This is a genomic window from Thalassospira sp. SN3W, from assembly GCF_038070535.1.
GTDB lineage: Bacteria > Pseudomonadota > Alphaproteobacteria > Rhodospirillales > Thalassospiraceae > Thalassospira > Thalassospira xiamenensis.
The window spans coordinates 320,001-435,343 of sequence record NZ_CP121124.1; the positions used below are offsets into that span (position 1 = coordinate 320,001).

The 115,343-nt window shown below is 54.9% G+C and carries 96 protein-coding genes and 4 tRNA genes (2 of these 100 cut by a window edge); 35 read left to right on the top strand and 65 right to left on the bottom strand.

The annotated features are described in order from the left end of the window. Together upp and P8T57_RS01300 are read right to left on the bottom strand one after the other, a co-directional pair. A protein-coding gene (gene upp, locus P8T57_RS01295; RefSeq protein ID WP_007092206.1) for a uracil phosphoribosyltransferase crosses the window boundary here: on the bottom strand, window positions 1–632 show its 5' portion. Its footprint begins 19 nt before the window's first position; 632 of the gene's 651 nt are visible here — the first part of the coding sequence; it begins with the start codon at window positions 630–632; the stop codon falls past the left edge of the window. A gap of 222 nt (window positions 633–854) precedes the next feature. Beyond that, window positions 855–1,943: an SPOR domain-containing protein gene (locus tag P8T57_RS01300; RefSeq protein WP_114095746.1), complete on the bottom strand. Its 1,089-nt coding sequence runs from the start codon at window positions 1,941–1,943 to the stop codon at window positions 855–857. A gap of 700 nt (window positions 1,944–2,643) precedes the next feature. On the opposite strand from P8T57_RS01300, the gene P8T57_RS01305 reads away from it, so the two are divergent. After that, complete coding sequence (locus tag P8T57_RS01305; protein WP_341364361.1) at window positions 2,644–4,929, top strand: methyl-accepting chemotaxis protein; 2,286 nt, start codon at window positions 2,644–2,646, stop codon at window positions 4,927–4,929. 83 nt (window positions 4,930–5,012) lie between these two features. Here the strand turns inward: P8T57_RS01305 and P8T57_RS01310 are convergent, their stop codons facing one another. Both P8T57_RS01310 and pepN read right to left on the bottom strand, forming a co-directional pair. Further along, window positions 5,013–5,315, bottom strand: a complete 303-nt coding sequence (locus tag P8T57_RS01310) for a cupin domain-containing protein (protein ID WP_085644269.1) — start codon at window positions 5,313–5,315, stop codon at window positions 5,013–5,015. A gap of 99 nt (window positions 5,316–5,414) precedes the next feature. After that, window positions 5,415–8,042: an aminopeptidase N gene (gene pepN / locus P8T57_RS01315; RefSeq protein WP_341364362.1), complete on the bottom strand. Its 2,628-nt coding sequence runs from the start codon at window positions 8,040–8,042 to the stop codon at window positions 5,415–5,417. A 420-nt stretch (window positions 8,043–8,462) separates the two neighbouring features. Here pepN and P8T57_RS01320 point away from each other — a divergent pair, with 420 nt between their 5' ends. Both P8T57_RS01320 and P8T57_RS01325 read left to right on the top strand, forming a co-directional pair. Further along, window positions 8,463–9,134 (top strand): response regulator transcription factor, encoded by a 672-nt coding sequence (locus P8T57_RS01320; protein ID WP_007092201.1) that lies wholly within the window; start codon window positions 8,463–8,465, stop codon window positions 9,132–9,134. A gap of 95 nt (window positions 9,135–9,229) precedes the next feature. Beyond that, window positions 9,230–9,742 (top strand): hypothetical protein, encoded by a 513-nt coding sequence (locus P8T57_RS01325; RefSeq protein ID WP_341364363.1) that lies wholly within the window; start codon window positions 9,230–9,232, stop codon window positions 9,740–9,742. Between the two features lie 13 nt (window positions 9,743–9,755). Here the strand turns inward: P8T57_RS01325 and P8T57_RS01330 are convergent, their stop codons facing one another. Next, window positions 9,756–10,334, bottom strand: a complete 579-nt coding sequence (locus P8T57_RS01330; protein ID WP_341364364.1) for a TetR/AcrR family transcriptional regulator — start codon at window positions 10,332–10,334, stop codon at window positions 9,756–9,758. 113 nt (window positions 10,335–10,447) lie between these two features. On the opposite strand from P8T57_RS01330, the gene P8T57_RS01335 reads away from it, so the two are divergent. The 5 genes from P8T57_RS01335 (at window position 10,448) to P8T57_RS01355 (ending at window position 15,302) form a co-directional block, all read left to right on the top strand. Beyond that, complete coding sequence (locus tag P8T57_RS01335; RefSeq protein ID WP_341364365.1) at window positions 10,448–11,248, top strand: YdhR family protein; 801 nt, start codon at window positions 10,448–10,450, stop codon at window positions 11,246–11,248. A gap of 301 nt (window positions 11,249–11,549) precedes the next feature. Continuing rightward, window positions 11,550–12,332 carry an outer membrane beta-barrel protein gene (locus P8T57_RS01340; protein WP_071241265.1) on the top strand — a complete coding sequence of 261 codons (783 nt, stop codon included), beginning with the start codon at window positions 11,550–11,552 and terminating at the stop codon, window positions 12,330–12,332. Between the two features lie 171 nt (window positions 12,333–12,503). Continuing rightward, entirely contained in the window at window positions 12,504–13,676 is a 1,173-nt protein-coding gene (locus P8T57_RS01345) for an AI-2E family transporter (RefSeq protein WP_341364366.1), read from the top strand. Window positions 13,677–13,733: 57 nt separating this feature from the next. Continuing rightward, window positions 13,734–14,588 carry an AraC family transcriptional regulator gene (locus tag P8T57_RS01350; protein WP_341364367.1) on the top strand — a complete coding sequence of 285 codons (855 nt, stop codon included), beginning with the start codon at window positions 13,734–13,736 and terminating at the stop codon, window positions 14,586–14,588. A 96-nt stretch (window positions 14,589–14,684) separates the two neighbouring features. Next, window positions 14,685–15,302: a LysE family translocator gene (locus P8T57_RS01355; RefSeq protein WP_341364368.1), complete on the top strand. Its 618-nt coding sequence runs from the start codon at window positions 14,685–14,687 to the stop codon at window positions 15,300–15,302. A gap of 657 nt (window positions 15,303–15,959) precedes the next feature. Here P8T57_RS01355 and P8T57_RS01360 read toward each other — a convergent pair. After that, complete coding sequence (locus P8T57_RS01360) at window positions 15,960–19,937, bottom strand: NahK/ErcS family hybrid sensor histidine kinase/response regulator (RefSeq protein WP_341364369.1); 3,978 nt, start codon at window positions 19,935–19,937, stop codon at window positions 15,960–15,962. A 134-nt stretch (window positions 19,938–20,071) separates the two neighbouring features. On the opposite strand from P8T57_RS01360, the gene P8T57_RS01365 reads away from it, so the two are divergent. Next, entirely contained in the window at window positions 20,072–20,464 is a 393-nt protein-coding gene (locus P8T57_RS01365) for a hypothetical protein (protein ID WP_341364370.1), read from the top strand. A gap of 92 nt (window positions 20,465–20,556) precedes the next feature. Here P8T57_RS01365 and P8T57_RS01370 read toward each other — a convergent pair whose 3' ends face one another. From P8T57_RS01370 to P8T57_RS01380, 3 genes are all read right to left on the bottom strand, one after another. Then, a complete protein-coding gene (locus P8T57_RS01370; protein WP_341364371.1) occupies window positions 20,557–21,651 on the bottom strand; it encodes a TRAP transporter substrate-binding protein in 1,095 nt (364 codons plus the stop codon). A 251-nt stretch (window positions 21,652–21,902) separates the two neighbouring features. Next, on the bottom strand, window positions 21,903–22,997 hold the full coding sequence (locus tag P8T57_RS01375) for a TRAP transporter substrate-binding protein (protein WP_037989637.1): 1,095 nt from the start codon (window positions 22,995–22,997) through the stop codon (window positions 21,903–21,905). A 141-nt stretch (window positions 22,998–23,138) separates the two neighbouring features. Further along, complete coding sequence (locus tag P8T57_RS01380) at window positions 23,139–23,615, bottom strand: hypothetical protein (RefSeq protein ID WP_341364372.1); 477 nt, start codon at window positions 23,613–23,615, stop codon at window positions 23,139–23,141. A gap of 288 nt (window positions 23,616–23,903) precedes the next feature. On the opposite strand from P8T57_RS01380, the gene P8T57_RS01385 reads away from it, so the two are divergent. Continuing rightward, entirely contained in the window at window positions 23,904–25,229 is a 1,326-nt protein-coding gene (locus P8T57_RS01385; protein ID WP_341364373.1) for a globin-coupled sensor protein, read from the top strand. Window positions 25,230–25,239: 10 nt separating this feature from the next. Here the strand turns inward: P8T57_RS01385 and P8T57_RS01390 are convergent, their stop codons facing one another. Next, window positions 25,240–26,247, bottom strand: coding sequence for a helix-turn-helix transcriptional regulator (locus P8T57_RS01390; RefSeq protein ID WP_341364374.1), 1,008 nt, complete (start codon window positions 26,245–26,247; stop codon window positions 25,240–25,242). Window positions 26,248–26,409: 162 nt separating this feature from the next. Here P8T57_RS01390 and P8T57_RS01395 point away from each other — a divergent pair, with 162 nt between their 5' ends. The 3 genes from P8T57_RS01395 to P8T57_RS01405 all read left to right on the top strand — a co-directional run bounded on the left by P8T57_RS01395 (window position 26,410) and on the right by P8T57_RS01405 (window position 30,013). Further along, window positions 26,410–28,428, top strand: coding sequence for a TonB-dependent receptor (locus P8T57_RS01395; protein ID WP_341364375.1), 2,019 nt, complete (start codon window positions 26,410–26,412; stop codon window positions 28,426–28,428). 112 nt (window positions 28,429–28,540) lie between these two features. After that, window positions 28,541–29,677: an ABC transporter substrate-binding protein gene (locus P8T57_RS01400; protein WP_007092184.1), complete on the top strand. Its 1,137-nt coding sequence runs from the start codon at window positions 28,541–28,543 to the stop codon at window positions 29,675–29,677. Between the two features lie 45 nt (window positions 29,678–29,722). Continuing rightward, complete coding sequence (locus P8T57_RS01405; RefSeq protein WP_037989624.1) at window positions 29,723–30,013, top strand: DUF2218 domain-containing protein; 291 nt, start codon at window positions 29,723–29,725, stop codon at window positions 30,011–30,013. Window positions 30,014–30,067: 54 nt separating this feature from the next. Here P8T57_RS01405 and P8T57_RS01410 read toward each other — a convergent pair whose 3' ends face one another. The 10 genes from P8T57_RS01410 to P8T57_RS01455 form a co-directional block, all read right to left on the bottom strand. Then, a complete protein-coding gene (locus P8T57_RS01410) occupies window positions 30,068–30,973 on the bottom strand; it encodes a TonB family protein (protein WP_341364376.1) in 906 nt (301 codons plus the stop codon). Window positions 30,974–30,976: 3 nt separating this feature from the next. Further along, window positions 30,977–31,393, bottom strand: coding sequence for a biopolymer transporter ExbD (locus tag P8T57_RS01415; RefSeq protein ID WP_007092181.1), 417 nt, complete (start codon window positions 31,391–31,393; stop codon window positions 30,977–30,979). Continuing rightward, the gene (locus P8T57_RS01420) at window positions 31,390–31,779 is read right to left on the bottom strand and encodes a biopolymer transporter ExbD (RefSeq protein WP_341364377.1); all 390 of its coding nucleotides are present in this window, start codon (window positions 31,777–31,779) and stop codon (window positions 31,390–31,392) included. Before P8T57_RS01420 ends, P8T57_RS01415 begins: the two co-directional genes overlap by 4 nt. A gap of 26 nt (window positions 31,780–31,805) precedes the next feature. After that, window positions 31,806–32,687: a MotA/TolQ/ExbB proton channel family protein gene (locus P8T57_RS01425; protein WP_341364378.1), complete on the bottom strand. Its 882-nt coding sequence runs from the start codon at window positions 32,685–32,687 to the stop codon at window positions 31,806–31,808. Between the two features lie 266 nt (window positions 32,688–32,953). Further along, a tRNA-Lys gene (locus P8T57_RS01430) sits at window positions 32,954–33,029 on the bottom strand. Between the two features lie 229 nt (window positions 33,030–33,258). Continuing rightward, window positions 33,259–33,334 (bottom strand) — tRNA-Lys (locus P8T57_RS01435). A 152-nt stretch (window positions 33,335–33,486) separates the two neighbouring features. Then, window positions 33,487–34,017: a peptidylprolyl isomerase gene (locus P8T57_RS01440; protein WP_007091877.1), complete on the bottom strand. Its 531-nt coding sequence runs from the start codon at window positions 34,015–34,017 to the stop codon at window positions 33,487–33,489. A 61-nt stretch (window positions 34,018–34,078) separates the two neighbouring features. Further along, the gene (gene coaD / locus P8T57_RS01445) at window positions 34,079–34,606 is read right to left on the bottom strand and encodes a pantetheine-phosphate adenylyltransferase (RefSeq protein WP_007091878.1); all 528 of its coding nucleotides are present in this window, start codon (window positions 34,604–34,606) and stop codon (window positions 34,079–34,081) included. A gap of 12 nt (window positions 34,607–34,618) precedes the next feature. Further along, on the bottom strand, window positions 34,619–37,420 hold the full coding sequence (gene gyrA / locus P8T57_RS01450) for a DNA gyrase subunit A (RefSeq protein ID WP_341364379.1): 2,802 nt from the start codon (window positions 37,418–37,420) through the stop codon (window positions 34,619–34,621). Window positions 37,421–37,612: 192 nt separating this feature from the next. Further along, window positions 37,613–38,575 carry a DMT family transporter gene (locus tag P8T57_RS01455; protein ID WP_341364380.1) on the bottom strand — a complete coding sequence of 321 codons (963 nt, stop codon included), beginning with the start codon at window positions 38,573–38,575 and terminating at the stop codon, window positions 37,613–37,615. 221 nt (window positions 38,576–38,796) lie between these two features. Between P8T57_RS01455 and P8T57_RS01460 the strand changes: the two genes are divergently transcribed. Continuing rightward, the gene (locus P8T57_RS01460; RefSeq protein ID WP_341364381.1) at window positions 38,797–39,090 is read left to right on the top strand and encodes a hypothetical protein; all 294 of its coding nucleotides are present in this window, start codon (window positions 38,797–38,799) and stop codon (window positions 39,088–39,090) included. Window positions 39,091–39,101: 11 nt separating this feature from the next. On the opposite strand, the gene P8T57_RS01465 is transcribed toward P8T57_RS01460, so the two are convergent. Continuing rightward, the gene (locus P8T57_RS01465) at window positions 39,102–39,914 is read right to left on the bottom strand and encodes a DUF547 domain-containing protein (RefSeq protein ID WP_341364382.1); all 813 of its coding nucleotides are present in this window, start codon (window positions 39,912–39,914) and stop codon (window positions 39,102–39,104) included. Window positions 39,915–40,254: 340 nt separating this feature from the next. Between P8T57_RS01465 and P8T57_RS01470 the strand changes: the two genes are divergently transcribed. Further along, window positions 40,255–40,893 (top strand): putative metalloprotease CJM1_0395 family protein, encoded by a 639-nt coding sequence (locus tag P8T57_RS01470; protein WP_114094056.1) that lies wholly within the window; start codon window positions 40,255–40,257, stop codon window positions 40,891–40,893. Window positions 40,894–40,962: 69 nt separating this feature from the next. On the opposite strand, the gene pyrC is transcribed toward P8T57_RS01470, so the two are convergent. Then, complete coding sequence (pyrC, locus tag P8T57_RS01475; protein WP_341364383.1) at window positions 40,963–42,018, bottom strand: dihydroorotase; 1,056 nt, start codon at window positions 42,016–42,018, stop codon at window positions 40,963–40,965. A gap of 136 nt (window positions 42,019–42,154) precedes the next feature. Then, window positions 42,155–42,231: transfer RNA gene (locus tag P8T57_RS01480), tRNA-His, on the bottom strand. A 320-nt stretch (window positions 42,232–42,551) separates the two neighbouring features. Between P8T57_RS01480 and P8T57_RS01485 the strand changes: the two genes are divergently transcribed. Beyond that, window positions 42,552–43,553: a Gfo/Idh/MocA family oxidoreductase gene (locus P8T57_RS01485; RefSeq protein WP_114094053.1), complete on the top strand. Its 1,002-nt coding sequence runs from the start codon at window positions 42,552–42,554 to the stop codon at window positions 43,551–43,553. 77 nt (window positions 43,554–43,630) lie between these two features. On the opposite strand, the gene P8T57_RS01490 is transcribed toward P8T57_RS01485, so the two are convergent. Then, window positions 43,631–44,803: an aminotransferase gene (locus P8T57_RS01490; RefSeq protein WP_341364384.1), complete on the bottom strand. Its 1,173-nt coding sequence runs from the start codon at window positions 44,801–44,803 to the stop codon at window positions 43,631–43,633. A gap of 419 nt (window positions 44,804–45,222) precedes the next feature. Here P8T57_RS01490 and P8T57_RS01495 point away from each other — a divergent pair, with 419 nt between their 5' ends. Then, window positions 45,223–45,561, top strand: coding sequence for a P-II family nitrogen regulator (locus tag P8T57_RS01495; RefSeq protein WP_007091888.1), 339 nt, complete (start codon window positions 45,223–45,225; stop codon window positions 45,559–45,561). 64 nt (window positions 45,562–45,625) lie between these two features. Next, on the top strand, window positions 45,626–47,035 hold the full coding sequence (gene glnA / locus P8T57_RS01500) for a type I glutamate--ammonia ligase (RefSeq protein WP_007091889.1): 1,410 nt from the start codon (window positions 45,626–45,628) through the stop codon (window positions 47,033–47,035). Window positions 47,036–47,270: 235 nt separating this feature from the next. On the opposite strand, the gene P8T57_RS01505 is transcribed toward glnA, so the two are convergent. After that, a complete protein-coding gene (locus P8T57_RS01505; RefSeq protein WP_341364385.1) occupies window positions 47,271–48,947 on the bottom strand; it encodes a diguanylate cyclase in 1,677 nt (558 codons plus the stop codon). Window positions 48,948–49,103: 156 nt separating this feature from the next. Beyond that, the gene (locus P8T57_RS01510) at window positions 49,104–49,445 is read right to left on the bottom strand and encodes a hypothetical protein (RefSeq protein WP_007091891.1); all 342 of its coding nucleotides are present in this window, start codon (window positions 49,443–49,445) and stop codon (window positions 49,104–49,106) included. Window positions 49,446–49,642: 197 nt separating this feature from the next. Between P8T57_RS01510 and P8T57_RS01515 the strand changes: the two genes are divergently transcribed. From P8T57_RS01515 to P8T57_RS01525, 3 genes are all read left to right on the top strand, one after another. Next, window positions 49,643–50,047 carry an OsmC family protein gene (locus tag P8T57_RS01515; RefSeq protein WP_007091892.1) on the top strand — a complete coding sequence of 135 codons (405 nt, stop codon included), beginning with the start codon at window positions 49,643–49,645 and terminating at the stop codon, window positions 50,045–50,047. A 140-nt stretch (window positions 50,048–50,187) separates the two neighbouring features. Next, on the top strand, window positions 50,188–51,492 hold the full coding sequence (locus P8T57_RS01520) for an alpha/beta fold hydrolase (RefSeq protein WP_114094050.1): 1,305 nt from the start codon (window positions 50,188–50,190) through the stop codon (window positions 51,490–51,492). 54 nt (window positions 51,493–51,546) lie between these two features. After that, on the top strand, window positions 51,547–52,488 hold the full coding sequence (locus P8T57_RS01525) for an alpha/beta hydrolase (RefSeq protein ID WP_341364386.1): 942 nt from the start codon (window positions 51,547–51,549) through the stop codon (window positions 52,486–52,488). Between the two features lie 17 nt (window positions 52,489–52,505). Here the strand turns inward: P8T57_RS01525 and P8T57_RS01530 are convergent, their stop codons facing one another. Next, on the bottom strand, window positions 52,506–53,444 hold the full coding sequence (locus tag P8T57_RS01530) for an AraC family transcriptional regulator (protein WP_341364387.1): 939 nt from the start codon (window positions 53,442–53,444) through the stop codon (window positions 52,506–52,508). Between the two features lie 140 nt (window positions 53,445–53,584). On the opposite strand from P8T57_RS01530, the gene P8T57_RS01535 reads away from it, so the two are divergent. Continuing rightward, the gene (locus tag P8T57_RS01535; protein WP_341364388.1) at window positions 53,585–54,568 is read left to right on the top strand and encodes a phytanoyl-CoA dioxygenase family protein; all 984 of its coding nucleotides are present in this window, start codon (window positions 53,585–53,587) and stop codon (window positions 54,566–54,568) included. A gap of 39 nt (window positions 54,569–54,607) precedes the next feature. On the opposite strand, the gene P8T57_RS01540 is transcribed toward P8T57_RS01535, so the two are convergent. The 7 genes from P8T57_RS01540 to P8T57_RS01570 form a co-directional block, all read right to left on the bottom strand. Continuing rightward, on the bottom strand, window positions 54,608–55,591 hold the full coding sequence (locus P8T57_RS01540) for an adenosine deaminase (protein WP_341364389.1): 984 nt from the start codon (window positions 55,589–55,591) through the stop codon (window positions 54,608–54,610). Between the two features lie 65 nt (window positions 55,592–55,656). Beyond that, on the bottom strand, window positions 55,657–56,550 hold the full coding sequence (locus P8T57_RS01545) for an EamA family transporter (protein WP_007091898.1): 894 nt from the start codon (window positions 56,548–56,550) through the stop codon (window positions 55,657–55,659). A gap of 110 nt (window positions 56,551–56,660) precedes the next feature. Beyond that, the gene (locus P8T57_RS01550) at window positions 56,661–57,527 is read right to left on the bottom strand and encodes an AraC family transcriptional regulator (protein WP_341364390.1); all 867 of its coding nucleotides are present in this window, start codon (window positions 57,525–57,527) and stop codon (window positions 56,661–56,663) included. 146 nt (window positions 57,528–57,673) lie between these two features. Then, entirely contained in the window at window positions 57,674–58,390 is a 717-nt protein-coding gene (locus P8T57_RS01555; RefSeq protein ID WP_007091900.1) for a GntR family transcriptional regulator, read from the bottom strand. Window positions 58,391–58,443: 53 nt separating this feature from the next. Next, a complete protein-coding gene (locus P8T57_RS01560) occupies window positions 58,444–59,724 on the bottom strand; it encodes a TRAP transporter large permease (protein WP_007091901.1) in 1,281 nt (426 codons plus the stop codon). Continuing rightward, window positions 59,724–60,176: a TRAP transporter small permease subunit gene (locus P8T57_RS01565; RefSeq protein WP_341364391.1), complete on the bottom strand. Its 453-nt coding sequence runs from the start codon at window positions 60,174–60,176 to the stop codon at window positions 59,724–59,726. Before P8T57_RS01565 ends, P8T57_RS01560 begins: the two co-directional genes overlap by 1 nt. An 89-nt stretch (window positions 60,177–60,265) precedes the next feature. Continuing rightward, the gene (locus P8T57_RS01570; protein WP_341364392.1) at window positions 60,266–61,246 is read right to left on the bottom strand and encodes a C4-dicarboxylate TRAP transporter substrate-binding protein; all 981 of its coding nucleotides are present in this window, start codon (window positions 61,244–61,246) and stop codon (window positions 60,266–60,268) included. A 444-nt stretch (window positions 61,247–61,690) separates the two neighbouring features. On the opposite strand from P8T57_RS01570, the gene P8T57_RS01575 reads away from it, so the two are divergent. Beyond that, a complete protein-coding gene (locus tag P8T57_RS01575; RefSeq protein WP_341364393.1) occupies window positions 61,691–62,722 on the top strand; it encodes an EAL domain-containing protein in 1,032 nt (343 codons plus the stop codon). A gap of 76 nt (window positions 62,723–62,798) precedes the next feature. Here P8T57_RS01575 and P8T57_RS01580 read toward each other — a convergent pair whose 3' ends face one another. After that, entirely contained in the window at window positions 62,799–63,692 is an 894-nt protein-coding gene (locus P8T57_RS01580) for an AraC family transcriptional regulator (protein ID WP_341364394.1), read from the bottom strand. 210 nt (window positions 63,693–63,902) lie between these two features. Here P8T57_RS01580 and P8T57_RS01585 point away from each other — a divergent pair, with 210 nt between their 5' ends. Continuing rightward, window positions 63,903–64,811 carry an EamA family transporter gene (locus P8T57_RS01585; RefSeq protein ID WP_341364395.1) on the top strand — a complete coding sequence of 303 codons (909 nt, stop codon included), beginning with the start codon at window positions 63,903–63,905 and terminating at the stop codon, window positions 64,809–64,811. A gap of 46 nt (window positions 64,812–64,857) precedes the next feature. On the opposite strand, the gene P8T57_RS01590 is transcribed toward P8T57_RS01585, so the two are convergent. Continuing rightward, window positions 64,858–65,853, bottom strand: coding sequence for a D-2-hydroxyacid dehydrogenase family protein (locus P8T57_RS01590; RefSeq protein ID WP_341364396.1), 996 nt, complete (start codon window positions 65,851–65,853; stop codon window positions 64,858–64,860). 1,073 nt (window positions 65,854–66,926) lie between these two features. On the opposite strand from P8T57_RS01590, the gene P8T57_RS01595 reads away from it, so the two are divergent. Further along, on the top strand, window positions 66,927–67,403 hold the full coding sequence (locus P8T57_RS01595) for a hypothetical protein (protein ID WP_007091911.1): 477 nt from the start codon (window positions 66,927–66,929) through the stop codon (window positions 67,401–67,403). A gap of 60 nt (window positions 67,404–67,463) precedes the next feature. On the opposite strand, the gene P8T57_RS01600 is transcribed toward P8T57_RS01595, so the two are convergent. Beyond that, window positions 67,464–68,360, bottom strand: coding sequence for an SDR family oxidoreductase (locus P8T57_RS01600; RefSeq protein ID WP_341364397.1), 897 nt, complete (start codon window positions 68,358–68,360; stop codon window positions 67,464–67,466). A 123-nt stretch (window positions 68,361–68,483) separates the two neighbouring features. Here P8T57_RS01600 and P8T57_RS01605 point away from each other — a divergent pair, with 123 nt between their 5' ends. Then, on the top strand, window positions 68,484–69,470 hold the full coding sequence (locus P8T57_RS01605; protein WP_341364398.1) for an AraC family transcriptional regulator: 987 nt from the start codon (window positions 68,484–68,486) through the stop codon (window positions 69,468–69,470). Here the strand turns inward: P8T57_RS01605 and P8T57_RS01610 are convergent. Continuing rightward, window positions 69,458–70,450 carry a hypothetical protein gene (locus tag P8T57_RS01610; protein ID WP_341364399.1) on the bottom strand — a complete coding sequence of 331 codons (993 nt, stop codon included), beginning with the start codon at window positions 70,448–70,450 and terminating at the stop codon, window positions 69,458–69,460. The two genes, P8T57_RS01605 and P8T57_RS01610, sit on opposite strands and share 13 nt — an antisense overlap. A gap of 271 nt (window positions 70,451–70,721) precedes the next feature. Between P8T57_RS01610 and P8T57_RS01615 the strand changes: the two genes are divergently transcribed. Further along, complete coding sequence (locus P8T57_RS01615) at window positions 70,722–71,615, top strand: hypothetical protein (protein WP_341364400.1); 894 nt, start codon at window positions 70,722–70,724, stop codon at window positions 71,613–71,615. 586 nt (window positions 71,616–72,201) lie between these two features. Here the strand turns inward: P8T57_RS01615 and P8T57_RS01620 are convergent. The 13 genes from P8T57_RS01620 to cysE form a co-directional block, all read right to left on the bottom strand. After that, window positions 72,202–72,278: transfer RNA gene (locus tag P8T57_RS01620), tRNA-Met, on the bottom strand. 170 nt (window positions 72,279–72,448) lie between these two features. After that, window positions 72,449–73,597, bottom strand: a complete 1,149-nt coding sequence (gene mnmA, locus P8T57_RS01625) for a tRNA 2-thiouridine(34) synthase MnmA (RefSeq protein WP_341364401.1) — start codon at window positions 73,595–73,597, stop codon at window positions 72,449–72,451. Window positions 73,598–73,714: 117 nt separating this feature from the next. After that, window positions 73,715–74,413, bottom strand: coding sequence for a thiaminase II (gene tenA, locus P8T57_RS01630; protein ID WP_341364402.1), 699 nt, complete (start codon window positions 74,411–74,413; stop codon window positions 73,715–73,717). 151 nt (window positions 74,414–74,564) lie between these two features. Next, entirely contained in the window at window positions 74,565–74,762 is a 198-nt protein-coding gene (gene iscX, locus P8T57_RS01635; RefSeq protein WP_007091921.1) for a Fe-S cluster assembly protein IscX, read from the bottom strand. 37 nt (window positions 74,763–74,799) lie between these two features. Further along, window positions 74,800–75,135, bottom strand: coding sequence for a ferredoxin family 2Fe-2S iron-sulfur cluster binding protein (locus tag P8T57_RS01640; protein ID WP_007091922.1), 336 nt, complete (start codon window positions 75,133–75,135; stop codon window positions 74,800–74,802). A gap of 113 nt (window positions 75,136–75,248) precedes the next feature. Further along, window positions 75,249–77,150 carry a Fe-S protein assembly chaperone HscA gene (gene hscA / locus P8T57_RS01645; RefSeq protein ID WP_341364403.1) on the bottom strand — a complete coding sequence of 634 codons (1,902 nt, stop codon included), beginning with the start codon at window positions 77,148–77,150 and terminating at the stop codon, window positions 75,249–75,251. A gap of 26 nt (window positions 77,151–77,176) precedes the next feature. Next, a complete protein-coding gene (gene hscB, locus P8T57_RS01650) occupies window positions 77,177–77,821 on the bottom strand; it encodes a Fe-S protein assembly co-chaperone HscB (RefSeq protein WP_341364404.1) in 645 nt (214 codons plus the stop codon). A gap of 158 nt (window positions 77,822–77,979) precedes the next feature. After that, window positions 77,980–78,321 carry an iron-sulfur cluster assembly accessory protein gene (locus P8T57_RS01655; protein ID WP_007091925.1) on the bottom strand — a complete coding sequence of 114 codons (342 nt, stop codon included), beginning with the start codon at window positions 78,319–78,321 and terminating at the stop codon, window positions 77,980–77,982. 43 nt (window positions 78,322–78,364) lie between these two features. Beyond that, a complete protein-coding gene (gene iscU / locus P8T57_RS01660) occupies window positions 78,365–78,769 on the bottom strand; it encodes a Fe-S cluster assembly scaffold IscU (protein ID WP_007091926.1) in 405 nt (134 codons plus the stop codon). Window positions 78,770–78,828: 59 nt separating this feature from the next. Beyond that, on the bottom strand, window positions 78,829–80,052 hold the full coding sequence (locus P8T57_RS01665) for an IscS subfamily cysteine desulfurase (RefSeq protein ID WP_007091927.1): 1,224 nt from the start codon (window positions 80,050–80,052) through the stop codon (window positions 78,829–78,831). A gap of 27 nt (window positions 80,053–80,079) precedes the next feature. Beyond that, entirely contained in the window at window positions 80,080–81,210 is a 1,131-nt protein-coding gene (locus P8T57_RS01670) for a cysteine desulfurase family protein (RefSeq protein WP_114094028.1), read from the bottom strand. Window positions 81,211–81,267: 57 nt separating this feature from the next. Continuing rightward, window positions 81,268–81,750, bottom strand: a complete 483-nt coding sequence (locus P8T57_RS01675; protein WP_063095783.1) for an Rrf2 family transcriptional regulator — start codon at window positions 81,748–81,750, stop codon at window positions 81,268–81,270. A gap of 135 nt (window positions 81,751–81,885) precedes the next feature. Then, entirely contained in the window at window positions 81,886–82,614 is a 729-nt protein-coding gene (cysE, locus tag P8T57_RS01680) for a serine O-acetyltransferase (RefSeq protein ID WP_037988060.1), read from the bottom strand. Window positions 82,615–82,858: 244 nt separating this feature from the next. On the opposite strand from cysE, the gene P8T57_RS01685 reads away from it, so the two are divergent. Next, window positions 82,859–83,497, top strand: coding sequence for an alpha/beta hydrolase (locus P8T57_RS01685; RefSeq protein WP_007091931.1), 639 nt, complete (start codon window positions 82,859–82,861; stop codon window positions 83,495–83,497). Window positions 83,498–83,535: 38 nt separating this feature from the next. Here P8T57_RS01685 and P8T57_RS01690 read toward each other — a convergent pair whose 3' ends face one another. After that, window positions 83,536–84,651: an anhydro-N-acetylmuramic acid kinase gene (locus P8T57_RS01690; protein ID WP_341364405.1), complete on the bottom strand. Its 1,116-nt coding sequence runs from the start codon at window positions 84,649–84,651 to the stop codon at window positions 83,536–83,538. 205 nt (window positions 84,652–84,856) lie between these two features. Here P8T57_RS01690 and tyrS point away from each other — a divergent pair, with 205 nt between their 5' ends. Then, on the top strand, window positions 84,857–86,110 hold the full coding sequence (gene tyrS / locus P8T57_RS01695; RefSeq protein WP_341364406.1) for a tyrosine--tRNA ligase: 1,254 nt from the start codon (window positions 84,857–84,859) through the stop codon (window positions 86,108–86,110). 69 nt (window positions 86,111–86,179) lie between these two features. On the opposite strand, the gene P8T57_RS01700 is transcribed toward tyrS, so the two are convergent. After that, the gene (locus P8T57_RS01700; protein ID WP_341364407.1) at window positions 86,180–89,716 is read right to left on the bottom strand and encodes an AsmA-like C-terminal domain-containing protein; all 3,537 of its coding nucleotides are present in this window, start codon (window positions 89,714–89,716) and stop codon (window positions 86,180–86,182) included. 271 nt (window positions 89,717–89,987) lie between these two features. Between P8T57_RS01700 and P8T57_RS01705 the strand changes: the two genes are divergently transcribed. The 5 genes from P8T57_RS01705 to adhP all read left to right on the top strand — a co-directional run bounded on the left by P8T57_RS01705 (window position 89,988) and on the right by adhP (window position 96,690). Continuing rightward, on the top strand, window positions 89,988–92,957 hold the full coding sequence (locus P8T57_RS01705; protein ID WP_341364408.1) for a bifunctional [glutamine synthetase] adenylyltransferase/[glutamine synthetase]-adenylyl-L-tyrosine phosphorylase: 2,970 nt from the start codon (window positions 89,988–89,990) through the stop codon (window positions 92,955–92,957). A 130-nt stretch (window positions 92,958–93,087) separates the two neighbouring features. Continuing rightward, window positions 93,088–93,552 (top strand): thioredoxin-dependent thiol peroxidase, encoded by a 465-nt coding sequence (gene bcp / locus P8T57_RS01710; RefSeq protein ID WP_341364409.1) that lies wholly within the window; start codon window positions 93,088–93,090, stop codon window positions 93,550–93,552. A gap of 241 nt (window positions 93,553–93,793) precedes the next feature. Then, window positions 93,794–94,564, top strand: a complete 771-nt coding sequence (locus P8T57_RS01715; RefSeq protein WP_037988051.1) for a hypothetical protein — start codon at window positions 93,794–93,796, stop codon at window positions 94,562–94,564. Window positions 94,565–94,708: 144 nt separating this feature from the next. Continuing rightward, window positions 94,709–95,527: a ferritin-like domain-containing protein gene (locus tag P8T57_RS01720; protein ID WP_007090269.1), complete on the top strand. Its 819-nt coding sequence runs from the start codon at window positions 94,709–94,711 to the stop codon at window positions 95,525–95,527. A 140-nt stretch (window positions 95,528–95,667) separates the two neighbouring features. After that, window positions 95,668–96,690: an alcohol dehydrogenase AdhP gene (gene adhP / locus P8T57_RS01725; protein ID WP_341365356.1), complete on the top strand. Its 1,023-nt coding sequence runs from the start codon at window positions 95,668–95,670 to the stop codon at window positions 96,688–96,690. A gap of 71 nt (window positions 96,691–96,761) precedes the next feature. On the opposite strand, the gene P8T57_RS01730 is transcribed toward adhP, so the two are convergent. The 10 genes from P8T57_RS01730 to P8T57_RS01775 all read right to left on the bottom strand — a co-directional run bounded on the left by P8T57_RS01730 (window position 96,762) and on the right by P8T57_RS01775 (window position 109,396). Further along, the gene (locus P8T57_RS01730; RefSeq protein WP_341364410.1) at window positions 96,762–97,439 is read right to left on the bottom strand and encodes a glutathione S-transferase family protein; all 678 of its coding nucleotides are present in this window, start codon (window positions 97,437–97,439) and stop codon (window positions 96,762–96,764) included. A 43-nt stretch (window positions 97,440–97,482) separates the two neighbouring features. Next, a complete protein-coding gene (locus P8T57_RS01735) occupies window positions 97,483–98,010 on the bottom strand; it encodes a methylated-DNA--[protein]-cysteine S-methyltransferase (protein ID WP_341364411.1) in 528 nt (175 codons plus the stop codon). Further along, window positions 98,007–99,563 (bottom strand): DNA-3-methyladenine glycosylase 2 family protein, encoded by a 1,557-nt coding sequence (locus P8T57_RS01740; RefSeq protein WP_341364412.1) that lies wholly within the window; start codon window positions 99,561–99,563, stop codon window positions 98,007–98,009. The genes P8T57_RS01735 and P8T57_RS01740 overlap by 4 nt, the downstream gene beginning before the upstream one ends. 55 nt (window positions 99,564–99,618) lie before the next feature. After that, window positions 99,619–100,221, bottom strand: a complete 603-nt coding sequence (locus P8T57_RS01745) for a nucleoside deaminase (protein ID WP_341364413.1) — start codon at window positions 100,219–100,221, stop codon at window positions 99,619–99,621. A gap of 156 nt (window positions 100,222–100,377) precedes the next feature. Continuing rightward, a complete protein-coding gene (locus P8T57_RS01750) occupies window positions 100,378–100,629 on the bottom strand; it encodes a hypothetical protein (protein ID WP_007090275.1) in 252 nt (83 codons plus the stop codon). A gap of 216 nt (window positions 100,630–100,845) precedes the next feature. Next, window positions 100,846–102,186 (bottom strand): hypothetical protein, encoded by a 1,341-nt coding sequence (locus P8T57_RS01755; protein ID WP_341364414.1) that lies wholly within the window; start codon window positions 102,184–102,186, stop codon window positions 100,846–100,848. A gap of 139 nt (window positions 102,187–102,325) precedes the next feature. Beyond that, window positions 102,326–103,454, bottom strand: a protein-coding gene (gene prfB, locus P8T57_RS01760; RefSeq protein ID WP_110252639.1) for a peptide chain release factor 2 whose coding sequence is annotated in 2 segments (ribosomal slippage) — window positions 102,326–103,384 and window positions 103,386–103,454 — 1,128 coding nt in all. Because the reading frame shifts where the segments join, the coding sequence is not laid out codon by codon here. A 170-nt stretch (window positions 103,455–103,624) separates the two neighbouring features. Next, window positions 103,625–105,208, bottom strand: coding sequence for an alkaline phosphatase D family protein (locus P8T57_RS01765; protein ID WP_341364415.1), 1,584 nt, complete (start codon window positions 105,206–105,208; stop codon window positions 103,625–103,627). Window positions 105,209–105,421: 213 nt separating this feature from the next. After that, on the bottom strand, window positions 105,422–107,851 hold the full coding sequence (locus P8T57_RS01770; protein WP_040059878.1) for a penicillin-binding protein 1A: 2,430 nt from the start codon (window positions 107,849–107,851) through the stop codon (window positions 105,422–105,424). Between the two features lie 276 nt (window positions 107,852–108,127). Beyond that, entirely contained in the window at window positions 108,128–109,396 is a 1,269-nt protein-coding gene (locus P8T57_RS01775) for an N-acetylmuramoyl-L-alanine amidase (protein WP_341364416.1), read from the bottom strand. 683 nt (window positions 109,397–110,079) lie between these two features. Here P8T57_RS01775 and P8T57_RS01780 point away from each other — a divergent pair. Beyond that, window positions 110,080–113,091, top strand: a complete 3,012-nt coding sequence (locus tag P8T57_RS01780) for a ribonuclease E/G (RefSeq protein WP_341364417.1) — start codon at window positions 110,080–110,082, stop codon at window positions 113,089–113,091. Between the two features lie 80 nt (window positions 113,092–113,171). Here the strand turns inward: P8T57_RS01780 and P8T57_RS01785 are convergent, their stop codons facing one another. Together P8T57_RS01785 and P8T57_RS01790 are read right to left on the bottom strand one after the other, a co-directional pair. Beyond that, window positions 113,172–114,323, bottom strand: coding sequence for an aminotransferase class I/II-fold pyridoxal phosphate-dependent enzyme (locus P8T57_RS01785; RefSeq protein ID WP_341364418.1), 1,152 nt, complete (start codon window positions 114,321–114,323; stop codon window positions 113,172–113,174). A 75-nt stretch (window positions 114,324–114,398) separates the two neighbouring features. Next, window positions 114,399–115,343, bottom strand: the 3' portion of a protein-coding gene (locus P8T57_RS01790; protein ID WP_341364419.1) for a gamma-glutamyltransferase. It continues 459 nt past the right edge of the window; the window shows 945 of its 1,404 coding nt (coding positions 460–1,404); its start codon lies beyond the right edge, outside the window; the stop codon is at window positions 114,399–114,401.

The following is a 115,343-nucleotide window of genomic DNA, read 5'->3' on the forward strand; positions in this document are numbered from 1 at the left end:
CGGTCACCGGCATCGCCAAGGCCCGGCACGATATAGGCCTTTTCATTCAGCTTCTCGTCAAGGCCCGCGGTATAGACCGGTACATTCGGATGCGCGTCATGGAAGACCTTGACCCCTTCGGGAGCCGCGACCAGCGCCATGAAGCGAATGTCTTCGTCCTTAACGCCATATTTGTTCAGCGTATCAACTGCCGCCACCGCCGAATTCCCGGTCGCCAGCATCGGATCGACCAGGATGAAGGTCCGGCCTTCAACCTCGGGCAGCTTCACCAGATATTCGACCGGCATGTGGGTTTCGGGATCACGATACAGGCCAATATGGCCGATGCGCGCGGACGGCATCAGTTCGATCAGACCATCGGCCATGCCAAGACCGGCCCGCAGGATCGGCACGACGGCCAGTTTGCGGCCCTGGATCATCGGTGCCTTCATCGGGCAGATCGGGGTGACGATATCCTCATAACTGACCGGCAATTCGCGGGTGATCTCGTAGCCCATCAGCAGCGCAATTTCCTTCAGCAGCTGGCGGAAGGTCTTGGTCGAGGTATCAACCTTGCGCATATGCGTCAGTTTGTGCTGGATCAGCGGGTGATCGAGAATATGAAGATTGGGAAAATCGTTCTGTGTGGTCATGTTTCTGCCAACCATCCTGATGTGCAAAGCTGCCCGCGTGGCACGTCACGGCTTTGCTTTCCGAAAAACTCTGGCGTACCGCCTAAAGCCTTTGCCCTGTGAAGGCAAGTAGAATGCCGCAAAGATGGCGCAAAAACAAACCCGTTCATCAGAAAACAGAAAGGGCCGATGCAGCATCTGCACCGGCCCCGGTATCATATTGATCGACACTATATATATGTGTCAGTTGACTTCGCGGTCATTAGGTTCGGCCCGGACCGGGAAACCGTCAAGATTCTGGTCCTTCTTGACCGCACTTGCCTTGTCGCGCGCTTCCTTCATGGTCGTAAATCTGCCAACCCGGACATAATACCAGGTGGCATCCCCTTCGGGGCCACGAGCGACAACCGCGACCTCAAGGCCAAGCTTGCGCAATTCTTCGGCACGCTGGCTGGCATTTTCATGCACCTTGAAGGCCCCCACCTGAACCGAGAACGGGGCGGCCGCCCCGGACGCGGTTGCTTTGGGCGCAGACGTCGCTGCCGGTTCGGTTTTCTTGGCAACCGTCGTGTTTTCCGCCGCGGCGGCCGGAGCTTCGGGGACCGCGGGTGCCGCCGATGCGGATGTGGATGCGGATGTGGTTTCTGATGACTTGGCTGCGGCATCATCGGATGATTTGATTTCCGGTGCCTGAAGCTTGCGCGGGGCATTCGCGCCCTGATCGGCCTGTTCCGCACGGGCTGCCGCCTTTTCGGCGTCGCTCATTTCCGGGGCGGCCGGGGCATCATTTCCGTCGGTCGTACCTTCATTGGCCGCCTCACCGTTTTCCGCGGCATTGCCCGCATCCTCGCCCTCGATCACGGCACTGCGTTCGGCAATCAGATCCCCCACCGGATCATCGGTCGCAGCCGGTGCCGCCGGGGTTGAGGATGACGTTTCAGCCCCCGACAGAGTACCGGCATCGGGCATTTCGGCTGTCGGTGCCGGGTTTGATGTCGGACTTTCGGGCAGGGTTGCCAAAATTTCGGCCTGCCCTGCCGGTTTTTCGTTGGCTGCCATCTGTTCGTCAGGGTCCATGAACAGCCCAGCGCCGACCAGCATGCCGACAAAGAACAAGACCAGACCGAGCATGCCGGCACCGGTTGCGAGACCCAGTAAGGTTTTGCGATCCATTTCTGCTATCCGCCCATTTTGTGACTGTCGATGACGCCCGCCGTCCTCGCCGTGACCATTGCGGCCATAAATAAACGCCGGTAAGGGCGCGTCTTTCTGCGGTTCCGGTTTCGGGTCCGCATGCAGGTCGGTGCGGTTGTTTTCGTCTTCGCCAGCCATTTTCTGCCGGTCCTTTACGACTGATTATCTGTAAATATCGCGCGTATCCGTCATGGCGATTGAACCCCGCCACAGGCTACCCTGCTTCTTTTAGGGCACAGGCCGTTTATAAAACGCTAAAAACGCTGGCCCGGTCGCACCCAAAATCGCGCGCCGATATGCAGATTGCAGATGTCATGAAACTTTGGCGATTTCAAAACACGGATGTCGCAAAACCGGCCAGCAGGACAAAAAAAGGGAGGCTGGTATATAGCCCGGAATTGTCCCGCACAATTTCCGGATACCAGCCCCCTCGAGTGAGAGAGATCGACCTTCGGGGAGAGAGAGTCCCGAAGAACAGTGACCATCAGGTACGCCATGTCAGCCTGATGGCCCGTCGCAAACGACGTTGCCGTCTGCATTTGACAAACACAGTCATAGAGCATCAGAAATCCAATTGCAAACGATTATCACACTCGTTCGCAAGTTTTTTTGTGTTTTTTCAATAGCCATCCGAAATTCACGGGATTCCCGGCCCGGATTTCGCGCCCGTCACGAATATATAGAATACTGTATACCGCGAAAAACATGGGGTTTGGGGCAATAGCGCTATTGTGTTTGCCGCCAAGCTCTGTTTGGATCAAACCAATTACCCCCCAAGAGGTAGACCGGGAACGAAGCACCAAAAGAACCATAAAAAACTGGCTCTGGAGTGTAATGAATGACGGGAGACAAAGCCGCGAAGACGGCTATTGCAGGGGGCGCTACGGGCCTCTTGACGTTACGGCGCATCCTGCTTGTAACAGGTTTGCTTTTATCGGGTGCAGTCACATGGATGTTGCTGTGGACCGGTGACACCTATCGAAACTTTGCCGTTGATACGCTGAACAATTCGGTCGGCGGCACAGTCAATTTCTTTGTCCGTTCACGCGTGGCACAGGATTACGCAGACAAGGTCACACCGATTGTCAATGAATGGTCGCGCCTTGGCAGTCTGGTCAAAAGCTATCAGGATAACGATCAGGCCCGCATGAAGGCCGAACTTAACATCCTTTCCAATGCCAGCCAGATCGTTCAGGGCGAACTGGTTCTGGTCGAAACCATCGCCTATGACACCGATTTCAACCAGCTTGCAACCTCGGATGCCAATCTGGGGGCCAGTGTCACCGATGATGCGGCGGTGATGGATTACCTTAAAACACGCGACAAGGCCGATGCCCGCAAACCGGTGACCTATATGTGGGCAACCCCAACCGGCAAACCGGTTTTCAGCACCATCGTTCCGGTTGGCGGTTTTCGTGCTGTCGGCTTTATGGAAGTCATCACCGATCCCCTGCCTACCCTTACAGGTATCGGCAAGGTGCTTGGCGGTAATTTCCGCATTCTTGGCAGCGACGGCAATGTGCTGTTTGAAAGCCTTGAAGACGGGGAAGCCAGCGAAGGCGGCGAAGCCCTGGCCCCAACGGCCGATAGCGAAGCCCCTGCCCCGGCGGAAGCAAAACCCACCGAAGCAGCGGGCGGCACCCATCGTGCCACCGTCGATATTTCGGTTGGAAACGACCGTGGCGGGGTTTGGGCCACCGCCACGTTTGATCGCGATATTACCGACTTCTATTCCCAGACCGACGATCTTCGAACGCTCTCGATCGAAATTCTGGTCGCCGTCCTTCTGGTTGGCTGGATCGCTGGCTGGATATTGCTCAGAACCACGGTATTTCGCAATCTGCGCGCCTTTGCCGGGGCAATGACATCGATCTCGAACGGGGATACCAATGTCCGCCTGCCCCGGGTCGGGTCCGATGAAATCGGCGAAATGCGCAAGGCGCTGGTCGGCCTGCGCGAAGCCGTGCGTCAGGCGATGATCCTGCAAAACATGGTCGAAAACACCCCGACCATGACCGCCCTGATCACACCTGAAGGCGAACTGACATATCTGAATGCCAGTGCGCAAACCTATGTCGGTGGTGATGCGGCTTCGGTTTCGGGCGATTTCCTCAAGGTCGGTGCGGAATTCCAGAAACGGCTTTCCAACCCGGCCAACCTGCCCTTTACCGAGGTGGTCAAAACCGAACGCGATCACCTTGAACTTCTGGCAGCCCCGGTGCGCGACAAGGACAATGCCCTTGTGGGCACCATGCTGGCCTGGAACGTGGTGACCGAACGCGAAGAAAGCCGCATCGCGGTCAGCGAAATGATGGCCGAGGTCGCCCGGGTTGCGCAATCGGTCACCGAACAGTCCGAAGGGCTTCTTGGCCTTGCCCGTGATCTGACCAGCCAGTCGGAAAACACGGTCGATCAGTCAGGCAGCGCGCTTGACGTCTCGCGCGAGGCGGCAAGCAACACCCAGAACGTCGCCACCGCGGTCGAGGAACTTTCATCCTCGATTGCCGAAATCAACCGTCAGGCATCCGAGGCCGCAAACGTGACCAACCGGGCGCGCACCGAGGCAGAGGAAAGCCAGCGCAATATCGTATCGCTTGAAAAGGCAAGCTCGGAAATCGGATCGATCATTGATCTGATCAACGATATCGCGCATCGCACCAAGCTTCTGTCGCTTAATGCGACCATCGAAGCCGAACGGGCGGGCGAACTGGGGCGCGGCTTTGCCGTTGTCGCAAACGAAGTCAAATCGCTTGCCGATCAGACCGCGAGTGCGACCGGCCAGATCGGCGATCTGACTACTGCAATCCAGCAGGAAGTCCAGAAAGCCGCCCATTCCATCAGCACGGTGGGCGACGTTATTCATCAGGTCAACGATATCCAGTCGACCATCACCCATTCGGTGGATGAACAGCGCCGCGCGACCAGCGAGATTTCGGAAAACGTACAGCGCATTGCATCAGGCGCCGGATCGATGGACCAGATGATCCGGTTCGTGAATGACGGTGCCCAAAGCACGGGCCGCTCGGCCCATGACCTCAACACCGCCAGCCGCGAACTTTCCGATATGGCGCGCAATCTTTCCGAACGCATGAAGGAATTCAGCGAACGGATGAAACTGACCTGACCTGCGCCTGCTTCAAACAGGCCAAGACGAGAAAGGCGGCACATATCGCGTGCCGCCTTTCGCGTTTTCCATTGGTCGGCTGTTTAAGCCAGCGGTTCAGGATCAAGCAATATGAACGATCCGCGGCAACCGGGCAAAATGCTGTGCCGGACCCCGCGTGGGATCAGGTGAAAATCACCAGCCTTAAGGTGCATCGGCACCTGATCAAGCTCCAGCACCAGTTCACCCTCCAGCATCAGGATCGCTTCATCCCAATCCGAATGCATTTCCTCGGCAAGGCCGACGGCATCTGCCTTGAAAAGTTTCATCCGGACACAGCCAAAATCGGCAAGAACCCGGCCCTTCCATCCGTCGGAAAGCTGTGCTGCAACGGCGGCCAAATTCATATTCTATCCCTTTCCATTCGCAACAACCCCCATCGCAAATCATGCATATCGGGCGCATGGGCCTTATGAAGAAAGGCATTCACGCAATGACCCATGGCCTCATACCGCCCGCGATTTCGATGCGATTTCATACAGATCACGCGAAATGTCCGGTTTGGCGAGGATACGATCAAGCGCTGCCTTCATCAGGTCGGCCCGCGCCTCGTCATATTTCGCCCATTTGCCAAGCGGCGCGCAAAGACGTGCCGCGACCTGCGGGTTGATATCGTCAAGCTCGATCAGGCGGTCGGTATAAAACGCATATCCGCTGCCATCCGCCGCATGGAAATGGCGCGGATTGGCCATGGCAAACGCCCCGATAAGCGATCTGACCTTGTTCGGGTTGCGCATGGTAAAGAGCGGATGGCTCATAAGGTCCTTCACGCGCGACAGCGTATCATCGCGTGATGACATCGCCTGCAGGCCAAACCATTTATCCATCACCACCGTATCCGTGCCAAAGCGCGCCTCGAAATCGGCAAGTGCTTCGGCCCGGCCCGGATGATCCAGATGGTTCAGCACCGAAAGGGCTGCCATCCGGTCGGTCATGTTATCGGCGCTGCGATATTGCTCGGCTGCCAGATCGGCAAATTCGCCCTCGCCGCTTGCCACCAGATAGGCCAATGCGGTTGCGCGCAACGCCCGCTGCCCGGCCGATTCCGCGTCCGGGGTAAAGGCCGCGTTTGACGCGTTCTGGTGATAGGCATTGCCAAATTCTGCCCGAAGGTCCGATCCGATCCGCTTGCGCAACGCATTGCGCACCTGATGGATCGCGTCCGGGTTGGCCGGTTTGCGCTGCTCCGAAAGGAATTCTTCCCCCGGCAGGACAAGCGCATCGGCCCGAAACGCCTTATCAAGATCGTCATTGATCAGGGTCGCACGCATCGCCGCCACAAACTCGGTCACATCGCCCAATGCCGCGTCGGCATCGCCGCCATTCTTTTCAAATTCGGCAATGGCCGAAAGCATCAGCGCGGTCGCATATTTCTGCCCCGCTTCCCAGCGATTGAACGCATCGCTGTCATGCCCCATCAGGAACACAAGCTCCTCATGCGGCTGTTCGGTCGCGACATTGACGGGGGCGGAAAAACCACGGTTGAACGACACGACCGGCACCTGGTCGATATTATCAAACACGAATTCCTGTTCGGCCTCGGTCAGTTGCACGGTGCGCGAAACCAGCTCCCTGCCATCCCGGCCCAGAAGGCCAATCGCAATCGGCATATGAAGTGCGACCTTGTCCGGCTGCCCCGGTGTCGGTGCGGTTTTCTGGGAAACCGTCAGGCGGAACTGCTTGGACTCCGCATCATGTTCACCGCGCCAGCTCAGGCTCGGCGTCCCCGCCTGCGAATACCAGATTTTAAGCTGGCTCAGGTCAACATCATTGGCATCTTCCATCGCCTTGGCAAAATCATCGCAGGTCACCGCCTGCCCGTCATGGCGATCGAAATAAAGGTCGATCCCCTTGCGATAGCCCTCTGCCCCCAACAGGGTATGCATCATGCGGATCAACTCCGCGCCCTTTTCATAGACCGTGGCGGTATAGAAATTGTTGATTTCCATATAGCTATCCGGGCGGACGGGGTGGGCCAACGGCCCGCCATCCTCGGGGAACTGGCGCGCACGAAGTTGGGCTACATCCTTGATGCGCTGCACCGGGCGGGACCGCTGATCAGCCGAAAATTCCTGATCGCGGAAAACCGTCAGGCCTTCTTTGAGGGACAACTGGAACCAGTCCCGGCACGTCACCCGGTTGCCCGACCAGTTGTGGAAATATTCATGCGCAACAATCGATTCGATCAATTCATAATCCGTATCGGTCGCGGTATCGGGCTTGGCCAGGATGTATTTGGCGTTAAACACATTCAGGCTCTTGTTTTCCATCGCCCCCATATTGAAATCGGAAACCGCGACGATGTTGAAAAGGTCCAGATCGTATTCGAGGCCATAAACCTCCTCATCCCACTTCATCGACCGTTTCAGGCTGTCCATCGCATAATCGCAACGGTCTTCATTGCCATGTTCAACAAAAATCCGCAGCGCCACATCACGACCCGACATGGTTTTGAAGCTGTCCTCAACACAGGCCAAGTCCCCCGCCACCAGCGCAAAAAGGTAACTCGGCTTCGGGAACGGATCTTCCCACACCGCAAAGTGCCGGTTGCCGTCAAGATCACCGCTATCAATCAGATTGCCGTTTGAGAGCAAAACCGGGCAGTTCGCCTTGTCGGCACGGATCGTGACCTTATAGGTCGCCATCACATCCGGGCGATCCGGGAAATAGGTAATGCGCCGGAATCCTTCCGCCTCGCACTGCGTGCAGAACGCGCTTTGCGATACATAAAGCCCTTCAAGCCGCGTATTGGCCGCAGGCGATATCTGGGTTTCGATATCAACAACAAAGGTTTCGCCCGGTGCGCTAAAGCTGAGCCCCGATGGATCGACATTATATTCATCAACACCAAGCCTGCGATCATCAACCGAAACCGAAACCAGCTTCATGTCTTCGCCGTCAAGATGGACCATGTCGCCGCCGCCGGTCCCACGCACAGGATTCGCATGCACGAACAGCCGCGATTTCACATTTGTAACATCCCGATCAAGCTCGAACACCAGTTCGACCTTCTCGACCAGAAAGGCCGGTGCGGTGTAATCTTCGCGGCGGATGACTTGCGGTTGATCAGACATCAGACAGTCCTTTTTCCCTTGGTCTGCGCGGCGTTGCCGGTGATTGTATAAAATCGCCAATGTTGCAGCGCGGCGCAGTTCTTCAAAACTGAATTTCGTTCATTAACCCAACAGATAAGGTAAATTTCACTTTCCGACAAATGCAGAGTTTACGAGCCGGATTTTAGTCGTCATAATCATTAGTGGTGGCGCGAGGGGGGCCGAAGTTTCACATTTCGTGGGGCGAGAGTGATCTTTGGTTTCCCTCACTCCTTTCTGCCAGCGCAGCAAGGACGCATCAGGGTCGCACCACACCAGACAAACAATGTCATCCCGGTTTATCGTCCCCTCACCTTAATATTATCGTGAGACGCCGTTAAAAGATAACGGGATGGAATAATCGCGACCTTTTAAGGGAAATGACTTCCGGGGAAATCGCCAATGGCTGACAGCTTCCAGATTCTGATCGCAGACGACCACCCGCTTGTGCGCGGTGCCCTCAAACAGGCCCTGTCATCAGAATTGGAAAACGTCACACTGTACGAGGCCGGAAGCCTGTCTGAAGCCATCGAACAGATCGAAGCCCATAGCGGCGATATCGACCTTGTCCTGCTGGACCTGCACATGCCCGGCATGAACGGCTTTACCGGCCTGTTCACCCTGCGCGCTTCCTATCCCGACATTCCGGTTTCCATCGTCTCGGCCAGTCAGGAACTGCCGGTTGTCAGACGTTCGATTGAATATGGCGCATCGGCCTTCGTTCCGAAATCCGCCCCCGTTGATCAGATCGGGACGGCCATCCGCACCGTTCTGAACGGTGATATGTGGATGCCCGACTGGGCGCGTGACGCGATTGAAAACGGCCCCGCTGATGACGAGGCCACCGGCCTTGCCGAAAAAATCGGCCAGCTGACGCCACAGCAATTGCGCGTGCTCAACATGCTGACCGAAGGCAAACTGAACAAGCAGATCGCCTACGAGCTTGACGTGACAGAGGCCACCGTAAAGGCCCATGTCTCCGCCATCCTGCGCAAACTGTCGGTCCATAGCCGCACACAGGCCGTCATCATGGCCCGTGAACTGCAATTGCAGGAACCGGCCATCGACGCCTGACGGGTCGCAAACTGTCACTTCCCTGCCAGACCGGCACCAATTTATCACCGTAATTGCGCGTGATGATCCCTCTGCAAAGCACAGGAGATCACCAGATGAAGAAATCCCTATCGCTGTCTGCCGTGGCGGTTGCCGTCTCGCTTGCCGTCGCCACCCCCGCCCCGGCCCTTGCCCAGCAGGACCCGCAAAGCACTGCCGCCATGGCCAAAATTCTCGGCGACGTCATCGGCAATACCATCCGCAAGGCTGCCGAAGATGTGCGCGCCAATACCAGTATTGACCCGCTGGCACGCGGTTACGGCAATGATCAAAACGCACCGTCCGTACCGGCCAATCCATCCGATGCGCTTCGCCGTGAACTGGCGACGCTAAATGCGCAGCACGATCAGGCAATCACCACCCATCTTGAAGACCTGCATGGCGAACTGGAAAAAGCCGAACTGGAATTTCAGAACTTTGCCGAACGCGCAGATAATGCCGACGAAGTACGCGACAGGCGCGACAGCCTACAGGCCAGGGCCGACACGGCCTATGAAAAGTTTGCCAAAAACATTGCCGCGGAAAATGCCCGCTTCGATGAAAAACGCGCTGCCATCCTTCAGGGCTGACGCGCCCCTGCGCCTAGGTCCGCAACAGATCACTGGCCGCATTCTTTACCGCGCCCGATACCGCATCAATCGCGGCATCGTCGCTAAGTGCGCGCGTCACTGTAAGCCCGCCGATCAAAATCCCCAGAAACGCCCATGCCTTTGCCAGCCGCTGATCGGCGGGAAATTGCGGCAATCCTTTCGCCACCAGTCCGGCAATGGTCTGCATTTTTCGGTCATACAAGGCGCGGCTTTTCGCGTCGGCGCGTGACATTTCCGGCGACAGGCTGGTCATCGCGCACCCGCATGCCAGATCGGCTCTGTGATCGCGCCCCAGATAATAATCAATAAAGGCATCGGTCCAGCCATCGCCAAAATCGCGCTGAAACCGCGGAACCCCGTCAATCACTTCGTCAAGGCCAAGCTCAAGCGCTGCCAGAAACGCCCCGTCCTTTGATCCGAAATGGGCGTAAAACGCGCCCGATGTCGCCTGTGCCGCCTTGGAAATCCCGTCAACACCGACCCCGGCAAAGCCCTTCTCGCGAAATCCACGGCTTGCCGCGTCAAGGATATTGCGCCGGGTTTCCTCTTTGCGTGTCTGGTTTTTGACCATCGGATCCTCAAAAATATATTGATCGTTATATTTTTAATTGACAGACCCGAATTTGTCGATCAGTTATTTAAATAACGAACGTTATATTTCTTAACTCCAAACGGATCATCCTCATGACAACAGGTCCAGAAATCACTGCCAAAGCCGGTCAAAACCGGTTCGGGCGACGCGACTTTCTAAAGCTTGCCAGCAGCACCGCCGCGATGGCGGGCGCAGGCCTCCTTCTGCCGTCACGCTCACGTGCGGCGGCCATCACTTCAAATCCGGGAAATACTCAGATGTCACAGAACGCCTTCGTCTATACCGAACTGCAAATCTCCGCCCCCTTTGATCAGGTGCCATGGCAAAACATCAATGACACCATCAAGACCCAGCCGGGCTTCCTCAACAAAACCTGGCTATCGGGGCTTGGTAACAATTCGGCGGGCGGCATTTACGCCTTTGACACCATCGAAAATGCCAAAAAGTTCGTCACCGGCTATTTCCCGGCCGAAGCACGGAATTTCGGCGTGGCGCAAACCACCCGCGTGTTTGATGCGCTTGCCACCACGGAAGCCAGCATCGACATGAATTCGGTGCATTACGGTGCAGAACTCGATGTCAAACCGGCCGCCTTCGTTTACACCGAAGTTCAGCTTCACGTACTGCCGTTTGACAATGGCCCGTGGCGGACCTTCAACCCGGTCCTGAAACAGCAGCCGGGCCTTCTGGCCAAAACGTGGTTAAGCGGCCTTCACACCGGCACGGTCGGCGGCTTCTATGCCTTTGACAGCATCGACAACGCCAAACGCTTTGCCCTTGATTACTTCCCGACGGAAACCAGGGCTCTTGATGCCGCCTTCTATACCCGCATTTTTGACGCCACCGTGACCGAGGCCGCCAGCCGCGACATGGCATCGCCCTTCTATGGCTGATTCCACCATCCCGACATAAGCCGCACGGGCGCTCAGGGCCATTCTGCCTTGCGCGCCCGTCGATCGGATCGGCAGCGCCATCCTGCGCAAACTGTCGGTCCATAGCGTATTCAGGCCGTCATCATGGCCCGTGAACTGCAATTGCAGGAACCGGCCATCGATGCCTGACGGGTCGCTGCGGCAATCTCCTGACCAATTATTTCTATTTCGCGTTGAATCTGGCTATGCTATTGAATAATCATTCATTATTCACCTCGTCGCCCGGTCGACAGACTGCGATAGCAAACAGAGCCACAAAATCATGCGCTTTCCTCTAAAATCACGTATTTCGTGTGCCGGTATCGCAGCCGTCATCCTGTGTGCCGCTGCCTCCCACGCCTCTGCTGAAACAGACTGGTCGGGCTTTTATGGCGGCCTGGCACTTGGTGGCGCATATAGTGCGGCAAAGCCGGACACCGACGTGCTGTATACCGGTTATTTCCAGGACAGTGCCTTGGGCAGTGACAGAAACCAACTCACCCCGATCCTCAATGAAACGATCGACGGTTTTGACGTCACCGGCTCTGCCCTTTTCGGATACGACCATCAGGACCGTAATATGATTTACGGGGTGGAAGGCGATCTGACATTCATGCCGTTTTCTGAATCAGAAAGCCATGGCCGGACCCCGTATGATACATCTCCGGCCAACAGCTTCACGTCCCAAACCACCGTTGAATCGGATTTCACCTTTAGCATCCGCCCCAAAATCGGCTATGCGACCGGGGGATGGCAGGTCTATTTCGCGGCGGGTCCATCGATCAGCCGGTTCAAAACCACACATAAATTCACCGATACTTTTGGTACAGGCACAAATCATACATTTACCGATACGAAAACGGCATTCGGCGTGTCGGGCAGCATCGGGGCCGGGTACCTGATCGGCAATGGCTGGTCGCTTCGCGGGGACTATGTCCTGACCTATTTCCCGTCCATTGTAGACGGCGACAGAGACATTGGCCAAGGCGGTGCTGCCTCAGACCTTTCTTATGATGGCGACTTCCAGTCGCACAATGTCCGCTTTGCATTGATCAAGCGCTTCTGATCTTCTGACATATGTCTGGCTCAAAACGGCGTCCAATTCGGGCACCGTTTTGCTTTACTAGCCACTTACATTCATCCCGGCGGAACATCACCCTGTCACAAGACGTTAAAGGCAGGTCACCCTCCTGCCGCCTGCATCATGCCCGGCAGAATTCCGCCCGGAGCGTATTGCATGACCGATCCGATCAAGGCATCCGACACCCCCGCCATTGAAACCGGTGCTGCGGATGCCCCTACCGAAATCGATGAAGCCGAACAAAGAATGTTAAGCGCGCGTGCACGCGCCTATCGCCGGGCGCGCACGGTATCGGTGATCGGCACCTTCGTCATTCTGGCCTTTGGCTGTTTTTACGTCGCCCAAAGCCTGATCCTGCCGGTGATACTGGCCTTCCTGCTGGCACTGGTGTTTTCCCCGGTCGTCCGCACGCTGGCCCGCTATCGCATCCCGCAAAGCCTGACCGCGCTTGCGATTGTCCTGACCCTGACGACATCCGTGATCGCCGGGATTTATGGTCTGAGTGAACCGGTATCAAAATGGATCGATGACGCCCCCAAAATCGAACGTCAGTTGCGCCTGCGTCTGGCCGATCTTGGCGGGCCGCTTGAAAAACTGCGCGATGTGCAAAAGCAGGTCGAAGAAGCCACCAACCAGAATGATCAGGCCGACACGCAAAAGGTCGTCGTGCAGGAACCCACCATGATCAGCCAGGCCGCCCGGGGCGCACCGGAAATTGTTGCCGGTATTGCGCTCATGCTCGTGCTGCTGCTGTTCATTCTCTCGTCGGGGGATATGGTCTATGAAAAAATGGTCCGCGCCCTGCCAACCTTTGGCGACCGGCGAAAGGGTCTGCGCATCGCGCACGATATCGAACGCGAAGTCTCGCGTTATCTCCTGACCATATCGGCAATCAATATCGGGCTTGGCATCATCATCGGAAGCCTCCTTGCCATTGTTGGCATGCCCAATCCGGTTTTATGGGGCATTGTTGCGGCGATCCTGAATTTCGTGCCGCTTCTGGGGGCGGTTGTCGGCATCGGCATTGTCGGTATGGTCGCACTGGTTTCCATGCCGACCACAACCGCGGCCCTGCTGCCACCCGCGATCTATCTCGCCTGCACCGCCCTTGAAGGCCAGTTCCTCACCCCGGCCCTTGTCGGCAACCGGCTGCGCATCAATTCGGTCGCGATCATTCTCGCCATTGCGTTCTGGGGCTGGATATGGGGCTTCATCGGTGTGCTTGTCGCCGTCCCGCTTCTGATCGTCATGAGCGTCTTTGCCAAACATGTCGAAGGATTGGGGGGCTTGCGCGAAATGCTCGGCCCCAACAACAATAACGGCAACTGATTTCGACCCGATGGCAACCCGATTGCGAAACAACGCAAAAACTGCCAGTCTTCTGGCATGTCAGACGCATCAAACGAACCGTTTCTCATCCTGTCTCATGACTGCACCGGGGTCGAGGCCATTATGGCCAGGACACGCCACAGCTTTGCCAGACACAGCCATGAACAGTTCGGCATCGGCTTCATGTTTGAGGGCGCGCAAAAATCGCTTTCGGGGCGTGGCATGGTCGAAGCCGGGGCGGGCAACATCATCACGGTCAATCCGCGCGAAGTCCATGACGGCACGCCGATTGGCCAAAGCCCGCGTGGCTGGAACATGCTGTATTTCGATCCGGACCTGATCAGTTACGCCGCCCACGACATGACAGACGGCAAATCAGGCGAATACGAATTCACCAACCCGGTCATGACATCCCCCGATGTCGCAAATTGCTTTGCCGCCCTTTTTAACGCCATCACCCAGGGTAACAGCCAGACCGCAGCCCTCCGGCGCGAAGAAATGCTGTTTCTTCTGCTCCATCACGCGATCATTGTACCCGGCATCAAACCGGGCCAATCCGCCCCTGTCCGCAATCAGGCCCCCAACCGTGCCGATCAAAAAATCGCGCGCGCCAAGGCCATGATTGACGATGCCCCGGACGAAAACCTCTCGCTGGCCGATCTTGCCAATGCCGCCGGGCTCAGCCGCTTTCAGACCGTCCGCCATTTCACCCGCGCCACCGGGCTTACCCCGCATGCCTATATCATCCAGCGCCGCCTTGACCTCTCCCGCCGCCTGATCGCGACGGGTACAGCACTTGCCGAAGTCGCCGCAACCGCGGGCTTTGCCGATCAAAGCCACCTGAACCGGCATTTCATCCGCGCCTATGGCCTGTCACCGGGGCGATATGCCCGCGCACTTCGTGCAAACTGATCCATTTCCGGGCCTGCAATTCCGTTCAAGAATACCCGATCAAAACACGCTTAACTGCGCGGATCAGGTCAAACCACAAAACGGAACCATGCCATCATGATCAGCCCCGACTATCTCCTGACCTCGCTTATTGTCGTCCTGCTGCCCGGCACGGGGGTGATCTATACCCTTGCCATCGGGCTGGGTCGCGGCATGCGCGCCAGCATCTGGGCGGCATTCGGCTGCACGCTCGGCATCCTGCCCGCCATGGGCGCAAGCATCCTTGGCCTTGCGGCCCTGCTGCATACCAGTGCGCTTGCCTTTGAAACCCTGCGCTATCTTGGCGTCGCGTGGCTGCTTTACATGGCGTGGGGCATGTGGCGCGGCACGGGTGCGATGAAAGTCACCGCCAAATCCGATCCCGTCAACGCCGCCAAAATCATCCGCGACGGCATCCTGCTTAACGCGCTCAACCCGAAACTCTCGCTCTTCTTCCTGGCCTTCCTGCCGCAATTCGTCACCCCCAACGCCGCCGGAACCACCGCCCAAATGACCCTGCTCGGCCTGATCTTCATGGCGATCACCTTCGCAGTGTTCATCGTCTACGGCTTCTTCGCCAGCACCCTGCGCCGCCGAGTCATCGAACGACCAAAGATCATGAACTGGCTGGGGAAAAGCTTTGCGGGGGCCTTCGCCCTTCTCGCGGCAAAACTGGCGCTCGCCGGACGTCCATAATCCGCTGGATACGCAACACCTCGAACCGGACCAGACGCACTGCATAGGCCTCTGGTTCTCGGTTCCGGCTTCAAGCCAAACACCAGGCCCACCTGCCGATGACACAGGATGCCCGCACCAGTGACAGTCGATGAATGTAAGGCAGGCGCACTTGTCGCCGTCGGTGATTGGCCTTCCGGCATTTCCTAGCGCAGCCATCGCCCCCGTCGCCAAGCCAGATGATCCCCGGCATCGCCTCACCCCGGATCACCTCACTCCGAACGGCTCGCCCTCACCCAAAGGGCACATCTCTCCCGTCATGATTCACACCAATTTTCCGCAAATTCTCCACGGGCTCATTACCCGGACGCAATACCGCCGTAATGACTTTTCCACCCTCCCGTCATGATCCGTTGGCGCTGTCGTCCTTTCGGCCTGTCAAATCGCGGCCCTGTCATCGTCGTTACCAGCATCATCTTGCTCCTGTCTTTCCGGCCCGAATACGCAAAAACCCGCGAAAGCGTGATTCGCTTTCGCGGGTTTTGGGTCCGGGTGCATTTCCCCCGTTGACTTTTCTTTTATGCCACAAATAAAAGAACAAATCAAGAACAATTTTCAGGCAATTTGCAAAAAGTCCGAAGCCCTTGAAAAGATGTTGTTTTTCAAAACCCTATGCCCCTACTCCGCCGCATCGGAACTTTGCCGGGTCACTGCCCGCGTCATAAGCGCCCGCAATTTGGCCGGGCGCAGCGGCTTGTTCAGCAACGCGAATCGCTGTGCCTTGATCAGTTCCGCCGTCTCGGTACTGCGGTCCGCCGTGATCACCACACCGGGAATATCAAGCCCGCGTTGATCCCGCAGCCGGATCAGCACATCAAGCCCGGTTTCCCCGGAACTGAGGTGATAATCTGCCAGAATGATGTCGGGGACAAAACCGATGTTATCATCCTCATCTCCAAGCAGGATTTTCTCGGCTTCCACGCCCGAGCGTGCGGTCGCCACCACACAATCCCAGTTTTCCAGCATGGCCCGCATGCCATCAAGGATATCGGGTTCGTTATCGATGCAAAGGACGCGCAAACCGCCTAGTTCGCCTGCCATCCGGCGGCGCGGTTTGGGCATTGCGGCCTCGTCAACAATGCCAATCGGCACATCGACCGAAAAAACCGTCCCCCGCCCCGGGCGGGACCGCACCGAAACCGTATGATCAAGCGACCGGCCAAGCCGCTCGACAATCGCAAGGCCAAGGCCAAGCCCCTTCACATCGGTGGTTTCCGGCCCCTCAAGGCGATGGAATTCGCGGAAGATGATTTTAAGCTTGTCCTCGGGGATGCCCGGCCCGCTATCCCAGACCTCGATCCTGATCTTGTCACCGCGCATCCGGCAACCGACCACCGCCCCGCCATGGCGGGTATAACGCAGCGCGTTGGAGATAAAGTTTTGCAGGATACGGCGCAAAAGCCTGCTATCGCTTTTGACCCAGACATCACGCGGATGCACTGCAAAACGAAGCCCGGCCTTTTCGGCCACCGGGGTGAATTCGGTCTTGAGCGCATTAAGCACATCCGAAACCCGGAAATCACGGATGGTCGGCTGCATGGCACCCGCATCAAGCTTGCAGATATCCAAAAGCTCGTTAAGCAGTTCCTCAACCCCCTTAAGCGACAGATCAACCTTGTTGACCAGATCATGGATGTCGTCGCGAAGCTCCTTGCCCCCCAGTGCTACGGTAAACAGGCGCGCGGCATTAAGCGGCTGCAACAAATCATGGCTGGCCGCGGCAAAGAACCGGGTTTTGGTATCGTTCGCCGTTTCGGCCTGCTCCTTGGCGACGGAAAGCTCCGAGTTCAGTTCTTCAAGCGCATGCGTGCGCTCCGTCACGCGGGCCTCAAGCCCCTCGTTGGCATCCTTAAGCGCCCGTTCGGCATTCCTGCGTTCGGTAATGTCGTGATAGATACAGAAATAACCAAGCACTTCGCCGGTTTCGTCAAAGTGCGGGATATATGTCCCCTCGGCATAGCGGTCCTCGCGTTCGCTGCGCTGATCCCGTTCGCTGCCATCACTCGCCCCCCAGCCTTCCTTGGGGGCGGGGAAATCGATCTCGAAACTCTGACGATAGCCTTCAAGCACCGCGCGGATCATCGGTTCCAGCCGGACATAGCGTTCCTCGCCCACCGCTTCGCGCACCGCCATGCCATGCGCCTCGATCCGGCGGATGCCAAACATCCGCTCATACGGGCGGTTGGTAAACCGCAGCCGCTGATTTTTGTCGGCATAGGCGATCATGACCGGGATGTTATCGGTATAAATGCGAATATTGCGCTCGCTTTCGCGAAGCGCCTCCTCGGTCCGGACACGTGCGGTAATGTCGGCAATGGTCGCGACAAACCCGCCATCGGGCATCGGGTTGGTCCGCATTTCAAGCACCATGCCATCCGTTCTCTTGCGCTCGTAAGTATGCGGAAGCCTGCGCATTTGCGGGGCGGCATTGCGGCCCAGAAGGATATCGATATCGACCGCACGCGCCCCATTGTCGCGGCAGATATCGACCAGTTCCGCAAGCGGCATCGTGACCTGAATATCGCTTGCGGTGATGCCCAAAAGATCGATAAAGCGATGGTTCCATGTCGCCAGACGCAAATTCTGGTCAAACACCCCGACCCCTTGCGAAATGTTTTCCAGCGTATTGAGCAAAAGATCCCGGTTGAATTTGATCGCCTCGGACGCTTCATCCAGAAGCTCCATCGCATCGCGCCGCGATACCGCCTTGTCGGGCAGCAGAAGCGCCATCACCACGCGCGATGACGCCGCACCGACCGCGCCTGAAAGCAGATGTTCGGTAAAATTCGCCGCATCAAAATCGGCAATATCGGATCGTTTGCAATCATCGCCGCGCTGGCTAAGGTAGGTGCGAAACGCGCGCTCTGCCCAATGTTTGCCAAGGAACCGCGCGGCAAGGTCTTCAAGGTCGCCAATCGTCACACGCCCCGGCCATGTATCGTTTCTGGCCTTGGTATCCTTGCGATAGATATCGACAAAAAGCTGGGCCTGGCGGCGCTGGGTCACCCCTTGCACGCCAATCGCCGATCCGACAAACATCAGAACGAAATTAACCCCAAGTGACCAGACAACCCCGTGCGTCAGATGGTCCTCGATCCCCACACCCAGCAACGCCTGCGGCCGCAGAATCCCGATGCCAAGCGGCCCGTCCGTCAGGATCGACATCGGCAAAAGCCCGCTTTGGATAAAGCTTGGCAGCAACAGGGTATAGCTCCACAGCACAAACCCTGAAATCAGGCCAAGCCGCACGCCCGTCCGGTTGATCGATTTAAGGTAAATCGCCGCCAGAACTGCCGGGCCGAACTGCGCCACCGCGGCAAAGGACAAAAGCCCGATATCAGCCAGCGCGTATTTTTCCGACAGGAACCGGTAAAAGCCATAGGCCAGAAACAGGATGGCAATGATCGCCGCACGCCGGATTTTCAGAAGAACCTGGCTGACATCGCCTGCGAACCGCCCCTGCAATTTCTGCGACCGCAGCAAAAGCGGCATGACCAGATCGTTACACACCATCGTCGATACCGCGACGCACGATACGATCACCATGCCGGTACTGGCCGAAAGCCCCCCGACAAAGGCAAACACCGCCAGCCAGTTTTCCCCGCCCAGCAACGGCAGCGTCAGAACAAACGTATCGGGATTGACCGCCGGGTCCCCCCCAAACAGCAGAATGCCCGCAATCGCAATCGGCACGACGAAAATATTGATCGCAATCAGATAACCTGGAAACAGCCAGCGTGCGGATTTCAAATTCCGGCTGTCATCATTTTCAACGAATGTCACATGAAACTGGCGCGGCAGACAGAAAATCGCAAACAGCGCCAACAGGGTCGAGATGAAGAAATGCGATGACAGCCACGCATCGGGCTTGAACATCTCGGTAATATCGGGATTGGCTGCGGCCCGGATGCGCATGTCGCCAAAGCCATCAAACAGCCCGTAAACCACAAACAGCCCGACGAACAAAAGCGCGACCAGCTTGACCATGCTTTCGAATGCCACCGCAAGGATCAGCCCGTCATGATGTTCCGACGCATGGATATAGCGCACCCCGAACAGGATCGCGAAAACCGCCATCAGGATCGTGACGTAAAACGCGGTATCCTTGGAAAAATCGGTCGCACTGTGGCGCACGATCTGCTCGCCGACCTCGCCGATTAGAACATCAAATGACAGCGACACGGCCTTAAGCTGAAGCGCGATATAGGCCAGAACCCCAATCACGGCAATGATCGCCACAAGGGCGGCCAGGCTTTGGCTTTTGCCATAGCGCGAGCCAAGAAAATCAGCAATCGAGGTAATGTTCTGTTCGCGGCAAACGGTCGCGATTTTGGTCATGATACCAAAACCGACAATCATCATGATGATCGGGCCGATATAGATCGGCAAAAACGCCCAGCCGCGCGTCGCCGCCGTCCCGACCGAGCCGAAAAACGTCCAGCTCGTGCAATAGACCGCCATCGACAGCGCATAGATGCTGGGCTTCAGCCGCGACGCCCGCCATTTTTCGGCATATTTGTCGCCATAATGCGCAATCGCAAACAGAAGCCCGATATAGGCCATGGCAACAATGAAAATAAGTCCGCCCTGAAGCATCCGGCTTATGGCTCCGCGTATCGATCATGCCGCCAAAACAGTTGGTTGGCGTTTGGACTATACCACGACGCGCTTATGGACTAAAACGGCGCAAATCCAAACCCGACCAAAGACCAAGAACGATCAGGATTGTCATGTCTTCCGATTACGGCTTTTACGCAGGAATCCTGCGCTTTGTGGCAAAGAAAACCGAAAGCGACGACCGCGAGATAAAGGTCATGATGGGCCATCTTTCCGGCATCGCCACCGCCATCGAACAGTCCGGACGCTTTGTTGTCGAACGCGCCAATTGCGAAAGTGCCGCCCGTGCCTTCGCCGGTGTCGCCAAATTCCTCCAGGAACGCATCCTGCCCGAGGCCTTGGCAGCGGGCAATGAAGGTGCGGTAAATCAGCTCAAATGGGCGATTGAAACCTCGCTCGCACTGGGCTCGGAACTGGTCAAACGCATCGCGCTTGAAGAATATGAAGGCCAGGACAAATTTACCTTTGACCTGCCCCTGCCCCCCGGCGCGCCGACCGTGCATTGAAAATGCTGCCGGACCGGACACCATTCACACAAAAAAAAGCGGCACCCGAAGATGCCGCTTTTTCCTTATCCGGTCATATTGGCCGAAAGTTCTCAGGCGTCGGCCCAGACATTGGCACGTTGCAGAAGCCCGGTGGCTTCGAACTCCTTGCCATACGGTGCGGCCTTTTTCACGAAATCCATATAGGACGCATAGATACGGCCGTTCAGTTCGTTCTGATCGGCGATTTCCTTGACCGCTGCCTTGACCTCGGTGGCAAGGGCTGCAATCACATCGTCGCTGAAATGACGGATTTCCGCCCCCTTGGCCAAGACGGCCTGATAGGACTGGATGTTGTGGAAGGTGAAATCTGCCAGTGTCTGTTCAAGATTGGCCTGCGCGGCGACGGCAAAGATTTCCTGAAGGTCCTCGGGCAACTCCGCGAATTTGTCCTTGTTGACAAACACTTCAATCCCCGTCCCCGGCTCGGCAAATGCCGGGGTGTAATAATATTTGCCAACCTGGGTCAGACCAAACGCATAATCGTTCCATGGGCCAACCCATTCGGCGGCATCAATTGCACCCGACTGCATGGCCGGCAGGATTTCGGCTGCGGGCAACATCGTCACATTGGCACCCAGACGGCGCATCGCTTCGCCACCGATCCCGGCATAGCGCATCTTGATGCCCTTGATGTCGTCGACGGTATTGATTTCCTTGTTGAACCAGCCACCGGCCTGCAAACCGGTATTCCCGGCCGCGAACGGCTTGACGTTGAACTGGGTATAAAGCTCGTCCCAAAGTTCCTGCCCGCCGCCAAAACGCAGCCAGCCCGACAGTTCCCAGCCCATCAGACCGAACGGAATGGTCGAGAAGAAGTTTACACCCGCATCCTTGCCAGCCCAGTAATAAGGGGTGCCATGCGCCAGTTCGGCCACGCCCTGCTCGACCGCATCCATGCATTCGAATGCCGGAACAAGTTCGCCTGCACCGTAAACGGTAATTTTCAGACGACCGCCCGACATTTTGGTCACACGCTCGGCGAATTTTTCACCATTGGCACCAAGGCCCGGCGTGCCCTTCGGCCATGGCATGACCATGCGCCAGTGGATCTGTTCATCGGCTTTGGCAATTGAAGGTGCGGCACTGCTGGCGACAAAGGCACCGGCGGCCATGCTGGCACCCGTCAGGAACTGACGACGTTTCATTGTGGGGCTCCCAAATTCATATTGGCAATTTTTTGCGCAAATCTGCTTCTAAAATAGCATTCGTAACTTTGCAAGGGATTGAAGTTGCGGCTTTTGCTGTCTGTGACACGTCATATTCAAAGTTCCCAACATCCCGTAACGTCGATGACATCGCGCAAAGTTTGCTTGAACTTTGCCAGAAAACAAAAAAACGGGGCCGCCCGAAAGCAGCCCCGAATTTCCAGCATGTCGCTTTCCGGATTTCGCGGGACTTAGTATCCCCACACTTTCGCACGATGCAAAAGTCCGGTTGCTTCGAATTCCTTGCCATAGCGCGCCGCCTTCTTGACCAGAGCAAGATAGCTATCGGCGATCCTGCCGCTCAGGTCGTTCTTCGCAGCAATTTCCTGGACCGCGGCATTCGACTGTTCGGCCAGCGCCAGAATGACATCATCCGAGAACTGGCGCACTTCAACACCCTTGTCGATCAGCGGCTGGTAGGATTGCAGGTTGTTGAAGGTAAAATCAGCCAGTGTATTTTCGGCAATCGCCTGCGCGGCATAACGAATGATCGCCTGCATATCCTTGCCAAGCGCGTCGAATTTTTCCTTGGAAATAAAGATTTCAAGGCCCGGTCCGGGCTCATGGAATGCCGGGGTATAATAGAATTTGGCAACCTGATAGAGACCAAATGCAAGGTCATTCCAAGGACCGACCCATTCGGCGGCATCAATCGCACCGGACTGCATCGCAGGCAGGATTTCGCCCGGCGGCAACATGGTGATGTTGGCACCAAGGCGACGCATGGCTTCGCCACCAAGACCGGCATAACGGGCTTTCAGGCCCTTAAGGTCCTCAACCGAATTGATTTCCTTGTTGAACCAGCCACCAGCCTGCATGCCCGAGTTACCGGCATAAAACGGCACAACGTTAAATTCGGCATAGGCTTCTTCCCAAAGCTCCTGCCCGCCGCCAAAGCGAAGCCAGGCGGAAAGCTCCCACGCGGTCAAACCAAACGGAATGGTCGAAAAGAAGTTCAGCGCCGGGTTCTTGCCCTGCCAGTAATAAGGGGTACCATGCGCCATTTCGACCACGCCCTGTTCGACCGCATCCATGCATTCAAACGGCGGAACGATTTCACCGGCGCCAAAAACCGAAATATTCAGGCGGCCATTGGACATTTCCTTGACCATGGCAGCGAACTTTTCGGCATTGGTGCCAAGGCCCGGCGTTCCTTTGGGCCACGGCATGACCATCCGCCAATTCAGGCTTTCCTGCGCGGATACGATGGCCGGTGCGGCAACCGTAGCCGCAACCGCGGCACCGGCACCAATACCGGCCCCTTTAAGGAACTGACGACGTTTCATTGTAACCCCCTAAACTCTTTTACTTTGGTGATTTTTTGCGCAATCACCAGCATGCGTTGGGGGATTTTGGCGAAAAGATCGCGCATATGCCACTATTTTTGCGCATAGCGATGCGGATTTTTTCGCCGACGCTACGGCAGCTTAGCTATTGCCAACATATCGATTGTAATTGGCAACGAATTCATCCGTTTCGCCCTTGCCCCCGGCGGTATTGTAATATTGCTTCCAATAGGCCGCGAGCCCGGCAATATCGTTGGCATCGGGCAACGGGGCACTGACCCGCATATATCGCACCCGGCACATGGCAGCCGCATAGGCATTATTGGTTGCAAGCTGGGTGGCCTTGTCAGGCTGCAGCGCAAGATAGGCATCAATCTTGGCTTTCAGATCCGCGCGGTAATCCAGAAAATTGACATAGCAATCATTCAGAGTTGCCGGTTCCATCTGAAAAATACCGCGGGCCGGGCCGCCGCCAAGTTGTTCCACATAGGTCCCCAACCCGCTTTCCTGGGCGGCGGTCCCCATAAGCAGGTTTTCAGCGGCCTGCGACCACAGACCAAGGTTTTGCAAAACCGGTCGAATGATGGACAGGCGCAATTGGCTGGCATTGATGGACATGATGTTTCCTTTGTGTGCATCGAAACTGAGTTGATCAGCCTGACGACGCACGAGGACCACATTCGTGATCACGGTCACATCCAACACATCCTATACTTGTACAACACCCATCTATCCGTTTGATAAAAGGAACAAGTATCTGGCAGAGAACGGTATATCTTGATATCTGTCCAACGGACGGCCGACATTCCTACCCTTAAGGATAGTTAACATCATAATATCTTTAACCAACCTAAGGTAATGCCCCGCCAAACAACCTTTAATGACAGACATCGACGAGGGACCCGCATGCATCAGGAAATTAAACGCCGTCTTGAATTCATTGATTTCAATGAAAAGAAGGCAGCCAACCTTAAAAAGGCGTGGCCGATAATCGAGAAAAACCTCGCCCCGATACTGGATGAATTTTATCGAAAAGTGATGGCGCGTGACGATTTGGCCAAAATCATTGGCGATCCGTCCGGTATCGAGCGTTTGAAAAATGCCCAGCGCAAACACTGGGCAAAGCTGTTCGACGGTACATTTGACCAGGCATACTACGACGATGTCCGCCGGATCGGTAAAGCGCACGAAATCATCGGCCTAACCCCGGAAGCCTATGTTTCTGCCTACAACTTTATCATGGCCAAGCTTTGCGATATTCTTTTTGCCCATTTCCGCAAGGACTCATCGGCTTCGCAAATTGTAACCGCCGCGACCAATGCCATTCTGATCGATATGGAAATGGCGATAACGGTTTATTACGAAGAAACTCAAAAAACATACAGCAACCAACTGGCGAAAATGTCGGGTGAGTTCGAAGCAACCGTTTCAAAGGTTGTCGACGCACTGGCAAGTTCCGCAGAAGACATGTCGAGCGCCTCGGAAACACTGATCAGCAGCATGAGCCAAACCACCGAACAGGTGGAAAGTGCGAAATCCGCTGCCGAGATTTCGGCGGAAAACGCGTCAACCGTGGCAGGGTCTGCCGAGGAGCTCGATAGCTCGATCCGCGAAATTTCAAGCCAGATTTCACGCGCGTCAAGCGTCTCAAACGAAGTTGAAAGTTCCGTACAATCGACATCGGATGTTATTGCATCGCTGAATGTTTCCGCCGAAGAAATCGGCACAGTCGTCGACCTGATCGACAAGATCGCCAACCAAACCAACCTTCTGGCACTGAACGCAACCATCGAGGCAGCACGTGCAGGTGATGCGGGCAAGGGCTTTGCGGTTGTCGCAAGCGAGGTCAAAAACCTTGCCAATCAAACGGCCAAGGCCACCGGCGACATCACAGCCCAGATCAACAATGTCCAGCAAAACACCTCCGCCGCCGTGACCGCCATCCGCGAGGTTGCTGGTCAGATCAGTTCGATTGTTGATTCCATCACCGCCATTTCAGCCGCCGTTGAACAACAGGCCGCGGCAACCACGGAAATCAGCTCCAACATCACGGCGGTTTCATCGGCCAACAGCAACGTGAACAGCAATCTGGAATCAGTTAGCGGCACCGCGCATCGCACAGGTTCGGTCGCAGAAGAGGTTTATAAGGTTTCAAAGGTCTTAAAAGAGCATTCCCGTCAGCTTAAGACAGATGTGAATGCCTTTGTATCACGCCTGACCGAACCCAATTGATCCTGAGCCCCTAACGCCCCCGTGCTTCAGAGGGCGAAATGCCAAAGACCCGCTTGAACGCGGTTGCAAAGTTGGCAGGACTTGAATAACCGGCCATCCAGGCGGCCTGACCAATCGTCAGGCCGTCTTTTTCCATAGCATCACGCGCTGCAATCAGGCGACTTTCGCGGATGAAATCCTTGACCGTCGTGCCATAGGCATTTTTGAAAATACGTTGCAGGCTGGCAATGCTCATCCCGCACTTTTCCGCCAGGCCAGACAATGTCAGGTCATCAAAAATATGTTCCAGAACATAGTTGCGAATTTCCTGCGCCTTCTGATGCTGGGCAAGCGCATCCGGCTCGACACTTGCCTCCCCGACCTTAGGACCAAGTGCCCCAAGCGCCTCGGCGAAAATTTCCAACCCGCGGCTTTCGGCATAAAGATCACGAAATAGCGGATCATCGGTCGGTGGATAGAGCAACTGGTCCGCCAGTGCGATGGCACGACGTGACGGTTGCCACCTCCGAACAGAGATCCCGGCATGAATAAAATCATCAATTGCGACATGACGGCTGTCGGTGTGATTGACCCGACTGGCAACCCAATCGAATTTCGCGGAAATCATCACTTTGCTGACATCGTCACCCTGTTTAAGTTGCCGATGCAACATGACCGGTTGCGATAGGGCCCAAATAAACCCCACTGGTTGATCCCGTGCATCCAGATCAAACGGAACATCATCGAATGCCCCGCAAACGCGCCCTCGCAACACAATCGCAACCGTGACGGCGGCTTTGACGGGAAACTTCACGTCCGCATCCTGCATGCTGACAGTATCGGTCGTGTGGATATTCAAAAATGACTGAAGGTTGTCGTTTGACAGTCGCCCGCTCATCACCGGACGACGTCGAATACCCTCGGCTACATTGCGCGGTAGCGCTGTTCCGAAATCTTCAAGCTGCTGACCGGTGATGGTTTCCCGCCGCGTCACATTGCGCCGTAAACGTTTCGGCGCATGCTGCCGATCAAACGCCATATGGGTGCCCTTCCAAGCCTGAATATCCCGTCAAAAGCAAAATTTGCGTTTTCGCAAACATCATTGGCGATCTCGCAAACGGTATTCCGATTGCTCGAACCATTGCGATAATAATATTCAAAATCATTCGCATTTGGCAATTTATTTGATAAGGAAATCAGCATGTCGCAGCCATCAAGACCGGTCTTGCTCGAAAAATACCGCCAACCGCTTTATGGCCTGTGCCGCGCAACCCTGCTCGCCGGTGTCGCCCTAACGGTACTTCCGGTAGCAGCCGTCGCACAAGAAGCCAAAGACGAAACCGTTCTGGCACCAATCGAAGTCACAGCAAGCCAGAATAACGGCCCAACTACGGCCGGGAGTGTAACGGTTACGCAGGACGAGCTTGATCGCATCAATCCGCAAACCATCAAGGATGTGTTTGCGAACGAACCATCGGTTCAGGTTGGCGGCCCGACCGCCATCGCGCAAAAGGTTTATGTGCAGGGCATCGAAAACACCAAGCTGAACGTTCAGGTAGACGGCACCCGGCAGGTTGATTCCACCTATCATCATATAGGCACCGCGATCATTGATCCAGGAATGCTGAAATCGGTAAAGGTTGAGTCCGGGATCGCCCCCGCCGATGCCGGACCAAATGCATTGGGCGGCTCAATGGCTTACGAAACCAAGGATGCCCGTGACATTCTCGACCCGAATGATCCGTTCGGCGGCTTTGCCAAAATCCAGTATAACAGCAATACCAAAGGCCTTACCGAATGGCTGACCTTGGCCGGTCAGCATGACGGCTTCGAAGCTCTTGCCTATATCCAGAACAGCAATCAGGGCAATTACAAGGACGGCGATGACAACGAAGTTGCTGGCACGGCAGATGGCAGCGAAAACGGACTTGGCAAAATAGCCTTCACCGGCACCGAAGGTTCACGGATTGAAGCATTTGCAAGCCATTTTGAAGACGAAGGTGTGCGCCCTGCCCGGCCAAACTTTGGAACCCTTACCAGCGGCGCCTCGCCGCAGTGGATTTCATACAAAGATACCTCGCTTGGCATCAGTTATGTCGATGAACAGCCAACCGATCTTCTGGCACCGGAACTGAGCCTCAATTACAGCAAAACCCATCTTGATGTTCCCAAACTGAACGGCAACACACACCTTGAGGCAGAAATTGAAACCTTGAACGGTAAGGCTGCCAATACTTTTGACGTCGGAATGGGCGGGATAACAACTGGCGTCGATTTCTATCATGATCAAGCAACCGGCGGCGGCGACACGGCACGCCCGGCTGGACGTGCCGGGCGATTTACCGAAGAAACAACCAATATCGGCGTCTTTTCACAGGCACGCCTTTCGCTGACCGATCGCTGGCGCGTCTCGTTCGGCGGGCGGGGCGATCAACAATGGTTCGAAGGCATTGACGGAACCGATTTCAGCGAATTCGGACTTAGCGGTAACGCCAATACCGAATATGACCTGACCGATGACCTGATGATCTATGGCGGATTAGGTACAAGCTTTGGTGGACTGCCGCTGGGTGAGTCTGCGATTTACAACTACACCGGCATCTGGACCTATGACGGTTTCAAACCGTCCCGGTCGCATAACTACAAGGCAGGCGCACGCTATCAGTTGGCGCAATGGGATTTCGATGGAAACCTGTTCTACAACAAGATCAACGGTTCCCATTCGCTTGAATATACAACACGAAATACGACCAGCGATCTTGCAACACGTGGTGTCAATCTGTCCGTCACCTGGACATACGGCCCCGGCTTTGTCCGCGCTGCCTATACCCATACCGATGTAGAAAGAAATGGCAAAGTCCCGCTGAGCAACGATGCGTCCTATCAAGGCGTCATCGTCGGTGACATTGCAAACTTTGAAGTCGCCCACCGGTTTGATGACCTTGGCATTCAGGTCGGCTCGACATCTGAACTGGCCCTGTCAGACGACGATCCCGAAAAGAACGGCAATGCCAAGCTCGACACTTACTTTGTTGCCAACCTGTATGGTGAATGGACGCCAGAGACATTGTCGAATGCGGTAACCCTACGCGTCGATGCGCTGAATATTTTTGATCGTGACTATGTCGCCCGGACCACGCCGGGCTACGACAGCAGTGCAATTGAACCCTATCACGAGCCGGGTCGCACCTTCCTTGTTTCAGCAAAGGTGGCGTTCTGATCAGACCATCTTCCAACAGATCCTCTATCCGCGATGGGTGGCATGCCGTGCCACCCATTTCGGCGTTTCTGACTTTCCTGCAATTCTTGCCTATTTCAACAGGACTTCCGCAATGACATTCAAACGCGTTTTAACGCTGGCCGCAGTCGCTTCAATGATCACCTTTCGGGCTCATGCTGGCGAAACCATTACCCTGACCGATGTTTCCGGTCGCGAAGTCACGGTCGAAGTACCGGTCAAGCATATGATCCTTGGCGAAGGGCGTTTCTTGCCAAGTCTTGGCATCCTTGATCCTGAAAATCCGGTCCGCTGGGTCGCCGGTATGATGGGGGAATTCAAAAAACTTGATCCGGCAACCTTTGCACAATACCAGGCAAAATTCCCCGAGATTGACGACATCCCGCTGGTCGGCCGCAGTGGCGAGGCAACATTCAGCGTCGAAAAGGCGATTACAGTTGAACCCGATGTCGCAATTTTCGGCATTGATGGCGGTCATGGTCCGGGATCAGACAGCCATGAAGTCCTGAGGCAATTTGGCGCAGCTCACATTCCGGTTGTCATGATCGATTTTCGCAGTGACCCATTTGGAAACACCCCAAAAAGCATCCGTATCCTTGGCAAATTGATGGGCAAGGAAGATCAGGCAGAGGCTTTCGTCAAATTCTATGAAGACAATCTGGCGAAGGTCAGAACAGGTCTGGAGGGTTTAACGCATAAACCCAAAGTCTTCCTCGAAAGCCGGGTTGGTCTGCATGGCACCTGCTGCGAGGCGATGGGCAACCAAATGATCGGAAGGTTTGTGGAGCTTGCCGGTGGCGAAAATATTCTTGCCGACCGGATTCCGGGCGTCATCAGCCAGATTTCAGTTGAACAGCTGCTCGTCGATCAGCCCGATATTTATGTCGCAACCGCAATTGGCGGGGCAACAATGACGGCCGAACAGAATGTCGGCCGCATCATACTTGGAACCTACGCAGATGCCGAAACATCACGCGAGTCTTTGGCCAAAAGCATGGAACGCACCGTCTTGCCCGAGCTCGACGCCATTAAAAACGGCAAAGTCTATTCCGCGTGGCACCACTTCTATAACACGCCAATGAATGTGACGCTGTTACAGGCCATGGCGAAATGGTTCCATCCCGATCAGTTTGCCGATCTTGATCCAGACGCAACCCTCGCCGAATTCTTTGACCGGTTCCAGCCGGTAGCACTGAATGGTGTTTACTGGATCGGCCTTGATCGGCCATGACCGGCCCGAACATCCCCCAAGAAACCATCAGAGATCGATAAATCAATGTTCAAAACCACAGGATCGGTTCAGACCGGGCAGGCCAGTAAATACCTGCAACAACTCTGCAAGCACTTTGCCCACAAGGTGGAAGTCGATTTCACGCCCCATGAGGCCCATGTGAGCTTTCCAATGGGCCCATGCATCATTCTGGCCGATGACGTCACCCTGCGCTTTCAGGGACAGTCTGAGAAAGCCGAGGGGATTGAAGCCATGAAAGGTGTTATTGTCTCGCATCTCGATAAATTCGCATGGCGCGAGCAGATTGAATATGTCTGGGAAGACAGTTCAGATTAAACCTGCCCGCCCCGTAAAACAAAGAAGCCAGCCTTTCGGAGCAGGCTTCTTTGTCTAGCGCAAGTCGTAGATCACAGGAATCGTCAGGTTCATCTCTGTGCGCGCCATATCTTCGGGGAATGGCGGGAAACGTTTAACCCGCTCGATCATATCCTGGGTCGCACGATCAAGAATAGACGAACCACTCGGGCTGGTCATTTCAAAGAAGGAAACAGTACCGTCACGCTGGATGACCAGCCGGACCATGTTCTGCCCCTCTATACCGCGGCGTTTGGCACGATCCGGATATTCGCGATAACGCATCAACATCTGAACCACAGCTGCTTGATAGTCGGTAAAGGCCGCACTGCTCATTGCCGCACCTCCGCCACTTCCCGATGCGGAACTTGCGGCCTGGCTTTGGGTTGCTTCGCCAACCGTGCCTTCTGATTTTACTGAATCGACGGGGCCGCCGGATGGTTGCACGACCGGTTTGGCTTCAGCCTTTTCAACAGGTTTGGGGGACGTTGCCGGTTCCGGTGTTGCTTTGGGGGGCTCCGGCTTTCTGCGGACCGGCATGACATCGGCCAAAAGCGGACTGATTTCCGGTTCCGGCTCTGGTTCCGGTTCAACCGCTTCCTCAACCACCGGCTCAGGAACAGGTTCCGGCTCAACGATCGGTTCGGGATCGGGTTCGGGTTCCGGCTCAACAACCGGCTCGGGGACCGGTTCTGGTTGGGGTTCGACTTCCTCGACGGGTTTTTCACCCTGCTTACTGTCTTCAGAATCAGCACTTTCTTCGGGTGTTTCGGCCTCGCCCTGGGTCGCCTGACCGCTGCCCAGCGAGATGCTGATACTTTGAACGGCCCCTGCCCCGCCCCAACCGGCAGGTTGCGGTTCAGGCATGGCAAGAACGATCCCACCGACAAGAACAATACCGGTCAGCCCGGTCGCAATCAGGAAATCAATGCGTTTCGACATATTCTATCCGTCTTGGTCCTGATCTGCTTGCATCGCGGTCATCAGTTGCACCTTTTCGACGCCCAGTTCCTGCAACCGTTTCAAAAGGGCAACAACGCTGGCACCTTCTGTGGTGCGGTCAGCACGAATTTCGACTGGACGACCGGCATAATCAGCCGGTAGCAACCCCGCAATATCCGCAAGGTCTCCCTGCCGGTCTTCAATCCCGATTTCGGCATTTTTGCCAAACCAAAGGACAATCGTGTCTTCTGGCTGGCCTTCGGCCGTGCTGCTTGCGGGCGGATCCACGTCAAATGGCCCCAGCTTTTGCAGACTTCCGGCTATCATGAAGAAAATCAGCAGAAGAAAGACGATGTTGATCAATGGCAACATCGGTTCCTGAGCCGGGCTGTCATCGGTGATCTGGATGCGACGCTTCATTCGATCAGATCCACATCAGTCACACCGCCACGTCCCAGCGCATCCATCACAACAATAAGATGCTGCAAATCGGCACCATTGACGGGCCGCAGATGAACACTGGCACCGGCATGGTTACGCAAAATAGTCACGGCAAGATTGGAAACAGCGACGGCTTCACCATTCAACGACAAACCACCATTGGCATCGACATTGACCGTTACCGGGCGAATATCGCTGCTGGCCCGTGCCTGACCGTCCATAACAGTCACCGACATTTCAAACCCCTTCCAGTCAAGAAAACTGGAAGCCAGCATGAAAAAGATCAGCAGGATGAAGACAACATCAATCAGCGGCGTCAGGCCGATCATCGGCGAAGCACCACGACTTCGATCACGCAATTGCATAAGGCGTATTCCGACCTTGTTCGGGCTTATTCCGCAGCCTGGCGCAGTTCAGCGACGTTTGACGCGCGAAGCGCACCCTTCCGAGCCAACTCACCACGATTGATCACCATGGTGCAGACATCTTCCATCACGGCCGCAGCACGCGCGATAACGCCCTGCATCCACATATGGAACGCGGTTGCCGGGATCGCGACGACAAGGCCGATTGCCGTCGTCAGAAGTGCTAGCCAGATACCGCCCGAAAGGACAGAAGGATCAATACGGCTTCCGGCACCTTCCATCTTCTGGAAAGCTTCAATCATGCCCATAACGGTTCCAAGCAACCCCAAAAGAGGGCTTAAGACCGCAATTGCCGACATAATCCGCAAACCGCTGTTCAGGCCATCGATTTCCTTGCGTGCATGGGAAGCAATGATATCGGACGCCGCTTCACGGTTTTCCGGGTTGGCAACGGACAAGGTCATGCCAAACAGACCGATGCGAGCAGCCGGATGACGGCGGCGCGACAGAATCTGCGCGACCTGCTTATCATCACCATTGGAAAGATGACGTTCGACATCCTTGGCAAAACCATCCGCGAAAATTCCACGCCGGATAAAGCCGACCAGCTTGTAGAAGAATATCAGCATCCCAACCAATGCAAGCGCGGCCAGAACCCAACCGACAACACCGGCACGATCCACAAGATCAAAAACCGGCAAGCCACTGATGGCATCCGGAACGATTGTGCTTTCGGTGATGGCAGCTGCGTCATCCGCCATCAGCAAGCCGGTTTGCGGATCAAGGGTTACCGCCCCACCTTCTGTTTGCGTGATCGCACCGTTGGCGGCATCCGTGGTTACACCGTCAAGGCCAAGCGGAGTCTGCGCATCTGGCGATGCGGACATCGGATTTACGGGTTCAGGCATGTAACTCTTCCGATCCAAAATTCGATCAGCACCGGACGTCCTGCTCCGGTGCATTTGAAACTGATTTGCATTACTTACAAGAAATCACATTGCGATGCAATCGCAACAGCGAAAAGACGAGCATTTTTCGTGCATGGCCGCATTGCATCGCACGTAAAACAGCGCCCGTCGCAGGCGCTCAAACCGGATGGAATCGGTTTTTGAAAACAGAAAAGACCACGGAAAAGCAAAACCCCCGGAACATCTGGGTTCCGGGGGTTTTGAAATGGTGAGCCCGACAGGATTCGAACCTGTGGCCAACTGATTAAAAGTCAGTTGCTCTACCAACTGAGCTACGGGCCCTCAACGTTGGTGAGCGGCCTTTTAATGTGCTGATCGCAAAGGGTCAACCCCCCTTTTTCGATCAAACTGCATGACAGCCATTCAAATGGTAAAAAATATCAAAAACAGGCCCGTTTCAAATCCGCCCCAAATTGACATTCGCATCGGCTGGAAAGCAGTATGACAGTGATCGCAATAAAATCATGAAAAAGAAAAAGCCCCCGAAACCGATTGGGTTTCAGGGGCTTATTGGTGAGCCCGACAGGATTCGAACCTGTGGCCAACTGATTAAAAGTCAGTTGCTCTACCAACTGAGCTACGGGCCCTCAACGTTGGTGAAGCGCGTTTTAATGGGACTGGCGGCTGCGGTCAACACCTGTTTTCCATATTTTCCCGGTTTTTGCACTTTCAGCCCCCAAAACGCGAAAGCCGCCCTGATCAAGGACGGCTTTCGGTTGCATTATAGGGGTCAAAGCGCTTATTGCGCGTCAGCCGCGACCTGCATTTTTACAATATGGTCCGGGTCTGCAACCCGGCCATTGGCCCAAGGTGCCCCCTTTTTCAGGCCATCGACATATTCCATACCCGATACGACCTGCCCCCATATGGTATATTGTCCATCAAGATGCGGCGCATCGGCAAAGACGATGAAGAACTGCGAATCAGCGCTGTTCGGGTTGGACGAACGTGCCATCGAAACCGTACCGCGCACATGATTCTCGTTCGAAAACTCCGCCGGAAGTTTCTGGCCCGAACCACCGGTACCGTCCCCTTTGGGGTCACCGCCCTGCGCCATGAAGCCTTCGATCACACGATGGAAAGTCAGACCATCATAGAAACCTTCACGAGTCAGTTCCTTGATACGCTCGACATGCTTGGGCGCCAGATCCGGACGCAGCTTGATCACAACGCGACCTGCTTCAAGATCCAGATACAGGGTGTTTTCCAGATCCTGCGATGCATCGGCCGACTGGGCCTGAGCACCGCCGCCGATACCACCGTTCGACATGGTCACTATTCCTAATACGAGTACAAAAAGAGATGCGAGACGAATAAGACGCATGGGTGCGCTATTCCTTTTCTTCGGCCAGCTTTTCGTGCAGTCGCTTCAGCACGTTTGCCGGCACAAATTCGGTAACATTACCGCCCAGACGGGCGATTTCCTTCACAAAGCGCGAAGACACGAATTGCTGTTTGTCGGATGCCATCAGAAAGACCGTCTCTACCTTTGGGGCAAGACGGGCATTCATTCCGGCCATCTGGAATTCATATTCAAAGTCAGACACAGCCCTCAGACCACGAATAATGATGCTCGACCCGTTTTCCTGGGCAAACTGCATCAGAAGTGACCCGAACGGCTTTACGATGGTGCGGGCAGCAACTTCGCCGCCCGCAGCCTTAAGAGCCTCTTCGACCAGAGCGCAACGTTCTTCGACCCCAAACATCGGGCCCTTTCCCGCATTGACCGCAACGCCGACAATAAGCTTGTCGACGATGCGGGTCGCGCGACGAATAATGTCCATATGCCCCTGGGTTACCGGGTCAAAAGTGCCCGGATAAATCCCGATACGCGAGGCGTTTGAAGACTGTTCGTTCATTGATCTTCCGTTTTATTCGTCGGTGTCGTCTGAACCGGTTTCCAATGCCTCGCTGCTATCCTCGGCAACGGTCGGTGCATCTTCGCCTGATGCGATTTCGGTGCCTTCTACACCTTCTTCGCCTTCAAGCTCTTCTTCACCATTGTCACCCAGATTGGACAGACGTTCGACAGCAACAACCTGTTCGTCTTCGGCCGTACGGAACAGGGTAACACCCTGTGTCTTACGCCCGGCAATGCGGATATCGTGTGTCGGCATACGAATGACCTTGCCACCATTGGTGACCATCATCAGTTCGTCGCCTTCCTCAATCACGAAGGATGCCGCGACATTGCCATTGCGTTCCGACATCTCGATATTGGCAAAGCCCTGCCCGCCACGACCGGTTACGCGGTATTCATAGGCAGACGTACGTTTGCCATAACCATTTTCTGTAACCGAAAGGATCAGCTGATCGCCTGCCAACAGTTCGTCGTAACGTTCCTGAGAAAGGATTTCCAACGGCAGACTATCATCAGCCGAGATTTCCTCGCGACGCAGCTTGCTTGCGATCGACAGATACTCGTCACGCTCTTCCATCGAGGCATGGTTGCCAAACAGGACGGACATCGCAATGACCGCATCCTCGTCAGCCAGACGAATACCGCGTACACCGACCGAGTTACGGCCAGTAAAGACACGAACATCTGCAACACGGAAACGAATGCATTTACCCAGACGGGTCGTCAGCAGAATATCGTCATCGTCCGAGCAGGTCTGAACCGCAATCAGCTTGTCACCACGATCTTCTTCAAGTTTCATGGCGATCTTGCCGTTTGATTTCACATTCACGAAATCGGCAAGGCTGTTACGGCGGACGTTACCGGTCGAAGTCGCAAACATCACATGCAGGTTCGGCCATTCTTCCTCGTCGGGAAGCGGCAGAACCGTTGTGATATATTCGCCTTCTGAGAGCGGCAGCAGGTTCACAAGCGCCTTGCCGCGCGATTGCGGCGTACCCAGCGGCAGGCGCCAGACTTTCATCTTGTAGACCATCCCCTCGGAACTGAAGAACAGAACCGGGGTGTGGGTGTTGGCGACGAACAGTTTGGATACGAAATCCTCTTCGCGCGTTGCCATGCCCGAACGGCCTTTGCCGCCACGACGCTGTGCGCGATAGGTCGACAGCGGAACACGCTGGATATAGCCGGTGTGCGATACGGTCACGACCATATCTTCACGGGCAATCAGGTCTTCGATGTCATGTTCGAATTCGGCTTCAAGGATTTCACTGCGACGTTCATTAGCGAACTCGTTCCGCATTTCCGTCAGCTCATCCTTCAGGATGATCATCTTGCGTTCGCGTGAACCAAGGATATCAAGGAAATCTTTGATCTTCTCGCCCAATTCGGTCAATTCGGACGCGATTTTATCACGTTCCAGACCGGTCAGGCGATGCAGACGCAGTTCAAGGATTGCGCGCGCCTGCGCTTCGGACAGGCGATAATTGCCATCGTCCGAACCAACCTGGTTCGGGTCGGCGATCAGCTCGATCAACGGAACAATATCGCCCGCCGGCCAGCTACGCTCCATCAGTTGTTCACGTGCGATCTGCGGGTCTGCCGCAGCACGGATCAAGCGGATGACTTCGTCGATATTGGCCACCGCAATGCCAAGGCCGACTACCAGATGGGCGCGCTCACGTGCCTTTTTCAGCAGGTGAATGGTCCGGCGCGTAATGACTTCTTCGCGGAATTCGACAAAGGCCTGAATGATTTCTTTCAGGTTCATCAATTCCGGCTTGCCACGATTAAGCGCCAGCATATTGACGCCAAACGACGTCTGAAGCGCGGTAAAGCGGAACAACTGGTTCAGAACGACATCGGCAACCGCATCACGTTTGATTTCGATCACCATGCGAACGCCCGAACGGTCGGACTCGTCACGCAGATCGGAAATACCTTCGATCTTCTTGTCACGGACCAGTTCGGCGATCTTTTCCATCAGGGTTGCCTTGTTCACCTGGAAGGGAACTTCGGTAACAATGATGGCTTCACGGTTGGCACGGATTTCCTCGACATGGGTACGTGCGCGCATGACGACAGAACCGCGACCGGTTTTAAAGGCCGAATGAATGCCCGAACGGCCCAGAATCAATGCACCGGTCGGAAAATCCGGACCATGCACGAATTCCATCAGGCCTTCGACGGTGATCGCCGGATTATCGACATAGGCCATACAGCCATCGATAACTTCGCCAAGGTTATGCGGCGGAATATTGGTGGCCATACCAACAGCAATACCACCTGCACCATTGACCAGCATGTTCGGAAAACGTGCTGGCAGAACCGACGGTTCCTTGGTGGTTTCGTCGTAGTTATCGCGGAAATCGATGGTTTCCTTATCGATATCATCGAGCAGATAATGGGCTGACTTGGCCATGCGGGCTTCGGTGTAACGCATGGCGGCGGCCTTGTCGCCGTCCATCGAGCCGAAGTTGCCCTGCCCGTCAATCAGTGGCAGGCGCATGGAGAATCCCTGCGCCATACGAACCATCGCGTCGTAAATCGCGCTGTCGCCATGCGGGTGGTATTTACCCATCACATCCCCGACCACGCGGGCCGATTTACGGAATGGTTTGTTCCATTCAAAGCCGTTTTCATGCATCGCATAAAGGATGCGTCGATGCACGGGCTTCAAACCGTCGCGGACGTCGGGCAGCGCACGGCTGACGATCACGCTCATCGCGTAATCAAGGTAGCTGCGGCGCATTTCTTGTTCGATGGATACCGGGATAATATCGCGGCTATCTGGATTGGTCTCTTTGGTGGACAAAAGCCGTGACCTCTTAAACGCTTGATCAGAAATGCTTCAAACGGCGTGACATATGGACATATGCCTGACCAGTGAGCCGGAAAGTATCAGGTTTGTCCGGCACAAACAATATTGACAAATCTGCCTGTCCCGGCATTCGGCACAAACGGCGGAAATAATCGTAATTTACGCAAAAATGCCCACCCCGAAGAGTTATTTTTTGGTCCCGGGTGCGGTCATGATCGGGGTTACCGGGTCACATTCCATTTCGGCAACATCACCAGCCCTGACAGACTTTCGTCCGAAACGCAGCTGGGAAACGGCAATCCCGGCCAAAATAACGCCAAGCGCAATCACGCTGGTCGGTTTGGGAACTTCGTGCAGAACAAGAAAACCGATCATCACACCGACTGCCGGCACAAGGTAATTGTTAAACACCACAAAGCTCGCTCCAGCGCGCGCAATCAGATACAGGATCAGGAACATGGCAATGCCAGTCGGAAAAATCCCCAGATACAATATCGAAAGCGCCCCTTCGACGTCCCACCCCATATTCCAGGGCCGATCAACAAACAGTGCAAAGGGTGCAAGCATCAGCGCGGCAAAAGTCAGGATCACCGCCGCAGACCCAACACGCGGCTGATCACGCAGATTTCGCGCCACCAGTGATGAAATCGCGTAGCACACTGCCGCGATCAAAACTGCCAACTGAAAAACAAGCTGCCCACCAAGCCCGGTCAGGGTTTCCGGCCCGACCAGAACAATCACGCCAATAGTGCCAAGCACTACACCAAGCGCCTTCCCCATCGAAAGTTTTTCATCATTCGTAACAAAATGCGCCAGCGCCACCGTTGTCAGCGGCACGACAGACATCAGAATTGCCGCTAGCCCGGCATCGATTTCCGTTTCGCCATAGCTGATCAGGAAAAAGGGCACAGAATTCCCCAACAACGCAACAAAGAAGGTCGACCACCACGCGCGCCGTCCCTTGGGAAGATCACTTTTGCGAATAAAGGCAAAGGCCCATAGCACCAGTGCGGCGACAGCCAATCGCCCGGCTGCGACCACCAGCGGCGAGTAGGCATGAACACCAATCTTGATGAAGGTGAATGAACTGCCCCACATCAGCGCCAGTAAAAACAGCAACGCAAATTCACGAATTCCCGGACGTGTCATCTTCCCAGCCTATTCTTGCCACAGTTATTGGGCTTTATCGGATTTCGAAAGCCAGATGACAGCGTTAGAGCCAGAAAACACGAGAATCAAGAAAATAGCTGAAAATCAGCCACCGCAGGATGTGGTCCGTTATCAGCAGCGCCCCAGCACAAGAAACACCTTATATAGCGTAAAATCGCCCGTCTGACTTTGACGCAGCACAACGCGGCTACAGCGAAAAGATGAAAAAAGACAATGGATACAACTTAATTGTTGCGAATGATTTTCAATCGCTTTATCTTGGGCGCAACAATATGAATGGGATGCGAGCAATGAAATATGTGGATCAGGAACTGACCATCGACGAAATGCTGGCCGATCCGATCGTCCAGACATTAATGCGCTATGATGGCATCTCGGCCAGTGACGTCCGTCACACGATTGATCAGGTTTTGCAAAATCGCCTGCCATCACCCCCCGTTCGCGCCCGAAGCAGCCGCGCCCCCCACCATAACTGGCGCATGACAGCGGCGTAAACAACACGACCTCAGGGATGGCTATCGTTCAATGACCAGTCATAATGATAGAAGCTGATGGGCAGGTCCTCGCCGTGAACGCTCAGCCATGTTGCAAGCTCCAATCCGGCATAACGCGCCAGATGATCGGAAAATGCCGCATCGCTTTTGCCAAAATCGGACCGATACCAGTCAAAAATCGAAGACAGTTCGATCTCTGATCCGTCTTCGGCCAACCTCACCGCCCGTTCATCCTGGATGAAAGCAAGAGCCGCCTTATCAAGCTGCTCTTCGATCCGGGTTCCGTCATAGGCCGTCGCTGCCAACGCCGGACAACCAATTGACGCACAATTAAGGGCATAGTGAATACGCGCATCCTGCCAGATGGGCCGCAGGATACGATGTTCGATATCGTTCAGGCTCAAAGACCTGCCTTCGACGGTCAAAAGTTTTTTGTCCCAAGGGCCTGACGAAAATAATCCAAGCGAAAAAAGCCCCGGTGAAATGTCAATATCCCGAATGCTGTCAACCGGGTAATGATCCATGACCACCGCAACAGTCTGCGCATTGTAAAGATTGATCCAGAAGGCCATTTGCTGATCGCGGTTATATGCGTCAATTTTAACCGCCTGCATGGCATTAAGATAATCCGAGAGATGCGTAAGGCTTGAAGATTTGGCACCGGCATAATCAAATGCCGTGACGCCAGACGAAACCACCACCAGATGATGGTCAAGGATCGTCTGCCAGACAGAATGATCAATGATGGCGTCGTTCGAATCATCATGCGCCTGCCAATCGGGCCATAGATCAGCATCAGGTGCGGCAATTGCAGGTACCGACACTATCACCCAAAGCGTGATCAAAACAGGTATAAGCAGGTGTTTCAAACGGCTATTTCCCCTACACCATATCGACTGCGTTCCTGCATTCTATGATCGATCAGCAATTCAAGATCACATCAAACTGCCGTGATTGCAGTGATGCCAATCATATACACTTAACCATAAGTTGATATATAATGCTCCCATGACACAGGATGGTGCAATTCAGCTTATTCCTGGCAGTGGTGGGCAACTTGGGCAAGTCATTGCCACCAGTGCCCTTCCCGGTGCCGGGCAACAATCTGCAGGATCAGGTTCTGCTGAGGGGGGCTCTGTTGCAACACCTTTAAGGCCCGCTGCCGTGTCAATCCGACCGATTGGCAATGCGAGCACCACAACACCGCTATCCGATCCGGCGCCAAACGCCCCCTCCACACCGGTTAACAGTGCGGCATCAATTGTTACCATTATTCAACAACTTGATCCTCGCGCCCTGCCCGGTGCGTCCGTACCCGACATCCGGGGCAGCACCGCGCAACAACGCGAAGTACGCGAAACAACACCGGAAAGTGCACGCCTGCCAACAAGCAATCCCGCCCTTTTGACGGACCGGGAACGCGACATTGTTCGGGAATTGCAGGCGCGTGACGCCAACGTCAGGACCGAGGAAGAAAGCCATCAGACCCTTGCTGGTGCGAATGCCGGTATGATCAGTTACAGCTATACCGCCGGTCCCGACGGGCGGCTTTATGCCACGGGCGGCAAGGTCAGCATCCATCCGCTTCAGGGCCTTGACGGGATTGTAGCGATTGCCAATCAGGCCGCCATATCGCGGGCCGCCTCTATGCCCGGCACATCATCGGCCGATTTCAATGTTGCAAAGGGTGCGTCACGCAACATCAGTGCGATGATCGCAACACAGGCTATTGCGGCAGCCGAAAGCTATCGCATGACATTAGGGCTGAGCGCGGCACCAGCCAATATTGATATCACGGGCTGACCATCACCGTAGAAGCCACAAAAAAGGGGCCTGCATAACAAGCCCCTTTTGAACATGATCGACGCAAACCTAACCGGCATAGTGCCAGTAAATCGGGAAGCCCGGATCAAACACCGTGACTGGGCCCTCACCGGTTTCAATTCTGGCCGGGAAAGTTGCCGCCGCATCGCGTTTTTCCAATGTGATCTTGTCGCCATTCAACGGCAGACCATAAAACTGCGGACCATTGACCGAGGCAAAGCCTTCAAGCTTGTCCAATGCCCCTTCTTCCTCGAACACATGCGCCAGAAGTTGGACAGTATTATTGGCGGTAAAGATACCGGCACAACCACACGCGCTTTCCTTGCGGTCATCGGCATGCGGGGCGGAGTCAGTACCCAGGAAGAAACGGACATCACCGCTGGTTGCTGCCTTGCGCAGTGCGAGGCGATGTTTTTCACGCTTCGCCACCGGCAGGCAATAGAAATGCGGATGAATGCCGCCGACCAGAATGGCATTGCGGTTGATGATCAGGTGATGGGTCGTGATGGTCGCGCCAAGGTTCCTGTCATTGGCTTTGACATATTCGACACCGTCTTCGGTGGTGATATGCTCCATGATCACACGCAATTCCGGCAAACGCTTACGCAGCGGATCAAGAACGCGGTCGATGAACACGGCCTCGCGGTCGAAAATATCAATCTCAGGATCGGTGACTTCACCGTGCACGCAAAGCGGAATACCAAGGCTTGCCATACGTTCTAGCACCGGCATCGCCTTGTCGAAATCGCGCACGCCGCTTGCCGAATTGGTCGTTGCCCCGGCCGGATACAGCTTCAGTGCGGTAATCACACCGGACTTGTAGCCTTCCTCGACATCATCGGGATTGGTCCCTTCGGTCAGGTAAAGCGTCATCAAAGGCGTAAAATCGTGCCCCTGCGGGATGACCGCGTTAATCCGGTCACGATAGGCAATCGCATCCTCGGTCTTGACCACCGGCGGCACAAGGTTCGGCATGATGATCGCACGCGCAAAATGTTCGCTGGTTTCGCCAATAACCCCTTCAAGCATCGCGCCATCGCGCAGATGCAAATGCCAGTCATCGGGACGGCGAAGGGTAATGCGATTTACTGAATTTGCGGACATGGGGGCGACCTCCTCGGAACCGGAACAAACGAATGGGCGCGAGCGCACAGGCTAACTAGCAGATCAGTCCCGGTTTTGGAATTGGAAAGCAGCCCGAAAGACAAAAGGCCAGGCATTTCTGCCTGACCTTTTCACATGGGGCGAGTGATGGGACTTGAACCCACGGCCCCCAGAGCCACAATCTGGTGCTCTAACCACCTGAGCTACACCCGCCGTCGTGTGGCGCGGTTTTTATCGCCGGGAGCCCCGGACGTCAAGCGCATATTTTTACTTTTTTGCCCCGTTTTCCCCCGAACTTCGCAAAGTCCCGCAAACCGGGCGACTGCGGGTTCTGTATCTGGTACTTATCATCACAACCAATCCGCCCGAACAGGCTCCCATCCGTTTGAACATCTTGCGCGATCAGGCAAGTGCGCTAATTAAATCAATTCAATATCTTGAACACGCCCGCCATTCCGGGCGAAATTAACACGGCGCGCAGACGCAAAACGGCCATGCGCGCCACAAAAGAGAAAACAATACGGAGTATCGGAATGAAGTGGGGCGTCATCAGCACGGCAAAGATCGGCACGGAGAAGGTCATTCCGGCCATGCAGGAAAGCGACAAGCTTGAAATCCTTGCCATTGCCGGACGTGATCTGGAAAAAACGCGTGAAACTGCCCAAAGCCTGCGCATTCCGCGCGCCTATGGATCCTATGAGGAACTGCTGGCCGATCCGTCAATCGAAGCAATCTACAATCCCCTGCCCAACCACTTGCATGTCGAATGGACAATCAAGGCGCTGGAAGCCGGAAAACACGTGCTGTGCGAAAAGCCCATCGGTTTGGACACCGAAGACGCCAAACGCCTGATCGCGGCCCGCGATAAAAGCGGCAAACACGTGCTTGAGGCCTTTATGGTCCGTCATCATCCGCAATGGCAGGAAGCACGTCGTCTCGTAGAAAGCGGTCAGATAGGCACGATCACCACGGTGCAAAGCATCTTTACCTATTTCAATGCCGATCCAAACAATGTGCGTAACAAAAAGGATATCGGCGGTGGCGGCTTGCTTGATATTGGCTGCTACTGCATTGTCGGCCCACGCTATATCACCGGTAAGGAACCGGTGCGTGTGGTTTCCCTGATGGACAAGGATCCGAAATTCGGTACTGACCGGCTTGTTTCGGGCATGCTCGATTTCGGAAGCGGCGTTCAGGCAAGTTTTGTTTGCGGCACACAATCCGCCGCCGTGCAGCGCGTTCATATCCTTGGTACCGAAGGCCGTATTGAAATCATCATGCCATTCAACCCGTTGCCGGAAAATCCGGCGGTGATCAGGGTCGGCACGCAAAAACAACCGGGTTTTGACGAAGCACGCGAAATCAAATTCCCGATTGGCAACCACTATACCCTGCAAGGCGAGAACGCGACGGCAATATTTAAAGGCGAAAGCCCGGTCGACTACCCGATTGAAGACGGGATTGCCAACATGCAGATTCTGGATGCGTTGGCCCGTTCGGCCCGCACCGGGAGTTGGGAAATGGTCAATTCCTGATCACGGTTGACAGCGCCCATAAAAAACAGGCCGAAGGTTAAAGTTCTCGGCCTGTTTCCCTTAAATGCCTTGCTTTGCTACCTTGCAAACGCCTTCTTCATCCGCTCAATCGCCTCGGACATTTTGGCTTCTTCCTTGCAGAAGCAGAACCGCACAAAATTGCGAACGCCGCCATCCTTGCCCTGATAGAACGCCGAAACAGGGATCGCCACAACACCGGCTTCCTTGATCATGATCTGGCAGAACTCGACATCATCGCAATCATAGCCCAGCGGACGGAAATCGCAGGTGATGAAATAAGTACCCTGCGAGTCCAGAACACCAAAGCCAACCTCTTTCAAACCCTTCATTAGGAAGTCGCGCTTTGCCTGCATTTCAGCAGTAAAACCTTCGAAGTAATCATCACCTTTGTTAAGGCCGTAGGCCACACCATGCTGCAGCCCTGGCGGCACGGTGAAAACAAGGAACTGATGCGCTTTTTTGATCGGCTCCATCAATTTTGCACATGCTGTGATGTATCCGATCTTCCACCCCGTCAGTGAGAATGTCTTGCCTGCTGATCCGATGCGTACGGTGCGATCATGCATACCGGGAAAAGTCATCAGCGGTTTGTGTTTGCGCCCGTCAAAGACAAGATGTTCATAAACCTCGTCACATAGTGCGATCACATCATGCTTGATGCACAGATCAGCAATGAATTGCAGTTCATCATCGCCATAGACCTTTGAACAGGGGTTCTGCGGCGAGTTTATCAGGATCAGCTTGGTTTTTTCCGAGAAGGCCGCTGCAAGTTCTTCGCGTGGCAGATCCCAGCTTGGCGGTGTGACACGTACCAGTTTGGGGATACCGCCCGCAAGCTTCACCATAGGAAGGTAGCTGTCATAAAGGGGTTCGATCAGGATCACTTCATCGCCGGGCGCAACAAGACCAAGGATCACATCAGCCAGCGCCTCGGTCGCACCGACCGCGACAAGGACTTCTTTCTTCGGATCGACCTCGATATCATAGAAACGCTTGTTATGGTCGGCAACCGCCTGAAGCAACTCCGGAACACCTGCCAACGGCGGATATTGATTGGACAGTTCCATCGTCGCCTTGGCCGCAGCTTCGCGAATATCAGCCGGACCGTCAGTATCGGGCGCTCCCTGCCCCAGATTGATGGCATTATGTTTCTGGGCCAGTTCGTTCATCACTTCAAAAATCGTGATGCCGCCCGAAGTGAAAAGAGGATTGCCGACAAATTCGGTCATGAGGCGTCCTTCTCTGAGTTTCAGTACCGGTCGGTCGAAACCGGCTTTTATCTGCCTGGTGGCGCAAATTATAAATCAGACAGGCAGATTATATGATCCATGCCCTGTCGTCATGATACGTGTTTTATGTATTTTCTGTCGCACGACGCAGGCAGATCAGGCAAGCACGGATCGCGGAGAACCTCGTTGCCCCCTGCCATCTCACAATGTTTGCATAAATTTTAAACATTCTGCCTAAAAGACAATCAGATGCGATCAAGAAAATCTTAAAAACTTCATGGGTTTTGCTGGGTTTTCACACAGAGACTCCTTAGAATGACCGCGCGGGCCAAAACTGGCACGGCCCGTGCAATTAACGCGGCAAAGCAATGGAGCTTTCCGAGTTCTACGCAACTCTCGCAAAAAGCAGAGGGCGCTTAATGAAAAAGATTGAAGCCATCATCAAGCCATTCAAGCTTGACGAGGTTAAAGAGGCCCTTCAAGAGATTGGCCTCAAAGGGATTACCGTTACCGAAGCCAAAGGCTTCGGCCGACAGAAAGGCCATACGGAGCTGTATCGCGGCGCCGAATATGTTGTGGACTTTCTGCCGAAGGTAAAGTTGGAAATCGTCGTTGAGGACACGCTTGTCGAGCGTGCGATTGAGGCAATCCAGCAAGCCGCTCACACCGGTCGTATCGGTGACGGTAAAATCTTCGTTTCCTCGCTCGAGGACGCGATCCGCATTCGTACCGGTGAACGGGGCAACGACGCGATCTAATCGGTCCGTTACCTGACATTGAACATCGTACGATCACTAATTTTGAGTTTTAAAGGGTTGCATCATGTCTGACGCTGCTTCTGTACTTAAGCTTATCAAAGAAAAAGGCATCCAGTTTGTCGATCTGCGCTTTACCGATTCCAAAGGTAAATGGCAGCACACCGCGCAGGACATCTGCACAATCGACGAAGACGTTTTTGTTGACGGCATCATGTTCGACGGTTCGTCGATCGCTGGCTGGAAAGAAATCAACGAATCCGACATGATCCTTATGCCGGATCCGTCGACCGCTGTTGTTGACCCGTTCACCGCGCAGCCGACCCTGATCATCGTTTGCGACGTTATCGAACCGGCCACTGGCCAGGGTTACGAGCGTTGCCCGCGTTCGACCGCGAAACGCGCACTCGCATACATGAAATCGGCCGGTATCGGCGACACTGCATATTTCGGTGCAGAGCCGGAATTCTTCATGTTTGATGACGTTCGCTGGACCACCGCAGGCGAAGGCATGGGTTATCAGCTGGACTCCGAAGAAGGTCCGTACAACACCGGCACCGAATTCGAAGGCGGCAACCGCGGCCACCGTCCGGGTCCGAAGGGCGGCTATTTCCCGGTACAGCCGGTTGACTCGGCCAACGACATCCGCGCCGAAATGGTCAACTACATCAACGAAATGGGCGTGCGTTGCGAAAAGCACCACCACGAAGTTGCACCGTCGCAGCACGAACTGGGTATCGCTTTCGGCACCCTGATCGAACATGCTGACGCCGTTCAGGTTTACAAATACTGCATCCACATGGTTGCACATCAGTATGGCAAAACCGCAACCTTCATGCCGAAGCCGGTCTTTGGCGACAACGGCTCGGGCATGCACGTTCACCAGTCGATCTGGCACGAAGGCAAGCCGCTGTTCGCTGGTAACGGCTATGCGGACCTGTCTGACACCGCTCTGTACTATATCGGCGGTATCATCAAACACGCCAAAGCACTGAACGCTTTCACCAACCCGACGACCAACTCTTACAAGCGTCTGGTCCCGGGCTTCGAAGCACCGGTTCTGCTGGCATACTCGGCTCGTAACCGTTCTGCTTCCTGCCGTATCCCCTACACCGCGTCCCCGAAGGGCAAGCGCGTCGAGATTCGCTTCCCTGATCCGCTTGCCAACCCGTATCTCGCATTCACCGCAATGCTGATGGCTGGCCTTGACGGTATCGAGAACAAGATCCACCCGGGCGATGCAATGGACAAAAACCTCTATGACCTTCCGCCGGAAGAGCTCAAAGAAGTTCCGACCGTTTGCCGCTCGCTGCACGAAGCACTTGACAGCCTCGACGCAGACCGCGACTTCCTGAAAAAAGGCGATGTGATGAGCGACGACCTGATCGACGCTTACATCGCCCTGAAAATGGAAGAAGTTATCCGCTTCGAACAGTCGCCGCACCCGGTCGAATTCGACATGTACTACAGCGGCTGATCCTTTCACCAGAAAGGACGCATCGAACACGAAACGCCCGGCCATGTGCCGGGCGTTTTTGTTTGTGCCAACCACCAGATTCCCGGCAAAAATGTGCCTGATTAGACCTATTAGCTAATTGAAAATCTCGGCAAAACCGCAGTACTGGCGGATGCAACTGATCAAATCAGCAAAGGAAAAGGCGGGATGATCACATCCCCCCACCCCAAATTCCACTTGAGCAAACCAATCAGACCTAGACAGTATCATCCCTGTGCAAATCGGGTTCAAGTTCTGGCCGATAGAGACAGGCCCGCCCCTTGCCGGCTTCTTTGGCCTCATACATGGCCTTGTCAGCACGGCGCAATTGCTCGGTCATGTCGCAATAGCCTGCGTCGAAAACGGTAAAGCCAATCGATGCACCAATATCACAACGATTCCCTTCCCACATATAGGGTTTGGAGATCTCGGCAATAATGTCATCGGCCAGTGCCGCCATTTCCTTTTCATCACCTTTATTAATGAAAAACAGGGTAAATTCATCACCGCCCAGACGCGCCACTTCCTCCGCCCGACGGGCAACACGCTTGAGCCGCTTTGCCGTTTCAACCAGAACCCAGTCGCCAGCACCATGCCCCAATGTATCGTTCACGGTCTTGAAGCCATCAAGATCAAGCAGGAAGATTGACGCTGGCGTATCCGTACCGCGCAAGACAGTTTCACATTGTGAAAGCTTCTGCATGTAACGCGCACGGTTTGCCAGGCCGGTTAGTTCATCGTTATTTGCCTTATTCTGCAGTTCACGTGCGGCAAGCTTCTGCTTGGTGATATCACTTATCCACCAGAGCACAGATTCCTGCCCCTCAAATGTCAGCGGCTCCATGGATGCCTTCAACCAGCGCGCATCTGAATCTGCCGGACGGCGAATGCGTAATTCCACATCCTGCAATTCGCCAAGCATATCCATATCCTGAAGACTTTTTTCTCGGTATCGCTCCGAAAGAAGCACTGTGTCCGTTGGCACCGTTCCATCACTATCAAGAGACAGAAGAGTCTCGAACATCTTGTTATAAAACTGGAATTCCCCGCCATCCCGGTTGGAAATACCAACACCTATTGGCGCCTTTTCCAAAAGCCCTGTCAGACGTTGTGCTGCCGCGGCGACTTCGGCCTGTGCCTGTTTTAGCGATGTCACATCAATCAACGAGCCAATCGTACCGGCAATTGCGCCACTTGGCCCCTTCAGGCTAGCGGCTGCAAACAATGCGGATTTTTCGACACCGTCCATTTCGAAATCAATTTCATGACGCACATTGCCTTCTGATTTCAGCAACGGTGCCTCGTAATCGAAAATGCGGCTAACAAGCGGCGCCGGGGCCACATCGGCGAATTTGCCGCCAATCACCTTTTTGGGATCCTGCCCCAGCAACCCGGCAAAAGCATCATTGCAACGGTTGATCACACCATCCAGATTCTTGAGGTAAACCGGGATAGGCAACACATCGATTAGATGCTGGATGAAAAGCTTGTGATCGGCCAATGCCTTGGCAAGTTCTTCTGCCTTGCCAGCCTCGCGAAAGACCAGTGCTGTCACACCTTCGGGACCTTCGGCCTTACGCCACGTAACTTTTCTGCCATTCATTTGAAAGGCTGGCAAATCGGCCTTGGCATCCTTACCAGAAATGAGGCTAAGCGCTTCGCGTGCCGCACCGACACTGTCGCCAGACGAAAATTCCGCATTTTTGGCAAGAAAAGCAAGGAACTGCTTGATTTCGGTTCCGTCTCGCAAGGCCGACTTCGATGCGTTAAAAAGGTTAACCGCAACCAAATTGGCATGGGCGATTTTCAAATCGGACGAACCGATGAATATAATGCCGTCACGCGATAGTGCTGCTGTGGCGACAATGTCTGGAGCAATTGACAATACACGCACGCGCCGCTTTGCGACGCACTCCCTTTCCCGTGTTATCTATAATGCCCCAAAACCATCGGATTTTATTACCAAGGCCGCTTAGCAGGCCCTTTTTCAAAGCTCTTATTCCATACGTAAGTATATGACAAGCTTAGTCTTGCGACCAGAGCCAATGCGTCACGATTTTTTATCGCCGACCGGCAGGTCAATATATCCCCGATCAATGCAATGTTCGAGTTCACGCGCAGCCGCAAGCATTTCCTGATAGCTCTCGCGAAGAAGTTTAAGCTTCGCCAGTTCCTCGGCCGTCGGATGATTGTCGTTGCGATCTGCACTGAGCTTGAAGGCATATTTCAGATAGTCGGCACGCAACTTGGCAACATTGATAATAAGCGGCAAAGCCGTATCGACGCTCATATCAGGGATCGCAGGACTGATGACTTCATGGTTCACTTCACGCAAAACATGCTCCATAGCCATCATGAAACGGCTTTTGCTGCGTCCGGCATCCTGCGTCATGATTTACCCTCCTTGGCGATAACGGTCTGGAATGACATACATTATCTCCTGTTAAGGTAAAAACTCCTATAACAGTTTTACACCCCTGCACTTGATGTTTTTCAACCTTTAACTGCCTTATGTGATCACGACTTGCGCGAACCGGTCAGGCAGGCTAGACGATGAAGCATGCAATTCTCGAGACAAGGAACCCGATCATGGAAGCACGCGTAAAGTGGCTTGAAAATCTGACCTTCACCGGCACCAGCGGCTCTGGCCATGGCGTTGTCATGGATGGCAACCGTGACACCGGCTTTGGTCCTAGCCCGATGGAGATGCTGCTTCTCGGTCTGGCAGGATGCTCGTCGATTGACGTCGTACATATCCTTCAGAAAGGCCGCGAGAAAATCATCGATGTCCAAGCCGATGTCAAAGCCGAGCGTGCGGAAACCGACCCCAAGGTATTCACGAAAATCCACCTGCATTTCAAGGCCAAGGGTGAAAACCTGAACGAAGCCAAACTGGCCCGTGCGGTTGAACTTTCAGCCGAGAAATATTGCTCGGCCTCAATCATGCTGTCGAAGGCGGCCGAAATCACGCATAGCTGGGAAATCATGGAATAAGCCAGCTTTCGGGCGTGTTCTGCCACCGATTTCAAAGCGGTCCGTTACGGGCCGCTTTTTTGTTGGTCGCGTCATAATGCAGCCTGAGTTAGAGTTTATCGGACAAGCCACCACACCGAAACGAAACGGGGAAGCATTCCATGTCCGCAAACGGCCTTTTGCGTTCGACACTTGTCGCTATGACCATTTCGGCGACGATTGCACTGTCGGGATGCATTTTCGAAGACCCGCAACATGATCCGTCCGGCCTTGCCATTGGTGCCCCCGCCGAGAACCAATCATTTGACGATTATGTCAAGAAAACCCGCGAACAGCTTCGCACGGCACTTAAAGCAAAGCGCTTTGACAAGGAAGCCGCGCCATTTGGCCAATACGATCTTGACCAGGTGGTCGCGATGCGTGCCCCTTTCGCATCAGGTCCGAACAAAGCGGCCTGCGATGCGGCGGGCAATGACACGGCACATGGCAAAGATGTCGGTTTCCTGATGGTACATGGCCTGACAGACAGTCCGTTTCTGATGACCGATGTGCGCGATACGTTGCAATCCAAATTCCCATGCGCGACCTTCCATGGCCTGCTTCTTCCGGGGCATGGCACCGTCCCAGGTGATTTGGTTGACGTCAGTTACGAGGACTGGATCAAAACAGTGCGTTATGGCATGGACGGGTTCGCAAACGGCACCGACCATGTCATCACCATTGGCTATTCGATGGGGGCGGCCCTGATCGGGCGCGAATTTGATGCCCGTCGCCGCGATCCGCGGATGACGGCAATGGTTTTACTATCGCCGGGCTTTGCTGCCAAAAGCGATCAGGCATGGCTGACACCCTATGCCCGTTATGTCCAAAGCTGGGTTGGCAAAGGTGAAAACAGTGATGCTGCCAAATATGGTTCGATGGCAATGAATGCCGCAGCGGAATTTCATCTGCTGACTGAACCCTATCGCGATGGCACCATGGATACGTTCGATATCCCCGTCTTCATGGTGGCCAGTTCCGATGACCACACGGTTGATCCCTTACTGGCGGCCGACTTCTTCTGCAACAAGGTCACAAATGATAACAAGCGCCTGATCTGGTATCAGGGCGAAGAACACCTGATTGACGAACATCCTTTGTGCGAGGGTGTCGACATTGTCAAATCTGCGGCTCCGGACTGGCGGACGCTTAATCATGCCCATACTGCCATTACCATGCATCCCGATAACCAGCATTACGGTATGGATGGCATTATCCGTCGATGTGACCATTACGACGAGCAAAGCGCCAACAGTAAATGCCAGACCAGCAGCGATGCGGTTTATGGTGAATTGAATCTGTCGGATTCCGCGTCCCCGGGCAGTCTGCGGCGCGGAACCTTCAACCCCGATTTTGTCAGCATGCTCGACAAAATGACCCATTTCATCGAAGTGTCACTGGAAGTCCCGGGAAAGACCGCAAATTGATGAACAGTTTGCACAACTGATCATCGCCTGCCGCCATAAGAAGCACGCACAGACATGACCTTTGCCATTGATCGATTTACCGGACGAAGCGGCCTGACATTTCGTTATGCCTTGCATTCGCCTGAAAATGCCGTTGGTCATGTCCTGATCCTTCAGGGGCGCGGCGAGTTCATCGAACGCTACGGCGAAACGGCACATGAACTTGCCGAACGCGGGCTTGGCTGTGTCACTTTCGATTTCCGCGGACAGGGCGGATCAACCCGCGAAGTCACCGAAAGCCATATGGGTTATGTCCGCGATATCGCCCATTATATCGAAGATACGCATGATGTGCTTTCGCACCTGGCCGATCATTACAATATCCACTGTGATCTGCTTCTGACCCACTCGACTGGCGGGCTGGTGGGCATGCACATGCTGCTTGAAAAACCGTCCCTGTTTGAAAGCAGCGTCATGATCGCCCCATTTTTCGGGCTTGGTGGGCCGGACTGGATCGCACTTGCCGCGCAGTTTTTGTCAGCCGGACTGTGCCGATATGGTTTCGACAAGCAATTCCTGCCAGGACAAAAGCTGCTGTCACCACTGCAACCCTTTGGCGATGATAATCTGCTGACGTCGGATAGGGCGCGCTACGAACGCAACGTCACCTGCCTGCAAGATAACCCTGATCTGGTGGTTGGTGGCGTTTCGGCGGGATGGCTTGATGCCTGTTTCAGGGCACAGGCGGAATTATCCCAGCGTATTGTACCGGATAATAATTTTGTGACCTCGCCCCTGCCCCCGATTACGATGATTCTGTCAGGAAACGATCAGGTGGTCAGCAACCGCGCCACACAGGAACTGTTTGGCGATCATCCATCGGTTGCAATGGTCGAAATCCCCGAAGCCCGCCATGAAATCCTTCAGGAACGCGATGTTTTCCGAAACCTTTTCTGGCAGGCATTTGACCAGCATCTGGCAACCAATCATACCGACTGGCCCCTGACTCGTTTCTAATAGGCACGTCTACCTTCTCAAACCGACTGCAACATTCTCTTTTCAAACCGTTCACGTCGGAACCGGCTGGGCGACATGCCGCGATGACGGTCAAATTGCCGATTGAAATGCGACAGGTTCTGAAACCCGGATTCCTCCGCCACCCGATAAATCGGCAATTCGGACGACAACAGCAAAGACACCGCCCGCCCCAACCGCAATCCCATTAGATAATCCTGAATGCTTGACCCTGTATGACGTTTGAAAAAACGGCGCAGGGTCCGCTCGCTCATGCCGGTCTGCTCGGCAATTTCAGCACTTCCGGTTTGTTCGACATAGTGCGAATGCAAAATATCCAGAACCCGACCAAGCCGGGTTGCCTCATGATAATCGGGCACCGTCGCGTCAAACCGTTCGGACGCAAGCGGTATCCGTTCCTGCGCATCCAGCAAAATCCGCAATACTTCTATCAGCAACAATAACCGGTCGGCCGGATCGCCTATATCAAACCGGTGTGTGAAGGCCGCAACCTTTCGTGCTGATAGGGTATCGAACTTCACACCCCGCCGTGCATCTGTCAGGACAGGTCGCAGCCGCGCAAATTCCGGCATGGTTTCACAAACATTATTGATCCAATCGGCCGTAAACCAGAACACAAAGGCCTGATGTGGCCGTTCGCCCGGCTTTGCCTGCAAATCAAGATCATAGGCTCCCATATCGATTTTCCCGGATGCGGGCGGGGCGGCATTGTGCGAATGCCATGTATGGGGCAGGTTCGGGCCCAGCAAGACCAGATCATCGTCACCGTAAGAACCGATATGATCCCCGACATAGCGTTGCCCCTCACTTCCGAGCGTCAGGGTGAGTTCGTATTCCGGATGAAAATGCCACTCGAACGGGATCGCACGCAGGTTCCGGTGCAGGCCGCGCCATGACCGATCCGGTGCAATTTTCACATGTTCGAACAGCAGTTTCATTCAAACACCCGCTTATACGGCTATCAAAATCGATTAATTTGGCCGAATAGTATCATATTATGTCCGCCCTGTCAGTGGGCGCGACCATTGCGGCCCTCTAGAATGGTTCCAACATCATGAACCATGCGGGAGGAAAAATCATGAGCATGCTGGCAAACACAACCATGGCAACAATGGCCCCGACCGGCCCGAATGCGAACCGGCCGGGCAATGCCTCGGTCAAGGAAGTCACCGGCACGCAATTGCGTGATCTTAAAAAATCGCTGCCGCTCCGCGTGCTATCGGATGCGGACTTCAAACACTGGCAAACCTATGGCTTTGTTGTCGTAAAAAATGCCGTCCCGCAGGAACAGGTCAAAGCCACCGTCGATTTCCTCTGGGAATTTCAGGAAATGGATCCGAATGATCCGGCAAGCTGGGCCCGGCCGCAAATGCGCGACCATGCCATGACCGAACTGAACAATTCCGGCATGGTCGAAGCCTATCATCATCAATCAATGTGGGATAACCGCCAGACGCCGCGGATTTATGACGCGTTTGTCGATATCTGGGATCGGACCGATCTTTGGGTATCGATTGATCGCGCCAACCTTAATACGCCCAATGTCGGCACGCGTGCCTTTGATGGATTCATCCACTGGGACGCCGATACCAGTCAGGACCCGTTGCCGATCAATGTGCAGGGCGTTTTATCGTTGGTCGACACCAATGATGATATGGGTGGGTTCCAGTGCGTACCGGACCTGTTTGCCAATTTCGCCGAATGGCTTGCCACCGCGCCAAAGGACCGAGACCCGTTCCGGCCGGACATCGCCAATATTCCTTATGAACCCAAGCGCATCCCGATGCAGGCGGGCGATCTTCTGATTTTCAATAGCCTGCTTGCACATGGCATTCGCGCCAACCGGTCCAACCAGAGCCGCGTTGCGCAATATATATCCATGGCCCCGGCAACGCCCGAGGAACAGGAACTTGTTGATTGGCGGACCAAAAGCTGGTCGGAACGCCTGCCGGCACGCGGTCACGCCTTCCCGGGTGACCCGCGCAATTGGGAACAGACGCGCTATGAACGCGCAAAGCTGACACCGCTTGGTGAAAAGCTTCTGGGTAAAGTTGCCTGGTAACAGAACAAAAAACGCCCCGGATTTCTGGGGCGTTTTGTATTAGTTCGCATCAAGCTTTGCGATCAGTATGGCTTTCGTGTCCGCATCCACAAAGGCCGCCTCAAGGGCGGTACGCGTTATACCGCGAAGCTCATTCTCGCTAAAACCAAACACATCTTTAGCGCGCTGATACTCCTCGGCCAATGTTGTGTGGAAGAACGGCGGATCATCTGATCCCAACGTCACCTTAACCCCGGAATCATAAAGCCTGCGCAGTGGGTGGGATGCGTAATCCGGATATACAGACAGGGCAATATTCGATCCGGGGCACACTTCCAGAACAATGCCGCGTTTCACCAGTTCTTCGACCAGTTTCGGGTCTTCGATGGATCGCACACCATGCCCTATTCGGGTCACCGGCAATTTGTTGATTGCATCCCAGACACTTTGCGGACCTTCAACTTCACCGGCATGCGTTGTACATCCAAGCCCGGCATCGGCGGCAATTTTATAGGCCGGGTAAAACGCTTCCTGCGAAAACATGCTTTCGTTCCCGCCCATGCCAAACCCGACAATATAGGGATGACCACACGCAACCGTATCAGTCGCCACACCAATCGCCTTTTCCGGGCCGATATGGCGAACGCAGGTCATGATGATCCGTCCGATAATTCCGGTTTCCTTCCCGGCACGGTCAATCCCCTCGGCAACACCATTCAAATGATCATCAAAGGAAATGCCACATTCCAGTGCATGTGACGGCGAACAGAAAATCTCGACATAAAGCGCCCCCGCTTTGGCCTGTTCGCAAAGATACCAATGCGTCAGATCGGCATAATCCTTACCGGTACGGATTGCCGCACTCGCCCTGTCAAAACTGCCCAGAAATTCGGGGAAGTTTGACCAGATATACCGATCCTGATCATCATAAATCCCGTCCGGAAGGCTAATACCGTTGCGGGCGGCGAATTTGCGCACCAATGCAGGGGTCAACGCACCTTCCATATGCAGATGCAATTCGGCCTTGGGAATATGCTGTGTCATTTCTGGCGCTCCGGATTTTCTTATTTTCTTTCCTGATCCAGTTCTAGCGCCAACAAGGCCCTAGGTCACGCAACAACCGTTTTCCGTCGCAGCATTTTTATCGAAGCCAAAAGCGCGCCACCAACAATCAAAAGGCACCCCGCGATCACGGTCGGGCTTGCTTCGGCTTTGCCAAAACCGATCAGCAGGATCGTGCTGAGTAACGGTGCACCATAAGACGCGACACCCAGAACCTGAATATCGCCATGCTTGGTGCCATAATCCCAGACAAAGAAAGCAACCCCGACCGGGCCAAGACCAAGCCCGATAATCGCAAGCCATTGCCCCGCATCCGGCATGACCCAGATTTCAGTCACGCCGTGTGTTATGAAACCCAATAACGCCGCACCGGCACAAAATCCGCAAACGGCTTCAACAGGAACATTGCGATAGCGCCGGTTCAAAACCGAATATCCCGACCACAGGATAGAGCAAACCATTGCCGCACCATAGCCAAGACCATAGGCCGGATCAAAATCAAACCCATGCCCTTTGGTCACCAGAACCGCAGCCCCGCAAAGTCCCAGAACCGCACCGGCAATGTGATACCAGCGCAATCGTTCGCCGGGCAGAAGTGCAGAAAACAGGACAATAAAAAGTGGCCACAGATAGGCAATCAGACTGGCATCAACCGCGGGCGCATTGGCCAAGGCTACGAAATAGAAAAAGTGATACCCAAACAACCCGCCAACCCCAAGCACCCAGGCACCAACCGGTTGCCTCAATGCCTGAAATGCCGCCAACCCGCCGCGCGCGATCCAGATAAAGCTGAAAATGGCCGCAACGGAGAAACAAAGACTGACCAGTTGAAAAGGCGGGATGGCACTGACTTCTGTCGTAAATAACGCCAGCAAGGCCCAAAGCACAATGGCAATACCACCAATCATGGTGGCCTTTGTACGGTGATCAAGCAAAGTCATGAAACCATCCCGAAGTTCAACTAATCGCAGCGGTGATCAAAGCAGGTCGGGATGAAGACGTCTTTGCCGAAACTCCGGATTTCATTCGAATGAGATAAACTCGGAGGCCTTTAAGTTCGGCGGCGAAGCGCAATCGGCGCATGTCCGAACCGCCGGGAAAAGGCACGGGAAAATGCACTTTGATCGGTAAAACCGACCTCGCGCGCAATATCGCCAAGCGGCATTTTATTTTGCGGATCATTCAGCATTGCATAGGCACGCTGTAATCGTTGTTCGCCCAGCCAGCGCATCGGCGTTGTACCCAGATGCTTTTGAAACGCCGCAAATAACGCGCTTTCCGATTGCGCGGTAATCTCCGCCATTTCAGTAACCCCGACCGGCTCAGAAAGGCGCAGCTCAATCCAGGCAAGCAGGCGCTGCAATCGCATCGGGATCATGCTGCCTGCGTCGGCTTTGTCAGTTTGCGTGGCTGCTGAATGGCACAGGACTTCGCCTAAAGTTTTGCAAACAAACGCGTCATCGGCAAAGGTGTTTTCACACACAGCAATTCCCGCCACATGACGCAATGACAGATTTTCAGATTGCAGGCTCCCCTGCCCATCCGGCGAAAATCGCCGTATGCGCGATATCACACGCTTTTGCTCAAGTCCTTGCAAAAGACCTGTCAAATGCCCGGCATAGCCAGCCCCGACTTCAAGATAGGGTGACGCGCCCGCCTGATACCAAAACCGTTCAAGCCCGGTTTGCGCCGCAAGATCGATATCGACATCAAGCACAAGAAAACGGTTCATCCCCAACGCCCGATAGGCATGGGTATCGCCCGCCGGAACAAACGCCAGCCTGCGGCCCGAAACACAGCCACCGCGCCCCTCGACCTCAAGCTCGAGCATGCCAAGATCAGCAATGATGATCTGGTGGAAATCGTCGTGACTGTGGCTGGCGGCTTCAGACCGATACTGGCGAAAACTTGTTTGCATTTCTGTTCCTGTTCAAGAGCCACAGGATATGCGATTGCCGCAGTTCCGCAAAGCCCCTCGACAGCCGATACCGGCACAAACAAAATCAGCAAGGCGTTTATTAAAAACGTCTTGCTGATTGGCCGCCCGGGAGGAAGGCTAAAACCTTATGAAAACAGTTCCCTGTTTTCTTCAACGATCTGTGGCAAACGTTCCATGGTTCCCGAAAGATGCTGCCGCATTTCCGAACTGGCCAAATTGCCATCACCGGACTGGATCGCAGCAATTACCGCCTTGTGACCTTCAAGCACCGAAAGCATTTTACCCGCACGCGGCAGATCAAGCATGCGAACACGTGCGAGATGGCCACTGCGCGCCGTCACCTGCACATGCAGGTTTGATTGATTGACCCCATTGAAAAGAGCCGCATGGAACGTCTCATCCAGCTGCTTGAACAGATCAATCTGTTCGATATCACCCGCAAGGGCTTCCTGCATTTTGATAATGCCCTTGGCTTTGACAACGGCGGCAGTTTCCCCCATTTCCGCCAATTGCCGCACCACTTCGCATTCCGCCGCAACACGCAGAAAATGCTCCTCGCGGATACGAGCAACATCAATCTTGGTCACCACGGTTCGCGACTGGGGATAGGATGCGACCAACCCATCCTGTTCCAGACGCATGATGGCTTCACGCACCGGTGACTGGCTGACTTTGAAACTGTCCGCCAGTTCTGCCCGAACCAGTGTTGTTTCAGGCGGAAGGACAAGCGAAATGATCCGGCTTCTCAGTTCCTCATAAACAAGTGCCGAAGCAGGAACATGCGCATTGGCTTTCATCGCGCTATCATAAACAGGCATGAGACCGCCCATGAATGTATTCATTTTCACTCAACTCCCGGCAATTGCGCATGTGCCTGCATCCCTTGGTCCCTTCATTACATCAATGCGTTGGGCAATAACAACGTCAAGCTTGGCACTGCCGCCATCAGAACGAAAAATACCACCATCGCAATGAAGAACGGGATCGATGCCCGGGTATAAGCCCCGGTTTTGACATCCAGAATGCCACAAACCGTAAACATGATGACCCCGACCGGTGGCGTTAAACCGCCAAAATTGATCAGGGTCACGATCAAAATCCCCATATGGACCGGGTCATATCCGGCATTGACCAGAACCGGCATGACAATCGGCGTGACCAGAAGGATGTTGGCCGCTCCTTCAAGGAACATGCCGCTGATCACAAGAACCGCGACAACAAGCGTCAGGATCAGAACTGGGTTTTCGGTAAGCGTTGTGACGAACTCGGTAATCTGCTGGGGTGCGCGTTCAATGGTCATGGCATAGCCCAGAACGGCGGCCATAATGATCAGCAACATCACCATTCCAAGGTCAGAAACAGAGCCGGTCACCGCTTCGTAAAGCTTTTTGCGGTCCAGTTCCCGATAAACAAAAAATCCGACACAAAGCGCATAGAAAACAAGGAACGCGCCCGCCTCGGTCGCGGTAAACAGACCAAAGCGGAATCCGACAATCAGAATGACCGGAAATGCCAGCGCCCAGATGCTTTCCGAAAAGCTCGACCAAAGCTCTTTTCCACTCGGCACCTTTGGCAGGTCGGGTTTATAGCCGTTCTTATGCGCGACAAACCAGGATGTGATCATCAGGACAATCGTCAGGAAAATACCGGGCAGAACGCCGGCCAAAAACAGGCGACCGATCGAAACTTCATTCACAAACCCGAACAGGATCAGTCCGATGCTTGGTGGAATGGTTGCGGTGATAACCGACCCGAAGGCCAGAACCGCAGCCGTTGATGCCTTGGAATAGCCCTGCTTGATCATGCTGGGCCCCAGAAGGCGCGCTTCCATCGAGGCATCAGCAACGGCCGACCCCGAAATCCCGCCCATCATGAAGCTTAGAACGATGGATACCTGTGCCAGCCCCCCGGCCATCCAGCCGGTTAGCAAACGGGCAAACTTGACCAGACGGAACGTAATCCCCGTCACATTCATCAGATTTCCGGCAAGGATGAAGAACGGCACAGCCAAAAGCGGAAAGCTTTGTGTTGCCGTTACCATTTTCTGGATCACCACGGTTGGCGGCATGGCCCCGGTCATAATGAAGACCGGCACCGAAGCAAGCGCTAGGGCAAAGGCGACAGGCATTCCGATGACCAGAAAAACTGTAAATAGTACCGCAATCAGTATGAGCATCAGAACTGCCCCCTGCTTCGAATTCGTTCGATAAGCTTAAACACCATGGTCCGCATCAAAAGGATCAGACCGACAACCATCGAAGCATGGATGTAAGAGGCATGGATTTGCGTTGCGCCAACAAGACGGGGATGCATCAAAATCATGTTGCCCCACGCGTAATACAGCAGAAACGCAAGGAACCCGATGATCACGACGATATTGAACAATTCGACGAGATCGCGTGCTTTGGGGGATATGTTGTCCTGCAGGATCTGAAGACCGAAATGCCGGTTTTCCTGCATGCCAATGTCAGCTGCCAGCATGCAAAGCCAGACGAAAGTAAGCTGGGCCATTTCAATTGACCAGATAATCGGGGATCCCACCGCCCTGGCAATTGACGCAACGCCCACCAGAACGACAATTGCAACAAGCAGAATCCCGGCACAGGCAAACTCAATTTGCTTGAGCATGTATTCCATTCCATCTTGAAGATTGATGTGCGTTGCCCCGCATGCGGAACAACGCACATTCGCAAGGCACGTTTACCGTTACCGGAAAATCAGCGACCGAGAACTTTATTGACGATGGCGGCCTCGGCTTCCAGATCAAGCTGCTTGTAAACCGGCCTTACAGCTTCCTTGAACGGTGCAAGGTCAACTTCGCTGACCTCAACCCCGCTTGCGGCAACATCTTCAAGGGCCTTTTCGCCAAGCTCGATGGTTAGCTGCGACGCATAACGACCGTCCTCGACCGCAAGATCACGTACAATCTTCTGATTTTCAGGAGAGATTTCATCCCATGCCTCGGCACCAACAACCAGCGCGGTCACGAGCTGGATATGGCTGGTTTTGGTCACATTCTTGATCACTTCGTAAAGTTTGGCATTCCAGATTGCGGTCGGCTGGGCTTCGGCACCGTCAATCGTGCCAAGCTGAAGGGCGGTGTATACTTCGCCCCATGCAATCGGGGTCGGTTCGGCTCCCATTGCGCGGATGGTTTCAATCCAGACAGGCGCACCGATTGTCCGCATGCGAACACCGGCAAGATCGGCCGGACTTTTCACCGGTTTCTGTGTCAGGGCGTGGCGCGCCCCCTGATACCAGTTCGATGCAATCATCACGAGGCCGGATTTCTCGCGAAGTTCATCACCCCAGGCGATATATTCATCCGAAAGGGCAAATTTGTCGGCCTGTTCATAGGTATCAAACAGGAACGGTGCCGACATGATCGCCAGCGACGGAACGAAACTTGACAGGCGGGCGACATCCGTGACCGTACCGATACCGGCACCCGCACGCGCCTGATCGATCATTTCGGTGGTGTCACCCAGCTGGGAATTGTGGAAAACCTCGATAATAACGTCGCCATTGGTGGCTTTTTCGACATCAAGCTTGAACTTCTCAAGCCCCTGCCCCATCGGATCATTTGGCGCCAGAACCGTTCCGATACGAAGCGTCGTTGCAGCCGTCGCAGGCATGCCCGCAGCAAGCGCCCCGGCAAGTACAGCACAGATTCCGAGTGTTTTCGCAGTAAATTTCATTATGGAAGTCCTCCCGTTGGATTGGCATTTTGCCATTAATTGATATTTTAGTTTGTTTGAAATTTTAGATATCTCCGGTCAATCTTGTCAATCGATTTTTCAACTTGTAAAAATTATTAAAAATCAAATACTTAATTGAAAATTTCAATTCCAGGCGCTGAAACTTGTAATCAACCGAGAAATGATCTTTGACCTATCTGGGACGCAAAATCAGAAATTGGCCGCCGTCGAATGTGCGTAAAATCCGATCATATTTGCCGATCACATTTGGCAGGCAGGTCCGATCTCGCCCGACGTTCAGGCTTTTTTTGCCACACCCAAATCCCATATGCTTTAATGAAGGAAGTCATTATCTTACAAGATGATGGACCTTCGGGTGATCTGGAAAACCAAAAAGCGGAGACGATTTTGACCTTCTGCGAGAAGTGCGACCAAATACCGGAAATGGCCCCAAGTGAAGGCCGCCTTTACCTTTGGCCTCCTGTTGCACATACAACGGGAAAAATTCTTGCCAATATCAAGAAGTCCGGGCACTCCGCAGAAAAAAGCACATCCGTTGCAACGCTTTATCTTGATTATGTCCGTCCGGGTCTGCGCCCGCTGATTGACGCGATTTCCGAAAATCTGCTGCCCGAAGAAATCACTGACACCAAGGCGCTGATCATACCTGGCAATAGGGAACCCCAACTTGACGACATTGCGCGCGTCACGTCGCTCGGCGCCATACGCGCACAGATCGGCGCGGAATGGCTTGGCGATATGCTGCGGGAAAATCGCCTGAATTCCGTGTTCCAACCGATTTTTGCCGTTGGAAACATCACAAAACCCTATGCCCATGAATGCCTGATCCGCGGGACCGATAAAACAGGCAATGTCATCACACCAGATAAACTATTCGGCGCGGCCCAATCAGCCGATCTGCTGTTCCAGCTTGACCGGGCAGCCCGGGCTGCAAATGTCCGTAACGCGCACAAAGCAGGGATTTCGGGAAATCTGTTTATCAACTTCACGCCAAGTTCGATCTACGATCCGGATTCCTGCCTGCGCACAACGATTGATGTGGTGTCGGAATGCGGGTTGGATCGCAACAATGTTGTCTTTGAAGTTATCGAAACTGAAAAAGTCCGCAGTATTGAACATCTTGGTGCGATCCTGAAATCCTATCGCGATTCTGGTTTTCGGGTTGCACTGGACGATGTCGGATCGGGCTATTCTACCCTGAACATGTTGCCGCAGCTGCAACCCGACATCATTAAAATCGACCGTGAACTGATCGACCATGTTGATCAGGATAAATACAAACAGGCCATCGTCAGCAAGCTGATCGATCTGGCCAAGCAACTCCAAATTGACGTCGTCGCAGAAGGGATCGAACGCCAGGGCGAACTTGATTTCCTGACCAATCACGGCGTGGATTATGTGCAAGGATATCTGCTTGGCAGACCAAACGCCTTGCCCTTTGCCGGCAACGCATAAAGCCCAATCCCATTATTCCGCAATCTCGCAACGCCATCGCTTGTCTGCGGGCACAAGCACATCGCCGCCCCCGCCGCTACCGGGCGACGCTTCGGAACTTTGCCGGGGTCAGGCCGGTAAAGCTGCTGAACCGCGTGGTCAGATGGGCCTGGCTTGAAAAACCGGTGGCGAGCGCGATATCGGCAACCGACAATGCCGGATCGCGCAGCATCCGTTTGGCGGCCTCAATCCGGCGGCGCAGAACAAATTTATGCGGTGCCTCGCCCACCGACTGGCGGAACATGCGCGCAAAGTGATAGGGCGAAAGCCCTGCCTCGGCTGAAATCTGTTCGAGTGACAGCGGCTGATCCAGATTGGCCTCGATAAAATCAAACACACGGCGTCTGATTTGCGGCGACAGGCCACCGCGCACCCGGAATTCCAGATCCCGTTTCGAGGAATAGCTACGCAGCATATGCCCCATCAGCATCTGCCCGGCGCTTGACATTGCCATGCGGTCCGCCGGGGCACTCCAGTCCAGCGGCAACATGGCATGGCGGATTGTCTGCTCGATCAGGGGATCAAGGAAGAATGTCTTTTCAGGGACCTCAACGGCGTTGGGTTCGATATCAAACGCCTCGACCACCGCGCGTTCCCACGCGGAATGCGGGATATAGAGGTGGAACAGCTCGACCTCGCCATTGACCACCCAGTCCGATGTCAGATGGGCCGGCATCAGGCAACAACGCCCCGGCCCGCCACCGGTTAGCGGATCGGGTCCGATCTGGCGTTTAATGCCTGTACCACCATTGACATACAGGCTGATGGTATGATGGTCGGGATCGGTATAGCGGGTCATGACATCGGCATTACGCCGCCAGTGTGCCGCCGAAATGCTGTCGCCAAAATCGCCCGCATTCAGCAGTTCGGCATCACCGATCAGCTGATTGTAGACTTCAAAATTCTGGTATCGGCCATTGGGCACAAACATCGGCACGTCCTGTTTCCAAGGCACAATCATCGCATTGCAGCACCATATTGCAAAGCCCGGCGTGCGAAGGACTGCATTGATTTGCGCAAGATTGTGAAAAACACCGCAAGTTCGTGAAAGCCCGTCCCCCTCAAAACGGTCTATAAACTGGCTTCGGATATGCCCCACATATCATTCTCTCCCTCTCGCCACCGGAGTTTCCACTTTATCATGACCGCATTGCTTTTTCTGATCGTCACGGCCTGCTGGGGATTTACCTGGTATGCGATCAAGCTTCAGATCGGGCCGATCCCGATTGAAATGTCGATCTTCTATCGCTTTTTGCTGGCCGCTGTCGTGCTGTGCGGGTTTCTGATCCTGTCGCGTAAATGGCGGCCGGTTCCGTGGCGCGCCCATCCGTGGATCGTGCTGCTGGGCTGCGGGTTGTTTGGCATCAACTTTATCCTGATGTATTCGGCGACCGGCTATATCGCATCGGGGATCGTTGCGGTGATCTTTACCACATCGACCATTTTCAATGCGCTTGGCAACTGGGCCTTTTATGGGCAGCGGCCGGGTCTGCGTTTTGTCCTGGGGGCGGCGTTTGGCCTTGGCGGCATTGCGTGCCTGTTTGCCAATCAGATTTATGCCCTGTCGCATAATCCGCATGCCATCACCGGCCTTTTGTTGGCCCTTGGCGGGACGGCGGTGTTTAGCATGGGCAACATGGTTTCGGTCAAACTGAACGCGATGGGTATTCCCAACCGCGATGCGGTCGCGCGTGGCATGGCTTATGGTGCGGTCATGCTTCTGATCTTTGCCCTGCTGCGCGGTCAGACGCCGGTCCTGCCGACCGATCCGGTCTATATTGGCGGGCTTCTGTATCTGGCCATTCCGGGGTCGGTCGTTGCCTTTATTGCCTATCTGGCACTGGTGCACCGGGTCGGTGCGGGGCGTGCGGCTTATGTCACCGTCCTGTTCCCGGTGGTGGCCCTTACGGTTTCGACCTTCCTTGAAGGCTATGTCTGGACGCCGATTGGGGCGACGGGGCTTGTGATGATCTTTCTTGGCAACATCACGATATTTGCCCGCCTGCCCGGAGCAAAAGCCAGAGCCGCCAAAGCCGCGGCCAAGGCATGAACAAAAAACGGTTGCCTGACGGTATCGCGGGCGACCGTTTGCCAATCTATGCCGGTTTGGCTTTGTTCCCGTGCCAGACTTCAGGGTTGATCATGTGGATCGGATCGCCATTGGCATAGGCCACAACCTGATCGAAAATATCGCCAAACTGCATGTCCAGCTCATCCTCGGTCACGAAGCCGACATGCGGGGTTGCCAGCACGTTGGGATGGTTGGCAAAACGGTCATCGGCGTCGATCAGGGGTTCGGTATCGAGCACATCGACCGCCGCCTTCCCCGGACATCCGGCATCAAGGGCCGCCAGAAGGGCACCCGGTGCCACCAGCCCGGCCCGCGATGTGTTGACAAACAGGCTGCCGGGCCGCATCCGGGCGAGATCATCGGCGGTAATCGTCCCGCGGGTTTCCGGCGTCAGGCGCATATGTACCGTGATGATATCGGGCGTGGCAAAGAATGCCTCGCGCGATGCGGCGACATCAAGGCCGTCATCAGTAGCCGCCTTGCGCGATGCCTCGGACGCCCAGACCAGCACATTCATCCCGAACGCCCTGGCATAGCCTGCCACCACGCGCGAAATCTTGCCATATCCCAGAATGCCGATGGTTCGCCCGCGCAATGTCTTGCCGATTCCCATCTGCCATTGGCCTGCTTTGAGCGACGCATTCTGTTCGACGATCTGGCGGGCGGATGCCATGATCAGCGCCCATGTCATTTCCGCCGCCGCATAGGATGGTGCCTTGCCCGCCCCCTGTTTCGAACACAGCAACACGCCGCGTTTCGTGCAGGCATCGACATCGATATGCGGATAGGCGCTGCGCTGACTGATCAGTTTTACGCCTGGCAAATGTGCCAGCAATTCATCGGTGATTTTGGTGCGTTCGCGAAACAGCACGACCGCCTCCGCATCACCAATTGCGCCCGCCAGATCGGCCGGATCATTATATTTCTGCCGAAGGATGGTCACGTCATGCCCGGCCAGCTTGCTATAGCACGGCAGATGAAAAATGCTGTCGAGATAGTCGTCAAGAATTGCGATCTTCATTCCAAATCCCGCGTCGTTTGCGAATGCGTCCGTGATACTCGCATCACAGGAATACCGGCACAAGCCAGATCGGCGCAAATATCGGAAAAAAGTTCTTGATTTGTTCTTTTAACTATGGCATAAAATAAAAGTCAACGGGAGAAATGCACCCGGACCGAAACCCGCAAGGCCTTGTGCCTTGCGGGTTTTTGCGTTTGGGGCTGGATGAAAGAGGTGATTGGGATGCAGGGACAAATACACAGAGCGGGCGGCGGGGCGACCCGCAGGATGTTGATCGGGGGATGGCGGAGCCATTACGGCGGCGTTCTGCCCGAGGATTAAGGGGGCTAACCCGGTCATTTGTCATGACGGGAGAAGTGCGTCTTTTTGGCAAGGGAGCGTTAAATTCGCCGGGAGCGGCGGCAATGGCAGCATGGGCAGCGGCGAGCAGCAGTGAGTTGCGGCCCGCCGACGATGGACAGGTGGGGGCCGTACGCCCGAAATCCGTCTGCGGGGCAAACTGGCGAAGGCCCAAGATGTGTCCGGGCTTCACCGGTTGGCGGAAATGTCGCCGGGGGCAGCAGCAGCAAGCCATGGCCCGTCGAAGATGGACGGGGCTGACAAGTGTGAGGACCGTGTGCCCGAAAACCGTTTGTGGGTGAGTTTGGCGCAAGCCCGAGGTTTGTCTGGAGGCCAGAGCGGCACGTTGTTGCCGGGACCGGAAAGTGATCGAGGTGGACGGAGAGCCCGATAGCCGTCCGTCGGCGAGGTTGGAAATGGCCCTTGGTCTGTTCGGGCGTCGGTGGTTGCAGCACGTCGGGTTGGGGGCCGGTTTTGGGTGGCGTGCGCAGCCCTTTCGGGGTCGTTTGCCGATCTGCGGATGGTGACCCTGCCGCCGAATGGGCGCATCGAAAATGATCAGCACGGAGCCAGCCTGTGCGGGCCGTCGAACCGATGATGCCGGAAGCAGGCAATCCCGGCCGGGCGGCTTTCTGGTGCTGTGCGGCAACCTCCTGCCCACGACCCTCATCACAAGCCAGTTTCAAAACCGTCTTTGCAGATCAGCATAAATACCATCGGCAAAGAGGTAACCAATGAAATTCAAAACAGATGACGATGCACATAGTTTTGACATCTCACCAGAAGGTGCAGGTCTGGAAGGAATATATGATGGCGACAGCACACAGAAATCATCGCTTGAATTCACCAATACCCTGCCAACAAGCGACGGTAAATTCAGCAAAGTTCCCAAAGGATGGATTGCACAGGACGGCTATATGACAACCAACCCCAAACAACAGGGACTTGGTTACATGATGTCATTTGCCGGTGCGACCATGGCCGCGCAAGGCGATATCGAACATGTGTTTGTGTCTTCTGGCAGTGTGGGGGGCGGCGGACAGGCCGTTATTGCCGCACTGGGTGGTGCAAAATACGACCTTTCTGTCACCATGCAGGACGGCAAGACTGAAATCTTTGGCGGTTATGCGATCCCGGTCGCCAGCATGCTGGAAAAATCCGCACAGGGATGGAAGGCAAAAGGCTGGGTGCTCACGGACGACACGCTTTAATCGACCGATCCCAGATATTTCAGCCCCGGGCAGTTCAAGCTGACCGGGGCGACAACATCCTTACTGGTCGAAATAGCAATCCTGATCGATATCGGCGAGCAATCCGGCCTCTGTCGGGGACCAGTCCAATTGCCGACGGGTGATGTCACTTGCCGCCGGGCAATCGAGTTTGGCGAAATGGGTGAACCAGCCGAAATGATCGGTGGCGGCGTCGGCGGTTTTGGATACGGTAGGAATACCCAGCCGTTTGCCAATCACCCCGGCGATCTCGCGAAAGGCGATGCCGGTTTCGGCAACGGCGTGATAGACGCTTCCCGGCATTGCGACCTCGACCGCGCGGACATAGGCACGCGCGGCGTCAAAGCGATGCACGGCGGGCCAGGCATTGTTGCCATCGCCGATATAGGCCGAAATGCCGGTCTGGCGGGCGATGCCAATCAGGATCGGCACAAAGCCATGATCGCCCTTTCCATGCACCGAGGGCGGCAGGCGCATGAGCGACACATTAAGCCCCTGCCCGACAAGCTCGGCCACGGCGCGTTCGGTCGCAACACGCGGCATGGCGTTTGGCCCGAAATCGGGCATGTCCTGCTCCGTCACCTGCATCCCACCGGCCAGAAGGCCGAGGCCAGAGGTCACGACAAGCGGCTTTTGCGTGCCCGCAATCGCATCGCCAAGGGCGGCGATGACCTCCGCATCCTCGGCACAGCTTTGGGCGTAGCGTGAAAAGTCGTGATTGAAAGCCGTGTGAATGATCCCGTCGGCCTCACGCGCCCCGGCGCGCAGGTTTTGACGATCATCAAGATCACCGCGATGCACCAAAGCCCCGGCCGCCAGAAGCGCAGCTGCCGACGCATCGGACCGTGCGAGCGCCAAAACCTCATGCCCGGCCGCGATCAGATTTTCCACCACCGCCGATCCGACAAAGCCACTCGCCCCGGTTACAAAAATACGCAATTCCGTTCTCCACTTCACATTGCACATGATCAATGAGCAAACGATAGGCGATGGCGATTGGACGATCCATGCGCTATGATCCATATTACTTTTGCAATCGTCCAAAAAGAGACTCCCCATCCCATGGATCCGCTTTCCGATATCCTGTCGCTGCTTAAGCCCCGCAATTACATGTCGGCCGGGTTTGATGCCGCCGGTCCCTGGGCGATCCGTTTTGCCGATCAGGCCAATTCCATCAAATGCGGCACCATCGTTTCCGGGCAATGTTATGTCAGCGTCGAAGACCTGGCGGGTCCGGTGCTGTTGACGTCGGGAAGTTCCTTTGTCCTGCCGCGCGGGCGGACCTTCTTTCTGGCAAGCGATCCCGATTGCCCGACCGTTGAAGCGCCGCACATCTTTGCCAAGGCCCAAAGCGGCGGGATCGTTAAGCATAATGGCGGCGGCGAATGCTTTATCGTCAGCAGCCGCTTTGTCCTTTCGGGGCCGCATGCCGACATGCTGATGGCGGCCCTGCCGCCGATTGTGCGGATTGAAAATGATCAGGATGAAGCCAGCCTGCGCTGGCTGGTCGAACGGATCATGCAGGAATTGCGCAACCCGCAGCCGGGCGGTTTTCTGGTGTTGCAACATCTGGCGCATACGGTGCTGGTGCAGGCGCTTCGGCTGCATCTGAGCAATGCGCGCACCAATGGTCAAAGTGATAGGACCGGGCAAACCACCCCAACCGCGCCCAACGGCCCTGACATTCCCGACTGGTTCGCAGCACTATCGGATAAACAGATCGCAACCGCGATTGCCTGCATCCATGCGGACCCCGCCCATCCCTGGACGCTTAAGGAACTGGCCCGCCATGCGGGCATGTCACGCTCGGCCTTTGCCGCCCGGTTCCGCGATGTCGTTACCGTCCCGCCGATGGCCTATCTGACCCGCTGGCGGATGCTGCTTGCGGGGGACCGCCTGATCCATTCGGGACTGCCGGTTTCGGAAATTGCCCTGTCGGTGGGGTATGAGTCTGAAAGTGCGTTCAGTACGGCGTTTAAACGGGTGATGGGGTGTGCGCCGAGGCGATATTCGAACATATCAGCCACTCTTGAGGATCAATCTTTATAGACTTCCCTATAGTCAATAAAGGTATTTTGTCTAGCTTGTTCATCGACTTTGTCAGAGTATTTATCCCATAAGTCATTCAGCTCTTTAATGCCACTTTTGTCAGCCCACGGCGTATTAAAAAATTCAAAAATATCAAATTGGGGAGTCGGGAACGTTCCAAAATGTGCAATTTGCAGAATTTCGTTTCCGAGAGCATTTGCTACTCGGATAAGGATTTCGTGACAGTCTTCAATCTCATTGATTGCGAAATATTGAGGCTCTTCATCAGAAGATGACCTTGAAAATTCATCGGCAGCATGAGCAATGAGTTTATTTGTACTTTCCCTTAATTTTACAAGAACGTCAGAACTCATCAGGTTCTTCAGCTCGCTGAAAACATCAGCACTTATCAAATCTGTGCGACAACGGTTTGCTGCCTCTACGCCAGACATTTGATCAAATAAAATATGTTCAGCACGGGCAGTTTCCCATGCATCTGGCCCAGTTGTGCTAACCCAAGTCGCCATTCCGTCTGAATGCCGTAACTGCTCATAATGTTTATCACGCACAGGCTCCCAGTCGTAAGGGAGACCTTCAAATGCGAGATAATTTTCACGTGTGATCAGTACTCGATTTTTTTCGACATCTTCCAGAAGACGTTGAAGACTAATCACTTGATGCTTTGGAGTGCGAGCGCCTCTTTCTATCTGGCGACGAACAGCAGTTGCCTGAAAGGAGACATAAGACTGATCAATAAATTCAGCCAAAAATCGATTTTGAGACAAGAAATCTTTTTGAAAATTTACTCGCCTAGATTCATTTACAATCCGAAACACAGCATAATTCCAGATCATTGAATGTAGATGAGGAATAATAGCGTGCGTATCATCGCCCGAAAGCCATTCGGACCATTCATCAACTTTAGAACGGAATTTTATGTGTGTTTCCGTATCTGAAACATCGGTTTCTTCAATTGGAAACATAAATTTCGATGACGACATAACCACCCCGAAGAAACTCTCAACAAATAACATCTATTCGTACTTTTAGATGGCTGGAAGATGCGTTGGCTTTGTTGGGGCGGAGGATTTCGGTGGTGGTGAAGGCGGCTTAGTGGTGGGTGATGTTTAGAGAAATAAATCAGTCCCCTTTTTTACAAAATTTTGGATAGGATCAATCAGCACAACCAATAATAGCAAATAAATTCTCGACACCCATCTCAATAAGCAGCAAATTATATAAGATAGCGGTTTGATTCGGAAGTTACTTCGAATGGTAAAATCTAGCACATCAACAGCAAGCTTGCACGAACTGGTAAGAGGCCAACTTCCTGATGGTTCAGTTATTGTCAGAGAAGTCGACCATCCTTACCTGATTCTAACTCCCGACATGTTAGTTGGGAATTCAGGCGATTTGGTTGCAATATTTTTCATCAGAGCAAGCGAAGCTAGAGATAAGTCCAATCTACTGGCCCGACTGTCAGCCTGCCGCCTTGGTTTACCCAATCATACTAGGTGCTTACTTCTCGTAGAGGATTCACTCGAGAATAGTTTACATGGCTCTGAACACCACTTCCATGAAGTACTAAGTGAAAAAGATCACAAATCGATTATTCATTTCCTAAAAGATAAAAATGCGCGCGGAATAATAAAAGAAATCCCAACAGGTATTCGACGCCAAACCCACAACGCATACGGAGTATCTCTCTCCTACTTTAAAATACAAGAAAAAGAGTCAAAAATAATAAATGAAGAAAAAACAAATAAACAAGATTATCTGGAAACAATAGAAAAAATAAAAACAAAAATAGAAACAAAAAATATTTATAAAAAAACAAAAAAAATACGACAAGAAAATTATAGAGGATTTCCAATACACCTCATAAGCCCCAACATAACCAGCAATGCTATGTTAACCATATACAATTTATGCAATAAATATTTCAAACATCACTTCACCCTTGATACAGGGATCCCGTACCCAAGTGAACGGATGCAACCACAATTTTTCGTTGTTGATCAATTTCCGCTAACAGTCACCGACCCATTTAAACCTATTCGATGCGCTGCATTCTCTAACTGGTGCACAGTTGACGCTAATAACTTAGCCCAACTTGACCAGTTCGTGGAGCGTTTCTCAACAGCATTTTTCAAGAGGGTAAAATGAGTTTTGGTGTCAATCGTGTCGACACAATACGAGCCCTTATAGAGGGGTCTGTTATATCCAATTCGCAAACATATCAGAAAATCGCAAGCGAGTGGGATGAGGTAAAGACCGCATCATCAACCAAACCAAAACCGCGGGCCCGCCTACTCTGTGTTATTCACGCAACACGTGCTTTAGACGGAACCCTAAAGAACTTCGTTAAAGAGTCAGGCATTCAATGCTCAGGACATTCTATGGGCGCCTACCTTCATGCCCTTATGAATCATAACGTGCAAAACTTGAACCAACTTACAACAAGTCAAAGAACTTCATTCCAGAACAATATAGTATCACACCGCAATCGCTATATGCATGAACCCGGTGAATTTCCCGCCAGTGATCATGAAGTACGGACAATCATCTCAAACATCCATACATGCGTTACTGTCGTATTAGCCCTAAGATAAACAATTTGTGCAATACACTTACTCCCCCCATGTATTTCACACGCTGGAGCAGCAGGAAATAGATGCGGGGGCGGGGCAAGCCCTCTCCGAGGGTGCCAATTAAAAACCCCCTCAGGCGGAGCCATGAGGGGGTTTTTAATTGGTAGCCGAGGAGGGACTTGAACCCCCGACACGCGGATTATGATTCCGCTGCTCTAACCAGCTGAGCTACTCGGCCACAGCGTATATATAGCGTATGTATTCTGCGGGTTCCGTAAGCGCCGGAACGGGGCGGTTTTTACGTCAGGGAACCGCCCCCGTCAAGCGCCTTTTTGGTGTTTTGCGGAAAAAAGATATCCGCAAAACCGGCAGGTGAGCAAATGCCCCGCCTGCCCGCTTTATGGATGATCACGCCGCCGTCGGGGCATGAGCGGCCAGAAGTTCCTGACGGGTGATCCAGCCGCCGCCCATTACCCGGTCGCCAGAATAGAAAACGCCTGCCTGCCCCGGTGCGATGCCAAACTGCGGGTCGTGCAGTTCGATGCGGGCAGCACCCGCGCCTTCGGGGTAGATGGTGGCCGGAGCCGGTGCCATGGCGGAGCGCAGTTTGACTTCGACCTCGACCCCGTTCGGGTCAATCGCGTCACCATCAAGCCAGTTCAGTTCCTTGACATAGACCATCTGGATCGCAAGCGCCGATTTCGGGCCGACCACCACCTGCCGGGTTTCGGGCAGGAGTTTGACGACATAAAGCGGTTCTGCGGTGCCACCGATGTTCAGACCGCGCCGCTGCCCGATGGTGTAATGGATCAGGCCGCGATGATCGCCCAGCACATTGCCATCAAGATCAACGATCTGACCCGGTTCACCGGCTTCGGGGCGGAGCTTTTCGACCAGACGGGCATATTTGCCATCCGGGACAAAGCAGATGTCCTGACTGTCGGGCTTGTCGGCCACTTCAAGGCCGAATTTGGCGGCAAGCGCACGGGTTTCGGCCTTGCTCATCAAATGACCAAGCGGGAAGCGCAGGAAATCGAGCTGTTCCTGTGTCGTGGTGAACAGGAAATAGCTTTGATCGCGATTGGGATCGGCCGCGCGGTGCAGTTCGGCATGGCCGTTGGCACCCAGTTTGCGCTGCACGTAATGGCCGGTCGCCATGCAATCCGCGCCAAGGTCATGCGCGGTTTCCAGCAGATCGCGGAATTTGACCGTCTGATTGCATTTCACGCACGGGATCGGGGTTTCGCCGCGCATATAGCTGTCGGCAAAATCGTCGATCACTTCTTCGCGGAAGCGTGATTCGTAATCGAGCACGTAATAGGGAATGTCGATATCCTCGGCCACCTTGCGCGCATCATAGATATCGCGCCCGGCACAGCAGGATTTGGCCCGTGACGGCGCATTCGCCCCCATATCGTAAAGCTGAAGGGTAATGCCGACCACGTCATAGCCTTCGGACTTCAGAAGGGCCGCAACGGCGGAGCTATCGACCCCGCCCGACATGGCAACAACCACGCGGGTATCTTCGGGGGCTTTGTCAAAGCCAAGAGAGTTCATTTTTCCCACCCATCCGCGGGTCAAGGCCGCGGCGACAAGAAGTTGATGTAAAATAGCGATGGGTGGCGTTCAAACCACCCGTGAATTCATGTTGGGGCACATATAAGGCATCTGCGCCTATTTTGCCAGATCAAGCCCCATCTGCCAGAAATCGGCTTCAAGGCGGCTTGCCCTGGCGAAGATTTCCGTGAGACCCTTGATCCGTGCATCACCCCCGCGGGTTTGCGCGGTATGTTCCAGAAGATCGATTTCGGCCTTTGCCACGTCCTGGAATTCGGTCGAGGCATACATCTCGATCCAGGGGCGGTACGGATTTCCATCCAGCCTTGTATCAGAACTTGCCATCAGGCGGTTTGCGATTTCGGCATAGCCAACCATACAGGGCATCAGGGCGACCTGAAGATCAACCACATCGCCGCGTAGCCCGCAATCGAGCACATAGCGGGTATAGGTGATGCAGGCGCGGGATTCTGGCTCTGCCACGATGTCGGCCTCCGTCAGGCCCCAGCCTTTGCAGAAGTCGAGATGCAGGCTCATTTCCATATCAAGGATCGCATGGACCGTGCCGGAAAACTGGCGCATGGCGCGCAGATCATCGGCCTTATAGGTTGCGAGTGCATAGGCGCGGGCAAACTGGATCAGGAACAGGTAATCCTGAATGAGGTAGTGCCTGAACGCGGCTTCCGGCAGGGTTCCGTTGCCAAGCTGTTTGATGAAATCGTGGCAGACATAGCTTTGCCATGCATCGGGGGCGTTGGCGCGAAGACGGCCAAACAGGCTTTGGGCCGGGATGATATCGGTGAAGGTGTCAGTCATGGTTGTCAAAGCCCCTGCCCGTGATGATGTCGAAATACGGATAAAACAAAGCCAGCCTGCGGAAGGGTCCGGGCTGGCTTGTATCGATGCGGGTTCTGCTGTCTGGATTCCCGCTTTCGCGGGAATGACGTGTTAGCAGATGACCCAGATCCTAATCGTCGCGTTCATCGATCCATGCCATCTGGATGGCTTCGAGGATCTTCTCGTTCGATTTCGCGGGATCGTCGTCAAAGCCGTCAAGCTCACAGATCCATTTATGCAGATCGGTATACCGCAGATTGACGTTATCCTTGTCGGGATGGGCTTCTTCGAGCTCGATCGCGATATCCTGAATATCTGTCCAGCGCATGGGTGTCCCCCTGTTGGCTTGGGCGGAATTTTCGGTGTTACTTGTCGACCATCATGTTGCGCGTGGCAGACGGCAGCATGACGCGCAGGCCGTCGAGCTCGTCGCTCATGATGATCTGGCAGCCAAGGCGCGAGGTCTCGGTCAGGCCGAATGCGAGGTCGAGCATGTCTTCCTCGTCTTCGCTTGGCTCGTCGAGCCTGTCAAACCAGCTATCGTCAACAACGACATGGCAGGTCGAGCAAGCGAGTGATCCTTCGCAGGCACCTTCAAGGTCGATGCCATTCTTGTGGGCAGCTTCCAGAACGGACAGACCGTCGGCAACGTCAAATTCCTTTTCGGTGCCATCGGGTTCAACAAAAACGATCTTAGGCATCTGTGCCTTTCTCCTCGGTAATACTTTTTCGTTCGATCTCTGGTCCGACCTGACCTTGGCGGTTGCACGGGACAATCGCCGCAGTTGGCCGGTTTGTCAATTATGTCTGGCCTCTAATTCACCTGATCGACATTGCGACCGGCAAGGGCCTGACGGATACGGGCGTCCATACGGGCCTCGGCAAAGGGACGCGATGCGTCTTCCAGGGCCTCGGCCTGTTCGTTGATAAGGTCGCGATCCTCGCCCGACATGGCGGCTTCGAGTTTGGCAATCGCGGCCGAAATATTGTCTTCGTCCTCCGGCGTCAGAAGCGCACGGTCAGCATTCATTGCGGCCTGCACGGCAAGCACATTGCGGCGTGCCTCGACCCGGGCTTCGGTCAGGAGGCGCATTTCCATATCCTCGCGGGCATGAACCATGCTTTCGCGCAGCATGTTGGCCATATCAAGCTCGTTAATGCCATAGGTCGGCTTGACGGCGACTTCCTGTTCGGTACCGGTGGTTTCCTCGCGTGCCGATACGGTCAGAAGGCCGTCGGCATCGACATTGAACGTCACCTTGATGCGCGCAGCACCAGCGGCCATTGACGGGATACCGGTCAGGGCGAAGCGCGCAAGTGAACGGCATTGATCGACCATTTCGCGTTCACCCTGCACCACATGGATCATCATGGCCGACTGACCATCCTGATAGGTGGTGAATTCCTGTGCCTTGGCGACCGGGATCGGGGTGTTGCGGTCAATGACCTTTTCGACAATCCCGCCCATGGTTTCAAGGCCGAGCGACAGGGGTGTCACGTCGAGCAGAAGATTATCCGAGCCGCCCGTCAAAGCCTCTGCCTGCAGGGCAGCGCCAAGGGCGACGACTTCGTCCGGGTCGATATCGGAAAGCGGTTCCTGTTCAAACAGATCGGCAACGGCACGGCGGACGGCAGGCACACGGGTCGAGCCGCCAACCAGCACGACGCCCTTGACGTCATCGGCCAGAATATCGGCGTCATCAAGGACCTGTTCGGTGATTGCAATCGTGCGCGATACCAGTTTGGCGATCATCGCATCGAACGCGGCACGGGTGACGGTGTGGGTGGTTTCCGCCCCGCCAAGCGAGACGGTGACGCTGGTTTCATCAGCATCGGTAAGCGCCTCTTTGACCTTGCGGGCGGTTTTAAGCAGGCGTTTGGCATCCGATGCATCCAGATCATCGGTGGTGCCGCCGCTTTTACGTTCGGCCAGAAGATGTTCGGCAATGGCATGATCGAAATCATCACCGCCAAGGGCGGCATCCCCGCCGGTTGCCTTCACCTGGAAGACGCCCTTCTGCATTTTAAGCAGGGAAATATCGAACGTGCCACCGCCAAGGTCGTAAACGGCATAAAGGCCTTCTGCGCCGTTATCAAGGCCATAGGCAAGGGCGGCGGCAGTTGGTTCATTGACCAGACGCAGGACTTCGATCCCGGCCAGACGGGCGGCGTCCTTGGTCGCGGTGCGCGCGCCATCATCGAAATAGGCCGGAACGGTGATCACCGCCTTTTCGACCGGCTTGCCAAGGCTTTCCTCGGCCCGCGCACGAAGCGCACGCAGGATATCGGCGGAAACCTCCACCGGGGTCAGGACGCGGTCGCCGACATTAAGCCGCACCATCATCGGTTCGCCCGATGGGGTGGCGTCCTCGGACGGGACTTCGACGTGATAGGGCAGCGTGCCGGCAATCGATTTGACATCGGCGATGCCGCGCCCCATCAGGCGTTTGACCGATGATACGACGCGATCCGCATTATCGTTGATCTGATCACGGGCCGCCTCGCCCACCACCGGATCGGCATCCGCGCCATAATAGACGACGGAGGGCACGATGGCATTGCCGCCGGATGTATCGCGGAGCACCTCGGGTTTTTCATCGTTCGAGATCGCGACGACGGAGTTCGTCGTGCCCAGATCAATGCCAACGGCAAGCTGACGTTCATCTTCGTGGGGCAGCGGCGTCTGGCCCGGTTCGTGAATCTTTAGCAAAGCCATGAATTCTATCCGTTCTTTTTAAATGATCAGGCGGCGGCAAGACGCGATTTCTTCGCGCGCGCTTCCTCGGTCATTTTCATCAGGTATCTCAACCGGGTTGTCAGTTTTCTGGCCCGGTCATAGGCGTTCTGGTCTAGTGCCTCGGCAACGTCCTTTTCACACGCACGGGCGGCCTTGCGGGTATCCTTGATCATGGCGTCAATCGTGCCACGATCTTCAGCATCATGCAGGGCTTCGCGCATTTCCATGGCTTCCATCAGAAGGGCGGGATCGTTGACCGTGTGCCCCTCGCCGCCTTCGGGTTCGTGACCGGCCAGACGCAGAAGATATTCGGCACGTGCGACCGGGTTTTTAAGGGTTTCGAACGCACCATTCAGGGTTGCCGCCTGCTGCGATGACAATGCCTGTTCACGGGCGGATTTCGATGCGAAGCGGTCGGGATGGAGCAGTTGCTGCTGCTTAAGATAGGTTGCCTCTATCGCATCGACATCGATGATGAAGGTGCGTTCCAGGCCAAAGCGCGTGAAATGGTCAAGCTGGCCGGGGGGCTGAATGGCATTGCAGGTATCGCAAAACAGGGCTGATGCCTCGACCGGGCCCTTGCAGGACCAGCAGACTTTATGCTGCGGCTGTTCTGCGGTGCGCGTTTCTGAGGTACCGGTATTGCTCACGCTATGCACTTTCAAGATTTAAAAACAAATGACAGAACGACAAAATAACGACGACCGGGGCTGCTTTCAGTCGATGGCCCCGGTGATCGGAACGTCCATCAGAACATCCATCACCGGGGCCATGACCGATCAAGAAGCAGGGAAAACCCGGCAGACCGTCAGACGTGGAAGGATTCCCCGCAGCCGCAACGCCCCTTTTCATTGGGGTTACGGAAGACGAAGCCTTCTTCCAGACTGGTGACCTCGTAATCCATCTCGGTGCCAAGCACGAACATGATGGCTTTTGGGTCAATCAGAAGCTTAACGCCGTCCTCAAGCTCGACGACTTCTTCGAAGCCCGATGCATCATCTGCATATTCAAGCGTGTAGGACAGACCCGAGCACCCTTTGCTGCGCACGCCAAGGCGGATGCCTTCGGACGGTTTGCCGCGGCTATCAAGCAACGCCTTGATATGAACAAGCGCCTCAGGGGTGACACTGATCGGGGACGGTAATGCCATAGTCTTCTCCTGAATTCCCGAAAACGAAGGGGGTAGAAGCTGCTTATTCAGCAGCTTCGACTTCGCCCTGACCGTTTTTGGTCTTGTAGTCGGCAATCGCTGCCTTGATGGCATCTTCTGCCAGGATCGAGCAGTGAATTTTCACCGGCGGCAGAGCCAGTTCTTCGGCGATCTGCGAGTTCTTGATCGAACCGGCTTCGTCAAGCGACTTGCCCTTGACCCATTCGGTGATCAGCGAGCTTGACGCGATGGCCGAACCGCAACCGAACGTCTTGAACTTTGCATCCTCGATGATCCCGTCGGCGGTCACCTTGATCTGCAATTTCATGACGTCGCCACAGGCCGGTGCACCGACCAGACCGGTACCGACAGACGTTTCGTTCTTGTCCATCGAACCGACATTGCGCGGGTTTTCGTAATGGTCGATCAGCTTTTCACTATAAGCCATGGTAAAAGTCCTCCTAAAAGTCCTGTTTCTCTCTCACGAGAAGGAATAGTTCGTTACGCTTAGTGTTCAGCCCACTCGATCGACTTGATGTCGATGCCTTCCTGGGCCATTTCCCAAAGCGGGCTCATTTCGCGAAGGCGTTCGACAGCGACACAGATCGAATCAATCGCCTGATCGAGCTCTTCACGGGTCGTATAACGGCCAATACCGATGCGAAGCGAGGTATGGGCGAGTTCTTCGTCAACACCGAGCGCACGCAGAACATAAGACGGTTCCAGCGATGCCGAGGTGCAGGCCGAACCGGACGACACCGCAATGTTCTTGATGTCCATCAGAAGGCTTTCGCCTTCGACATAGGCAAAGGAAACATTGAGGTTGCCGGCAACGCGCTGTTGCTCGTCGCCATTGACATAGATATCGGCCAGGCGATCCCGGAAACGTTTCATGGTGTAGTCCCGCAGCTCCATGATGCGGGCATTTTCTTCGGCCATTTCGTTCATGGCGATGTCGCATGCCTTGCCCAGACCGACGATCAGCGGGGTCGGCAGCGTACCGGAACGCATGCCGCGTTCCTGACCACCACCGGTGATCTGTGCGATGACGCGAACGCGCGGACGACGGCGGACATACAGCGCACCAATGCCTTTCGGGCCATAAATCTTGTGGCCGGAAATCGACATCAGGTCGATTTTCATGTCATCGACATCAAGCGGAATCTTGCCAACCGCCTGTGCGCAATCGGTGTGGAAGAACACACCGCGTTCGCGGCAGATTTCGCCGATTTCTTTCAGCGGCTGGATCACGCCGATTTCGTTGTTCACCGCCATGACCGACACAATCGCGGTTTCATCGGTGATCGCGGCTTTCAGCTGTTCAAGGTCGATCAGGCCGTTATCCTTGACGCCAAGATAGGTTACTTTGAAACCTTCCTGTTCAAGGTGACGGGCACTGTCGAGCACGCATTTATGTTCGGTCACGACCGTGATCAGGTGCGGTTTTTTCTTGCCGTAGAACTTCATCACGCCCTTGAGCGCAAGGTTGTTCGATTCCGTCGCACCCGAGGTGAAAATGATCTCTTTGGACGAGGCGCCAATGATCTTGGCGACCTGGTCGCGTGCGACCTCGACCGCGTCTTCCGCTTCCCAGCCAAAGCTGTGGTTACGCGAATGCGGGTTACCGAACTTCTCGGTGAAGTAGGGCAGCATGGCATCCACCACACGCGGATCGGTCGGCGTCGTTGCCTGGTAATCCAGATAGATCGGCTTTGCTTTAAGCTCGTTCATAATTAAGGCTTCCTCACTCACTCTTTTTCAGGCCGCGTGGCGCGCACTTTTCTTACGCACTGCATTGCCCCGCATCCGGCTCCAAACGCGGATAAATGTATCAATCTCGTCATCGGTGGTTTCCAGTCCCAGACTGACCCTTATGGCCGATCCGGCATCCGTAACCCCCATTTCCTTCAATACGTGGCTTTCACGTACCTTGCCTGATGAACAGGCTGATCCCGAACTGATCGCAACCCCTGCAAGATCAAGCGCCATCACCTGGGTTTCCCCCGGCATGCCCGGCAGGATCAGGCAGCTGGTATTGACCAGTCGATCCGTTCCTTTTCCGGCAATCAGAAGTTCGGGGGCTTCTGATGCCAAAACCGTTTCCAGACGGTCGCGCAACGCACGGACATCGTCCATTTTCGCCCGGCTGGTGTCGGCGCGTTCGGCCGCAGCACCAAAGCCTGCGATACCGATCACGTTTTCCGTGCCGCCACGGCGGTATTTTTCCTGACCGCCACCGCGGATCTGCGGCACCAGCATCACGCCGGGCGCAATCGCCAAGGCACCAATCCCTTTGGGGCCGCCGATCTTGTGGGCCGAAATCGACACCATATCGACCAGAAGCTGACCCATATCGACCGGCAAACGACCCAAGGCCTGAACCGCGTCACAATGGACCTTTGCGCCATATTCGCGCGCCAGAAGGCCGACTTTGGCGACCGGCTGAATAACGCCGGTTTCATTGTTGGCCAGCATCACTGAAACCAGAACCTTCTGCCCGGCATCGGATGCCGCACGCAGCATGGTTTCAAGGGCGGCCAGATCAATGACGCCATCGGCATCAACCGGGATGCGTTTCGCATCCGACCGGGCTTCGATCACCGAAGGATGTTCGACCGCACTGGTAAATACGGTGACATCTTCCAAACCGTTCAGGGCCAGATTGTTGGCCTCGGTACCGCCGCTTGTGAAAATCACGCGTTCGGCATCGCCACCGATCAGATCGGCAATTTTACGACGGGCGTGATCGACAATCTTGCGGGCTGCACGACCGGATGCATGAACAGATGACGGGTTGCCCGCGATTTCCATCGCCACAAGCATCGCCTGCCGTGCTTCGTGGCACAGTGGCGCGCTGGCGTTGTAATCAAGGTAAACCGGGTTGGTCATCTGTTTATAATCATCCTTATTCGCATTTTCTGATCTGCCCTCGATATAGAGGACAAGTTACTGGGCCGCAACCTGGCTCGGCTCTTTGATTTTCGTGGTTCTGGGCTCGAACATGCGTGCCCCGCCCGGAACACGACGATCCACAACATCAGCCAGACTGACAGAGGCCAGATAAAGATAAATCTGGTTGCCCAGCTCTTCCCACAATTCATGGGTCAGACAGCGGCCCTGATTGGCCTTGCAGCCCTTTGGCGAGCCCGATTTGCAGCGGGTTGCGCGGATCGGTTCGTCAACAGCCAGAATAACATCGGCAACGCGGGTTTCCTCGGCCGTGCGGGCCAGAAGATAACCACCACCCGGACCCCGGACAGATCGGACAAGTCCGCCTTTGCGCAATTTGCCAAAAAGCTGTTCCAGATAGGACAGGGATATTTCCTGACGGTCCGCAATATCGGCAAGCGCGACCGGCCGGTCCCTGCTGCTATCAGCGAGATCGACCATCGCCATGACGGCATAGCGGCCTTTTGTACTCAGCTTCACGGTGCGTCCTCCTACCTGTCGATCAGACCCCGAACTGTCGGGAAATGATCACAAGCTCTGTATTTCCTTTATGGGCGATCAACATGTCTATTTGATGCCCGACCTGTATCCGCCCGATTGGGACGGTTACAAATATTACTCTGACGCCGCGACAATCCGCGGCTTTGCCGGTGTATCCGCACCGGCGGCTGTACCTGCCCTGTCGGCTTCGAGGGCGGCAACCTGATTGCGCAACGTCTGGACTTCGCGGCCCAGTTCTTCAAGCGCGCGCGCAACCGGATCGGGCAAATCGCCCAGCGGCGTGCCATAGGCACAGAAACGGTCGTCCTTTTCCCGACGGACGATCTTGGCCGGAATACCGACCACGGTTGCGCCTTCGGGGACTTCGGACAGCACGACGGCGTTGCCGCCAACACGTGCATTTTTGCGAACAATGAACGGACCAAGGATCTGCGCGCCAGAACCGACAATCACGCCATCTTCAAGCGTCGGGTGACGTTTCAGGCCGCGCTGGCCATCGCTATTGACGCTGGGCGATGTCCCACCAAGGGTAACCCCCTGATAGAGGGTAACGTCATCGCCGATTTCGGCGGTTTCGCCAATCACAACACCCATGCCATGATCAATAAAGAAGCGTTTGCCGATGGTCGCGCCGGGGTGAATTTCAATCCCGGTCAGCCAGCGCAAAATCTGTGACAGGAAGCGTGCGGTGATCCTGAAACCGCGCTTCCACAGCCAGTTTGTGCCGCGATATCCCATGATGGCATGGAACGCCGGATAACAGAGCGCGATCTCCCAGCGGGAGCGTGCCGCTGGATCGCGGGCGATCATCGCGTCTATTTCCTGACGAATTAGCTTGAACATCGGGCTGTCCACTGTGTAATTAGTAGCTTCGATTCCCGGCAGCCGACATCGTTGCCCGCAGCGCGAAGCGCGCAAAACGGACAGCAATGATGCCATCGGATTAGCCGGAATATAGGATAACCGAGTAACCTGGTCAAGTATTTGCCCAAAGCAATTTATGCACAAGAACGAAAAAACCTACAAAAATACTCGGATATATTCTTTACTCACCCCATTCCATTCGTGGACAGGAGCAGTCTGATCCATGCCTGAGGTCATTTTTAACGGCCCTGAAGGCCGCCTTGAAGGTCGCTATCACCACAATGGCGCAGACGATTCGCCCATTGCGCTTATTCTTCATCCACACCCCCAGCAGGGCGGCACCATGAACAACAAGCTGTGCTTTAACATGTTCAACATGTTCAAAGATCGCGGCTATTCGGTCATGCGTTTCAATTTCCGCGGTGTCGGACGCTCGCAGGGCGTTTATGATCAAGGAATTGGTGAATTGTCGGATGCGGCATCCGCCCTTGACTGGATGCAGACCTATAACGCCAATGCGCGCGCAACCTGGGTTGCGGGCTATTCATTCGGTTCGTGGATCGGCATGCAGCTTTTGATGCGCCGCCCGGAAATTGACGGTTTCATTTCGGTTGCAGCCCCGGCCAGCGACTATGATTTCACCTTCCTGGCCCCCTGCCCGTCATCGGGCATCATGATCCACGGGTCGCACGACACCAACATCCCGCTGGCGTCCGTCAACAAGCTTGCCGACAAGCTGAATGCCCAGAAAGGCATCGAAGTTGATATGTGCGTCATCGAAGGTGCCGATCATTACTTTGCCAAGCAGCAGGACGACGTGATCAAGCATACGGCTGCTTATCTGGACAAGCGCAGCGCGTAAGCACTGCCAGCCGGACAAAAAGACCAAAGGCCGCCTGATCAGGCGGCCTTTTTGCTGTGATAGAGCTTTCCGCCCCGGCATGGTTCGGGAACGCCGGTTGTGCCAGGAAAACTGAGCGGCAGATCGCAAAGATGACGGACCGCAAGATAGCCAAAGCATTCGGCCTCGACCGCATCGCCGTCCCAGTCCAGATCGTCAACGGATCGTACTGGTACACCCAGCCGATCATTCAAATGTGCCATCAAATAATCATTGTGACGCCCGCCGCCACAGACAAACCATTGCAGGGGAGCCGCAGGCAGGTGATTTACCCCGGCAACAACCGCCGCCACGGTGCATTGCGCCAGTGTTGCCGCCCCGTCGGCAACGCCCAGCTTTGCCTCTGCCACCAGCCCGTCAATACGCGATGCCATATCTTCGCGATCAAGCGATTTGGGCGGGATGCGGTCGAAATACGGGTCTTCAAGGAATTTGACCTCGATCATCGGGTCCGGCAGGCCGGATGCGGCGGTTGCACCGTTAAGATCGACCGGATTGCCGGTATGGCGCAACATCCAGTCATCAATGCGCGCATTGCCCGGCCCGCAATCAAAAGCCAGCAATTCGTCATCGGCACCGATCCATGTGACATTGGAAACGCCGCCGATATTAAGAACAGCCACCGGCATATCAACACCGGCACTTTTCATCAGGGCGGCATGATAAACCGGGGCCAAGGGCGCGCCTTCGCCCCCGGCGGCAACATCGGCCAGCCGGAAATCGGCAACAACCGGAATGCCGGTTTTTTCGGTTAGCATATCGGGCGTTCCGATCTGGCGCGTGATCCCCGATGCCGGTTCATGAAACACGGTTTGACCGTGAAAACCGATCACACCGATTTCGGATGGGGAAATCGCCGCACGATCCAGCAACATGTTAACAGCATCCACATGCACCAGCGTCAGATCATCGGCCACAACATGCTCGCTGTTGGTGGCAGCACGATTGCCAAAGCAGCCGCGCATGCGTTCGCGCAATTCGGGACTATACGGCACGAATACGGCATGACCGGTACGCCGGACATCGACGCCGTCGGTTTCAATCAATGCCGCATCCACCCCGTCAAGGGATGTGCCGCTCATCATGCCGATGGCCTTGATCCAGCCGGTTGTCATTTTGTACTCCGTTCCCGTATGCGTTTTTGCGTTTGTCAGTGCCGCAAGAGCGCAGATTAAGCCCGATTTATCGCGAAATCGTTACCATGCATTGCAAACAGGGCGTCGATGCGTTGCCGAGGGGATATTTTCTGTGCTAGATCATCGCCTCCGCCCTTTGGGGTGCTCGTATTTTTACACTCACAACCAACATAGCGCAAAAACCATGACTGAACTGAAGTCTGATTTTCTCCGCGTCATGAATGACCGCGGTTACATCCACCAATGTACTGATCTTGAAGGGCTTGATGCCTATGCGTCAGAAAAAAAGGTGGTGTGCTATGTGGGCTATGATTGCACCGCAGACAGCCTGCATGTCGGGTCGCTTGTTTCGATCATGATGCTGCGCTGGTTGCAGAAAACCGGCCACAAGCCGATTGTCCTGATGGGCGGCGGTACGACCCGTGTTGGTGATCCGACCGGCCGTGATGATGCCCGCCCGGTTCTGACCGATGAAATCATTGCCGCCAATATGGCCGGTATCAAAAAGGTGTTTCAGCAGTTCCTGACATTTGGCGATGGCCCGACCGATGCGGTCATGGTCAACAATGCCGACTGGCTGGACAAGATCAATTACATCGAATTCCTGCGTGATTTCGGGCGTCATTTCTCGGTCAACCGGATGCTGAGCTTTGATTCCGTCAAGCTGCGTCTGGAACGTGAACAGTCGCTGAGCTTCCTTGAATTCAACTACATGATCCTGCAGGCCTATGACTTTGTCGAACTGCAGCGCAAATATGGCTGCGTCCTTCAGATGGGCGGTTCGGACCAGTGGGGCAATATCGTCAATGGGGTCGAGCTTGGCCGTCGTGTGGATGACAGTGCATTGTTTGGCCTGACCACGCCGCTTATGACCACCGCATCAGGTGCGAAGATGGGCAAGACGGCATCGGGTGCGGTGTGGCTGAACGAGGAACGCCTGTCGGCGTATGATTATTACCAGTTCTGGCGCAACAGCGAAGACGCCGACGTGATCAAATTCATGCGTCTGTTCACCGAGCTGTCGCTTGAACAGATTGCCGAATATGAAAAGTTCGAAGGGGCCGAGATCAACGAAGCCAAGAAAATCCTGGCGTTCGAGGCGGTCAAGCTGTGCCGTGGGGAGGAAGCCGCCCTTGCGGCAGCGGAAACCGCGCGCAAGACCTTTGAGGAAGGCGTTCTGGCCGACGATCTGCCGACCTTTGAAGTTCCGAAATCGGAAATCGATGCGGGCATCGCGGCGTTTGATCTGTTCCGTCGTGCCGATCTTGCCAAATCGGGCGGTGAAGCGCGCCGCCTGATCAAGGGTGGTGGTGCCAAGATCAATGACGAGAAAGTCGATGATGAAAACATCATCATTGGCGGTGATGCGGTCAATTCTGACGGCGTGATCAAGCTTTCGGCGGGTAAAAAACGCCACGTTCTGATCAAGCCGGTTTGACCCAGCCACCCGGTTTTATCGGATTGAATATCAAAGGCCCCGGGCATGCGTCCGGGGCCTTTATTTATTTCATCCCGGTTCAGCGCCGGTTATCAGATTGCGGAACACGCCCGGCACAAAGGTCGATAACGGATTGACCGTGACTTCCGGGTCTTCAAGTGCGCCTTCGATGGTGTAGGTCGGGGCGAAAATACCGCCGCCTTCCTCGCCCACCAGCAAATCCCCCAGAAGCGGGATCGCACCAAGGGCGGAATTAAGCGCATAGATCGGCACAATCGAGCCTGCCAGCCGGATTTCGGCCTTTGCCATGTCAATCGAGCCATTGCTGGTCACGCCAACCGCCGAGCCGTTGGCGGCAAATTTGCTGAGCGCGAGCACATCATTGGCATAGGTGAAATCGCCGTTCAGTTCGTCAAAGGCAATGCCGTTTCCGCCCAGCACATCGGCAAGACCGGTGAGCGATGCCGCGCCCAGAACACGGGCAGCAAGCGGTGCATTCACCGCCCGGAAAGCCGTGATATTGACCTTGCCCGTGAAGGGTTGCGACCATGTGCTATCATCAACCGTCCCCTCGATGGCAAGCGCGCCCCCCAGAAGATTCTCGTACAAATCCACCGCACGCAGGAACTTGCCGGCATCTTCGCTGGTCAGGCGGACATTTCGCGTTTTCGCATCCTTGCGTTCGACCTGGACAAAGACGTTTGACCGATCCCCCAATGTGCCGTTCAGAACCAGTCCGTCCCATTCATCGCCAACGACGTGAATGGAACCTTCAAGATCGCCAAGCAATTCGGAATTGGCCATGATCACCTGATCGATCGACAGGAAGATATCGGTCTTCCCGCCAACGCGCGAGGCATTCTGGCCGATGCCGCCACTATTGGGGCTTTCGACCGGGCCGGGATCACGCGGCGCATCGTCATCGGCAATCCATGGCTGCGCATCGGCCTGACGGGCGGCGATTTCAACCTCGCGGTTTTCGCCGGTCTGGTTAAGCAGGATCGATCCATCGCGCAGAACGGGACGGTCCCCCTTGATCAGAAATTCGGAGGCTTCGAGCCGGATATCCATCGTATCGAAATCCCCCGCCGGTCTGGCCGGTTTTTGCACGCCGTCCTTTGGGCTGTCTTCGACGAAGGAACGCAGATCAAACTGATTACCCTTGAGATCGACCAGAAGCTTGCCCCCCTGATCAACCGTGATGGCCCCGGATACGGCAAGGTTTTCGCGGAACCGGGTATCATTCAGATTGATGGTGAACTTATCGGCAATCGGGCTGTCGCCGCGCCAGCGCCCCTTGGCCTTGGCGACCAGTTCAGGTGCCATCAGATCAAACGACCGGACTTCACCCGCCCCATTGGCCTTGACGGTCAGGTCAAACGCAAGGCTGGCATCCTGCCCCGGTGTTTTGTGATAATCGACCATATCAAGCTTAATGTCGGCGGCAGACAGGCTGGTTTGTGCCTTGATCACGACATCGCGGCTGCGCAGATGTTCGATGGTGACCTTGCCGGTGGCGACACCGCTTGCATAGGGATCAGCGGCAAAGCCGACCTGTTCCAACGCGGCAAGATCAAGGTCGCCTTCAAGGTCATAGTGGCTGATGACGGGCGTATCATCGGCAAAGCTTTCGATCCATTTGATGTTTGTTCGGCCCTTGCCAATCGCGGCCTCGCCCGACAGTTCGAGCCCCTTGGTATTGACCTGCAATTCAAAGGTGCCATCGGAAAGATCAAGTTCACGGAACGCATCGGTAATCGCGGCATTTTCGATGCGCGATGCAGCGGCAACTTCGACATCATCGAAAGACAGGTCTTTGAGCAACGGGAAATGCAGCTTGACGCGGGTTGCCTGTTCGCCATCGACCTGTGCGGGATCGATGCCAAGCTTGGTTGCGAAACCAAGCGGTTCTTCATCGATCATTTCAAGCACATTGCGCGCGCCGCCGTGGGCGACAACCTCGATATCGGCCATTTCGGTGTCGGTATCAAGCTGCGAGAAGACAAGCGTTGCCTCGTCAACCACGATCCCGTCAGCTTCGCCTTCATTAACGAAAATGCTGAAACTCGACTGATCAAACTCCGCCCGTCCGCCGGCCCCCAGAACCGATGGCATATCGCCAAGGTAATGCACGGTAACACCGGTCATGTTCATTTCGCCGTCCAGATGATCGACAACGATGTTTCCGGTTTCGTCCTGATGCAGTCTGGTGCGCAGTTCGGCCTGATGAACGATCCCGTCTGTCAGGTTTTCAACCACCCAGGTGCGTGCATTATGGCCAATGGTTTCGGGCCACAATTGCGGCAGGTCATTGGTCCGCACATCGGTTGCCGTCGCGGTGATATCAATGGCCCACTGGCCAAGCGGGTTTAGCGCAACACCTTTAAGCACCACGGCGGTTTCCCCGGCTTCGATCCGGACGTCATCAAAGCTCAGCCGACCGGGTACGAAGCTCAGATCCGCCTTGCCACCGGTGACATGATAGGAAGCGGTCATGGGGGCGGGAAAATCAACCCGCCCGACCCCAAGATCAAGATCGGTGCCAAGTTCGATCACGCTGCCATCCGCGCCAAGTTTTGCGGTGACACGCCCGGTTACCGGCACCTCGATCCCGGCCAGATCGGCAAACATATCGGAAATGCTGGTCAGTTGTGATGGAACGACTTCGCCCAGATCGACCGCCATATCGATTTCTTCGATCCGGCTGTCATATTCGGCGGTGACATTCACATCGGTCGAGACCGTCCCGGCATTGACCTTCATCGTCGCATCCGCGTGGATACCCATGGGTTTGCGCGACAGTCGGATAACGGCAGACGGTGCAGACCAGACGATATCAAGTGCCTCGTCACGTACTTGAAGATCCGCGCCAGACACCCCGAACGATTCAAAATAGGCTGCTGCCGGGAAATCGGCGGCCTCGCCCGAAAGGATCGCAACGATTTCGCGCATTGCACTGCTGCCGTCGCGGATGCCGCGCTGTGCATCGCTTAACGGTTGATCGGGTTCGGGCGATGGGTTTTCCGAGGCGGTTGGCATCGGCATGGTCACGACGGGTTGATCGGGATTGTTCTGGGCCGGTGCCGTACCTGCAACGTCATCTGCGCTATCGGTTTCTGCCGCAGGCACAGGTACCGTATCAGATTTCACCGCATCCGTGGTTTCGCGGCTTGCCTGTTCGTTCGCGGTATAGCCGATATCGATCTTGCCATCGGCACGGCGCACAAGGCGTAATTTGGGGCCGATCAGGTTGAGTTCGCGCAGCGCCAGAACGCCGTCAAACAATGCGCGGCTGGAAAACACCACGTCGGCCTCTGGAACATGCAGCATTTCATTGTCCGCACCATCGCGGACCGAAACATCGCGCAATCGGATATCGAACCGTTCCTGCCATCCGCGCCAGAACAGGACCATATCGCCAACATCGAAACGGGTGTCGCCGCTGCTTTCGTTCAGCTCGGTCACGACATACGGTACGAGACGATGCAGGGAAACCGGGCCTTGCGAGATGCGCCAGACCAGTACACCAAGGAAAACGCCGACAAACAGGACCACGGCAGCAAGAAGCAGCCCACACCAGCCGGTAAAGATTTTGATGCGACGCACCTGCCTAAAGATCCCGAATTTACGATGCCATGAATGACTTTTCAATCAATGCAATAACGCCGTCAAGCCAATGAAGTTTCGCGGATGGCGAAAAACCTAATAAATGTAAACTGATACTGTTTCCCTGTCGCCTTTTTGGTATCGTCGGAAACAAAGGAAACAATCTGTGTCACGTCCTGCCCTGACCGGATGCCGGAAACACCCCGCAAAGCACGACAAGCCAAGGGATAGCCCGGTTCGACGTCCAAGAGCAACACAAGGAAAGCAAAAAGTGTCTCTTTCCTGGATTACACCTGATCTGCCGAAACCCTTCGATGCGGATCGCTGCAATAACGGTTTCGAAAGATGGTCAGCACTTGCCGATCGTCCCGTCTTTGAACATCTGGCACAACAGATTGGCGACATTGCGGCCAACAGCCCGAAAAAAGATGTTCTGGCGGCAATGTTTGGCAATAGCCCGTACCTGACAAACCTGTGCCTGCGCGATCCTGATATCGTCTGTCTGACCTTTGATCAGGGACTTGATGCCGCCTTTGACGCCGCCCTTGATCCGGTGCGCAAAAGTGCGAATGCCAGCGCCCTGGATCAGGCAAACACCATGGCCGAAGTGCGCAAGGCGAAACGCCGGGCGGCTTTGGTTATTGCGATGGCCGATATCTGCAAGGCCTGGACGCTTGATAAAATCACGAGCGCGATTAGCACCACAGCCGAGGTCACGCTTGAATTCGCCTTGGCGCATTGCCTTTCGGCAACAGCCAGACAGCGCAAATTCGACCTGCCCCATCCCGATGATCCGTTGCGCGATTGCGGGATATTTGCGATTGGCATGGGAAAGCTTGGCGCCAAAGAGCTTAACTATTCATCCGATATCGACCTGATCTTCCTTTATGATCACGAGGTCGTCACCTATATCGACCCGGACCGTTTGCAGCAGGATCTGGTGCGGATGGTGCGCGATGTCACGCGCATCATGGAAGAACGCACCGGTGATGGCTATGTTTTCCGCACCGATCTGCGCCTGCGCCCCGATCCGGCATCCACCCCGCCGATCCTGTCGATGCTGGCGGCTGAAACCTATTACGAGACGGTTGGCCAGAACTGGGAACGTGCGGCCATGATCAAGGCACGCATCGTTGCAGGCGACAAAAAATCAGGGGATACATTCCTTGAAATATTGCGCCCTTATGTCTGGCGCAAGCATCTTGATTTCCTTGCCATTCAGGACATTCATTCGATCAAACGCCAGATCAACGCCCACAAGGGCGGCAGCAAGGTCGTGATTCCGGGCCACAATATCAAGCTTGGCCGTGGCGGCATTCGCGAGATCGAATTTTTCGCCCAGACCCAGCAACTGATCTGGGGCGGGCGCGAGGTTGCGCTCCGCTGCAAGGCGACCTGTGATGCGCTGCGCGAATTGACCGAATTTGGCCAGATTACCGAACAGGTTCGCGACGAAATGCTTGTCGCCTATGAGTTTTTGCGCACCGTTGAACATCGTTTGCAAATGACAAACGACCAGCAAACGCAGACATTGCCCGACAATGACGAAGGACTGCACGGGCTTGCGACCTTCCTTGGCTATGCCACGCTTGATGGTTTCAAAGCCGATCTGTTGCATCATCTGCGCAAGGTCGAAAGCAATTATGCCGAACTTTTCGAAGATGACATTCCCCTGGTCGCATCCGACGGCAATCTTGTCTTTACCGGAACGGAAGACGATCCTGATACAATTGAAAATCTGCGCCAGATGGGGTTCGAGAACCCGACCAATGTTTCGGTTACCGTGCGGGGATGGCATCACGGGCGTTATCGTGCCACCCGGTCAAGGCGAGCACGTGAAATCCTGACCGAGCTGATGCCGACCCTGTTGAAGGCATTGTCGCAAACCACCAACCCGGACATGGCGTTTCGCGCCTTTGATGAATTCCTCAAGGGGCTGCCTGCTGGCGTTCAGCTTTTCTCGTTGCTGACGGCAAATCCGGAACTGCTTGAGCTTCTTGCGCAGATTGCCGGTACGGCACCGCGCATGGCCAAATATCTGGGGCGCAATGCCGGGGTGCTTGATTACGTTCTGATGTCGGGCTTCCACGACGAACTGCCCGATGCCGATACGATGCTTGAGGAACTCAACAGCCTTCTTTCGCGCGAGGATATGGTCGAAGACTGGCTTGATACCGCACGGCGCTGGGCGAACGATCAGAAGTTCCGCATCGATGTGCAAACCATCCAGAACCGCCATACCCCGCATCAGGCAGGCCGGGCATTGGCCGATGTCGCCGATGTGGCCATTCGCGGGCTTTTCCCGCGCATTGCCGATGATTTTGCGCAAAAGCATGGCAAGTTTGACGATGGCGGGCTTGCGGTCTTTGCGCTTGGCAAACATGGCGGGCAGGAACTTTCGCCCGGTTCCGATCTTGATATGATCTTTGTCTATGAAGTGCCCGAAGATGCCGAAGAATCAAATGGCGAAAAGCCGCTTAGCCCCGGCCATTATTACATCCGGCTCAGCCAGCGTTACATCAACGCCCTGTCGGCACCGACGGCCGAGGGGGTCCTGTTTGAAACCGACCTTCGCCTGCGCCCCAGCGGCAACAAGGGACCACTTGCCACCCATTTCAAAAGTTTCGAGGCCTATCAGCTTAACGAGGCCTGGACGTGGGAGCATATGGCACTGACCCGGTTGCGTCCGGTTTATGGCCCGCAGACCCTGTGTGACAGGGTCATGGAAACCACCAATTCGGTGTTGCAGAAAAAGCGCAATCCCGATGACCTGCTGCGCGATGTTTATGACATGCGCAACCGCATGGATGCCGGCAAGGGGGATAGCCACCCCTGGGCGATCAAGATGCGGCGCGGCGGGTTGGTTGATCTGGAATTCATTGCGCAATATCTGCAACTGGCGCATGCCCATACCCATCCCGAAATCCTGTCGCCCACCACGCGCGAGGTTTTCAAAAACCTGTCATCCGCCGGGATACTGGAGGCCGAAGAAGCAACCTTCCTTGCCAATGCCGGATCATTCTGGCTGGCGTTGCAGGCAATGCTGCGCCTGACGACCGAAGGGCCGTTTGATCCCGCAAATGCCAGTACCGATTTGCGCCGTATGCTCGCACGCGCCGGGCAATGCGATGATTTCGATGCCCTTCAGGCCAAGCTTGACGAAGCCGCGGGCCGGATCAAGGCGATCTATGATCGTCTGATTACCGAACCGGCCGAAAAACTTCCGCCCCGTTCGGAATGAGCAGAGTGATCCGGAACAATTTGCAATGCTTATAAGGTTTTGTATTTTCGCAAGCACGGTCTGGAGAAACTTCCTGACATGGCTTTCCGAAGCTGGTCAGGGACGTGAAACTTTGAACAAGGATAGAACAATGGCACTTGATGTTGGTGACAAAGCCCCTGATTTCGACCTGCCGACCGACGGCGGCGGTTCGGTCAAATTATCGGACCTTAAGGGCAAACCGGTTGTGATCTATTTCTATCCCAAGGATATGACGCCGGGCTGCACGACGGAATCGTGCGAATTCCGCGATGCCGAACCCGATTTCAGCGCGGTCAACGCCCAGATCATCGGTATTTCCAAGGACAGTGCCAACAGTCACGACAAGTTCAAGGCCAAACATGACCTGAACTTTATCCTCGCATCGGATGAACACAGCACGACCTGCGAGGATTACGGTACCTGGACCGAAAAAAGCATGTATGGCAAAAAATTCATGGGAATCGAGCGCAGCACATTCGTCATTGATGGTGATGGCGTGATCCGGAATGTCTGGCGCAAGGTAAAGGTCAAGAACCACGTGGCAGAGGTTCTTGGCGCGGTCAAAGCACTGTAATTTACCGCCCCAGTCTTACGAATAGGGACCGGTCGGATGAGAATCCGGCCGGTTTTGCATTTTTATAACAATTAAAAACGGATATTTTTCAGGCACCTAATAAACCCTACCCTTATTCAATATGTTGCCTTGCCTTGTTTGTCGGGCTAAGAATCCGGATATGGGAGTATAAGGTGTATCGATTTTTACACTTCCTGGTGAATGGCGAACGACCGGGGAACCGGCAAGGCAGGGTAAAACAATGAACAAGAATGTTATCGATCTCGACGATCAGATGCTCGCCGATTTCCGTGATGAGGCGAACGACATCGTCAACAGCATCGGCGTGCATCTTCAGAATGCGCGCAGCAAATCCGATCCGGCGATCCTGACATCGATCCAGCGCGAAATTTTCAATCTTCGATACAAGGGCAAGTCGGTTAACGCGCCGCTGGTCAATCTGACCAGCCACCGTCTTGCAGATTATGTCACGACATGCCGCGAACTGACCGAGGACGCGATTGCCGATATTCAGGCCTTTATCGACAAGATCGAGGGGCTGCTGGATGGTGACATGTCCGGTGGCGGTGCCGATTCAGCCGAATTCGTGCGTGAACTGCCGTCCAAACGTGCCCCTGACATTGATCCGAACTGGCTTAAAAAGACCAATGTCGAAGCCCTTCTGGTCATTCCGCAACGTTCCATGTCAGCCATTGTCGAACGCGAACTGGCGGCTTGCGGTTATCGCTGTTCGGTCACGCAAAGCTCGTTTGAGGCAATTGAACTTGCCGTGCGCACCCGCCCGGATTTCATCATCGTTGCCAAAACCATTGATGAGCTTGGCGGTGTTGACGTTGCCAGTGCGTTGCAGGCCATGCCGAAAACCCGCAGCATTCCGACCGCGGTTCTGACATCGGATGCCCCGAACCACCCGTCCCTTCAGGACCTGCCATGCCGAACCGCGATCATCCGTAAAGGCCCGGCCTTTGGCGAAGATCTGGCCGAAGCACTGGCGCGCTTCAACATTACCTGAGACATCATCGATATATCCGGGTTTGACAGGGCGGCCGTGATTTTTCCGGTCGCCCTTTTTCGTACCATCACCACGCCGGGATTGACCCGTTATCCTGCACATGGCACAGAATGCCGGTAATCCTTCATGTTCCGGAAAAGCCTCATGTCCCGCCTGACCCTTGCCGAAGCAGCCAAACGCGCCCTTCTGACGGCGGATGCCACGGAAAAAGCCGATGTCACCGCCGAAATGGCGGCGATGTGGCGCAATGGCGAGATTACCGAGGTGGGTTCAACCGATCTTCCAGATCGCCCCGGACGCCCGGCAAAACCGGAACTGCTGCCGCCCAACAAAATGCCCAAACGCAAAAAAGGCAGCGTTCAGGGCCGCATCGGGCTTCTGCATGCCCTGGCCCATATCGAACTTAATGCCATCGATCTGGCTTGGGATCTTTGCGTGCGGTTTCCCGAAGCCGACATGCCCAAGCATTTTCACGATGCCTGGGTTCAGGTCGCCGACGACGAAGCCCGCCATTTCAAGATGATCAACAAACGTCTGGGTGAAATGGATGCGGCCTATGGCGATTTGCCTGCCCATGATGGCCTGTGGCAAACATCGATGGACACGGCCTATGACATTCTGCCGCGTCTGGCGGTCGTTCCGATGGTGTTCGAGGCACGCGGCCTTGATGCCACCCCACCAACCATCGAACGGTTGCTGTCGCATGGTGATACCGAAAGCGCGCGCATCCTTAAAATCATCGCCCATGATGAAATCGCCCATGTTGCGGCGGGACGTAAATATTATGAATATGTCTGCGATCAGCGCGGCCTGCCCTATTACACGACATGGCATGACATGCTGCGCAAACATTTCCGCGGGCCGCTTAAACCGCCCTTTAACGACGAAGCCCGATACGAAGCCGGAATGCCGCCCGATTATTATCAGGACTATGTTCTGGAACTGCCGGGCGAGGATGAATAGGCTCAGGGCCGATGCGGTTTTTATCCCGTTCCTTGATACATCGCAAAGTTTAGAACCATATTATCCTATACCCTTCCTGCGCGCTTAATGCATGCCCGCTACCCGTGGGCATAAAATCATTCCGCAAGGAGGATATGAGCATGCCTGCTACCATGAAGGCCGCCGTTGTGCGGGAATTCGGCAAGCCATTGTCGATTGAGGAAGTCACCGTCCCCAAAGTCACGCCCGGCAAAATTCTTGTAAAGATCACGGCATCCGGCGTTTGCCATACCGATCTTCACGCTGCGGAAGGCGACTGGCCGGTCAAGCCGAACCCGCCCTTTATCCCCGGCCATGAAGGTGTGGGCATCGTTGCCGAAGTTGGCGAAGGCGTCACATCGGTCAAGGAAGGCGACCGGGTTGGTGTGCCGTGGCTGCATTCGGCCTGCGGGCATTGCCATCACTGCATTACCGGCTGGGAAACACTTTGCGGCGAACAGCTTAATACCGGTTATTCGGTCAATGGCGGATTTGCCGAATATGTTCTTGCCGATCCGAACTATGTCGGCCACCTGCCCGATCCGCTTGAATTTGGCAATGCGGCACCGGTGCTTTGCGCCGGGGTAACGGTTTACAAGGGGCTTAAGGAAACCGAATGCAAACCGGGCGAAACCGTTGTCATTTCCGGTGTCGGCGGGCTTGGTCACATGGCCGTGCAATATGCCAAGGCCATGGGCATGAAGGTGATCGCGGTTGATATCAGCCCGGAAAAACTGAAACTTGCCAAGGACCTTGGCGCTGATTGGGTTCTGAATGCCAAAGAAACCGACGTGGTTGCCGAAGTGCAAAAACAGATGGGCGGTGCGAACGGGGTTTTGGTTACGGCCGTTTCCAAATCCGCCTTTGCGCAAGGTGTCGGCATGCTGGGCCGTCATGGCACCATGGCATTGTGCGGCCTGCCGCCCGGCAAGTTCGAGCTTGATATCTTTGATACCGTCCTGTCGCGCAAAACCATTCGCGGCTCCATCGTCGGTACACGTGCCGACCTTCAGGAAGCATTGGGATTTGCGGGCGATGGCAAGGTGCATTCGCACTTCACCACCGAACCGATGGAAAACATCAATTCGATCTTTGATCGCATGCGGGCCGGAACCATTGATGGCCGTATCGTGATGTCAATCTGATCAACCCGATTTATCGCTGAAATAGCCAAAGGGCCGCCCTGAAAAGACGGCCCTTTGGCATTTCACCACATTTATTTCAAATCCTGCCCGCTTAGCGGATCTTCGCTGTAATAACGCACCGGCACCGCATCGCCAACGATGTTGCCCACCCGCCTAATCCAAGCGGCAAGCCCATCGTAAGGCACCATATCCAGATCGGCTTCATGCGCCAGATGCGTGTAGGCATAAACGGCGATATCCGCGACGGAATAGCGCGAATTTGCAAGAAAATCCTGATGACTTAAGTGACGGTCAAGCATCGCCAGCACATTTTTGGCGCTAGCACGTCGGTTTGGTAGCTGTGCATGATTGGCGTCATTTTTTCCCGTCAAATTCCAGTATCGCAAGCTTGCGATAGTTGCCTGGACATAGTCAGCTTCGAAAAACAGCCACTGGCAGACCTTGGCGCGCTCAAAGGCGTCCGAGGGCAAATAATCCGTTCCATCCGCCAGATAAAGCAGGATGGCATTGGATTCAGCAATAAAGCGCCCATCATCAAGTTCAAGCACCGGCACCGCCCCCGCCGGGTTCATTTTATAGAACCCATCGGTATGGCTTTCACCGGCAAAAATCGAAACCCATTGTGTTTGGTATTCACGACCCAGATGAGCGCAAAGCTGTCGTATCTTCCACGCGTTTTGTGATCCGGCGTAATCATAAATCTTCATCAGATGAGACCTTTCAGGCAAAGAAATAGCGTTCCGGCACATGATCCGCCGGTCGTTACTCAGGAAAATTCAGGATTATCGGGGATCAGGCGGCTTTTCGGGCCATCCTCGCCTCGTGATCGAGCAGCCAGCGTTTGCGATCAAGCCCACCGGCATAGCCGGTCAAAGTCCCGTCCGATCCGATGACCCGGTGGCAGGGCACAATGATCGAAACCGGGTTAAGTGCATTGGCACGTGCCACCGCGCGGACCGCTTTGGGGTTGCCAAGGATATAGGCCTGCCCGACATAGGACCGGCTTTCGCCGCTGGGTATGGCGATCAGGGCATCCCAAGCCGATTTCTGAAAATCGGTGCCGATCATCCGGACATCATCCATCGGCAAGGGCATGAGGCGACCGGCAAAATAACTGTCCAGCCAATCGGTGACGGATTTTGGGGCAACGCCGCCTTCGTGCCAGTCGACATTTTTAAAACGCCGCGTCTGGATGGTGTGCAGGCGATCATCGTTGTTTTCGAAATCCAGATGCACCAGTTTGCCATCCACCATCGCAAGGCTGAGTTTGCCAATCGGGCTTTGATAGCGGGCAACGTCAATACGCGTTGTCATGGTCATTTCCCTTTCCTTGGAGGCTGGGGCTTTGGCTTTGGCGCATGTTCCTGTTCAAGTGCCGACCACAGATATTGCGCGGCATAGGCACGCCACGGACGCCAGCGTTCGGCATGTTGTTCCAATGGCCTGGGCTTTGCCGGGCCACCGCCCATTTCCGATGCCTTGAGGATGCCGAGATCAGCCGCCGGGAAGGCATCCGGGTCGCCAAGACCGCGCAGGCCGAAATAATTCAACGTCCACGGGCCGATCCCCTTGGTCGCGGTCATTGCCGCCAGGATGTCATCGCCCGATTGTCGGTCACATTGCGGATCGGCAAACAGATCGATGATATCGGCAAGTGTCTGGGCGCGGCGGGTCGTAAGCCCGATTGATATCAAATCCTGTTGTTGCAGGGTGGCGGGTTTCGGAAACAGATGGGTGATGCCGGTTCCGGCGATCAGGTTTTCAGGCAAAACCTCGCCAAAGCGGGCCACCAGTCGCCCGGCCAGTGTTCGGGCGGCGGCAACCGAAACCTGTTGACCCAGTACCGCCCGGATCGCCAGTTCGAACCGGTCCCAGCATCCGGGCACACGCAAGCCCGGGCGTTTATCGACCAAGGGACGTAGCAATTCATCATCGGCAAACAGCGCCGTGATTGAGGGCACATCGGCATCCAGATCAAACAACCGCCGCACCCGGCCCCCAATTTCAAGCACGGCATCACGCGCCGGACCGCGCAGGATGACGTCCACCCCGCCCTGATCGGCTGCGAACCGGCAAATCATCAGACCGACGGCATCATTGATGCGAAAACCGCGGGCATAGGTGCGGTCACCCACCGCCTCCAGCCCCGGAATGGCGCGGGCCCGGAAGAATGTCAGAAGGTAGTCGGCATCAAAGGGTTGGCGGGCGCGCAGGCGCAGGATCAGATCATCACTTTTGGGCGCGAAGGGATCATTATCGTTTTTGTCTGACACGGGTTTGGCCTTTATGCCGCGCCGGAACGCGGTTGGTGCGTGGCCATAGGCGGTTTTCATGGCGTCATTGAACCGGCGCAAACTGCCAAACCCGGCAATGGCGGCGATTTCCGTCATTGACAGGTTGCTATCGACAATCAGTTGCCGGGCACGCAGCAGACGCCTTGCCTTGGCATGGTCTTGCGGGGTGACGCCGGTATGTTCCTTGAAGATACGGCGCAGATGACGATCTCCGACGCCAAGCCGGTCGGCAAGCTGTTCGACCGATCCGGTTTCAAGCGCGCCTTCTTCGATCAGCCTTACCGCACGGGCAACGGTGGCGTGAACCCCGGCACTGGCCGGTGATCCGGGGGCGGCTTCGGGGCGGCAGCGCAGGCACGGGCGGAACCCGTGGGCAATTGCCGCCTCGGCACTGGGATAAAATTGCACATTCACGCGCTTTGGCGTGACGGCCGGGCATATCGGACGGCAGAAAATCCCGGTGGTCAGAACGGCGGTGTAAAACCGACCGTCAAACCGGCGATCCCGGGCCTTTAATGCGTGATAGCAGATATCGTCATTGAGCTGTTCCATACCCGGCAGTGTAGCAGAACACAGCAATAAAACTCGCCAGATTCGGACTCAAACGTGAAACCGCCGGATCACGCCGGCAGTCTTAGTTCAACGGAATATCGTTTGCGCCCTTGCCTTCCTGATACTGATCAGAAAGCGCGTCATATTGCGCGGCAATCGATTTTGCCTTTTCACACCACGCTGCACGGTCGGCTTCGGGCAGTTCGGCAATCATGCCCATCATGGAATGACTTTGCCAGAATGCGTTGGATTTGTTGTATTCCCCGGCATCAAGGGTGAAGACTTCCTTGAGGATTTTAAGGTCATGGGGGATTTCAAACGCGTCGCGGGAATCTTCATGGCTGAAGAAATAATAGAAATTATCAAACCCGGCCCAGGTGATGGCGGATAAGCACATTGAGCACGGCTCGTGCGTGGAAAGAAAAATCAGTTCCGACGTCGCCGGACGCTGATCAGAGGGCATTTCATAAAAACGTTTAAGACAATGGACTTCACCATGCCAAAGCGGGTTTTCCGTCTCATTATTGGTTTCGGCCAGCACCAGCGAATGATCGGATTTGCGCAACAGGGCCGCCCCGAAAATCTTGTTCCCGGCGGCGACACCCTTGCGGGTTTTGGGCAGGATGTCATTTTCAAGTGTGGCAAACAAGGTGGCAAGAAGGGCGGTTCTGTCGTCGCGTGGCATAAGGGCGGTTCCCGATGAAATGTTTGATGCTTTTTGATGGCTTCCATTTCATCGTCAATGAACCGCCCTGCCAACAGAATTTATTGCAGGTTTTGTGACCGGACGGAAGAAACACGATGTGCGGCATATTGATAGCGGCAGGAACCGGATGGTTTCCTAACCACGCAGGATGCCATCATTGATGTCTTCGTAACGCTGATCGGCGGGAACAGGGCGATAGAAATCCGGGTCCAGCAAGGTCGTAACCGCGATAAGCGTCGGCGATTTTCGATCCCGAACCTTGGTGATCAGGGCATGATCAACCGGTCTCATTTCGCGGATTTTGATGACCTCGAAAATGGGACCATTCGGGGTGGCAAGTTTGAACTGGTCGCCAACAGCGACCTGGCCATGGGACTGACGCGGCATTTTTGGACTTCACCTGACTGATAGACGTTTACTCAAGATGCAAAACCCGCCGAGGCCCTATTTTTCAAAGACTTGGCCCTTTCGTTTTTCAACGGATTTTGCTTATCGGCAACACACTGCCACACATATCAGGCGAGACTATGACAGAAACACGTTTTTTACGCGCTCAACGTCAAAAACCATATCATCCTAATCAAAAGATAGCTTATACGACATTCACTTATTAAGGCATAAAACCAAAAAATGACTCAAATTATCAAACATCGAATTCAAATGCAGGTCAGATGGGAAAAAATTTTCGCTATGAACGTAAGCATTTAATGTATTAACAGACACAATGCTTTCTGATTTTTCGAATTTTTTTATATTTTGAGCCTCCTTTTTACTTAAATCACCATTTTCCAACATGTGATCAACAACTTTGACAAACCTAGAAGACAGCCTATCTTTATCATAAACAACTACACCACACCTTTGTATGTAGTTATTTATCGCATTCTCTATCAAAACACGAAATAGTACAGAAATTGCGTTATTGTGCTTATCGAAATAGAGATGATACTGTAATTCCTGCCATATATCGTAGCATCTAGCAGTATGCGGTTGCTGGATTATTCCGTAATCAATGTCCGTCCTAATTAATGCTCGACGAATGTGAGGCTTGGGTGCGCCTCCCAACTGATAAGTAGTGTTTCCCCGGTTTTCTCCATAATTTTCGGTTTCTTTTTTAGGCTTACTTTTCAGTGGCTTTTCTTTCTCTAGAGAATCCTTAGCTGAAGGCAGTATTCCATCATTTTCAAGAATATCTAAGTATTTCCTTTTTCCTTTATTATCCCATATTCCTTCCAAAACCACATTCTTCTCAATTAAATCGCTGCAAATTCGCAATAAAGCACCCATAACTTTTTCTTCATTATGAGTAATTTTTAGCTTATTCTTTTCAACAGAAATGCCAACGCGATTTCTCAGAGCGTCCGAAGATAAAAGTCGGTTTAGGTTTGACCTAGGAACCTTTACATTGTCGGCAAGCAAATTCGCTTCACGTAATTTGGCTTCAATCTCTTCAGCAACATTTACCTTGGTATGCTTACCCGTTCGTTTAACAAAATTTGATTTCGCTTCGGGATCCCAAGGGCTTTGACCAACCCCACCTTGGCCACCTGTATGACGACGATAGAGAATTTCGTCTATTCGTTCTCTATCTTCTTCAACTTGACATGAAATCTGACTTGGAAAATTACCGTTCCATCTCGATCTCTCAATAGAAAAGAACTCACGCCAACTCTCATTTGGCGCGGACTGAGGATCAGATAAAAACTTTAGACATGTAGTGCGACGATTACCGTCATAAACGATGTACTTTCCGTTTTCTTTGAGGACTAAAGGCGCTTCATAAATCTCACCTGAGGAAACTATATCTTTTGTCAATTTACGCATGTGAGCAGCTCGATGCTCTAGAAGCCAAGACATCCCCAACTCAGGTGAAGACAGTTCACCATGTCGATCATTCGAATTATTAACTACTAATTCGGAAAGCTTAATCTCTTGAACTTTCAAAATGCCCGCCCTCAAAATGCGAAATACACAACCCTATACTAAACCTTAGATATTAAACACTACATGAGACAAGCATAAAATAAAAAACCCCGTCGAAAAGACGGGGCTTTTATTTTTTGGAACCAGCCAAGAGTATCTATCAATCGATGTCTTCGACCTCACCGGCGGAACCGGTGACCTTGGCGGCCAGGGCGGCGGCCATGAAGGCATCAAGATCGCCGTTCAGAACGCCCTGGGTGTCGGATGTTTCGACACCGGTGCGCAGGTCCTTGATCATCTGATAGGGCTGCAACACGTAGGAGCGGATCTGATGGCCCCAGCCGATATCGGATTTGGTATCCTCAAGCGCCTGGGCTTCGGCTTCGCGTTTCTGAAGTTCGGCCTCGTACAGGCGGGCTTTGAGCATCTTCATCGCGGTATCGCGGTTTTTGTGCTGTGAACGGTCGTTCTGGCACTGCGCGACGATACCGGTCGGAATATGCGTGATACGCACGGCCGAGTCCGTTCTGTTAACGTGCTGACCACCGGCACCCGATGCGCGGTAGGTATCAATCCGAAGGTCCTTGTCGAGCACTTCGATATTGATGTCGTCATCAATCACCGGATAGACCCAGCAGGACGAGAAGCTGGTATGGCGGCGCGCGGCACTGTCATAGGGCGAAATACGCACCAGACGATGCACACCGACCTCGTTTTTCAGCCAGCCATAGGCATTATGACCGGTGACTTTATAGGTCACAGATTTGATGCCGGCTTCCTCGCCATCGCTTTCTTCGAGCATTTCAAGCTTGTAGCCCTTGGACTCCGCCCAGCGCACATACATGCGCGCCAGCATGCTGGCCCAGTCCTGCGCCTCGGTCCCGCCGGCACCGGCGTGGATTTCGAGATAGGCGTCATTGGCATCCGCCTCGCCCGAAAGCAGGCTTTCAAGCTCGCGCTTGGCCGCGATTTCGCGAATATCGCGCAGGCCCTGCTCGGCCTCGGCAACGGTTTCGTCATCACCTTCGGCTTCGCCAAGTTCGATCAGACCGATATTATCTTCGAGTTCCTGGGCAAGGGCCTTGTAACCATTGATGGCATCGTCAAGCCGGGTACGTTCCTGCATGACTTTCTGCGCGTTTTCCGGCTTGTCCCACAATGTGGGATCTTCGGCCAGCGCGTTCAGTTCGTCGAGGCGTCTAAGAGCGTTATCCCAGTCAAAGATGCCTCCTCAGCAGTGCCATCGACTGCTTGATTTCATCGACCAATGCCTGTGCTTCGGCGCGCATTGATGTCTCCGTTATTCATATGAAATTCTGTAAGGCCGCGAAGGATCGCAGCAACTTCGGCGGCGCTTATAGCAGTTTTTGCCCCGATTGAAACCCCCGCGGGGACGCACGGCAGGCATGGAAAAACCCGGCACATCAAATGCGCCGGGTTTAAAGGGGTATTGCGTGGGTCAGCTGTAAACCGGATCAAGCGTCACGGTATAGAGTTCTTCGTCGGCCACATCACGAAGCGACACGCGGAACTGTTCGTTTTCGGCGTCGATATCAACAAGGCCAAAGAATTGCAGGCCAAAGGATGGCGGCAGATTAACGCCCTGTTCCTCAGTTGGATGTTTGGTATACATCACCTGCGGACCGAATGTATTATCCATGTCATTGGGGCCAAACGTTCCGGCATGCAGCGGGCCGGAAACGAACTCCCAGAACGGATCGAAATCCTGGAACCGGGCCTTGTTCGGGTCATAGTAGTGGGCGGCGGTATAATGCACATCCGCTGTCAGCCAGACGGTATTGAGAATGCGGGCTGATTTGATGAAACGCAGCAATTCAACAATTTCAAGTTCGCGCCCGGCCGGAGCACCATCACCATTGGCCAGATTTTCAAAGGTGCTTTTGTTTTTCCAGTCATCATAGACAATCATGCCAATTGGCATATCCGCAGCAATAACTTTCCAGGTTGCCTTGGAATTCAGCAGGCTGCGTTTAAGCCATTCGATCTGCTCCCGGCCAAGGAAGGTTGTCTTGTCATTGGGTTCCGGGCTGTTATTGGCATCGTTCGCAGCGCGGTAGGTGCGCATATCAAGGAAGAATATCTCAAGCGACGGACCATAGGACACCTTGCGATATACCCGCCCCGGTTCGGTTGCATGTTCGGTGATCGGCAGCATTTCACGAAATGCCCGGTTGGCGCGTGCGGCCAATAGGGATACCGATTTTTCGCTGTAACGATCATCCCCGGTCAGCATTTCACCGGGATACCAGTTGTTGGTCACTTCGTGGTCGTCCCACTGGTAATAGACCGGGATCAGGCGGTTAAATTCACGGACATTCTTATCAAGCATGTTGTATTTGTAATTACCGCGGAATTCGGCAAGGGTTTCGGCGACCTTGCCGGTATCCTCGGTCGTGATGTTTGTCCAGATATCGCCATCGGGCATTTTTGCCTGTTCGGCAAACGGACCATCGGCATAGATGGTATCGCCGGAATGGATGAAGAAATCCGGGTTGTGTTTGGTGATCGTGGCATAGGTTTTCATGCCGCCGCGATCCTCGTCAATGCCCCAGCCCTGCCCGGCCGTATCGCCCGACCAGCCAAACCGGATATTGCGTTTTGCCGCCGGTGCGGTGCGGAAATGACCGATCACCGGTTCGGACGATGCCCGTCCATCATCAAGATTTTCGAAATGGATTTTATAAAACACGTCCTGCCCGGCCGGCAGATCATTCAGGGCAAGCTTGCCGGCAAAATCACGTTCCGGCAGAACATCGACATGCGGAATTCTGACGGATCGTGAAAAGTTTTCCGTTGTGGCGATTTCGGTAATCATCCGTGATGCACGATCCGCACGGCCCCAGATACAGGCGGAATTGGCGGTAACATCACCACTTTGCACCCCATGCGTGATCAGCGGACGATCCGCCGCGCGCGAAATCGACGGCATGAAAAATCCACCCATCGCGGATGCCGCACCGGCGGTGGCGGTTACAGAGGCGGTCGTGGTCAGGAATTTTCGGCGGGAAAGACGAAAAGACATTGAAAGAACCCCTTCAAAATTTGAAGTAACACCTTGAAGAGTATGACAAATTCAAATGACAGGACCGTTGCGGCCTCTTGATGGTTTTATCAACATTTGATGACACTGGCGCGCGCAATACGACGTTTGCAGCCCCGCCTCGTTTTCAAATGAAAAAGACCGGATGCGATTGCATCCGGCCCCTTAAACATTCCCGCAAAAGCGCGGCAAAGATCAGTAAATACCACCCGGGCTTGAAACGCCGCCGGTATTGCCTTCGGCACCGACGCCGCTGTAACCGGCATCGCCACCATCAATGACGTTGTCATTCGATGACGGAATGGTGCCGGGTTTGAAAGCTTCCCAGATCACATTCTGATCCCCTGGACGGGCCGGAAGACCGGAACGGGCTTCAACGCGGACCATGCGAATGCCCGGCGGTGTACGGAATGGCACGGCCTTTGTGCCCTTTAATGCATCGCCCATGAACTGCTTGAAGATCGGGGCCGCGGCACTTGCCCCCTGCTCCTGATCGCCAAGCGAGCGGTTATCGTCAAAGCCGACATAAACACCAACCGCAAGGTCGGGCGAGAAGCCGACAAACCATGCATCGCGGCTATCGTTCGTGGTGCCGGTTTTACCCGCCAGCGGATAACCGAGTTCGCGAATGCGACGACCGGTTCCGCGTTCAACCACACCTTCAAGCATCGATACCATCTGGAACGCGCTTGCCGGGTCGGTAAGCTGTTCACGGGTATCGGGCAGTTCAGGGGGCATCTGATTGCGAAAATCGACATCCTGACATTCCGCACACTGGCGTTCGTCACGACGATAGATCACTTCACCGCGACGGTTCTGAATGCGGTCAATCAGGGTCGGGGTGATTTTCTTGCCGCCATTGACAAATTCCGCATAGGCCGCCGTCATGCGCATGACGGTGGTTTCCGCCGCACCAAGCGCCATCGAAAGAACCTGTGGCATATCATCGACAACACCGAAACGTTGCGCGTAATCGGCAACCTTGTCCATGCCGATGGTCTGGGCCAGACGTACCGTCATCAGGTTACGCGACAGTTCGATCCCCAGACGCATGGTCGAAGGACCATAGAACTTGCCGCTATAGTTGCCCGGCTTCCATTTACCAAGCCCAGGCCCCTGATCAATCACGAATGGCGCATCCAGCACCAGGGTCGACGGGGTAAAGCCCTGATCAAGGGCGGCCAGGTAAACAAACGGCTTGAAGGCAGAACCGGGCTGACGACGGGCCTGGGTCGCGCGGTTGAATTTCGACATGTCATGCGAAAAACCGCCCGACATTGCCAAAACACGCCCGGTATGCGGGTCCATCGCGACAAGCGCCCCATTGACCGCAGGGATCTGGCGCAGGCCATAGGTATTGGGCGGCAGTTCTTCGCCATCAAGTTCCGCAAAATGCCTCACATAGATCACATCACCCGGCGACAGAACATCCGACGGGCTGTTGACCGCAGCACCAAGCTTCTGGCCTTCTTTCCACGGACGCGCCCATGTCAGGAAGCGAAGCGGAATGCGGCCCTGCTTGCCCGACAGAAGGCCAAGGGTTGCTTCTTCGGCACTGACACGCAGAACAACGGCCTTGTCCCATGGCAAATCATTGGGTGTTTCGACTTCGCGCAGTTTCTGCTGCCAGTCATCGGCCAGATCGATATTGGTGATCGGACCGCGCCAGCCATGACGACGGTCATATTCCACAAGCCCTTCGACCAGCGCCTGATCGGCAATGGTCTGCAGGCGCGGATCAACCGTCGAGCGGACCGACAGCCCGCCATCATAAAGCATGTTTTCGCCGTAACGGTCGACCAGCTGGCGGCGGACTTCCTCGGCGAAGAAATCAGCACGATAGGTATCGACAGACTGGCGTTCCTTGGCAATCAGCGGGCTTGCCCACGCGTTCTGGGCTTCGGCCTCGGTGATGAATTTTTCTTCGAGCATCCGGCCAATCACCCAGTTACGACGCGCTTTGGCTTCGTCATGATTGCGGACCGGATGATAATTCGACGGTGCCTTTGGCAGGGCGGCAAGATAGGCCGCTTCCTCGATATTGATTTCATCAAGAGATTTATCGAAGTAACGCAAGGCGGCGGCGGCAACGCCATAGCTGCCATTGCCAAGGTAAATCTCGTTCAGATACAGTTCAAGGATATGTTCCTTGGAAAAGGCACGCTCGATCCGGAAGGAAAGGATTGCTTCCTTGACCTTGCGTTCATAGGAAACTTCGCTGGTCAGAAGGAAGTTTTTGGCAACCTGCTGGGTGATGGTCGATGCACCGACCGGACGCTTACCCGTGCCCATATTGACAACGTTGGTCACGGCTGCGCGCAGCACGGATGCGAAATCGATGCCCGGATGGCTGAAAAAGTTTTTATCCTCGGCCGCGACAAACGCATCGACAACAACATGCGGGATCGAGGTGATCGGCACGAAAACGCGTTTTTCACGCGCATATTCGGCGATCAATGCCCCGTCACTGGCATGGACGCGTGTCATGACTTCGGGTTCGTAGTTTTCAAGCTGGGTGTAATCGGGCAAGTCCTGACCGAAATGCCAGAAGATCGCCAGAACGCCGATCCCGCCGGCAATTGCCATCAGGAAAAGCACACCAAAAATACTTAGTAAAATACGCATAAACAGGTCTTTATCATTTTGCTGTTTTGGCCTGATCCGGTTTGGCGCGCACCAAAGCGCACCTTTCGGAGAATTGCAATCAGCCTTATCATAGCGGCAAAAAAGTGACGGCGTTGTGACACTGCGCACGGCCACCGTATTTTCTGTTCCGACCGGGCAAAGATTATAGCCCTACCGCCCCATCAAAGCGAGAGTCGGAAATTCCATTGCACGGAAAAGTTATGCAAATTGCCAATATGCTTTTCGAAATCCGGGGACGAAGCCGTTGAATCCGGCTTAGAATTTATGTTTTTCGAAATAGATATCGATGGCGCGCAGTACAGCTTCGGCGACCTTGCGCCGATGTGCCGGGCTTTGCAACAGCTTGGCATCCGTCGCGTTCGATAAATAGCCCATTTCAAACAGGGCTGAGGGGATATCAGGGGCCTTGAGCACGGCAAAGCCCGCGAACCGATGGGTCCGGCGTTGCAGTTCGATGCTTTTACCCAGTTCGGTGACCATATTGGCCGCAAGGGTCGCCGACAGGTTCATGGTTTCGCGCTGTGCCAGATCGATCAGGATGCTTTGCACCAGCGAGTTTTCTTCCGATAGGTCAATACCGGCAATCACGTCGGCCTTGTTTTCCTTTGACGCCAGTGCGGCGGCTTCTTTGTCCGATGCGTTTTCAGACAGGGTATAGACCGATGCACCGCGATGCTTGGAATTGCCAATCGAGTCTGCGTGCAGGGAAATAAACAGATCGGCCCCGTTTTTACGCGCGATTTCGGTTCGCTGGCGCAATTTCAGGAACACGTCCTTGTCGCGTGTCAGAAGCACACGATACCGACCGGAATCGGTCAGAACCTTTTCAACTTCGCGGGCGGCGGCAAGCGTCAGGTCCTTTTCATAGACCCCGCCAACCCCGATTGCGCCGGGATCAACCCCGCCGTGACCGGCATCAATCGCAATCAGCGGCTTTTCCGAACCACCACGACCCGACTCAACCGCGACATCGGCACTTTGTTCGGTGGCACTGGTGTCGTTGCGGCTGCGTGCGGAATAGGCGACCATGCTTTCGCGTGATGCCGCCATAAAGGCATCACGCTTGGCGGGCGACAAATCAACGACAAGACGATGGGGCTTGCCATCGGATGCAGGCAGCGTGAAGATTTTTGAAACAAGTGCCGGTTCGGCAACGTCAAGAACCACACGGAAGGTGCCCGGTTTGAACAGGCCGTAACGCAATCCCGAAATCAGGCCCCCGCCCGACGTTACCTTGCCCGGGGGGGCGGTCCATTCGATTTCGGGCATGTCGATGATGACGCGATATGGATCGGGCAGCAGAAAGTAGCTGAACTCGACACTGCGATCGAGATCAATGACAAAGCGGGTATAGTCGGGATAAACGCCAAGGCGCGCGCCAAGAACCTTGGTTTCCTGCGCATTTGCCGTGGCAGAACCGCCGACACAGATCATCATCGCCAGAAAAAGCGACAAACAGAGTGCAGCAACAATCCGGGCCGGTTTTTGCCCGACCAAGAACAGCGTTTCTGTCGTCGCATTCACCTGCGAACCCGTTTGAACTGATACCATCGTCCTGCTGCGTTTATCCTGAGAATGCGGAGTAATTTTAGACTGGTTGTCTGCGTTTATAACAATGCGTTGGTTAACGGGCAATTGACTGCCCGTGAAACACGCGACGCGCACAACATTCTTCGTTTCGATGTCCATTACATTAATGTAAACGGTAAAAACATTGCAGGATCATGGATTTGGCAGAAGGCATCCGTGATTGGCGCAATCGGGCGAAAAACTTCGCGATTTTGAATTCAACCACAACAAAGTCATCGGACAACGTAACAAAACTGTTTGTCGCGGGACTTCAAAAGAGATATGTTGCACCCGAGATTCCTATGCCTTGCGGTGTGAACCTTATTAATCCGCCAGGCTGAGGACGCGACGAGGCCAGTTCTCGGGTCGGTGTCTCGGTGACGCGGCAATTCCCGCTCCCGATAGAGCCCTCCCATTCAAGGCTGTCTTGGCGCGCTCGAGATTACGCAACCAATTTTTGTTTCAACACCAAAACCAGGTCCGAACCGGAAGAGCAGCCGAAACGCGATGAACCAGATATATACAGGACATATCGCGACCTTTATGGACGGCGCCTCCGGATACGCCGGTTTATTTGCATACCAGCGCAACATCGCTTTACGCAGGAAACTGGCGGGACCTTTAGGAACAGGTTCCGAATGGTCAAACGCATGCTCATCGATGCAACGCACACGGAAGAAAGCCGTGTCGTTGTTATTAATGGAAATCGCCTAGAAGAATACGACGTCGAAACTTCGACCAAGAAGCAGATAAAAGGAAATATCTATCTCGCGAAAGTGACGCGTGTAGAACCGTCCCTGCAGGCGGCCTTCGTCGATTACGGCGGAAACCGCCATGGTTTCCTCGCCTTTAGCGAAATTCATTCCGACTATTACCAGATCCCGGTCGCAGATCGCGAAGCCCTTTCGCGTAGTCATAGTGACGTCAAGGATGCCGACATCGTCGAAGACAATATCGGCGACGCATCCGAGGGTAACGATACCCCGAAAAAAGAAAAGAAACCGGCCCGCACCCGCAATCGCCGCAAACCACGTGCGAAAGCATCGGACGAAACCGCGGTTGAAACCGATGCAGAAGCACCGGCAACCGACGAAAACGCCGATAGTGCGGAAACTGTTGCGGCCGACGCCCCGCAGGAAAATGACGCTGCGGCAAGTGATGATGCGAACGATGAAGACGCAAAACCGCGCCGTCGTCGCCCCCGCAACCGTCGCAAGAAATCCGATGAGGTCGAGGCATCTGGTGATAACACCGCCGACGCATCGTCGAACGATGGTGATGATACCGATGGTTCGGGCGGCGGAAATGCTGCCATGTCAGCAGAAATTGCCGAACTGACCGTCGATATCGAAACCGAGCCGGCCGGTGCCGCCGAAGAAGAAGACATCGATGATCTGGGCGGCGATGACGGGGATGAATTCTCCGACAGCCATCGCCCGCAGATGCAGAAGCGCTACAAGATTCAGGAAGTGATCAAGCGCCGCCAGATCCTGCTTGTTCAGGTGGTCAAGGAAGAACGCGGTAACAAGGGTGCTGCGCTTTCGACCTTCCTGTCGCTGGCGGGTCGTTATTGCGTACTGATGCCAAACACCCCGCGCGGTGGCGGCATTTCGCGCAAGATCACCAATGCACAGGATCGCAAGCGCCTGAAATCCATTCTGGCCGAACTGGAAATTCCGGATGGCATGGCCGTTATCGTGCGTACAGCAGGTTCGGAACGCACCAAGGCCGAAATTAAACGCGACTTCGATTATCTGATGCGTTTGTGGGATCGTATTCGCGAAACCACCCTTCAGAGCCAGGCACCATGCCTGATTTATGAAGAAGCCGATCTGATCAAACGGTCCATCCGTGACCTTTATGCACGCGATGTTGACGAAGTTCTGGTCGAAGGTGACGAAGGTTACCGGATCGCCAAAGACTTCATGAAGATGCTGATGCCGTCACATGCAAAGCGTGTGCAGCCTTACAAGGATCAGGGTGTTCCGCTGTTCCACCGCTTCCAGGTGGAAAGCCAGCTTGATGCGATGCTCAATCCGGTCGTGCAGCTGAAATCGGGTGGCTATATCGTCATCAACCCGACCGAGGCACTGGTCGCGATTGACGTGAACTCGGGCCGTTCGACCCGTGAACGCAACATCGAAGAAACCGCGTACAAGACCAACCTTGAAGCCGCCGAAGAACTCGCACGCCAGCTGCGCCTGCGCGATCTGGCCGGTTTGATTGTGGTCGATTTCATCGACATGGAAGACCACCGCAACCAGGGGGCGGTTGAACGCAAGCTTAAAGAAGCCATGCGCAATGACCGGGCCCGCCTGCAGATCGGCCGTATCAGCCCGTTCGGCTTGCTTGAAATGTCGCGCCAGCGCCTGCGCCCGTCGCTTGTTGAAAGCGCGTTCGAGGTTTGCGCACATTGCCGCGGTGTCGGCCTTGTCCGTTCGATCGAAAGTGCCGCCCTTCACCTTCTGCGTGTTCTTGAAGAAGAAGGCATGCGTCGTCGTTCCGGTGCACTTACCGTTCATGTCGCAAGCGAAGTCGCGCTTTATATCCTGAACCGCAAACGTGACACGCTGGCCGAAATCGAACAGCGTTACGGCTTCACCGTGATGATCTTTGGCGATGACAGCCTGATTTCGCCAGATCACCGGATTGAACGGTCACGTGCGAAAAAAGGTGACGAAGAAGAATCCCTGCCGGTTCTGAACACCGACAGCGTATCTTTGACCGCGATTGAAAGCCCGGTTGAACCGGACGAAGACGAAGAAGAAGAAGACGTTGCAGAGGCACGTGATACCCGTGATCAGCGCGACGACGATGATCAGGGCAACAAACGTCGCCGTCGCCGCCGCCGCCGTCGTGGCCGCAATGATGAACGTGATGACCGTGATGATCAGAACCAAGCCGATGATGCATCAGATGATGCGGCCGGTTCGTCGGATCGCGGTGATCAGGACGATAACGAAGATGATGACGACGACGAAGCACAGCGCAAACGCCGCCGTCGCGGCAAACGTGGTGGACGCCGTCGTTCACGCCGTCAGGAATTTGAAAACGCACCGCGCGTCAAATCGCCTGCCGATGATGCACAGGCAACTGCCCTTCGCCGGGATCGTGATCACAGCGCACCGGAAGGTCAGGTCGAGGATCAGGTTGTTGATGCCGACAGCGAAGGTCAGGATGCCGACAGCTTCGATCAGGAAGGTGTCCGTGCCGGCCGTGAGCGCAGCGCAACCGCCCCGGCCCCGGCACGGCCGCGCCGCGAACGTCGTGATCGCAATGACAATCGCCGCAACAGGCGGGATCGCAATGACCGGGGTGATGTGAAAAACATCCCGATCCAGAGCGGCCCGGCCCCCGAGACTGCGGAAGAAATCGCCAAGGAAACCGTTTCGGCACCAGCACAGAGCCCAGCCGCCCCCCCCGTAGCAAGCCCAGCGGAAATCGTGGCGGAAAAACCGGCAAGCCCGGCCCCTGCCCCCGCAGCAGCACCGGCAGCGGAGAAATCCGAACCGAAGGCAGAGCCGAAAAAACCGGCACCAAAAGCCGAAAAAACCGCCGAGCCGGTGGCGAGTGAACCCGCTTCTGCCGAACCGGCAAAAGACGAAAAACCCAAGTCGAAGAAACGCGGCTGGTGGAGCCTTGGTCGTTAAGATCAGGACCCGATAAAACCCAAAAGGGCTGCCGAACATTCGGCAGCCCTTTTCGTTGCGGTCTGTTTGAGATCAGGGGCTTATCGCTGCCAGTTCTTCAATGCCTTTACCGCACCCAGCATGGTCGCCTCGCTATGTGCGAATGAGAATCGGACATAGTGTTTGCCGCGAAGCCGATCAAAATCCGTGCCCGGCGTGGTGGCAACACCGGTTTCGTCAAGCATGCGACGGCAGAAGGCCTCACTATCGTCCGTCAGGTCGCGGACATCGGCATAGAGATAGAATGCACCATCCGCCGGGGCGAAGTTGCCAAATCCGGCTTTGGGCAGTTCATTGAGCAGGATTTCACGATTGCGGGCATAGGCCGCGACATTGGCCTGCAATTCGTCCTCGCAATCAAATGCGGCGACGGCGGCGATCTGTGATAATGCCGGGGCCGAAATAAACAGGTTCTGTTGCAGGCATTCGACCGCCCGCATCAGATCAGGCGGCACCACCGCCCAGCCCAGACGCCAGCCGGTCATCGAGAAATATTTCGAGAAGCTGTTGATGATGATCGCATCATCGCCGAATTCAAGTGCGGTGCATTCGCGGACATCGCCAAACGAAATGCCCTGATAAATCTCGTCACTGATCAGGCGAATACCGTTTTCCCGGCAATAGGTCGCCAGTTCGCGGTAAGTTTCAACGTCAATCATGCTGCCCGCCGGGTTGGACGGGCTTGCAACAATCAGACCGTCAATCGGGGCTTCGAGGTCACGCAGCATGGCCACGGTTGGCTGATAATGGCTTTCGGGACCGGCAGGCAGATTGACGGTTTCAATGCCGAGTGCAGTCAGGATGTTGTGATAGGCCGGATAGCCTGGTGCCGCCATCGCCACCCGATCCCCGGCATCAAAGGCCGCCAGAAACGCCAGCACGAAGATCGAGGAAGAACCGCTGGCGACACAGATGCGTGACGGATCAACCGATGCGTTGAATTTACGCTGATAATGCCCGGCGATGGCTTCGCGCAGGGGATCAATCCCCATGGCATTGGTATAACCGATCAGATCGTTATCAAGGGCACGGGCCGCGGCCTCGCGGACCTTGCGTGGGGCCGGTGTGCCGGGTTGCCCGACTTCAAGGTGATTGACAGCCTTGCCGTCGCGTTCGCGCGCGTTGGCGGCACGCATGACATCCATAACAATAAACGGCGAAATGGCACCGCGGCGCGATTGTTTCAAAGCCATTTGTGGGGTCCTGCTTTGTATCTTGAAAATCGGGGCAGGAAATCCTGCCCCGATGAAATGTCTGTAAAGGGTGGCTTACTGGGTGCCCGCCATACCGCCGCCCGCAGGATCGGCAATGAACTGGCAGCTTTCAGGATGCGGCGGCACCCCTTCAAGGCAACGCACGATATTGACCGCCGGTTTGCCTGCCGAATTCATCGGGACATTGGCAGCCGTCCCCTTTTCGATCAGGTCTTCGGCCATGGTCGCGATCTGTTTGGTCGCCCCGGCCGGAGTCCCGGTGCCAGCGATCCCATAGTAATATTCCCAGACAAACGGGTTGACCATAAGTGCCGGGCCCATCAGCGGGGTCTGGGCATAACCCGCATCCCCGGCGGCAAGGTTAAGACCGAACGCATCGGCACCAAGCCCCGCACCAAACGGTTTGTTCATCGTGGTCATGCAGGCAACCGCATTGGCCTTGCGGTCCAGCACGACAAAGCCGCTGCGCCCGGTATTGGCTTGAATGTTGCTGTCAGCAGCTTCGATATCGGCCAGATAGCGGTTCAAGATCGCGCCAAGTTCCGTTTCCGCGTCAATAACCGAACGCCCGTTATCGGAACGCGGCGGATAGGCAAGATAAAGCGTTTCGTTGCCAACCTTGACCTCGGTCGCGGTTTTCCATTGCGGTTTGTAGGAACGCATGTCTTCGGCCGTCAGCGTGCCACCGGCATTCTGAACCGCGGTTGCGATCTGGGCGCCAAGGGCACCGTTATAAAACTCGCCCGGTCCCTTGACCCTAAGAGAGGTCAGAAGTGCGCCAAGATTGACGGAACGAATCCGGTCACCGACCTGTAATGTTTTGCCATCTGGCATGAAAACATCGCGCAGGATCGGACTTGCTTCGATCCGGTCGCGATTGCCTTCGATATCATCAACCATCGAACGCGATACCGGAACACCAAGGCGAGCATACTGTTCGGCGGCCGAAAGAAGCTGCGGCCATTGCAGACGACCATAACGTGCACTAAGTGCATAAAG

Bases quoted from the DNA above. Each gene is read 5' to 3' on its own strand.
- P8T57_RS01510 (WP_007091891.1), bottom strand. From the start codon at position 49,445: ATGACGCAGGATGCCGGACGCAGCAAAAGCCGTTTCATGATGGCTATG.
- P8T57_RS01485 (WP_114094053.1), top strand. From the start codon at position 42,552: ATGAAGTGGGGCGTCATCAGCACGGCAAAGATCGGCACGGAGAAGGTC.
- iscX (WP_007091921.1), bottom strand. From the start codon at position 74,762: ATGCGCTGGACAGATATTCAGGATATCGCGATCGAGCTCGAAGAAGCC.
- P8T57_RS01350 (WP_341364367.1), top strand. From the start codon at position 13,734: ATGTCAGACGCATCAAACGAACCGTTTCTCATCCTGTCTCATGACTGC.
- P8T57_RS01685 (WP_007091931.1), top strand. From the start codon at position 82,859: ATGCCTGAGGTCATTTTTAACGGCCCTGAAGGCCGCCTTGAAGGTCGC.
- P8T57_RS01360 (WP_341364369.1), bottom strand. From the start codon at position 19,937: ATGCTTCAGGGCGGACTTATTTTCATTGTTGCCATGGCCTATATCGGG.
- P8T57_RS01765 (WP_341364415.1), bottom strand. From the start codon at position 105,208: ATGTCTTTTCGTCTTTCCCGCCGAAAATTCCTGACCACGACCGCCTCT.
- P8T57_RS01780 (WP_341364417.1), top strand. From the start codon at position 110,080: ATGGTCAAACGCATGCTCATCGATGCAACGCACACGGAAGAAAGCCGT.
- P8T57_RS01750 (WP_007090275.1), bottom strand. From the start codon at position 100,629: ATGCCGCGTCAGTCCCATGGCCAGGTCGCTGTTGGCGACCAGTTCAAA.
- P8T57_RS01595 (WP_007091911.1), top strand. From the start codon at position 66,927: ATGAAATTCAAAACAGATGACGATGCACATAGTTTTGACATCTCACCA.
- glnA (WP_007091889.1), top strand. From the start codon at position 45,626: ATGTCTGACGCTGCTTCTGTACTTAAGCTTATCAAAGAAAAAGGCATC.
- P8T57_RS01440 (WP_007091877.1), bottom strand. From the start codon at position 34,017: ATGTCGAACGGTGGTATCGGCGGCGGTGCTCAGGCCCAGTCGGCCGAT.
- tyrS (WP_341364406.1), top strand. From the start codon at position 84,857: ATGACTGAACTGAAGTCTGATTTTCTCCGCGTCATGAATGACCGCGGT.
- adhP (WP_341365356.1), top strand. From the start codon at position 95,668: ATGCCTGCTACCATGAAGGCCGCCGTTGTGCGGGAATTCGGCAAGCCA.
- pepN (WP_341364362.1), bottom strand. From the start codon at position 8,042: ATGTCTGATCAACCGCAAGTCATCCGCCGCGAAGATTACACCGCACCG.
- P8T57_RS01385 (WP_341364373.1), top strand. From the start codon at position 23,904: ATGCATCAGGAAATTAAACGCCGTCTTGAATTCATTGATTTCAATGAA.
- P8T57_RS01365 (WP_341364370.1), top strand. From the start codon at position 20,072: ATGTCTTCCGATTACGGCTTTTACGCAGGAATCCTGCGCTTTGTGGCA.
- P8T57_RS01400 (WP_007092184.1), top strand. From the start codon at position 28,541: ATGACATTCAAACGCGTTTTAACGCTGGCCGCAGTCGCTTCAATGATC.
- P8T57_RS01325 (WP_341364363.1), top strand. From the start codon at position 9,230: ATGAAGAAATCCCTATCGCTGTCTGCCGTGGCGGTTGCCGTCTCGCTT.
- P8T57_RS01345 (WP_341364366.1), top strand. From the start codon at position 12,504: ATGACCGATCCGATCAAGGCATCCGACACCCCCGCCATTGAAACCGGT.
- pyrC (WP_341364383.1), bottom strand. From the start codon at position 42,018: ATGTCCGCAAATTCAGTAAATCGCATTACCCTTCGCCGTCCCGATGAC.
- P8T57_RS01605 (WP_341364398.1), top strand. From the start codon at position 68,484: ATGGATCCGCTTTCCGATATCCTGTCGCTGCTTAAGCCCCGCAATTAC.
- P8T57_RS01555 (WP_007091900.1), bottom strand. From the start codon at position 58,390: ATGAATACATTCATGGGCGGTCTCATGCCTGTTTATGATAGCGCGATG.
- P8T57_RS01530 (WP_341364387.1), bottom strand. From the start codon at position 53,444: ATGAAACTGCTGTTCGAACATGTGAAAATTGCACCGGATCGGTCATGG.
- P8T57_RS01415 (WP_007092181.1), bottom strand. From the start codon at position 31,393: ATGAAGCGTCGCATCCAGATCACCGATGACAGCCCGGCTCAGGAACCG.
- P8T57_RS01550 (WP_341364390.1), bottom strand. From the start codon at position 57,527: ATGCAAACAAGTTTTCGCCAGTATCGGTCTGAAGCCGCCAGCCACAGT.
- P8T57_RS01570 (WP_341364392.1), bottom strand. From the start codon at position 61,246: ATGAAATTTACTGCGAAAACACTCGGAATCTGTGCTGTACTTGCCGGG.
- P8T57_RS01420 (WP_341364377.1), bottom strand. From the start codon at position 31,779: ATGCAATTGCGTGATCGAAGTCGTGGTGCTTCGCCGATGATCGGCCTG.
- P8T57_RS01390 (WP_341364374.1), bottom strand. From the start codon at position 26,247: ATGGCGTTTGATCGGCAGCATGCGCCGAAACGTTTACGGCGCAATGTG.
- P8T57_RS01455 (WP_341364380.1), bottom strand. From the start codon at position 38,575: ATGACACGTCCGGGAATTCGTGAATTTGCGTTGCTGTTTTTACTGGCG.
- P8T57_RS01565 (WP_341364391.1), bottom strand. From the start codon at position 60,176: ATGCTCAAGCAAATTGAGTTTGCCTGTGCCGGGATTCTGCTTGTTGCA.
- P8T57_RS01320 (WP_007092201.1), top strand. From the start codon at position 8,463: ATGGCTGACAGCTTCCAGATTCTGATCGCAGACGACCACCCGCTTGTG.
- iscU (WP_007091926.1), bottom strand. From the start codon at position 78,769: ATGGCTTATAGTGAAAAGCTGATCGACCATTACGAAAACCCGCGCAAT.
- P8T57_RS01520 (WP_114094050.1), top strand. From the start codon at position 50,188: ATGTCCGCAAACGGCCTTTTGCGTTCGACACTTGTCGCTATGACCATT.
- P8T57_RS01425 (WP_341364378.1), bottom strand. From the start codon at position 32,687: ATGCCTGAACCCGTAAATCCGATGTCCGCATCGCCAGATGCGCAGACT.
- P8T57_RS01490 (WP_341364384.1), bottom strand. From the start codon at position 44,803: ATGACCGAATTTGTCGGCAATCCTCTTTTCACTTCGGGCGGCATCACG.
- P8T57_RS01770 (WP_040059878.1), bottom strand. From the start codon at position 107,851: ATGCGTATTTTACTAAGTATTTTTGGTGTGCTTTTCCTGATGGCAATT.
- bcp (WP_341364409.1), top strand. From the start codon at position 93,088: ATGGCACTTGATGTTGGTGACAAAGCCCCTGATTTCGACCTGCCGACC.
- cysE (WP_037988060.1), bottom strand. From the start codon at position 82,614: ATGTTCAAGCTAATTCGTCAGGAAATAGACGCGATGATCGCCCGCGAT.
- P8T57_RS01495 (WP_007091888.1), top strand. From the start codon at position 45,223: ATGAAAAAGATTGAAGCCATCATCAAGCCATTCAAGCTTGACGAGGTT.
- P8T57_RS01305 (WP_341364361.1), top strand. From the start codon at position 2,644: ATGACGGGAGACAAAGCCGCGAAGACGGCTATTGCAGGGGGCGCTACG.
- coaD (WP_007091878.1), bottom strand. From the start codon at position 34,606: ATGAACGAACAGTCTTCAAACGCCTCGCGTATCGGGATTTATCCGGGC.
- P8T57_RS01340 (WP_071241265.1), top strand. From the start codon at position 11,550: ATGCGCTTTCCTCTAAAATCACGTATTTCGTGTGCCGGTATCGCAGCC.
- P8T57_RS01370 (WP_341364371.1), bottom strand. From the start codon at position 21,651: ATGAAACGTCGTCAGTTCCTGACGGGTGCCAGCATGGCCGCCGGTGCC.
- P8T57_RS01610 (WP_341364399.1), bottom strand. From the start codon at position 70,450: ATGTCGTCATCGAAATTTATGTTTCCAATTGAAGAAACCGATGTTTCA.
- P8T57_RS01615 (WP_341364400.1), top strand. From the start codon at position 70,722: ATGGTAAAATCTAGCACATCAACAGCAAGCTTGCACGAACTGGTAAGA.
- P8T57_RS01300 (WP_114095746.1), bottom strand. From the start codon at position 1,943: ATGGCTGGCGAAGACGAAAACAACCGCACCGACCTGCATGCGGACCCG.
- P8T57_RS01535 (WP_341364388.1), top strand. From the start codon at position 53,585: ATGAGCATGCTGGCAAACACAACCATGGCAACAATGGCCCCGACCGGC.
- P8T57_RS01720 (WP_007090269.1), top strand. From the start codon at position 94,709: ATGTCCCGCCTGACCCTTGCCGAAGCAGCCAAACGCGCCCTTCTGACG.
- P8T57_RS01735 (WP_341364411.1), bottom strand. From the start codon at position 98,010: ATGACCATGACAACGCGTATTGACGTTGCCCGCTATCAAAGCCCGATT.
- P8T57_RS01690 (WP_341364405.1), bottom strand. From the start codon at position 84,651: ATGACAACCGGCTGGATCAAGGCCATCGGCATGATGAGCGGCACATCC.
- P8T57_RS01335 (WP_341364365.1), top strand. From the start codon at position 10,448: ATGACAACAGGTCCAGAAATCACTGCCAAAGCCGGTCAAAACCGGTTC.
- P8T57_RS01375 (WP_037989637.1), bottom strand. From the start codon at position 22,997: ATGAAACGTCGTCAGTTCCTTAAAGGGGCCGGTATTGGTGCCGGTGCC.
- hscA (WP_341364403.1), bottom strand. From the start codon at position 77,150: ATGGCTTTGCTAAAGATTCACGAACCGGGCCAGACGCCGCTGCCCCAC.
- P8T57_RS01525 (WP_341364386.1), top strand. From the start codon at position 51,547: ATGACCTTTGCCATTGATCGATTTACCGGACGAAGCGGCCTGACATTT.
- P8T57_RS01665 (WP_007091927.1), bottom strand. From the start codon at position 80,052: ATGAACGAGCTTAAAGCAAAGCCGATCTATCTGGATTACCAGGCAACG.
- P8T57_RS01745 (WP_341364413.1), bottom strand. From the start codon at position 100,221: ATGCCACGCGACGACAGAACCGCCCTTCTTGCCACCTTGTTTGCCACA.
- P8T57_RS01670 (WP_114094028.1), bottom strand. From the start codon at position 81,210: ATGACCAACCCGGTTTACCTTGATTACAACGCCAGCGCGCCACTGTGC.
- P8T57_RS01640 (WP_007091922.1), bottom strand. From the start codon at position 75,135: ATGCCTAAGATCGTTTTTGTTGAACCCGATGGCACCGAAAAGGAATTT.
- P8T57_RS01715 (WP_037988051.1), top strand. From the start codon at position 93,794: ATGAACAAGAATGTTATCGATCTCGACGATCAGATGCTCGCCGATTTC.
- P8T57_RS01785 (WP_341364418.1), bottom strand. From the start codon at position 114,323: ATGGCTTTGAAACAATCGCGCCGCGGTGCCATTTCGCCGTTTATTGTT.
- P8T57_RS01515 (WP_007091892.1), top strand. From the start codon at position 49,643: ATGGAAGCACGCGTAAAGTGGCTTGAAAATCTGACCTTCACCGGCACC.
- P8T57_RS01655 (WP_007091925.1), bottom strand. From the start codon at position 78,321: ATGGCATTACCGTCCCCGATCAGTGTCACCCCTGAGGCGCTTGTTCAT.
- P8T57_RS01355 (WP_341364368.1), top strand. From the start codon at position 14,685: ATGATCAGCCCCGACTATCTCCTGACCTCGCTTATTGTCGTCCTGCTG.
- mnmA (WP_341364401.1), bottom strand. From the start codon at position 73,597: ATGAACTCTCTTGGCTTTGACAAAGCCCCCGAAGATACCCGCGTGGTT.
- P8T57_RS01330 (WP_341364364.1), bottom strand. From the start codon at position 10,334: ATGGTCAAAAACCAGACACGCAAAGAGGAAACCCGGCGCAATATCCTT.
- P8T57_RS01590 (WP_341364396.1), bottom strand. From the start codon at position 65,853: ATGAAGATCGCAATTCTTGACGACTATCTCGACAGCATTTTTCATCTG.
- P8T57_RS01585 (WP_341364395.1), top strand. From the start codon at position 63,903: ATGACCGCATTGCTTTTTCTGATCGTCACGGCCTGCTGGGGATTTACC.
- P8T57_RS01460 (WP_341364381.1), top strand. From the start codon at position 38,797: ATGAAAAAAGACAATGGATACAACTTAATTGTTGCGAATGATTTTCAA.
- P8T57_RS01580 (WP_341364394.1), bottom strand. From the start codon at position 63,692: ATGTTTGTGCCCAATGGCCGATACCAGAATTTTGAAGTCTACAATCAG.
- P8T57_RS01540 (WP_341364389.1), bottom strand. From the start codon at position 55,591: ATGACACAGCATATTCCCAAGGCCGAATTGCATCTGCATATGGAAGGT.
- P8T57_RS01410 (WP_341364376.1), bottom strand. From the start codon at position 30,973: ATGTCGAAACGCATTGATTTCCTGATTGCGACCGGGCTGACCGGTATT.
- P8T57_RS01405 (WP_037989624.1), top strand. From the start codon at position 29,723: ATGTTCAAAACCACAGGATCGGTTCAGACCGGGCAGGCCAGTAAATAC.
- P8T57_RS01310 (WP_085644269.1), bottom strand. From the start codon at position 5,315: ATGAATTTGGCCGCCGTTGCAGCACAGCTTTCCGACGGATGGAAGGGC.
- P8T57_RS01380 (WP_341364372.1), bottom strand. From the start codon at position 23,615: ATGTCCATCAATGCCAGCCAATTGCGCCTGTCCATCATTCGACCGGTT.
- P8T57_RS01545 (WP_007091898.1), bottom strand. From the start codon at position 56,550: ATGACTTTGCTTGATCACCGTACAAAGGCCACCATGATTGGTGGTATT.
- P8T57_RS01560 (WP_007091901.1), bottom strand. From the start codon at position 59,724: ATGCTCATACTGATTGCGGTACTATTTACAGTTTTTCTGGTCATCGGA.
- P8T57_RS01395 (WP_341364375.1), top strand. From the start codon at position 26,410: ATGTCGCAGCCATCAAGACCGGTCTTGCTCGAAAAATACCGCCAACCG.
- tenA (WP_341364402.1), bottom strand. From the start codon at position 74,413: ATGACTGACACCTTCACCGATATCATCCCGGCCCAAAGCCTGTTTGGC.
- P8T57_RS01575 (WP_341364393.1), top strand. From the start codon at position 61,691: ATGGCCCCAAGTGAAGGCCGCCTTTACCTTTGGCCTCCTGTTGCACAT.
- P8T57_RS01730 (WP_341364410.1), bottom strand. From the start codon at position 97,439: ATGTGCCGGAACGCTATTTCTTTGCCTGAAAGGTCTCATCTGATGAAG.